Consider the following 115,343-nt stretch of genomic DNA (forward strand, 5'->3'; position numbering starts at 1 on the left):
TTAAATCGCTGATAACCATAGCGAATAGCCAAGTCTCCTAACCCTCCGCCACCAATGACACCCGCCATGGATGAGAACCCCACCAGCATCACCACGGTTAAGGTAATTCCGGCTAATAAGGCCGGTAATGCTTCCGGTAATAACACTTTTTGAATCACATGCCGCGCCGAACCGCCCATCGAGAGAATGGCTTCAATCCGCCCTTTATCCACTTCATCCAGCGCCGCCTCGACCACTCGGGCAAAAAACGGAATAGCCCCTAAGGTGATAGGGACAATAGCGGCAGTGCTGCCCAGAGTGGTGCCGATAATCCAACGGGTAATGGGGATCAGCGCAATAAGCAATACCACAAAAGGCATTGAACGCCCCAGATTCACCATTGCCCCGATCAATGTATTCACGCGGGGAGCAGGTAGCACCCCATTCGGGCGTGAAACAAATAATAAGACGCCCAATGGCAGGCCAATCAATATCGTGAAAAAGGTGGCGATCACCACCATATAGATAGTTTCACCGGTCGCATTGGCGACCAATTCCAGCAGATCCTGCCAACTCATGCCACTGTTCATATCAGTTCTGCCCTCACACCGCGCTCATTTAGAAATTGTAAGACTTCAGCTAAATTCAACCCGCCGTCTGGGTGGCTGAAATCAACTTGTAAACGCCCGACCCGTTGACCACCAATCGATTCGACGCCGCCTCCGAGCAGAGTGACCCCGACCGCATGACGTTGCGCCAATTCACTGAGTACCGGCGAGGCCGAGACGGTATCAAAGAAAGTCAGCTCCGCCACCGGCGCGCCGGATAGTGATGCCGGGCCACGTGCAGGCAGCAGTGAGCGCCCCAGACGAGAGTGAGGTGAAGAGAGTAAATCGGCTATCGCACCGGTTTCAACCACCCGCCCACGTTCCAGTAAGGCAGCAGTATCACAGATAGATTTCACCACATCCAACTCATGGGTAATCAGCACAATGGTTAACCCCAGTTGGCGATTAATATCACTGAGCAGCGCCAATATCGAAGCGGTAGTTTCAGGATCCAACGCACTGGTGGCTTCATCAGATAACAGATAGGACGGCTTAGCCGCCAGCGCTCTGGCAATGCCGACCCGCTGCTTTTGCCCCCCGGATAGCTGCGAGGGAAAAGCATGGGCTTTATCGCCCAATCCGACTAAATCCAATAGATCTGCCACGCGAGTTTGGCGTTGTGCTTTCGGCATACCAATAATTTCCAATCCAACAGCAATGTTGTCCCATACGTTACGTGAATGGAGTAAGTGGAAATTCTGGAAGATCATGCCGATATTCTGCCGTTGCAGGCGTAATTCGCGATCAGAAAGTGTGGTTAACTCGCGGCCATCCACTTGAATACGGCCCGAAGTGGGCCGTTCCAGTAAATTCAAGCAGCGGATTAAGGTACTTTTACCCGCCCCGCTGCGGCCAATAATACCGAACACCGAGCCGGTCGGGATCTCCAGTGAGACCTCCTCCAGGGCCACCATCGGCAGCCCCCCTTGCGTGTAGGTTTTACTCAGGCGTTCGATGCTAATCATGATTTGATGCCTGCCACCGGGATAACAGAACCGGCATATTTTTCAGTGATAAACTTGGCCACTTCCGGTGACTGCAAGTCTTTCGCCAACTGTTTGATACGCGGGTCATTTTCCAGCGCAGGTGTGGTTACCAGAATATTGGCATAAGGGTTGCCAGCAGCCTTCTCCAGCCCCAATGCATCTTTGGCCGGGTTCAAACCCGCTTCCAGTGCATAGTTACCATTGATCACTGCCAAATCAACATCATCCAGAGAGCGAGGGATCTGCGGTGATTCAATTTCGAGAATTTTCAGATGTTTTGGATTGCTGGCAATATCCTTAGGTGTTGCCTGATTTTTCGCCGGATCGGTAAAGCCCGGTTTTAAGGTGATCAATCCTTGATCTTGTAATAAATAGAGCGCACGGCTGAGGTTAGTGACGTTATTCGGTACGGCAACAGTGCCCTTATCTGGCACATCAGCAAAGGTTTTATGTTTATGAGAATAGACACCCAAGGGTTCAATATGCACCGTGGCAGCAACGGCAAACTTCTGCCCCAGCGCTTGCTCTTGAGAATGCAGGTACGGAACATGCTGGAAGTAGTTAGCGTCCACATCGCCATGCGCTAACAGCTCATTCGAGTTAACGCCATTGGGGATTTCAATGACTTTCAGGTTCAACGACGGGTCTAGCTTTTGCACGAATTGCAGAATTTCTGCATGAGGAACCGGATCGGCCGCAACCCGTAAGGCTTCGGCAGCCTGGGCCGATAAAGTAAAAGTAGAGGTCAGTGCAGTCAATACTGCGGCGCGAACCAAGCCAGAAATGCGTGTTTTAGTCATCATTGTCTTTGTCATAATCATTATCCCAAAAATAAGTTTTTATAATTTAATATTAATAAGCTGTGCTAGCTTCTGCTGATGGTGTGACCACTTCTGGATAAAATTTTGCGGCAACATCCGGGTGAGAGCGCAACCGCCCTTTGAGATAATTAAGCCCCACATCACGGAACAGTGGATTATCGGGGTCGCTCGCCGGGCCACGGGCTTCAGCGGCCAGTTCTGCGGTTAATGGATACAACGGAACCACTGCATCCAGACGGGCACCGAGGAAAAAGGCAATCGATAAGCGGTCAGTCCCCGCCGGTGGGGTTTCGACCCGATGTACCGTGGCACGCAGATAACCATTACTGGCCAACTCCAGCAGTTCACCGATATTGACCACAAAGGTATCCGGCCGTGGCACGGCATCAATCCAGCGCCCCTCTTCCACTTCGACCTGCAAGCCGCGTTGCTGGTCTTGCAATAAAAAGCTGAGGAAACCTGAGTCTTTATGCGCGCCGACGCCCTGCCCGCTTTGAGTGGTTTCTCTCCCCGGATAGCGAATCAATTTGATATGTTCGTTGGGCTTATCGCCATACAACTCATCAAAGGCGTTTTCATCCAGATTCAATGACAAAGCAAAGGCGCGCAGTAAACGCAAAGCCATACCCGTCATTTCGCGCTGCCATTGCAATAAGGTCGGTTTTAATTCGGGCAGTGCTTCAGGCCACTGGTTTGGGCCTTGTAACCGCGCCCAACTCGGGGTGCCGGATGTTTGAGGTAATGGCGTACGCTCAGCACCGATATCAAACTGTTCACGCCAATCTGGCTGACCACGAGTGAGTTCTGAGGCCGCGCGATTGTAGCCACGAAAATGCGGTGAGCGCACCATAGCAACCGCCAGTTTCTCTTCATCAGGCAGAGCAAAGAATTCACGTGATAAGGTTTGGATTTGCTGTAATAACGCGGGGTCAATGCCATGTCCGGTCAGATAAAAGAATCCAATATCTCGCGCGGCATGGCGTAAAGCGTCTAAGAATGCCTGACGTTCAGTTTCACTGCCATTGAGCAATGAAAGATCCAATAAAGGTAATGTATCTGCATTAACTGGCGATTGACTGCTTAAGTGTTGGTGACTCATTTTTCACTCCAGGATGTTCAGTGGGCTGCTTTTTTTGCTCAGAACCAATGAAAACTGGACAACCATACAAACGAATAATCAGCATATTTAGCTCCTGAGCCGTGGGGTGAAAGTAGGCAGACGACAACACTCTCTATTTGGCTTGAGCGGCAAACCAAGATGGTTTTTAACCATAAGAAGCATTTTTAAGAGCGTTCTCGACCAGATACTTAACAATCTATATCTAAACGATATAAATAATTAACACCGAAATTCAGCGGCACACCAATATCAATCCGTTCTATGTTATTTCTTTCATTATTTTGTCTTATTTGGCCGCTACGCTGATTTGCTTTCCTATTTGGGTGGAAAGTATTAGGTTAGCTATTAATAGCCGCTACTTAGGTGGGTAATGATCAATGTCCAGCACCAGTACTGTTAAGTTTCACTTCAATCGCGTTGCCTACCTGGAGGTGGCTTAATGGATTTGGCCTTGTTTGATCTCGATGAAACGCTGATAAGTGATGACAGTTCTGGCTTGTGGCTACGCTGGCTGGTTGATCAAGGGCTTGCCCCTCAGGAACTGGCTGAGCAAGAGCAATATTTAATGAAGCAGTATTATCAAGGGAGCCTGTCGATGTCTTGTTATATGGAGTCGACCTTGTCACCCTTGGTGGGCAAACATACGGCTGAAGTGGGTGGTTGGGTTGAGCGTTTTATTGAGCGCGACATTTTACCTCGTGTGTATCCGCAAGCCAGAAAGCTCATGAACTGGCACCGTAATCGTGGTGATTGCATCGTCATTATTTCAGCCACCGGCGAACATTTAGTTACGCCGATTGCACAACAACTCTCGGCCAATGCGGCATTATCTATCGGGGTAGAGGTAGAAAATAGCCGCTATACCGGCAAGACTTATGGAACGCTGACTTACCGCGAAGGTAAAGTTGAGCGGCTAAAACAGTGGCTCACCGAGTCGCCCCAATTAGATTTCCAGCGCAGCTATGGTTACAGTGATTCCATCAATGACAAGCCATTATTGGAGTATGTTGATCGTGCTGCGGTGATCAATCCGGGTACTGAATTGGTGGACTTGGCGATTCTACATCACTGGGATATCCACCATTGGCAACGGCGTTAAACAAGATGGGAGTTTGATATGCTGACGGTTTGGGGTCGGAATAATTCGACCAATGTCAAAAAAGTGCTGTGGTGTCTGGAAGAGTTGGGAGTCAGTTATGAGCGCGTAGATGTTGGCGGGCAATATGGCAAATTGAACGATCCATTATATCGCTCACTCAACCCCAATGGTTTGATCCCTTGCCTGCAAGATGGCGATTTTATTCTGTGGGAATCTAACACTATTGTGCGCTATCTCGCGGCACAATATGGCGATAATGCACTTTATCTGCCTGAGGCAAAGCAGCGGGCGGCCGCTGAAAAATGGATGGATTGGGCGACATCCAGTGTAGTGGAACCGTTTAAAGCAGTGTTTATCGGGTTGGTACGTACTGCGCCGGAATTACAAGATAAGGCCAAAATTGCTCACGGCATTGATCAACTGAATGCATTAATGACGATTGCAGATGAAGCTCTCAGCAAACAAACTTATCTTTCTGGCGATAAATTCGGTATCGGCGATATTCCATTAGGCTGCCTGGCTTATGCCTGGTTCAATTTACCCATTGAGCGCCCAGAATTGCCGCACTTACAGCGATGGTACCAAAGCCTGACCCATAGAGCCGCCTTCCAGAAAGTCATTGATATTGGTTTAAGCTAATTAAATAGGGGTGAGAAAAACAGATCCCCCCTTGAGGTTAATGACAAAGTGCCCGCAGCGGTGAAAACAGGCAGATCGTAAAGACGCCGTAAACCCTTCCCTGGGGGCTCGAGCCGCGCCGTCCCTGGCGCGGACGCTTTACTCTTCTGCCTGCCTTCACCTTGTAAGATCTCGTCGTTGGGGTTGGTGAGAAAAATAGCTCACCCAAGGTTATGGGCAAAGCTATTTTATAGCACGGCGATTTGCGGGGCGGCTTCAAGTGCAAACCCCATCTCCAAAGCAATTGGAGTCGCAGGTAGGCAGCCAGCGAACGCATCCCGATGAGCTTACTCAAGTAAGTGATTCGGGTAAGTGAGCGCCGCTAACACCCCTGCGGCTTCAAGTGCGAAGGAGATTAGAAATCGTAGCTGGCGCCCACCATATAACGGCGACCATCCAGAACTTTATCGTTAACTTCGATATCCACTCGCTTATCCAGCACGTTATAGACACCGCCCATTAGACGGAACTCTTTCGTTAGCTGATAGTTAGCCCCTAAATCAACAAAAGTATAAGACGGGGTGGTTTTCCCCATACTGGTGCGATTAAGGTATTCTGAGGTTTTACCGCGGTAGTTAGCCCGAATCCAGGTTGCTAATTCCTCACTGGCTTGCCAGTTCAAGGTACCGTTCAGCATGTGTTTTGGCATCTGGTTTAATGGTTGTCCGGAGAACTGCCCACTCTTTTGCTCAGATTGAGTAAAAGTATAGTTAGAAGTCAGTGACCAATCTTTATTGATATCCCAGCCATAAGTCGCTTCTACACCGCGCGTCACAGCTTTATCCACGTTGGTACGGTCACTGATAAACTTATAGCTGTTGCCATTAATCATACACTGGCCGGATGCATTGCCGGTGGTATCAGTACAGCGGCGGACTTCAGTAATTTTATCTTTAAAATCAGTATTAAACAGTGTCACACCGGCATTCATACCCTCTTGGTTATCCCAGAGAATACCGATTTCCTGACTGATACTTCTTTCCGGTTTCAGGTTGGCATTGCCGACAATAATGGCCGGATCCCCTTTCCCTCCGGTGATTTGCCCCCAATTATCAGTTGCCTGGCGCAAATCAGGTGAACGATAACCGCCAGACACCCCACCCTTTAATGTCCATTGCTCAGCTAAATGCCAAACACCGTATAACCGTGGCGTCCAGTGCGTACCGTAGTTTTCATCCTGATCCATACGGATGCCGCCAGTCAGCGCGAAATCATTGGTCATCTGCCACTCATCTTCGGCAAACAGTGCCCAACTCCAGCGCGTCAATTTGGTCAGATCTTTGGCAGAGGCTAACTGATTACCCTCGTCATATAACTCTTCATAGCGATATTGGCCACCCAGAATTAACGTGTGGCTATCAAACAGGAAAGAAGTTTGGCTATTAAAGATATTATCGACACTTTTCATTTCACGCGATGGATTACGGGTTTCATCGCGCTGAACATAGCTGGTGGAATTGCCGAAATCATAATAACCGTGATGGGTAATCGCATAATTATTGCGGTCATATTGCACATCTCTGCTTTTACCGTTTAACGCCACTGAACGCCCTGCGGTTGTATTTCTATCTTGCACATAATGGCCAATATCAAAATCAAATTCGTTTTTATCATCCGGCGTGAGTGTAAATGTCGCCGCGCCGTTTCTGAGGCGCTGCTCATTATAACCATCGATAATTTTATCTTCGCTACGATGAGAAAGCAGACCGCTGACTTTTAATCCCAATAAGCCATCAATTAATGGGCCAGAGGCATAGGCGTTGGTTTGATAAATATCGCCAGAGTTGGAGTCTTCCTGCAAAGTCGCATCAGCACGCACGGTACCGTGCCACTCTTTGCCCACTTTACGGGTAATAACGTTAATTACCCCGCCCATCGCATCCGAACCATATAAAGATGACATTGGGCCACGCACCACTTCAATGCGCTCGATGGCCGCCAATGGGGGTAACCAACCCTGTTCGATTCCTGAGCCATCGCTATTTGGCCGCGTACCACGGGTATCAACCCGCTTACCATCCACCAGAATCAAGGTGTATTTCGCCGACATACCACGAATACTAATATCACTGTGACTTCCGCCGCCGGTAACAACCACACCCGGCACATCTTTCAGCGCATCGGTAATATCGGTATAGGCTTTATTCTCGATTTGTTCGCGGGTCACCACAGAAATAGACGCTGCCGAATCTTGAATTCGTTGCTGGAAGCCAGATGCCGTTACCACCATAGTATCTGTAGCAGTGGTTTCAGCAGCAGATGCCTGAGATGAGATAATTGTCGCTATTACCAATGCCGCAGCATTAGATTTCCTAAAGGCCTTAGCCATTACACGTTCTCCATGAGGTATTAATTTACTCAGAGCCTTTCCATCAGGTTCTTTTGCCTGTAGCGATACCGCCTGACGGGCAGGTGATAAATATTATTTTTATAAAAATTGGCAACAGCTCACCAAAGCAGAAATAGCGCTTCCAACGATTTCTGCTTAATACATAATTATTGTTTTATAAAACTTGTTACTGCATAAACATACCCAAAGTGTACGAAGGGTATTAAATTGTTGGTTCCGTGACTAATCTATCGATTAACACTTGTGGTGTCCCTTGTGAACAGCGCTCAATACGCCCTTTCACACCATAGACCTTGGCCAAACTTTGCGGCGTAATCACCTCTTCCGGCAAACCATCGGCAATTAAGGTGCCGTTTTGTAACATCAAAACATGGTCGCCATGACGCAAGGCTATATTGATGTCATGCACCACGACCGCCGTAATAATATTGCGTTTGCGGGTTTCCTTACGCACCAAATCCATCACATGGAACTGATAATTAAGATCCAGCGCACTGAGCGGCTCATCCAGTAATAACAGTGAGGGTTGGCGAATAAGTGACTGCGCCAAACCCACTAACTGCTTCTGACCGCCTGAGAGTTGATCCAGATAACTGAGTGCCAGATGGGCTATCCCCAGTTGTTCCAGTAAAACCATAACCTCAGCTTCACTACTGGCATTGCTGCGCCCGCCGGAGGCACGCTGTGCCACAATAATCGATTCCAACACATGGAGATGCACCCCGGCCGGTAATGATTGCGGCAAATACACCACTTTCTCGGCTCGCTGGGCAAACGGCATCTGCATCAGATCATTATTATCAAGCCATAACTGCCCTTGGGCGCGGTTCAAACCGGCCATTGAGCGTAACAATGTTGACTTCCCGCTGCCATTCGGCCCGAGCAATACGGTGATTTTGCCACGCGGCAGTAATGGCACCGTCAAATTTTGAATCACCGGGCGTTTCGGGTAACCCGCATTGAAATGTTCAATACGTAAGCCAGAAGTCATACATTCCCCCTATGGCGCAAAATAATGCTGAGGAAGAAGGGTACACCCACCAGCGAAGTGACGATCCCGACTGGAATGATGACACCAGGAATCAGGTTTTTCGACGCAATCGATGCCATGGACAGCACCAGCGCACCAATCAGGGCGCTGGCTGGCAGATAGAAACGGTGGTCTTCACCAAAAATCATGCGCGCAATATGGGGGGCCACTAGCCCGATAAAACCAATCGGGCCGACAAAAGCCACCGCCAGCGCCGATAACATACTGATACGCAGCAATGTCCCCAACCGCAAGCGGCGAACATCAATACCAAAACTGATGGCCCGGTCTTCACCTAAACGCAATGCCGTCAGCTTCCACGAGCTCATCATCGACAACGGCAGCATCAGGGCAAACACCGCCAGCATAATGCCCAGTTTGGCCCATGAAGCCCGTGCCAGGCTCCCCATCGTCCAGAACACTAAGCCTTGCAGCGTATCTTCGCTGGCAATGAACTGCATCATGGATACCAGCGCATTAAAGGTAAACACCAGCGCGATACCAAATAGCACCACACCGGAGGTCGCCACCCGCGTCCAGCGTGTAATACCGTCGAGCATTAATGCGGCAAACAGAGCAAAAATAAAAGCATTAACGGAAATAAACCACTGATCGGGCACCCCTGGAATACCAATTCCTGAGACAATCGCCAGTGCCGCACCAAAGGCCGCAGCAGAAGAGACGCCAAGGGTAAAGGGGCTGGCCAGTGGGTTATTGAGGATGGTTTGCATCTCCGCCCCCGCCAGTCCAAGTGACAAACCAATCACCACCGCCATCAAGGCGTAGGGTAAACGGATATCCCAAACGATAACCCGCGTTCCTGCATCTGCACTGGCCGGATCAATTAATGTCTGCCACAAGGATGACAAAGTCAGGCCTGATGGCCCCATCGTGAAATCCAGTAGCAAGCAGCCGAAGATGGCCAGCACCAGCACGCCCATGATGAGCAAGCGATGACGCACAATGTTCTTATAACGCCCCATAACATCGGCATCAATCTGGTGAGAGGTTTCTGTCATGGATTCAGTGGATAGGCTCATTTATTTCGGTTACCGACTTTCAATATGTCGCTAACAATAAAACAAACGATAATAATTATCAATAAGATTGCTATAGCTGATTTGATATAAATATCTGTAAATGATTATTTTATAATGTTATTTAATTAGCATGGTGTGTTTATCCATAACGTTAGCGAGGGAATGAAGCGAAGTTAGCGAAATTATTTGCTTAACTTTGTTCAAATGAACACCATTTTGGGGCAACAAAAAAGGGCGATACAATTATCGCCCTTGCATGTTCTACATCATTTTGTTAGTCAGCAATCAGTGCTGTTTTTTTAGCTTCTTGATCATCATGACTTTCATCACGCCATTTCGGGAATTCCATATCTTTGTACTTGATCACCTTGGTACCGCGGCTCAGTTTATAGCCGAACCAAATCACCAGGAATAATGGAATACCGATATAAGTGGCGGTCACGCCATACCAATCAATGCGATCTTGCAGGAATGCCTGATAGTTTTGACCCAAAGTAATGATCAAACACAGGACAAAGGCAAAGATTGGCCCCAGCGGGAAGAAACCAGACTGATACGGTAAATCGTTCAAATCGCGGCCCTGCATCATATAACCACGGCGGAAACGATAATGACTGATAGCAATACCCAACCAGGCGATAAAGCCTGTCATGCCTGAAGTATTCAGTAACCACAGATAGACAGTTTGATTACCAAACATCGAACTTAAGAAGCACAAGCCCGCGACTACAGTGGTGGCATACAGCGCATTACGGGGTACACCGCCGCGAGAAAGTTTGGCAAAAATACGCGGAGCCTTACCTTCTGAAGCCAAGGTAAATAGCATACGGGTAGAGGCGTACATGCCTGAGTTACCGGCTGACAATACCGCGGTCAGAATAACCGCATTCATCACCGCTGCCGCAGATAGCAGACCTGCATTCTGGAACACTAAGGTGAACGGGCTGACGCTAATATCTTTAACATCATTACGTAACAGACTTGGGTCGGTATACGGAATGATCAGGCTGATAATCAGGATAGCGAAGATATAGAACAGCAGAATACGCCAGAATACCTTGCGCACCGCACGAGGGATGTTTTTGCCTGGGTCTTTTGATTCACCAGCAGCAATACCAATCAGCTCAGTTCCCTGGAAGGAGAAACCGACAATCATCGCCACACCAATCATCGCCGAGAACCCTCCGGCAAACGGCGCATCACCGATTGTCCAGTTGTGCCACCCTGCACTCTCGCCGCCTTTCATGATGCCGCTAATCATCATCACACCAATAATGATGAAAATAATAACCGTGGTCACTTTAATTAGTGAGAACCAGTATTCCGCTTCACCAAAACCTTTCACTGATATGTAGTTGAGTAAAAACATCAGGGCGAGGAACAACGCACTCCAGATCCAGCCCGGCGCATCCGGGAACCAGTAATTCATCACCAATTGTGCCGCGACCAGGTCAACGGCGATAGTCACCGCCCAGTTGTACCAGTAGTTCCAGCCAAGGGCGAAGCCGAAGCCTTCCTCAACATATTTTGAGCCATAAGTCGAAAATGAACCGGATACCGGCATAAATGCCGCCAATTCACCGAGACTGGTCATCAAGAAGTAAACCATCAAGCCGATCAATGCATAGGAGAGCAATGCTCCTCCAGGGCCGGCCTGAGAAACTGTCGCGCCTGAGGCGACAAACAAACCGGTACCGATGGAGCCACCGATAGCAATCATGGCTAAATGCCGTGATTTAAGCTCACGGCGTAAACGCTGCGCACCCTGTTGCACTGGGATTTTAGTATTTTGCTGAGTCATTCTTACCCTAATTCACCCTTAAAAAATAAGGCGGGATTGTAACAAATCCCACCGTCTCGGATAGTAACAATGCGCTGATATAAGATACCTTCATGATCACAGCTCAATTATTAGCAAAAGCTCAATTGTCAGAATAAATCCCTATCAGTGGGGCATTCTTACCGCGATCCCCGTTTTCCTTGGTGTAAAACACTTAAAATCTTATGCTTCATGACATCAATACGCTTTGCCGAAAACCACCAATTCAGGGCTCTTCCTGACAATAACTGAGAAAGCGCTGCAAAGCGTTCGAGATATGCTTTTGCCGGTGATGAATCAGGTATAACGTCCTGATAAGTGGTGACAAAGGAATGTTAAGTTCAATCAGTTCACCGTTGGCAAGTTGGTCGGCAATCACCCGGCGTGACAAACAACTGATCCCCATGCCGTAGCGCACTGCCCGCTTGATGGCCTCAGAATTCCCAAGCTCCATCACCAGTTTAAAGTGTGGCAATTTTGCCAGTAATAAGTGGTCGAGCACTTCACGCGTACCTGAACCCCGCTCGCGTAAGATCCACGCGGCATCGGCAAGCTCTTCTAACGACAGCATTTTATGACATAACGGGTTATCCGGCGCGGCAAACACCACCAGCTCGTCACGCAACCAGGCTTGGGTCATCAGCTCTGGCATATGGCACGGCCCTTCAATCAGGCCAAGGTCGCCGCGAAAATCAGCAACAGCTTCAATCACATCCTGACTGTTACCAATATTCAGCTCCAGTGGGGTACCGGGGAAATCGCGTCGATATTTGGCAATCATGCCCGGCAACATATAATTGCCGATGGTGCTGCTGGCAGCAATGCGTAGTGCGCCTAAATCCTGTTGGAAAAGCTGTTCAATTTCAATTGCTTGCTCGAGAAGCGCGAGTGCTTTGGGGTAAAGCAATCGCCCATGTTCATTGGTGACTAAACGCTTACCGACCCTATCAAAAAGTTGTACTCCTAATTGCCCTTCCAAATCCGCCAATGCTGCGCTGACTGCCGATTGTGAAAGCGCGAGCACAACCGAAGCTTGGGTCGTCGAGCCGCTTTTTAGCACCTCAGTAAAGACTTCAAGTTGACGTAAGGTTATGTGCATAACGGTCTCTGTAGTAAAGAATGGAGGACGCTATCATCACTCTGTTCGTCAGTTGCTGGATGAGAAGAGCTAACGTTTACCCAAAGTAATTGGAGTTGCGACTGGCGAGTCCGATGTGTTGGCTCAGGTCAGTGCCCCGTATGAACAGCCCACGCAGCAACTTCAAGTAAGAAGGGTATATTAGTCACTAACGCAATTGCTGACGAAAGGATTATATAGCCTCAATTACCGTATAAGACTAACACCTTTGAGTAAAATCTGGAGGTTATCCGGGATGAATTTCAGCAGTAAGAATGCTATTTATTCTCATTTACTCGCAGGAACGGATGATAATAATTGTCGCGCTCCCGCCTATAACCACATTAAAAATCAACCAGATGACCAGTAGGCCGCTCAATGTCTTCGCGCCAACAAACCGTCGGCCTTTCCCAACACATTGAGCTTAGGTTTCTCGCCTTTCTTATCAGTTATATCGATAGATTATAAATATATAATCAATTTATCTATTATGTCCAAACCCGGTAAACTGTGCTCAATCTTTACAGGACATAGGAAAAAACATGGCGACTTCACATACAACTGAACTCTCCCGACCACCACTGCCAGCTTTGTTCCGCTATATTCCGGGCTTGGTATTGACTGGTGTGATTACTGGGTTAGCGCTCAAAGTGGGTGACATGCCGTGGTTTATCGACATGGGGCTGGGGGCGCTGACTCTGGCGATCCTATTCGGTATCGTGGTGGGCAACACTTTGTACCCTTGGGCACAACCGCTTTGCGCCGACGGGGTGGTACTGGCCAAACAGCACTTATTGCGGCTGGGGATTATTTTGTACGGGTTCCGCCTGACCTTCCAGCAAGTGGCTGATGTCGGGGCTACTGGGATGATTATTGACCTGTTAACGCTCAGTTCAACCTTTATATTGGCCTGCTGGCTGGGTAAGCGCGTATTTGGTCTGGATCAGCAAACCGTAATGTTAATTGGTGCCGGTAGCAGTATCTGTGGGGCAGCCGCCATTATGGCGACCGAACCGGTACTGAAAGCTGATGCCAGCAAAGTGGCAGTGGCCGTCGCCACAGTGGTGATTTTCGGGACACTGGCGATTTTTGTTTATCCTTGGCTATATCAGTTGAATCTGCATTACCACTGGCTGCCGTTTAATCAGGAAACTTTTGGTATCTTTGCCGGTTCTACTATTCATGAAGTGGCACAAGTCGTCGCAGCGGGTCATGCCATTGGCCCGGATGCTGAAAATGCCGCCGTCATTACCAAAATGATCCGCGTCATGATGCTCGCGCCCTTCTTGCTGTTACTGTCAGCTTATTTGGGCCGCAGCAACATGAAAACCAGTGGGCAAAAACGTGAAAAAAGTGCCATCACTATTCCGTGGTTTGCGGTGATATTTATTCTGATGGCCGGTTTTAACTCACTGAATTTGCTGCCCGCAGCTTGGGTTAGCCACTTGATTACACTGGACACCATTTTACTGGCAATGGCAATGGCAGCTCTGGGGTTAACCACCCATGTGGGTTCTATCCGCCAGGCTGGGGTCAAACCGCTGTTATTGGCTTTGATGCTATTTGCCTGGTTGCTGATCGGCGGTACTGGTATCAACTTATTGGTGCAGCATATTGCGGCGTAAAGTCGATATCTAACCTGGCTAATTATTACTTAAGGGTCGCCACTGCGGCCCTTTTCTTTCCCCGCAGTTTATCCCATTCAATCATGTCGCTATCAATGCCATAATGCAGCGGTTATCAAAGGAGAATGGAATGAAATTTGTCGGTGCACATGTCAGCGCAGCAGGTGGAGTCGATCAGGCTGTGATTCGGGCGCACGAACTTGAGGCCACTGCCTTTGCTCTGTTTACCAAGAATCAACGTCAATGGCGCGCCGCCCCACTGGCGGAAGATGTGATTGAAAAGTTTAAGCAAGCTTGTGAGCAATACGGTTATACCTCGGCCCAAATTCTGCCTCACGACAGCTATTTGATTAACCTCGGTCATCCGGTTACCGAGGCGCTGGAGAAGTCCCGTGAAGCCTTTATTGATGAAATGCTGCGCTGCCAGCAACTGGGGCTGTCATTACTGAACTTCCACCCCGGCAGTCATTTACTGCAAATCGATGAAGGTAAGTGTCTGGCGCGCATTGCCGAATCCATTAATATCGCGTTGGATGCGACTGAGGGTGTGACTGCCGTGATTGAAAACACCGCCGGTCAGGGCAGCAACCTCGGTTTTAAGTTTGAACATCTGGCCGCTATCATTGATGGGGTGGAAGATAAGAGCCGCGTGGGTGTTTGTATTGATACCTGCCATGCTTTCGCCGCCGGCTATGATTTGCGAACTGAAGCTGATTGCCAACACACATTCGGTGCGCTGGGGGATATTGTCGGTTTCGAGTATTTACGCGGTATGCATCTTAATGATGCCAAAAGTGAATTTAACAGCCGTGTCGACCGCCACCACAGCTTGGGTGAGGGCAATATCGGCAAAACGGTGTTCAGTTATATTATGCACGATCCGCGCTTTGATAATATTCCGCTGATTCTGGAAACAGTGAACCCAGATATCTGGGCCGAAGAGATAGCCTGGCTGAAATCGCAGGCGGAAATTTAAGCAAATCAGAAAGCAAACAAATGCCCGCCAGTTAATCTGACGGGCATTATGATAATACTGAACAGTTTTAATGACACACTCCGCTGAGCATATATAGCCCGGCGTCACCTTTTTTCGCGCTCGCAAGCTGGTAATCCACCCGACACTGTTGGCTGGCATCCCTACCCCACTGCACCAACAACTGCCCGGTTTCCGGCAAGCCAGTCAGATAGGCTTTCCCGCCTTCGTCGACAATCGCCGCATTAGCGGGCTGATTAACCAAACTGGCCATCGCACCAAACGGAATGGTTTCGCCATTATTGCGGGTGATGGTCATCAGTGCCCGCGCCCCGATTTGTGGGCTGAAGCTGGCGCGCACTATCGCCCCTTCGGTCGGCAGCACCTTGGCATCGGTGTTTGTCACCTCGGCATCCGGTGGTAAATCGGTGGTTTCCAGCGAGATATCATGTTCCTGATAAGGGAAGATACTTGGTACGATACTGTAACCACGAAAATCCGTTTTCAGCCGATGGTCTTCGCTGGTAGACACTCCGCTCACCCCCGGCACTTCAATCAGTGCGGCGGTGCCATTGATCTGCGGCCCAAGTGTCAGCCCATGCCGGTGGATAACTGCCCCGCCGGACACATTGGCACTGCACTGGCGCATCGTCGGAGTATAGTAATAATCTCCGCCAATATCGCCGTAAGAACCGTGCCAATCCAAACCAAGTGAGCCACTATTTTCACCGGAGTGAAATTGAGCATAATGCTCTGTCTGGCGCACATTCCAGCTCAGCCGATTATCGAAAGCATGGCCATACAAGCTCAGTTCGTGATCTTTGCTGTTAGCAGATGACGTCATGCGGTAAGCCGCATAAGTGTCGTGATCACGACCTAACGGCATACTCACCGACAAACTCAACAGGCGATCCTGATTACCGCGATACTGATTTTGTGTCCAATCCAGTGAGCAATATAAATTGCCGATATTGAAGCTGTACTGAGCGCCCCACGAACTGCTCGCTGGTGCATCACGATAACTCTGGCGCGACCAATTTAGGTTCAGATAACCAAACTGACCCAAGGGTTGCCCAACCACCACATGGATTTGGTTGCGCAGTGAGTTTGAGTACCAATCCCTGCGGCTGTAATCATGACGCCGATAACTCTGCAACACATCGGATAAATTACTGAAATCAGCGGTGCTATATTGGCTATTTACCACTGAAAATGAAGTATCCGATGCTTGCAACGTTTTGTTATAGCGCACTTCCCATACTTGCCCTTTCACCGGCTGCTGCTGCCGATATTCACTGGTAGCTTGGGTAATGCTGGATGATAATGCCCCATAATCCCCCAGCATCACCCCCATCCCAGCCGTGGTGGCCTGATAGTGCGGCGACCATTGCCCGCCGACAAAGGCGGTCAGATTCCACGGCAAACCATAGGCGACTGTGGCCTGTGCGATGGGAGTGGTTTCCACATCCACATTAGCTGGGCGATAGCGCCCTGCCATCAGGTTGTAGCGCAAACGCCCCTTGCGTAGCGCTATCGCCGGTACGCTATAAGGCACGGTAAACTGCTGCGTTGTGCCGTTACTTTCCAACACCGTCACATGCAAATCACCGTTTGAGTGACTTGGCAGCATGTCAGTTAACTTAAAAGGCCCCGGTGACACCACGGTGCTGTAGATCAGATAGCCATTTTGCCGCACTTCCACTCGCGCCTGAGAGCGGGCAATGCCACGCACCACTGGCATAAAATCGCGCTGACTGGATGGCAACATATTGGCATCATCACCCAACATCACTCCGGTAAATGGCACGCTGTCAAAAAAATCACCGGGGGTATAGCTTTCCCCCAAAGTGATACGACTTTTTAAGCGGTATAGCCCACGCGTGGCATAGATATAGCTACTTTGCCATTTACCAGCACTATTGCCCGATTGATTCCAACTGATAGCATTACGAATACGCCATGACCCGATATTGAAGCCGGGATACAACTGAACATAGTTCGAGCGCTGCTGCTCACCGGTTTGGCGATAGGTTGTGGTACTGCTATTGGCCATATAATTCAGCAAAAAAGCAGTAATACCATCATCCCAACGCTCGACAGGTATTTCATCCTTAGGCCGTAACGCCACTTGCGGAATATTCAGCACCAGCCGCATAGCATAAAACTCAAACTCTTCACTGGCCTGTGGAATTGCCGCCAAATTAACACATTGGCTTGCTTGCTTATCCTGCTGAATATTTTTTTCTGGTGGCAATAACTCAGGGTAATTATCCACATCCACGCCATAGCGGGATAATTGCTCTTTAGTTAAACACGACTGCAGCGAATATTCTCCAGTCGGTGATTTTACTGCATGGAATGTCACATTAGTGGAATCCACTTTTTCATCACCTAAGAAAATATCCACCTGATAAGTGCCCGGTAGTTGCCCTCCTTGTTCAAATAAAGAAAGATCCGTGTCATTAGCATTGATATTATTATTCGCTAACAATATAGGGTCAAAGGTGTAATGACCGGCCCACACCGGAAGTACCAAACATATCGCCCAAAATGCAATAAGTTTAGCTACCGAATTTTTTAAAGAAAAAAACATCATCTCACCCCATAAAAATACAGGGGAAATATCAAATAACAGTAATAACTTTAAATGTTAGCTTTAAATACCTGACTCACGCTCCCCAAATCATTAATGATTTGCCAATTGATTTCTGCGGGAGCCCCTGCCATATCAATCGGTAGTGAAAAACTTCTTTCCGCGAAAGGCGCGACATAATTTTCATTTCCGGCAGAAGATAACTTGATATTTTTGTTGCCCAAACTTACAGATTTAAAATTCATATAAAATGGAGTGGGATTATTAACCTGCAACTGTTGTCCATTACGGTGCCAGATTAATTTTCCTGCCATCTCTTCAGGTTTCTGTCTAAGTTGATCGGGCCTGACCAGTAGCTTCATACAAGTACCAACTGATAACAGGATATTTAGATTAACATCTTGCATATTGTTTTTTTTATCGTGTTGGCTATTATCCCATACATCCCCCTCTTTAGGTGGTACACCCGTTATACATAACCATTGCAAACTTTCGCGATCCTCGGGGAAGTTACCACCAGTGCGAGTTACGCGTACTCGCCCCCGCATACCCGCATCCAGGCGAAATAATGGCGGAGTCGCCATAAAAGGCGCTGGCGAATGTTTATCTTCACCTTTGACCTGAGTTTGTACCAATATCGGGTAATCTTGTGGATTGGTTACTGATAATGACACTCCTTTAACTGAAGATAATGGATAGATAATCCGTGTCTCACCAGTCCTCACTGAAAACTTATGCTGACTTGTATTAAAACCCATGCTACTGGCGTGAGAATAGGGTAATAAAATCAATGACATAAAAACAAATAAAAATAAATTATAACTTATAAAGTTGTGAGAGAATTTATATTTCATCCCATCTCCTTAATAAATCAATTTTTAATTATCATTCTGCCAGTATGTAAAATAGACAACGCAGAAAACATGGCAATACATATTGCCATGTTTTCCTCTCAGTTAGGCTATACGTTCCTAAGCCTGATGAGCTTACTCGACATATTCCTCAACACGCCCAGTGAACTGATATTCACCTGCTTTAACCTCGTCGCCAGCAGCAAGAAAGAAAGTCGCTTCCACACGCTCAGAACCGTCATCTATCCACCAGTGGTCGTTATCCCACGATAGCTCATTTGTATGTAAGTCAACTCTGGTACCATCTGCAGAAACCATCTGTCCTCCCTCAGATGCACCGGTAGGCCGAACATTCCAACCTTTATGTTCCCCTGAGTCCGACATTACCAGATGGAAGGCAGGTGTATCTGCATCCAATTTGCCTGACACAATCTCGTTTTCAGTAGCCTTGAATTCAACTGAGAACGAACCTCCCTCTTTAACAGTTTTTGTTGCAGAGATGTCTTTACTATTAATAACAGTCGGTTCTGCATGTACCATATTAACCATCCCGCCACTAGCCAACATTAACACAGCAATTGCTAGTGGTTTTTTAACAAATTTTTTCATATTCATTTTATATCTCACATTAATTGATTAGTATGAAGATGAATAACGATAATGAATGTCGGTAACGGCACCTAACCTATGATGCAAACGGTGTCATCACTGACGAGGAATATACTGGCAAGTTTTTTGGAAAGATTAAATTATTAATGGATTATTAATATTTAATAAATACTGACGCATAAAAAAGCAGGATAGCTCAGCGAGATATCCTGCTTTTTTATCTTTTATACGGGAGATTATTAAGGGAAATTTCTAAAGTAACACTGTTACAGGCTACGATAAGACGCATGAATATGTTTACCTTGCAAGCCTAAAAATAGCGAAGACAAGTGAATAGTTTCACCATTGATTTCAATAAACCCGCGATCACCATGAAAAAAACTGACAATATTCTTTTTCTGGTTATCGACTTCATAAATACAAACTGATAAAGGTGATCCTAATGACTTTAGCGATCCTTTCGGTTGCCCACTGGGTGCCGATTGATATGAGTGCAATGGGAAAAATACAAATTCCCCCCAAGGTTTTCTTAGGCTTACACCAGACATCTCTTCTGACAGAATCAAGTGCGAATCCTTATCAAGAATATAGTGCAGAACCTCAAACTTTAGCCCGCTCACTCTTACATCTATATGTTCAGTATTGGGGCCATATTTTACTTCGGCGTAATAGCATAAGTGCTTGTAACTGTAGATTAATAATAATACAATAATCGAGGTAACGGTGATGAGAACCCATGTTCTGATTTTCATTGCGATTTACATTCCGATTTATTACAAACAATAACTGAACCAAAATCGTCTTTAAATATCAGGCTATTTTTAACCTTAGGTAAGGGCGCGGCAGTATAAGCTAATACCGGTGGTAAATTAGTGATAATCGTGTTGTGGGTACGACTGTCAGTAATAGAGATAATATCGTCCCCACCAATAATAAAAAGTGTTATCGCAATAACAATGGCGATAGCCATAAAGTAGCCAGCATAATTATGGCGAAACCTTTGACGCACTTTGGTAGATTGCTGTGGCTGGCGTTGGACATCAATATTCTCATCAGCGGCAACATGGTTTAATGCCAGGTTATTTGCTGGTTGCTCATATGCCAGGCTGTATATAACCAGTTCAAGGCTATCTTTCTGCAAACTATAGCCGACACTTTTATGGGTTTTAATCACCTCATTTAAGGTAGCTTTACGTAATACATCACGGATATGCTTTATCGCTACCGGCAATGAAACCGCAGAAACGACTCGATCAGGCCAGCAATGACTGATTAATTCATCGCGAGGAATCACTTCACCGCCACGTAAATAGAGATATTCCAGCAGCACTTCATTCTTTGATAAAGCATGTGCTTCATTATTAATCATAAGCACATTTTTTAATTTATCTAAAACAACAGAGCTACTCACCCCCCCTCCTTTTAACTTTTAATCTTGAAGTTACTGAATGACTAACCAGATGATTACTGGCGGATCGATATTTTACGCAACAAACTTAAACCAAACCCAAACGGCGCTTAATTTTTCGCCATCATTATGATCCATTAATAATGCAATATGCACCTAATCCTAGTTTATTAATCCACTGTAATAATTATAGAAAATATAAAAAATGCCAGTCAACATTTTAACTGACTGGCACTGATTAATAATCTTTATCTGTATATCTAATAATGCTTATGCCACTTTTGCCACGACCGCATCAGGGCGTTTTAGCATCGCGTACAGGCCACCGGCTAAGACGGTACCGGCAATAATCGCCACCAAATATAACAGCACTGGATGAATGGCCCCTGGGATCAACAGCACGAACAAACCGCCGTGTGGTGCCATCAGTTGCGCGCCGAAGGCCATTGACAGAGCACCAGTTAATGCGCCACCCGCAATACAGCACGGCAAGACGCGCATTGGGTCACGGGCCGCAAACGGAATCGCCCCTTCAGAGATAAAGCACAAGCCCAATACCAACGCGGCTTTGCCCCCCTCCTGCTCACCTTTGTCGAACTTATGCCGCGCCAGCAGTGTTGCCAGCCCCATCGCCAGCGGTGGAACCATCCCCGCCGCCATAATGGCCGCCATCGGCGCATAAACTGAAGAACTCAACAGTGCCACCCCAAAGGCGTAAGCCGCTTTGTTCACCGGCCCACCCATGTCGGTACACATCATGGCACCGAGGATGGCACCCAGCAGTACCGCGTTCGCTGTACCCATAGATTGCAGCCAGTTAGTCAGGCCAGTCATGATTTTAGCCACCGGCGTGCCGACCACATAAATCATCACCAAACCGACAATCAAGCTGGCGACCAGCGGGATGATCAATATCGGTTTAAGCGCTTCCATACTTTGCGGTAAATGTAATTTGGTGCTGATCGCTTTGGCGACATAACCGGCCAGGAAACCGGCAATGATACCGCCAAGGAAGCCGGCACCAGTGCTCACCGCCAACATACCGCCAATCAAACCCGGCGTCAGGCCCGGGCGGTCAGCGATGGAGAAAGCAATGAAACCGGCTAATACCGGTACCATCAGGGCGAAGGCCGAACCGCCACCAATTTGCATCAAAGCCGCAGCCAGTGTGCCTTTCACTTCAAAGGCTTTAATACCGAACACAAACGAGAGCGCGATACACAGACCACCGGCCACCACCATTGGCAACATGTAAGAGACACCGGTCAGCAGATGGCGATACGGGCCGCCGGTTTCTGCTTTCTTAACCCCAGTGCTGCTGCCGGTTTTTGGTTGATAAACTTCCGCTTCCACCAGTGCTTTGTCCAGCTCCTGCGCGGTCTTCTTCAGCGCCAAGCCAGTGGTGGTGCGGTACATAGGTTTGCCCGCAAACTTATCCAAATCCACTTCAATGTCAGCCGCCACAATCACCAAATCGGCCGCAGCCACTTCTTCCGGCGTAATAGCATTGCCCGCACCAACGGAACCGCGCGTTTCAACTTTTACCCACCAACCACGTTTTTTCGCTTCACTTTCAATGGCTTCAGCCGCCATAAAGGTATGAGCTACACCTGTTGGACAGGCAGTAATCGCCACAATACGTTTCGGGCCGGTCGTTGATGCGGCGACTGGCGCGGCTGCAACGGCAGCCTGATAAGGTTTGGCCTGCGCAATTGCCTGGGCCAGAAAGCCTTCAGGATCACGCACCGCTTTTTCCACATCACCGAGATACAGGTTTTTGCCGTTCAGCGCACTGTCAGCCGGGATTGCTTGCCCGGCCACAATCACCAGTTCTGCATCTGCCGCCTTCTCAACCCAGCTCAGTCCTGCTTTTGCCGCCGCAGCACCCAACATCAGTGACGCAAGGTGGCCTCTGGCCTGCCCGAGCGAACTGTCTATTATTAGTAGCGTTTTCATTTCGCCTCCGGAGATCAATTAAAGGGTTTCAGGTCCACTTTCGCCATCATGGCTGCCAGTTGTGGGCGATCCGTAATACCCACATTGCTCTGGCTGACAGCCAAAGCCGCGACGGCGGTTGCCAGGCGCAAGGTATGCTCACTGGATTCGCGCATTAACAATCCATAAATCAGTCCACCCACCATCGAGTCACCGGCACCGACAGTGCTGACCACCTCGCAAGCCGGGGGTTTTGCCAACCAGGCACCAGAGGCATTAACCCACAACGCACCTTCAGCCCCGAGAGAAATCACCACGTGGGCAATTCCCTGATCGCGCAGTGCATGTGCGGCTTCCACCACGTCACCCAGTTCAGGTAACGGGCGACCAGCCCAAATTTCCAGTTCACGACGATTAGGTTTCACCAACCACGGTGAAGCTTTCAGACCCGCAACCAAGGCTTCGCGGCTGCTGTCGAAAATTATGCACGGGCACTGAGAGCGCAGGCGCTTCATCCAGTCGGTAAAGTCATCGGGATTCACCCCCGCAGGCAAGCTACCGCTGACCGCTACCATGTCGAACTGCCCCAACCAGCTCAATGAGTCAGTTACAAAACGATCCCAATCCGGTTTGGTGACTTCAAAGCCGGAGAAGTTAAAGTCAGTCACTTCGCCATCTTTTTCGGTCAGTTTAACGTTAATGCGAGTACGCCCCGGCACTACCTGAAAACGGTTGGCGATACCCAATTCGCTAAATAAAAGCTGGAAGCCATCTTGGTTATCTTTGCCGAGGAAACCGCCAACTGTGACATCAATACCTAAGTCTTTCAGTACCTTGGCAACATTAATACCTTTACCCGCCGCATGCAGACCGGCAGTTTTTACCAGATTCACTTCACCGCGTTCGATTTCCGGGCAAAAGCCCACCAGATCATAAGCCGGGTTCAATGTGATGGTGGCGACTCTTCTGCTCATGCTGCCCCCTCGCCCAGACCGGCGGCGATAGCTGCACCAATGGCATCCAGCGCGGCTTGTGCATCTTCACCGCTGGCGGTAAAGCGCAGACGATTCCCTTTTTTAACCCCTAGAGCCACAACTTTCATTAGACTACGTCCATTAGCGGGTTTACCGGTGCCGTCCAGATTGGTTACGGTGATTTCACTGGTAAACTGTTTGATTGTATTGACTAAAATCGTCCCTGGGCGCGCATGTAACCCATGTTCGTTACGAACAACAAACTCAGCGCTTAGTACTTCATTTTGTTCAATATATTCACTGGTCAGCAAAGCCAGCAGTGCGGCAGCATCGGCGTTCAGCAATAGGTCAGCTTTCTTCGCCAATAGCAAGTCGCTGAGATAGTTCAGCACCGAAAATGGCTGATCATCAACCACTGACAGTGTCAGCAATAGGGCAACTTTCTCCCCGTTATGTTCAAAAGCGCTTGCCGGGCGGCTGACTGTCGCAGCACTGGCCAAATTACCTTCGGTGCTGTCACTCAGCCAGATCCCCTGCCCCAGATTCAGCGGTTCACGAGTAATCACATCACTAACAAAGTGCGCATCAACAGCCCCGATTTGCTGTAAACGGCCCGCATTCAGTGCTTGCAGCGTGATCAAGTTGTCAGCCGCAACATCAAGGGCGATGAGTGAAGTGTCAAAATGGAATTCAGCGGTTTTTCTCTCACCCATCAGCAAGCTGCGTAATTCTTCAGCTGAGGTCGTTTTTGCCAACTGCGCGGCAACCGCATCGTCACTTAATACGTGCGTCAGTTGGCGCAATAATGCCAGATGTTCATCGGAGCGTGCTGCAATGCCGATAACAATATAGGCGGTTTGATCTTCGCCCCAGGCAATACCCTGCGGGAATTGGAAAACCTGAACGCCGGTGTTCAGCACCAGGTCGCGGGTATCAGTGGTACCATGTGGGATAGCAATACCATTACCCAAATAGGTCGAGGTTTGCTGCTCGCGGGCTAGCATCCCATCAAGATAGCCGGCAGCAACATTGCCAGCTTGAGTGAGAGCCGCGGCCACTTGAGTGATAGCTTCGTTTTTGCTGTCTGCTTGGGCAGCCAGATGGATATCTTGCGTCGATAACTGGAACATTATATCTCCTCTCTTGCTGAATTGAATCGTTTCAGCTTTAGTGAGAAAAAGGAGCGTTACCCTTTATCATCTGGTGACGAGATAACGCTGAAACGTTTCAAGGAGTGTGTTTCCGACACAGAATATATGCAAGTTTTCTGCTTTTATTCTTGATGGATTTTTGACACTCCGCACATTTTCGTCTTTAACGGGTTTCTGTCAGCAATAAAATAGCCCCATTTGCTGACAGTTGCTGACAGTTGCTGATACTCATATCAAAGGAGCTAAACAATGTCAGTTGTTGTCGGTGTTGGCGTTATTATTATCAATCAACAAGGTGAGGTACTGTTGGGCAAACGCAGCAGTCAGCATGCGCCTTACTGGTCCATTCCCGGTGGTCATATGGAGGCTGGCGAATCTTTTGAACAAGCAGCGCAGCGGGAGATATTTGAAGAAACAGGTTTAAATATCAATGAGATGAAAGTTATTGGTTTGTGCAATAACCTGGCGACCTGGCGTGAAGAAGGTAAACATACAGTTTCGGTTTGTTTGCTGGCACAACACCCCGGCGGACAACCTGAGCTGAAAGAACCGGATAAATGTCAGCAATGGTTGTGGTGTAGTCCGCACGCATTACCCGAACCCCATTTTGAAGCCAGCCGTCATGCTATCGATTTATGGTTGAATCAGCAGTTTTACTTCCCCTACGACTAAAAAATAGCGCTGTATAACAAAATATATAACCAGTAAAATCAGCTGGTTATATGTGCTATCTCACAAAAATTCATCCATTCATCACATTTATATTCAGCAATTTGAACTAATATTGCTAAATAACCTTATAGAGTTAGTCATCAACAGAAAACCTCCCTACAATAGACCCACTTATTTTATGGGAAAGGCTTATCGCTGATAGATAAGGCTCTGTTGGCAGATTATCTGGCATTTTATCCAGTCGTGCATTTGATTCGTCTGTTTTAACAATAATTATTATATATCTTATGTGGGTGCAATTATGAGCAAAAAACAAACTGGCTTCGTGAAAAGACGCCGGTGGGGATGGTTATGGATTCTGCTGATCGGCATTATTATCGGTGCCGCGCTCCTCGCAGGAACTGCCACTGTCTTCCATAAAACCAGTGATACCGCGTTCTGCGTCTCCTGCCATACCATGCAGCAGCCACTGGCTGAATATCAAGGTAGCGTCCACTTCCAAAACACCAAAGGTATCCGCGCTGAATGTGCTGACTGCCACGTGCCTCATGAGCCGCTGGATTATCTGTGGACCAAAATCCGCGCGGTAAAAGATATCTACGGTGAAATGGTTGGTACCATTAATACACCAGAGAAATATGAAGCCCATAAACTCGCGATGGCCCAATCGGTGTGGAAAACGCTGAAAGAAAACGACTCAGCAACCTGCCGCTCGTGCCACAGCTTTGATGCCATGGATATCACTGGGCAAAGTGCTGAAGCACGGATTCAGCACCCTGTCGCCATCAAAAAGGGTGAAACCTGTATTGATTGCCATAAAGGTGTGGCCCATATCCTGCCTGACATGAGTGAAGTGACTCAGGCCGGTGCCGCCGAATTGGCCACCGCAGCAGCACAAACCCCAGCAACCGCCACCACCCTGTATACCATCGCCACTGAGCCGTTCTTTATGAACGCCGGTGACAGCCATAACGCCGGTAACCTGATGCCATCGACTGAAGTTGAAGTGGTGAAACAGCAAGGTGATCAGGTATTGGTGGATGTGAAAGGCTGGCAGCAAGAAGGCGTGGCAGAAGTGTTCTATGCCGCTCAAGGGAAACGCATTTTGAGTGTGTTACTGGGCGAAGATGCACAAAAAGCGCTGAAAACATTAAATACCCAAACTGACCCGGAAACAAATTTGGTCTGGCATCAGGTTGCGCTTCAGGTGTGGTTACCGAAGAAACAACTGGTTGATGATCAACAGAAAATCTGGCGCTATGCCGCTGATATGATGTCGGCTAACTGCACTGGCTGCCACGGTTTAACCGCGCTCGACCGCTTCAATGCGAACCAATGGATTGGGGTAATCAAAGGCATGGCACCACGTACCTCCCTGACTCAGGAACAGTTACGCGTGATGACACAATATGTACAAAAGCATGCCAGTGATATGCCGGCCAAGCTGTAAATAAGAGGCGAAAATGACTAAATACGAACAACAACCCTTGCAAATGAGCCGCCGTCGCTTCTTATTGGGCACCAGTGCGCTGGCCGCATTGCCTCTGATAGGTGGCCTGTGGCCAAAATCAGCGTTGGCGCAAGCTATCAGCCAGGCATTACCGCAGTTTCTGGCACTACGTCAGGCACAGAAAGGTATTCTGACCGGCGCGCATTGGGGAGCCTTTGAGGCTATCGTCGAAAATGGACGTATGGTCGGCGTGCAGCCGGTCAAAGATGATCCGTGGCCAAATGACCTGATCACTATGGCTCCTTATCAAGTGCATGCGGAGAACCGCATCAAATATCCGATGGTGCGCAAAAGCTGGTTGGAAGGTGGCCCCGGCAGCCATACCGAACTACGTGGCCGCGATGAATGGGTGCGCGTCAGTTGGGACAAAGCTACAGAACTGGTGTGCAACGAAATAGTACGGGTACAAAAAGACCACGGCCCACAAGCGCTGTATGCCGGTTCTTATGGCTGGAAAAGTGTCGGTATGCTGCACAACAGCCGCACTTTGCTGCAACGTTTAATGAACCTGAGTGGTGGGTTCCTCGGTTATGCCGGTGACTATTCCACCGGTGCCGCACAGGTGATCATGACTCATGTCATGGGGTCAATGGAGGTTTACGAACAACAAACTGCCTGGCCTAACGTAGTGGATAATAGCGAGCTGGTGATCCTATGGGGGTGTAACCCAATGATCACGCTGAAAAATAGTTGGAACGTTCCGGATCACGTTGGCCAAACTGGCTTTGAAGCGCTGAAGAAGAAAGGCACCAAAGTCATTAGCATTGACCCGGTTCATAACGACAGCGCCAAATTCACTAATGCCCAATGGATTGCCCCGCGCCCTTATACCGACAGCGCGATGCTCATTGGCATTGCCCACACCTTACTCACTGAAAAGCTACACAATCCCGACTTTATCAAAACCTATACCATTGGTTTCGATAAATTCCAGGCTTATCTGTTAGGGGAAACCGACGGCCAGCCGAAGACAGCAGAATGGGCGGCAGATATCAGTGGTGTCGATGCTGACGTAATACGCCAACTGGCACGCGATATGGCGAAGCAGCGCACCATGATCATGGGCGGTTGGGGGATTCAGCGCCAACACCACGGTGAGCAACAGCACTGGCTGCTGGTGACGGTTGCCTCGATGCTCGGCCAAATTGGTTTGCCGGGTGGCGGCTTTGGTTTCAGCTACCACTACTCTTCCGGTGGTAGCCCAACGGCGAAAGGCGGTATTTTACCGGGGATTTCTGCCGGGAATGCACCGAAGAACTCGCCATCACCGATTCCGGTAGCGCGCATTGCCGAGTGTCTGGCGAATCCGGGCAAAACCATTGATTTCAATGGCACCAAAGTGACCTACCCCGATGTCAAAATGGTCTATGTGGCTGGCGGGAATACCTTCCATCAGCATCAGGATACCAATAATCTGGTGAAAGCCTGGCAACATCCTGAAACCATCGTGGTTAACGAACCCTACTGGACTGCCACCGCTAAACATGCCGATATCGTGTTACCGGCCACCACCAGTTATGAACGCAACGATTTGGAAATGGGCGGCGACTATTCGCAGCTTTATGTTTTCCCGATGCATCAGTGCGTCCCGCCACAGCATGAAGCCCGCAGTGATTTTGATATTTTCGCTGCTATGGCCACTCGGCTGGGGGTCATTGATGCCTTTACCGAGGGTAAAGATGAAACTCAGTGGCTGAAATCAATGTATGACGATATGAAGTCACAAGCCCGTACAGCACGTGTCGCCCTACCGCCTTTCGATATGTTCTGGGAGTCAAATAACTATATTCGCTTCCCAATTCCCGAGGCCAACAAGCAGTGGGTGCGTTTTGCCGATTATCGTGAGAATCCATTACTCAACCCACTTGGCACGCCATCGGGTAAAATTGAAATCTATTCCGATACCATCGCCAAAATGGAGTATGCCGATTGTCAGGGGATCCCAACCTGGATGCCACCTCATGAATGGTATCGCGGAGCCGAAGCGAAAAAATATCCGCTGTCGCTGAACACGGCGCACCCAATCAACCGCCTGCATTCGCAATTGGATAACACACCACTGCGCGAAAAGTACGCGGTAGCGGATCGCGAAGCCATTCTGATAAGCCCACAAGATGCTAGCGCACGTCAGATTGTGAACGGCGATTTAGTGCGGGCATTTAATGATCGCGGGCAGATTTTGGTCGGTGCCGTGGTAACGGAAGATGTGCGGCCAGGCGTGGTACGGATAAGCGAAGGGGCATGGTTTGATCCCGCCGAGCCGTCTGTACCGGGTTCAATTTGTAAGAACGGTAATATTAATTGCCTGACTTTCGATATCGGCTCGTCCAGTTTAGCGCAAGGTAACTGTGGGCAGATGGCACAGCTTGAAATTGAAAAATACACCGGGCCAGTGCTGAAAAATACCGCTCACGCAGTTCCGGCTGGGGCTTAGTCTTTAGGTTGAATAACTGAGGTCAATATTATTATCGCCCTCATATTGCTGACAAATTGAACCAAGGGGAATCGTGCCGTTGGGGTCGTAACGGCGTAAGCCGTCGGAGCGCCCCTAGGTGCGGTAAACCCTTGGCTCACCGTGCTTTCTCGCCGAGCCAGTGATCGATTAAGGCGCAGTATCCGCTTCCAGTTTAATCAAATACACCAGTGCCTTTTCGCGCGTATCAAAACACATTTCCGGCAATGCTTGCAGGCTGGCGCATACTGCTGGGCGAGATGGCAAATGGAAAATACCGCAGCGCATATTGTCATCCAAATGCAGGCAACGGGTATTGGCGGGCTTGCCAAATGGCATACCGGGGATCGGGCTGGAAATTGAAGGAGCAATACAGCAGGCACCGCAATCTGAGCGACAGTCCATCAGCAGGCTCCTGTAGGCTGGTGGAATAACAGCGGACAATAGCAACCCCCCTCGTTAACTACCAGCACTATCCTTGCTCAACCGCTCAATAGCCGATCCAGCACACAGCTTCACCACCTCACCCGATCACTTTCAGTTTACTTTTTAACCTGAAAAATGCTTGTTCGGGCGATATTCAATTACAACCAAACACCGAACCAAGACTAACCACTGACCAAACTAGCCGCATAAGCATATTCATCTGTTTACAGTTTCATCGCCACCGCGTATCATTGAGCTAGTACAGAAGAGCTATTAGCCACCTTATTTTATTCTCTAAGTCATGGAGTCGAATTAAATGTCGATGGAAGTATCCCAACCTATATCACGCCCCTCCGTCCTCGGCGGCGCAATGATAGTCGCCGGTACTGCTGTGGGCGCGGGGATGTTCTCAATTCCTATCGTGACGGCGGGGGTATGGTTCAGCGGCTCAGTGATGCTGCTGATTTATACGTGGGCGTGCATGCTGATTTCCGGCTTGATGATTCTGGAAGCCAATCTGAACTACCCAAGTGGGGCCAGTTTCCACACCATGGTGCAAGATCTGCTGGGTAAGGTATGGAGCTCCATTAATGGCGTATCTATCACTTTTGTGCTCTATATTCTGACTTACGCCTATATTTCAGCCGGTGGGTCAATTATTACTCATACGTTGGAAAACATTGCAGGTATTGGCCAAACCAGTGCTGGCTTTATCTTTGCCGTTTTGGTGGCATTTATTGTCTGGTTATCCACCCGCGCGGTCGACCGCTTAAGCACCATATTGATCGGCGGAATGGTAATTACATTCGTCATGTCTGTCGGTGATATGTTTAGCCATGTGGAAAGCGCGGTTTTGTTCAATCAGACTGATAGCAATGCCAGTTATTTACCCTATGCATTAGCCGCACTACCCTACTTACTGACCTCCTTTGGCTACCACGGTAATGTGCCGGGGTTGGTGAAGTACTACCATAAAGATGGTAAAGCGGTGGTGCGCAGCTTGCTATACGGTACGTTGATAGCGTTGGTCATTTATATCCTGTGGCAATATGCCATTCAGGGCAATATTGCCCGGGATGCATTCAAACAAGTTATTGCTGATGGCGGTAACATTGGTAGCCTGCTGAAACAGATGGATACTGTCTCTGCCAGTCAAGCCACCAGCCAACTGCTAAATGCCTTCTCTTATATGGCATTGGCCAGCTCATTCCTTGGGGTATCCCTTGGTTTGTTCGACTTTATTGCTGATTTCTTTAAATTCACCGATGACCGCGGTGGGCGTACCAAATCAGCACTCATCACTTTTGTTCCACCCACTGTCGGGGCGCTGCTGTTCCCAAATGGCTTTCTCTACGCCATTGGCTTTGCTGGTTTAGCCGCCACCATTTGGGCAGTTATTGTTCCAGCATTAATGGCACGCGCTAGTCGTAAACGCTTCCCACAAGCGAGTTATCGCGCACCGGGTGGGCGCTTTATGATTGGCTTTATTATCCTGTTTGGCTTGATCAATGCTGTGGCTCATATTGCAGCATTAATGGGTCTGTTACCGGTGTATGCATAAGGCCGATTTTGTCACGAAAATCTTACTCTTTTTTGCGCTATCTCCTTGCCTGAATCACGCGGCACGAGTAACTTGTCGCAACTTATCTTCAATCCTGATTGGCGGTTAATAAATGGCAAGAGCTAACGAAATAAAACGCGGTATGGCGGTCAACCTCAACGGCAAATTACTGCTGGTGAAAGATATCGACGTGCAAAGCCCAAGTGCCCGTGGTGCCAGCACTTTATATAAAATGCGTTTTTCTGATGTGCGTACCGGTTTAAAAGTTGAAGAGCGTTTTAAAGGTGATGAGATCCTCGATACCATCACTTTGACGCGCCGCAGTGTGAATTTCTCTTATATCGATGGCGACGAATACGTCTTTATGGATGACGAAGATTTCACCCCATACAACTTCAAAAAAGAGCAGATTGAAGAAGAACTGTTGTTTATTCCTGAAGGTGGGATGCCGGGGATGCAAGTTCTGACCATGGACGGTCAATTGCTGGCGTTAGAATTGCCACAGACTGTTGATATGGAAATTGTTGAAACCGCGCCGAGCATTAAAGGTGCGTCAGCCAGTGCCCGTAACAAACCGGCAGTAATGAGCACCGGTTTATCTATTCAGGTACCAGAATATATCAGCCCTGGCGAGAAAATCCGTATTCATATTGCAGAGCGCCGCTATATGGGGCGTGCAGACTAATACTCTTCATCTTTCAAGTTGTAGGTGTGTTGGCTGCTCTCGCTCACCCGAATCACTTACTTGAGTAAGCTCATCGGGATTTGCTTGCTGGCCGCCTTCCTACATCTTGAAATCTATTGAGTATAGTTTGGATATACAATAATTAAGGGCCGATTTTCGGCCCTTAATATATTGAAATATGACGGGTTACTTTAGCTCTGGGAAGAAGGTGCGTTTGAGCGCTAACTCCACACCGCGAACTTCTGCTAACCCTTTCAACCGACCAATCGCGGAATAGCCCGGATTGGTTTTCTTATGTAAATCATCCAGCATTTGGTGGCCGTGGTCTGGTCGCATCGGAATCGGGCGCATATCTCCGGCAGCCTGACGACGTTGCTCTTCAGTTAAAATCGCTTTAACCACAGAGTACATGTCGACATCACCTTGCAAGTGACCACCTTCATGGAAGGTTTTTGGGTTCCCTTCGCGGCAAGTCGAACGCAAATGAGTGAAGTGAATACGATCGCCAAAAGTCTCGATCATCTTCACCAAGTCATTATCTGCACGGACACCATAAGAGCCGGTACACATAGTGAAACCATTATGGATGCTGTCAACGGTCTCTTTTAGCCACTGCATATCTTCAATCGTGGAAACAATACGCGGCAGGCCAAGAATTGGGCGCGGTGGATCATCCGGATGTACCGCCATACGCAGGCCAACCTGTTCAGCAACCGGTATAATCGCACGCAGGAAATATGCCATATTTTCACGTAGTTGCGCTTTATCGATGCCATCATACTCGGCTAAACGCGCACGGAATTGATCCAGCGTATAACCCTCTTCAGCGCCGGGTAGACCCGCAATGATATTGCCTGTCAACTTGGCAATATCAGCCTCGGTCATCGCGTCAAAGTAAGCTTTCGCCTGTGCTTGCTCTTCAGCGGTGTAATCCTTCTCCGCACCGGGGCGTTTCAGGATATGCAGCTCGAAAGCAGCAAAGGCTATCTGGTCAAAGCGCAGTGCCTTGGAACCATCCGGCAATTGATATTCCAGATCGGTACGTGTCCAGTCCAATATCGGCATGAAGTTATAGCACACGATATCAATGCCGCATTCGGCAAGGTTACGCAGGGTTTGTTGATAGTTTTCAATATGTTGATCGTAATTACCGCTATGAGTTTTTATTTCCTCATGAATCGGTACACTTTCCACCACCGACCATACCAACCCTTTAGCCGCAATTTCAGCCTGACGCTGTTTGATTTCACTCACCGGCCAGACTTGACCATTCGGGATATGGTGTAATGCAGTCACTACTCCGGTCGCACCAGCCTGACGGACATCATCTAACGACACCGGATCATTTGGGCCATACCAACGCCATGTTTGTTCCATTTATTTTTACCTTCTACGTAAACTGTTCAGGTGCATACAATTTTGTTATACCGACTAATGCGGTTATCCCACGAATGCTTTTATACAGACCATGTTTTTATACCGACCATGTTTTTATACAGACAATGTTGTTATACCGATTTCCAAGAGGTATCACTCAGCTTTATCCTTACTCTTTAAGCGCTGCGTGTCAAAAAACAAAACCTCATTGGTTGATCCACTTCACGAATATAATCAATATTGGACTTACCAATTTTATTTTCTGTCATATGGCTTTACACTGCAAGCCGTAATTGTATGGCAACAAGCAAAAGAAAACGGTCAGTATGGTGTGGCTTTTTCCTATAGAAGCCAAACGAAACTGGTCTAACAACTTTTTATCTAACACCTTTTATCGCAATCCCCTTTGTTATATCCATGGGGTGAATGATTCTGGAGCCACGAATGAACACTATTGCCAACAGCCGCCTTCCCGATACCGTACAGCAACCTGCTTATGATAGAACTGCACTGAAAAGCCGCATTGTTCACCTCGGTTTTGGCGCATTTCACCGCGCTCATCAGGCACTATTGACTGACAGAGTATTAAATAAACAGGGAGGCGACTGGGGTATCTGCGAAGTCAGCTTGTTTGGTGCTGATGTCTTGATTCAAAACTTGCGCCAACAAGACCACCTCTTCTCCGTATTGGAAAAAGGCGCGCAAAGCAATCAAGCCATTGTCGTTGGCTCGGTATGTGAATCGGTGCATGCCCGCTTAGACGGCGTTATGCAGGTGCTGGAAAAATTGGCCGAACCACAAGTGGCGATAGTGTCGCTGACCATTACGGAGAAAGGTTATTGCATTGAGCCGGGTACCGGCCAACTGGATCTGCAAAATGAATTTGTCCGCGCCGACCTCGCTATCCCTGATGCTCCCACTTCCGCCCCTGGTATTCTGGTTGAAGCGCTGCGATTACGGCGCTTACGCGGACTGCCGCCGTTTACTGTGCTGTCATGCGATAACATTCCAGAAAATGGCCATGTGGTGAAAAACGCGGTACTGGGTCTGGCAACAGCCCGCGACCCAGAGTTGGCAAGCTGGATAGAACAGAATGTCACTTTCCCTAATACCATGGTCGATCGCATTGTTCCGGCTGCGACCCCAGAAACATTACAAGAGATAGCCGATACGTTGGGTGTGGCCGATGCTTGCGGTATTGCCTGTGAACCGTTTATTCAATGGGTGGTTGAAGACAAATTTGTAGCAGGTCGTCCTGACTGGCAAGTCGCTGGGGTACAGTTAGTTGATGATGTGTTGCCATTTGAAGAAATGAAGTTGCGCATGCTAAACGGTAGCCATTCTTACCTCTCCTATCTGGGGTATCTGGCCGGTTATCAGCATATTAATGACTGCATGGCAGACGAAAATTATCGGTTGACCGCGCGTCGCCTGATGATGACAGAACAAGCTCCAACATTGCGCGTCACCGGTATTGATCTGAATGCTTATGCTGACCAGTTGATTGAACGTTATAGCAATCCATCATTGAAACACCGCACCTGGCAAATCGCTATGGACGGCAGCCAGAAATTGCCACAACGGATGCTGGATTCAGTGCGTTGGCATTTACAAAATGGCGGCCCATATCGTTGCCTGGCATTGGGTATCGCGGGTTGGATGCGTTATGTGAGCGGTGTAGATGATAACGGGCAATCTATTGATATTCGTGACCCAATGGTGGATAGCTTTAAAACCTGCGTTGAGAATAGCGAAGATGGGGTTGCCAGAGTGCAGAGTTTATTGTCATTAAAATCACTGTTTGGTGAATCCTTACCACAACAACCCGAATTTGTTCAAGCCGTAACAGAAGCTTATCTCAGCCTGAAACAGGTTGGCGCGAAAGAAACGGTAAAAAGTTTGGCTCAGCAGGGTTAATTTAGTGGGCTAACAGGAGGAGCCTCAAGAATGAGGCTGCTTAAATCCACCAGAACAGTGAGCGCAGCCCTCATTCTAGCTTCAAAGCCGCAGGGTTTACCCAAAGTCATTGAAGTTACAGGTAGGCGGCAAGCAAACAAATCCCGATGAGCTTACACAAGTAAGTGATTCGGGTGACAAATCGGTCAGGAACCGATTTGAACGCTGCTTGCAGCGGCCTCGCAGAGGCGAGGCCCATGGACGGGCCGAGTAACGAACGCAGCCCCCATCTAGCTTCAAAGCCGCAGGGTAAATTACTCTTCGAGTTGATATGGCGCAGACTCAAACAAATAACCATCAAAATCGGGATGGTTAGCATCCGAGATTTCAAGCAATTTCAATTTTACATTTTCCAAATGCTGCCACATGGCTTGCTTGGCTGCTTTGCTATCGCGGCGTAGCACCGCTTGCAGGATTTTTTGGTGATCTTCCATCCATTGCCAACGGTAACTGAAATCAAGGGTATGACTGTGCGCCCCCTGCCACATGGCGCTGGTTTTTCTCGCCTGCCATGCCTCTGCAACCATATTTGCCAATACACTATTTTGCGTCGATTGGGCCAGCAGGCAGTGAAATAGCTCATCTGCACTTTCATCCACAGCACCAGCATCTAAAGCGGTTTTTTCCTGCTCGATGGCCTGGCGCATTTTGATGATGTCTGCTTTAGTCGCTTGCATAGCAGCAAAAGCAGCGACTTCGCTTTCCAATAATTGGCGAGCCTGCAACAGCTCAAATGGGCCATAACCACTGTCGGCGGACACGACAGACTCCCCATTTACGAGCCTATCGGGAACATTCACCACATAGACGCCGGAGCCCTTGCGTACTTCCACTAATTTTTCCAGCTCCAGCATAATCAATGCTTCACGCACCACACTGCGGCTGACGCTGAAGTTTTCGGCAATATCACGCTCAGGCGGTAAACGATCACCTAAATTGTATTGCCCACTGATAATTGCTTCTCGCAGCTGACTGCCGACTTCCTGATATAACCGCATAACCTTATTTCCTGCATCAGGTATTAGCATTAAAAACGCTAAATTGGCCTGACCAAAGGGTGTCTGAATAACAATCAGTATATCATGTGGTCAAACAATTTCATTGCGGTCAAACAATTTCAATGAAGAAGAAAACATCCGAAAAACTAACACGGCTTATCAGTGTAATAAGCCGTGTTTATAGGATGATTAATTGAGTTTGTAGCATTAGAGGTAAGTAACGGTCAAAATTCCCAAACTACGTTGCGGATTCAACCATTCCAGATTTGAAGACGCCAACTGATTGGGTAACCGAGAAGTCAGAGACATATTACGTGAGAGTGTTTGTCGTTGAGTCAGTGTTTCACCATTGCGATAACAGCGGGTTGTTATCGTTTGATCAGAAAATGAGGTATCACATGGGCTTTCTACAATAGCTCCGGAAAATGTAATTGTTCCACTCACCGACAAGGTAGACTGTGCGCTACTTGCGGCAAAAGATATTGTCCATGAAAACAATATTGCTAATATAATCTGCATCCGATATTTGCTCATAACTACCTCGACTCTCATAACTGTCATTTTAAATGATAGAGGATTCCAAGCTGAGCAATGGAAATGATAGAGCATTTTTTATAGCGCTACTCTTTCAATAACTCACTAAAATCCCTCGATGAGACAAATTATATTTCCTAACTTGATATAACCATTAGGCGCCGTTCCTAAGTCCCCTAGGAAATACTCTGTGTTTTGGCTTTTTTCGTTTCAAAATAAGCCGACTCAGTGTTATATCCTCTGTATATAACTACGGCACCAATGGCCTTAAACTTAATAGGGCATTAAAAAAATTAATATCGGAGACTTCTGATGACAAAAACAAACTTGATTACCGGCTTTTTGGGATGTGGCAAAACCACCACCATTCGCCATTTATTGTCGCAAAAACCGGAACATGAAAAATGGGCGGTTCTGGTCAATGAATTCGGCGAAATCGGTATTGATGGAGCGCTATTGGCTGATAGTGGTGCGGTATTAAAAGAAATACCCGGTGGGTGCATGTGTTGTGTCAATGGATTACCCATGCAAGTCGGTTTGAATATGTTGCTACAACAAGCAAAGCTAGATCGGTTACTGATTGAACCAACGGGGTTGGGACATCCAAAACAGATTCTGTCTTTATTAACCTCGGATATTTATCAACCGTGGATCTCGCTGCATGCCACTCTGGCACTATTGGATGCACGCCAGTTAAGTGAGCCTCGCTATACCGAGAATGAAAATTTTCGTGACCAATTGGCCGCAGCCGATGTTCTCGTGGCAAATAAACAAGATGCCTATAGCGAGATGGATTATGCAGTATTAAAGCAATGGCATGAACAACAACCAGTATCACGCCCACTCTATTATGCAGAACAAGGGAAGATTGATATTGCTCTGCTGGATATACCGCACAGTAATAATGATGAATTACCCGACGGCGCACATCATCACAGCTCAACACGACAAAAAGGATTAGCCGCATTGAGCTTGAAAGCTAACGAACCTTGGCGTCGCGCCCTTAATCAGGGTCAAGGTTATCTGAGTTGTGGTTGGATATTTAATGCCGATACCGTATTTGACACAGTGCCATTATTAGAGTGGGTGCGATTAAATCCGGTAGCACGTATAAAAGGCGTGATGCGCATTCCTGAGGGTACTCTGGTGGTTAACCGCCAAGGGCATGACTTGAAAATTGAAACTCGCCAGGCCCCCCCCACTTGATAGCCGGATTGAACTCATTAGCACAACTGACCCTGACTGGAATTCATTACAGCATGAATTACTCAGGATTCGACTACACAAAGGGGTATAATACGCCCAAATTTATTTACTGCACCGTTGTTACACTGACAATTTATAGATTAAAGGCCATCGCATGACCCGTCGTAATTTGCCGACAATACTACTGCTCAATTTACTTGGAATAGCCCTGTTTTTCTCTTGGTATCTTCCAGCAAACCACGGTTTTTGGTTTAAAATAGATTCAGCCATATTCTTCTATTTTAACCAACATTTGCTGTCCAGCCCTCCATTTCTGCATTTGGTAGCGATCACCAACAATCGGGCCTTTGATGTTATTTCCCTGATTTGCATGGGGCTGCTTTATTTGTACTTCTATATGAAAGAGAACACCGCAGGCCGACGTCGGTTGATCGTCACGGGATTTGTTATGCTGCTAACAGCCGTTATCCTCAACCAACTCGGTCACTTACTGCCTGTTTCGCATCCCAGCCCGACTCTGACCTTTGAAAATATTAACCGCGTCAGCGAGTTAACCGGCATACCCACCAAAGATGCATCAAGCGATAGCTTCCCCGGCGACCACGGTATGATGCTGATGATTTTTGCCTGTTTTATGCTGCGCTATTTTTCCCGGGGTGCCTTTGCTATCGCCCTGCTAATTGTGGTTCTCTTTTCCATGCCACGAATAATGATTGGCGCACATTGGTTTACTGATATTGCAGTCGGATCGCTCTCAATTGTTTTGGTGGGGATGAGTTGGATATTACTGACACCGCTCAGCGACAAACTCATTGATGTCATTAACCGGAATCTGCCGGGTTCAAAAAGTCGGTAACCCGAATTCTGCTTTATGATAGAGCAAAAAAGCCTATTTTTTGCTCTATCAGTAATTAACGCTTTCACTCATTTATTATCACCAAACGGCTACAAATTCAGCTATCCGCTTTTAATATATAATATTACATTATGTAACATTAACATTTTGTAAAATTATGGGCATAAAAGCTCTCGCCTTTTATTAATCATTACGGTAATCTCAAAAACGTTTGTGCTCGGATACCGGCATTTCACCCTTAGTCTGATTTATATTGTGCGTTCCTGCACATTTATTTGGTTAAGTGATTGTCTCATCTGACCACAATCAATAATCTCGATTCGTTTGGCATTTTGGTAGCGACATCCGTCGTAAGGACAGCAAGGGAAAACAACAACAATGGTCAAGTCTCAACCTATTATGAGATATATTCTGCGGGTCATTCCTGCAGTTGCAGCAGCGGTAATGTTATCCGCATGTAGTTCACCACAGACTTCGAACTTACATAATACGCAAACTGAGATGCGTGCAGTTAATGACAAAGATGGGCTTTTACTGCAAGCCTCTCAGGATGAATTCGAAGCAATGGTGCGCAACGTTGACGTCAAGTCGAAGATTTTAGAACAGTATGCAGGGTGGAAAGGTGTTCGTTATCGTTTAGGCGGTAGCAGCAAACGTGGTATTGATTGTTCTGCGTTTGTACAAACGACTTTCCGTGAACAATTTGGTATGGATTTGCCACGCTCAACATCTGAGCAGCAGGATCTTGGCAAAAAAATCCAACGTACTAAGTTGCGCCCCGGTGATTTGGTACTGTTCCGAGCAGGATCGACTGGCCGCCACGTTGGTATCTATTTAGGTAACGACAAGTTTGTACATGCATCGACCAGTGTCGGTGTGACAATATCGAGCCTAAATGAAGATTATTGGAATAAGCGTTATCGTGATGGGCGACGAGTGCTAAGTAGCAGTTCGCGCAGCTAACTGATTTTTATTCCTGTTGTCCGAGATACCAAACGAAACGATGAAACGCTGCCTCGGCAGCGTTTTTTATTGCCGAAATAGTTTTTATTGCCAAGATATAGTTTTTGTAGTCCCTCTCCCCACCCCTTGTAGGAAACGTCCTTTTTTTGATCAAGACACGTAATTCAAGAATTTTCTGTGTAAAATCCGCTCCGCTAAACCAAGAGTTTTCTGGCACTAAGACATATCAACCACCGATTATTCTTTCTGGAATAAAGTAGATTGCGTTACTAAGCTGAAAATTTGTTTTATGGATATGTATTTCTAAAATACGCCAATAGAAATCAAGTTCACTTACACCCATATTTGATGCATTTACATGGCATCTTTGCTTTATATTGGATTGAATTTCAAATCGATAAGCTTATTAATGTCAATATTGCTCCCTGGCAAATCGGTAGCGCTGTGCTGCTAACTTACTTATACTCATAATACTTTATCGATCTTGCTGAGGAGCAGCGTAACATGGGTTCAAACAGTGCGTTCTCCCGCAATATTTTATCCAGACGTCATCTCGTTAAAAAAAGTGTCATCCTCGCGCTCTGTTTCTTTATTCTTTTTGCTGTTATTACGCTGTCATTACTTTATCGCAGTAGTGAGCGTAAATTAACATTGCAAAGTGACCATATTATCTCCTACTCGTCTCAGTTCCTGAGTGAACTCACAACGTCGATGTCTCAGCTTATCCCACTGAGTGCAAAAAATTGTGAACAGGCCAGTTCTGCGCTGCACTACCGCGCCGCATTTACGAATGGTGTTCGGGCTTTCTTATTGGTGCGGAATGATATCGCTTATTGTTCTTCGGCCACGGGCGAAATGAATGTACCTGTCAGCAAGCTATACCCTAAAATTAATGTCTCTCAACCATTAGATTTTAAAATTCAGCAAGGGACACCGATGATGCCAGGCAAACCGGTAATAGGTGTATGGTTACGCGAAGCGGGCCGCGGAAATACCGGCGTATTGGCAACACTAGAACTGACTTTACATCCCTACCTATTGCTGAATTATTCGAATAACCAGGTCAACGGCTTAGCTATCATTATTGATGAACTGGCGGTTACCACCTTTGACGCTAAAGTCATTCCTATCAGCCAGCTACCAACTCGCGATGCACGTGAGATCCAGCTCCCCGGCTACCCAATTAAGATATTGATTTATCATACCAGCCTGACCGCAGATGATATCCGTATGACTTTGTTGGGCGGATTGTTACTAGCAGGCTTAGTCGGCATTCTGGCTTATTATATTTTAATTGCCAGCCAAAGTGCAGAAGCTGAAATCTTACGTGGTATTCGGCGTGGCGAGTTCTTTGTTGAATACCAGCCCGCATTTCGGTCAAATGACCGTTCCATCTCTGGATTAGAAGCACTTATCCGTTGGCAGCATCCTATTGAAGGACGTATTTCCCCCGATCTTTTCATTCCCTATGCGGAAGCTCAACATCTGATTCAGCCTCTTACCCGGCATTTATTTGAATTAATCACAAAAGACAGCAAATTAATGGCAGCTCATGTTCCAGCGGGAGTTAAATTAGCCTTTAATATTTCACCTGTTCACCTTACTGATGATAACTTCCGCAAAGATGTCACTCAGATGTTACAACAATTAAATACCGATGTATTCTCACCAGTATTCGAGATTACCGAACGGGGCATGGTTGAAGAAGAATTGGCAATTGAGCAATTTGCCTGGTTGCGTTCTCAAGGGATACAAATCGCTGTTGATGATTTTGGTACCGGGCACAGTGCACTGATTTATTTAGAACGTTTTACATTAGACTTTATTAAAATCGATCGTGGTTTTGTCAGTACTATCGGTATTAATACTGTCGCTGCACCGGTATTAGATGCTGTATTAATGTTGGCGAACAAACTCAATATTGAAACCGTCGCAGAAGGTGTTGAAACCGAACAGCAACTCCAGTATTTAGCGCAACATGGGGTCAACTACCTGCAAGGATACCTACTCAGCAAGCCGCTATCTGTTGAGGATCTCGTCAAGTTTTGTAATAAAAAAACTTCGTAACAAAAACTCATTGGCTTAATGTTTGCTTTACCCTTGTAAACTGGTAATTTCATTTGAGATTATTAATACGAAAATAACAGCAGGAGATCACTACCAATATGTTGTTACGCCTATTTGCTGCCTTGGCGCTATCAGCCCTGAGTTTTGGTCTGCAAGCTGAAACTATTAAAGAAGGTAGCTCTTTTGCCATATTGGGCGAACCTAAGTACTCATCAGATTTTAGCCATTTTGATTATGTCAATCCAGCGGCCCCTAAAGGCGGAGATATCACGCTCTCTGCAATTGGCACCTTTGATAACTTCAACCGCTATGCACTGCGTGGCAACCCGGCTGTGCGCACTGAGCGTCTATATGATTCGCTGTTTAGTACCTCAGACGATGAAATTGGTAGCTATTACCCATTAATTGCCGAGTCAGCGCGTTTTGCTCCCGACTTTCACTGGATTGAAGTTGATATCAATCCTCGCGCCCGTTTTCATGATGGCAAGCCCATTACTGCCCAAGATGTGGCATTCACTTTCAATAAATTCATGACCGAAGGTGTGCCGCAATTTCGTATCGTTTATAAGGGCGTACAGGTAAAAGCCATTTCGCGTCTCACCGTGCGTTTTGAATTCCCGGAACCCAATAAAGATAAGATGTTGGGCCTATTTGGTTTACCTGTAATGCCTGAGCATTTCTGGAAAGATCATAAACTCAGTGACCCACTGAGTCAGCCGCCGGTCAGCAGTGGTCCCTATCGTATTGGCAAATATAAGATGGGCCAATTTATTACCTATGAGCGAGTCAGAGACTACTGGGCAGCCAACTTGCCAGTCAATCGCGGGCAATATAATTTTGACACCATCCGTTATGATTATTATTTAGACGATAAAGTCGCATTGGAAGCTTTTAAAGCCGGTGCTTTTGATTTCCGTGAAGAAACTTCGCCCAAGAGTTGGGCTACCCAATATGTAGGCGGTAACTTTGCGAAAAACACTATCGTCAAGCAAGATATCCTTGATAACTCGGCTCAAAATACCCGCTGGCTGGCGTTTAATGTCCAGCGCCCTATTTTTAGCGATCGGCGAGTGCGTGAAGCACTGACATTGGCATTTGATTTTGACTGGATGAATAAAGCATTTTATTTCGACAGTTATCAACGCACTAATAGCTTCTTCCAGAACACAGAATATGCGGCTAAAGGTTATCCTGACAGCGCCGAATTAGCCTGGCTGGCACCGCTAAAGGGCAAAATTCCACCGGAAGTATTCACTCAAATTTACCAGCCGCCACACACTGACGGCACCGGTAACGCACGCGATAATCTATTAAAAGCGCGGGAATTATTGAGTGAAGCGGGCTGGGAAATCAAAAATCAGCAATTAGTGAACCGTAAAACTGGTAAACCTTTTGTCTTTGAGTTGTTGTTGCTCAGCGGCAGTAATTTCCAATATGTTCAGCCGTTTAAGCATAACTTGCAGCGTTTGGGCATAACGATGAATATCCGCGAAGTGGACAGTTCCCAGTTTGTTAACCGCCTGCGCAGCCGAGATTACGATATGATCCCCACGGTTTACACGGCGTTCCCTTACCCTAGCCCGAATCTGCAAATCTTGTGGAGCTCGGCTTATATTGATTCCAGTTATAACGCTTCGGGTATTCAAGATCCGGCCATCGACCAATTGATTGAACAGATTATTAAACATCAGGAACAGCCGGAGGCACTGTTATCTCTGGGTCGCGCTCTGGATCGCGTGTTGACCTGGAACTACTTGATGATCCCGATGTGGTATTCCAACCACGCTCGCTTTGCTTATTGGGATAAGTTCTCGATGCCCGCAGACAGACCCACTTATTCGCTCGGCTTTGATAGCTGGTGGTTTGATGTCAACAAGGCAGCTCGCCTGCCAACAGAACGTCATTAGGGGGCGATTGTGGGCGCATATCTGCTACGGCGACTATTGCTGGTTATCCCCACTCTGTGGGCGATTATTACTATTAACTTTTTTATTGTACAAATAGCCCCCGGTGGCCCGGTTGATCAGGCGATTGCCAATATCGAACTGGGCCATTCGAGCGGATATAGCGCCGGTGGCGGCGATAGCGGATTAGGTGGCGCTAAGGTTGGCCTGAATGCCGCACAAGTTGGCGATAGCAACTATCGCGGCTCACGCGGATTAGACCCGGAAGTTATTGCCGAGATCAAACAGCGCTTTGGCTTTGATAAACCGCTGCATCAGCGCTATTTCGAGATGCTTTGGAGCTATGTACGTTTTGATTTTGGTGACAGCCTATTCCGCGGTGAATCCGTTATGTCATTGATTAAACATAGCCTGCCGGTATCTATCTCGCTGGGGTTATGGAGCACACTGATTATCTATCTGGTTTCAATTCCTTTGGGAATTAAAAAGGCGGTGCGTAGTGGCTCGGCTTTTGATACCTGGAGCAGTACCTTAATCATTATCGGCTATGCTATCCCTTCGTTTTTATTCGCTATTTTATTGATTGTGTTGTTTTCCGGCGGCAGTTATTTCGATCTGTTCCCGTTACGAGGACTGGTGTCCAGCAACTGGGATACCCTGCCGTGGTACGGCAAAATAACCGACTACTTGTGGCACATCACATTACCGGTTCTGGCCACCGTGATTGGCGGTTTTGCCACACTGACCATGCTGACCAAAAACTCGTTTTTGGACGAAATTCGTAAACAATATGTGGTTACTGCTCGCGCTAAAGGTTTACCCGAAGAAAAAATCCTTTATCGGCATGTGTTCCGCAATGCCATGCTGCTGGTGATTGCTGGCTTCCCTGCCACTTTCATTAGCATGTTTTTTACTGGGTCATTATTGATAGAAGTGATGTTTTCACTGAATGGCTTAGGGCTACTGGGCTATGAAGCTACTTTACAACGCGATTATCCGGTGATGTTTGGCACTCTTTATATTTTCACTCTGATTGGTTTATTGCTGAATATCCTCAGCGATATCACTTATACCCTGGTTGACCCACGGATTGATTTTGAGGGCCGCCAATGATCAAGCGACTAAGTGCAATTAATCAAGCCCGCTGGGCGCGGTTTCGCCAGAACCGCCGTGGCTATTGGTCACTGTGGATCTTTTTGACACTGTTTATTATTAGTTTGTTTGCCGAATTGATAGCCAACGACAAGCCGCTCTTGGTGAGCTATCAGGGTAAATTCTACATGCCCTTTATGGTCAACTACACCGAATCAACCTTTGGTGGCATTTTAACCACGGCAGCGGATTACCAAGATCCGTATGTCATTGGCCGGATTAAAGATAATGGCTGGGCCATCTGGGCCCCCATCCGCTTTAGCAACAACACCATTAATTTCGCCACCGACGTGCCTTTCCCCTCGCCACCGAGCCACACTAATTGGCTCGGTACTGACAGCACTGGCGGCGATGTGTTGGCCAAGATCATTTACGGCTTCCGTATCTCACTGTTATTTGGCCTGACATTAACCCTGCTCTCCAGTGTGATTGGGATTTGTGCTGGGGCAGTTCAGGGCTATTACGGCGGAAAAATTGACTTGTTGGGGCAGCGATTTATTGAAGTCTGGTCTGGCATGCCAACCCTGTTTTTAATCATTTTACTGTCCAGCATAGTGCAGCCGAATTTCTGGTGGCTACTCGCCATTACCGTGATATTTGGCTGGATGGGGCTGGTTGGTGTAGTGCGGGCCGAGTTTCTGCGTACCCGAAATTATGACTATATCCGTGCTGCAAGGGCGATGGGAGTGCGCGATCGCGTGATTATGTCGCGACATATGCTGCCCAATGCCATGGTTGCCACTCTAACCTTTCTGCCCTTTATTTTGTGCGGCTCGATAACTACCCTGACCTCACTGGATTTCCTTGGCTTTGGCTTGCCAATGGGCTCGCCTTCACTCGGCGGGCTGTTATTAGAGGGTAAAAATAACCTTCAGGCTCCGTGGTTAGGAATAACGGCATTTCTGGTATTGGCGGTGCTGTTATCTCTGTTGATCTTTATCGGCGAAGCGGTGCGTGACGCCTTTGACCCAAGCAAGGTGTACTGATATGGCGACCTCCCCACTTCTGGATATTCAAAATCTCAGTATCGCCTTTCGCCAGGCAGGTGTTGAACACCAGGTCGTCAGCGAGTTGTCATTGCAAATAGATGCCGGTGAGACACTGGCTTTGGTCGGGGAGTCTGGTTCGGGTAAAAGTGTAACTGCCCTGTCGATATTGCGCCTGCTACCCTCACCACCCGTGGTGTACCCCAGTGGCGATATTCTGTTTGCTGGTAAATCACTATTACATGCCGATGAACCGACATTACGCGGCATTCGTGGTGATCAGATTTCCATGATTTTCCAGGAACCGATGGTGTCATTAAACCCGCTGCACACCATTGAGAAGCAGCTATCTGAAGTACTGTCACTGCACCGCGGCATGCGCCAGGAAGCCGCCCGCACTGAGATTATTCAGTGCCTTGACCGGGTCGGTATTCGCAACGCCAAAGGCCGACTGGCTGATTTCCCACATCAGTTGTCCGGGGGGGAGCGCCAGCGCGTCATGATTGCTATGGCGGTTCTGACTAAGCCCAAATTACTGATTGCCGATGAACCAACGACGGCACTGGATGTTTCGGTGCAAGCCCAGATTTTGAGTTTGCTGAAAGAGTTAAAGCAAGAGATGGGCATGAGTTTGCTGTTTATCACCCATAACCTGAATATCGTGCGCCGGCTGGCTGATAATGTGGCCGTGATGCGTGAGGGGCGCGTGGTTGAGCGCAATACTCGTCAGGCGCTGTTTAACTCACCACAGCATGCCTATACTCGCCAGTTATTGGATGCCGAACCACAGGGCGAACCACTTCCACTCCAGGCGGGCCTGCAACCCTTACTTGAAGTCAAAGGGCTACAAGTGGCTTTCCCGATTAAACGTGGCTTGTTGCGCCGAACTGTCTCGCATCATTATGCTTTGAAAGATCTCAGTTTTGCTTTAAGACCCGGTGAAAGCTTAGGTTTGGTGGGGGAATCCGGTTCAGGGAAAAGCACCACCGGGCTGGCATTGCTGCGCTTATTGCCTTCCCAAGGTGAGATTTGGTTTGATGGTCAACCGTTGCATAATTTCTCGCCCAAACAGATGTTGCCTTATCGCAGCCGAATTCAAGTGGTGTTCCAGGACCCTTACTCAGCACTGAATCCACGCTTGAATATTCAGCAGATTATTGCTGAGGGGCTGGAAGTTCATCAGAAACTCAGTGCGGCGCATCGCGAGCTGCGTGTGATTAAGGCGATGGAAGAAGTTGGATTGGATCCGGTGAGCCGCTATCGCTACCCAACGGAGTTCTCTGGTGGACAGCGCCAGCGCATTGCTATTGCACGCGCATTAATCCTGCAACCTCAATTACTGATCCTCGACGAGCCTACGTCTTCTCTGGACAAATCGGTACAGGCACAAATTCTGGCTTTGCTGAAATCCCTTCAGCAGCGCTACCAACTCAGTTACCTGTTTATTAGCCATGACTTACAAGTCGTACGATCACTGTGCCATCAAGTGATTGTGTTAAAACAGGGAGAGGTGGTGGAACAAGGGGACTGCCAGTCCATTTTTGCTGCGCCAAAACAGCAATATACCCAGCAATTATTGCAATTTGCTGACTAGTTTGGCGCACAGCAGGAATCAGGGCATACGAAAACGCCAGCATAAATCACTGACGAAAGCTTAATCGCAAATCAGAAAGGATAAAGCGCAGTCATGGTCTCAGCAATAGCCACACCGACATCTTTCAGGCGGCACATGGTCGCACTTTCATCCTGACGATGAACAAACAGGCAAGGCTCGCCTTCCCATTCCACAATGGCGGAGTCCACTTGTATCTCTTGTAGCGAGAGATGGAGCCGCTGCATGATAATCTGGGCATGTTTACCATCATGGCTCAGTAACTTAAGTCCCATGAGATCATTGTTGCTATCGTCTATCGCGGCTAGTGGCATCGGTTCAACTTTGACGCCGATAAACCCAGATAACCAGCGGTAACTTTGCGGCAGACGATGTACTACCGAAAGTTGGATATTATTCACGTATTTTTCCTAGTCAAAAATAAAATTCAAAAATCACAAAAGCACCACAATGACTCACACTCACTAAAGTTATAGCCGCTAAGTTGTCATTGTGCTTGGTTCAAACCTCACCAAAACACATTTTTGATAACAATTTAGAAACCAAAAATCTACAACGCCATTTTTTGTGCTGTTTTTAACCTTTGGTCAGTCCCCTTACCAAGCTTGAGACTGCCGGTTTGGGATTTAGATCCCATTTTTCGTTATATTTATACCTTTATGGCGGCTATCTCAACCATTTTTCTTGCAAACCCATTACCTAATACCAGCCAATATTTTACATTTAACGAACAATTCATCATCACACAAACCTAATAAAGTAGATTTAATTAATTGATAAATATATAAATTCACTGATATCAACTTCTCTCTTACGAGCAAGAATAACAGGTAAAAATAACGTTATAACAATTTCATCTTTTTTGATACATCGCTCAAAAAGTTAACAATATGGTGCCAGGCACAACTATGCAATAAATAATAATATGTATGCTTATTATATTGATTAAGCGTAAGAGTTTTGCCGTTTTTAGAGGCAAATAGAGTGATATTTAATGATATGAAAGGTAAAACAAGGAGGAGAAATAGACAGGACTGAAATTGACAAATTGGTTACAAATAATAAACGTGAAGGGAGTCCCAAAGGCGTCTACCCTTCACATTCTATTCAATAAGGCTATTTTACCGCGTTTTTATTCTGCGGACGGCTGGCATACAGATACAGCAGCATGGCGACAATAATACAAAATGCCATTGAACTGACCATCGACCAGGCACTGCGGGAGGGGGCCATCGATAACAGCGTTCCCACTACCGCGCCAATACCAAAGCGCAAAGTACCGGCCAAAGAAGACGCCGTCCCAGCCATATGCGGGAAATCATCCAAAATGACTGCCATCGCATTTGAGGTAATCATCGCGATGCACCCGACATAAGCCGCTACCCCCAACACCAGCGCCCAGAATCCTAACCCGGTGGCACAGACCACCAATAGCCAGATCCCCATGACAAATTGAACTAACATACCAAAACGGAACATCTTCAGTGCTCCGAAGCGGCGAACATTACGGCTGTTGATCAATGTCATCAAGAATAAAAAGACAATATTCAGCGCGAAGTAATAGCCGAAGTTTTGCGGAGAAACTCCATTTAAATCAATATAAACAAAAGGCCCGGCACTGAGGAATGAGAACATACCGGCAAATGAGAAACCGCTGGCCAACATGTAGCATAGTACCCGCTTATGGCGGAATAACGTCGCGAAATTGCCAATAGTGGTGCGCAAGTGGAACCGCTGCCGTTTCTCTTTCGGCAAGCTCTCTTTAATAAATAGCGCGACCAGTATCGCCCCCACCAACGCAGCACCCGCCATGCTCCAGAAGATGGCGTGCCAGCTAAACCACACTAACAAGGCACCACCGATAATCGGTGCCAGCAGCGGCGCGATAGTCATCACCAAGACCACAAAAGACATCATTCGTGAGAAATCATCTTTGGTGAACATATCTCGCATCAATGCATTAATCACCACACTGGCAGCGGCGGCTGACAAACCATGCAGGAAGCGCAAATTAATCAGTTGCTCAACCGACTGCGCCATGGCACAAGCCATCCCCGCCAGAGCGAAGATAAGCGTACCCCAGAAGATAACCGGCTTACGCCCGATGCTATCAGCCATTGGCCCATAGAACATTTGCCCGATGGCGAACCCCAGTACATAGGCACTTAGTGTCATCTGTACCGCACCACTTTCTACACCAAACTCCTGCGCAATGATGGGCATACTGGGCAGATACATATCAATAGCCAGAGGCATCAGCATTGATAGCAAGCCCAGGATAAAGATCAAGCCAACGTGGGATGTCCGGTTCTTTGCTTCATTTGGATTACTGGCATGCACGTTCGACCACTCCTTCAATAACCTACCAACCTACCGCGGGTAATATCAACGGCAAAACAGTGTGGAAACAAGGGCTCCACACAGCAATAGAACATCAATTACAAATGGGGAGCGCCAACACTGGCGATTTCTTCAGGTGTCAGTGGGCGATACTCCCCAGGAGCCAAATCATCATCAAGTTTAATAGCGCCAATGCGCTCACGATGCAGTTCCAGCACGCGATTACCCACTGCCGCAAACATGCGTTTCACCTGATGGTAGCGCCCTTCACTGATGGTCAGCCGCACCAACTGTGGTTCGATAACCTCAAGCTGAGCCGGTTTAGTCAGAGACTTCTCATTATGCAACTGCACGCCGTCGGTAAACTGCTGCGCGGTATCATCAGCAATCGGCTGTTCCAGCGTCACCAAATAGGTCTTTTCACAATGATGGCGTGGTGAGGTAATGCGATGTGACCATTGACCATCATCGGTCATCAGCACCAATCCGGTGGTATCGATATCCAACCGCCCAGCGGCATGAAGTTTGTATGCTACTGGTTCATCAAGGAAATACAGCACGGTCGGATGATCCGGGTCTTCTGTTGAACACACATAACCCTGCGGTTTGTTCAGCATAAAGTAACGTGGGCCAACCGTTTGTTGTAATGGGTTGCCGTCAAATCTCACATCTTGTTCCGGTGTCAGCTTGATAGCACCACTTTTGACCACTTCGCCATCTATAGTGACGCGTTTTGCCCGCAGCTCGCGCGCAACTAACGCCCGGCTAACCCCTAATTGCTGAGATAAAAACTTGTCCAATCGCATTGAATCTACTTTGCCTGTTAATAGAGTCGTGCCACCGAGGGGCACGATACCCGCACTCACACCTGCCAACGATGACAGAATGCTAATTATACGGTATGAAATTAATAAAACAGTATAGCGGCGGTTGCCATATCATCCTAGGAACAGTTACGCAAAAAGCCGTTATTGAGAAACGACTTATCCGCGCGATCCCGCCTCTCGCACCCGCAGCCACACACGGGCATAATAATAGAAAGTCTTGAAGATTAATGGCACTTATACGTTGCAGGAAAGTGTTGCAAATGGTGAATGAGTTGAACAATTTGGAAATGATGATAAAAATCACCGGGCGGGCTTATTAATGGCCTTTACGTTACGCCCTTATCAACAAGAAGCGGTAGATGCGACCCTCGCTCATTTTCGCCGCCATGCCGAACCAGCACTCATTGTCTTACCCACTGGCGCGGGTAAAAGTCTGGTTATCGCTGAATTAGCCAAACTGGCGCGCGGGCGCGTTTTAGTGCTGGCGCATGTCAAAGAACTGGTGGCGCAGAATCACGCCAAATATTGTGCTTATGGTTTAGAGGCTGATATTTTTGCCGCAGGCCTGCAACAACGCCAAAGTGAAGGGAAAGTGGTTTTTGGTAGCGTACAATCCGTGGCGCGAAACCTGTCTCTATTTGATAGTGCCTTTTCACTGCTGATAATTGATGAATGTCATCGAATCAGCGATAAAGATGACAGCCAATATCAGCAAATTATTCAGCATTTACGTACCACCAACCCACGCCTGCGCTTATTGGGGCTGACTGCCACCCCCTACCGCTTGGGTAAAGGCTGGATCTATCAATTCCACTATCACGGTATCACCCGTGGTGATGAAAAATCCCTGTTCCGCGATTGTATTTATGAATTACCCCTGCGTTATATGATTAAGCACGGCTTTCTGGTCCCACCGGAACGGCTGGATATGCCCGTCGTACAATATGATTTCAGCCGCTTGACCAGCAATAGCGACGGTATGTTCCGTGAAGCGGATTTAGACCGCGAGCTTAAGCAGCAGCAAAGAATTACCCCACATATTGTCAGTCAGATAATGGAGTATGCCGCCCATCGACGAGGGGTGATGATTTTCGCCGCCACCGTTGAGCATGCCAAAGAGGTCTATGGGCTGTTGCCTAAAGGTGAGGCTGCGCTGGTAAGTGCCGGAACGCCGCCAGCCGAACGGGATGCGTTAATTACCGCGTTTAAACAGCAGCAATTGCGCTATTTGGTGAATGTCGCGGTGCTGACCACCGGTTTTGATGCCCCGCATGTCGATCTGATTGCCATTCTTCGCCCGACCGAGTCAGTTAGTTTGTATCAGCAAATTGTCGGGCGCGGGCTGCGGCTCTCTCCGGGCAAAGAAGATTGCCTGATTCTGGATTATGCCGGTAACCCCCATGACCTTTTCGCTCCGGAAGTGGGTACCAGCAAACCCCACGGTGACAGCCAGCCAGTGCAGGTCTTTTGCCCGGACTGCGGCTTTGCCAATATCTTCTGGGGGAAATGCACTGAGTCCGGCGAGATTATTGAACACTATGGCCGCCGCTGCCAAGGCTGGTTTGAAGATGATCAAGGTGCACGAGCACAATGTGATTACCGCTTCCGCTTCAAATCCTGCCCACATTGTGGTGCAGAAAATGATATTGCTGCTCGCCGCTGCCATCAGTGTCAGGAGGTGCTGGTCGATCCCGATGACATGCTCAAAGCTGCGTTGAAATTAAAGGATGCGCTGGTACTACGTTGTGGCGGAATGAACCTGGAAGCGGGTCAGGATGCAAAAGGTGAGTGGCTAAAAATCACCTATTACGACGAAGAGGGTACCAATACCAGTGAGCGATTTCGCTTAACCACTGCCGCACAACGAATGGCATTCGAGCAAATTTTCCTTCGTCCGCACCAACGGGCTCCGGGTATTGCGCTTAAATGGCAAACTGCCGCAGATATCATCGCCCAGCAAGCGCTATTGCGTTATCCCGATTTTGTTGTCGCCCGCCGTCGCGGGCAATGGTGGCAAATCAGGGAAAAGGTTTTTGATTATCAGGGCCGTTTTAGACGCGCTGATTCCCTCGCCTAAGCCGCATTTAGCCTGATAATTTCGCAGTTTCGTTTGCTGTCTGCTCAATACTTCGCTAGAATGTCGCCCGCTTTGCTGTGGGTTTACCCAATCAAAGCCGAGTATCGAACCTGTTGCTGGGTCGCCTGTAGCAGGGTAAATTTTCTTTAAGAGAAAACAAAATGATCACTATCAAAGCAGAAGTACGTAACGACCAGGGTAAGGGTGCGAGCCGCCGCCTGCGTGCAGCAAATAAATTTCCGGCAATCATTTACGGTGGTTCAGAAGCAGCAATCGCTATTGAGCTTGACCATGACACCACCAAAAACCTTGAATTGAAACCGGGCTTTTATGATAATACTGGACTGACTCTGGTTATCAACGGTAAAGAAACCAAAGTTAAAGTACAGGCTGTTCAGCGTCACGCTTTCAAGCCAAAACTGACTCATATCGACTTCGTTCGCATTTAATCGCGCCGCTGTCGATATTCGGGACGCCGAAATAAAAAACGCCGCTTATGCGGCGTTTTTTATTGGCAATTCAAACTGTTATCATTTTCCTGAATTGCGCTGTAACTGATCACGCAGATTCGGTGGCGTACCTTTAATGGTCAACGTGTCTGTTGCCGCATCCCAAAAAATACGCTCGCCCAATAACAATGCATCGAAATTAATACTCAACCCGCCGCCACTGCCGGCAAATTTAGTCAATTGACGCAACGTACCGCGATCCGCCGGGAAGCTCTCTTCCAATGCATAACCTTGTTCAACGGAGAATTGCTGAAAATCTTTCTCGCCCAACTTCGGCAACTCTTGCGCAAGTTCCTGCAAAGCAATTTCTTCACCAGCCTGCAACTGCTCATTACAGTAGCTATAAACCTGCTGGCGATATGCCTGACGTTCATTTTTACCCAGCTCGGCATCCGCGCAATAATCATCAACTGCCTGTAATAAACCGCGGTTCTGCGCTTTAGTATCCAGGCCTTCACTTGCGGCCAGAAAATCCATAAAGAAATCAGAAACCTTGCGCCCTACCCGCCCTTTCAGGAAAGTCAGGTAACGGGTGGATTCCGGGTTGTTTTCCCATTCAGTTAAATCGATACGAGCCACAATATCAGCACGATTAATATCGAGATAATGGGTCGTACTCAGATCAAGTTGCTCATTAACGCGCATGCTATTGCAACTGCTCAGTACTGCAATCAGCAAATATTCCACTGCCAGATAGCGGTATTGGCAAAACAGCACCACGCCCCCCTCGGCAAATGGGTATTTGGCTAACTCATCCCGCAAACGTCCAGTCGCTGCACGGCTAAAGCTGAGGAAGTCTTCATCACCCTTACGGCTTCGTTTCAGCGCATCAGCCAGCTCGCTTTGTTCATTAAATAATCCATAAGCTTTGCTTTTGGCACTGTAAACCCGATGCAGCTCGGCCATCATTTCTTCAACTACAGCATTGGCAGGTAACAACGAATCGCGCAACACCACATCAAGCGTTTGTTCATCACGTTTGACAAGCTGGTGTAAGGCTATCTGGTCAATATCCAGACTCATGATAAATACTCCTTTTGGCTAGTGGCGTATTCAATCACTGATGCCTGAGGGCTGCAACCCAAAAGCTATCTCGCCCCCCCAATTAATGGCTAATGATTCTTAATGCTATAAAATAGCGGAAAAGCGCGTCTCTATACGGTAAGATATGGGACTTTGTCAGGTGTTGAGCTCAATTTTTATGCCACAATCATCCCGTTACAGTGACGAACACGTTGAACAATTGCTATCTGAATTGGTCAGCGTACTGGAAAAACACCGTACCCCAACCGATCTTTCTTTGATGGTTTTGGGGAATATGGTAACAAATCTGATCAATACCAGCATTGCTCCCGCGCAACGCAAAGTATTGGCTCGTTCTTTCGCTGAAGCCCTTCAAGCTTCAGTACGTGAAGACAAAGCTCATTAATTTATCGGCCAAGACTGCAATCTCAATATGGTGACAAATCGTCAGCGCTATCGTGAAAAAGTCTCCCAGATGATCAGCTGGGGGCACTGGTTCGCCTTGTTTAATATCCTGTTCAGCCTGGTGCTGGGTAGCCGCTATTTGTTTGTTTCCGATTGGCCCTCATCGCTGATTGGCCGTGTCTATGCCCTTGTCAGTTGGCTGGGGCACTTTAGTTTTATCGTGTTTGCCGCCTATCTACTGGTGATATTCCCGCTGACCTTCGTGGTGATGTCACAGCGGTTGCTCCGATTCATCTCCGCCGCTTTCGCTACCGCGGGTTTGACCCTGTTATTAGTGGATACCGAGGTCTTCACCCGTTTCCACCTACATCTTAACCCCGTCGTGTGGGAATTAGTGGTTAACCCGGATCAAACTGAGCTGGCGCGTGATTGGCAATTGATGTTTATTGCCGTGCCGGTCATTTTTCTGGTCGAGATGCTTTTCGGCACCTGGGCATGGCAAAAACTTCGTAGCCTCAACCGGCAACGCTTTGTTAAACCATTGGTTGCCGTATTTATTTTAGCCTTCTTTGCCTCGCATCTAATTTATATCTGGGCAGATGCTAATTTCTATCGGCCAATCAGTATGCAGCGCGCAAACTTGCCGCTCTCATACCCGATGACTGCACGTAAATTCCTTGAAAAACATGGTTTGCTTGACCAGGAAGAATATCAGCGTCGCTTGATAGAACAAGGTAATCCAGATGCCCTAACAGTGGAATATCCTCTCAGCCCCATTGTGTTTAGTGACAACGGCAGTGGTTACAACCTGTTATTAATTGTGGTTGATGGCATCCGTGCTAATAGCCTGCAAAAAGATATGCCTGCTTTGTCAGAGTTTGGTCATGCCAACATTCAGTTTAACCGGCATTATAGTTCGGGTAATCGCCAGGATACGGGTCTGTTTGGTCTGTTTTATGGTATCTCCCCAACCTACCTCGACGGTATTCTTTCTGCGCGTAAACCTTCTGCATTTATCACGTCATTGAGTGCGCAAGGGTATCAATTTGGGTTGTTCTCATCCGATGGCTTTGCCTCACCGCTCTATCGCCAGGCATTGCTATCCGATTTCACCTTACCTGCGCCAGCAGAGCAAACGGACAGTGAAACCACCGCACAATGGCAGCAATGGCTATCAACACTCAATAGCAATGTGCCGTGGTTCTCATACATTAATTTGAATGGCGCTGTTGAAGCGCAAGATCCGGTCATCGGTCATAAAGTTGCCCTCCCAACTGATTTTATTCATAACTATCAAGCGGGTGCCAAAGATGTTGATCAGCAGATTGCGACCATTCTGGATACGCTAAAACAACGTGGCCTACTTGATAAGACCGTAATTATTATTACTGCGGCCCATGGTGTCGAATTTAATGACACTGGCAATGATAACTGGGGTGCTGGCAGTAGCTTTAATCGACAGCAACTACAGGTTCCATTAATTGTTCATTGGCCGGGCACTCCCGCGCAGAAAGTGAATAAGCTAACGAACCATGAAGACATCATGGCGACACTGATGCAGCGGCTATTACACGTCAAAACTGCCTCAGAAGACTATTCGCAAGGGGAAGACTTGTTCGCGGCGCAACGTAGCAATAACTGGGTGGCGACGGGTGATAATGGCACGTTGGTGATTACCACGCCAACACAAACCATCGTGTTAGATAATAATGGTGAATATCGTACCTATGATATGCAAGGCAATGAAATTAAAGATGAAAAGCCACAACTTCCGTTGCTGTTGCAAGTACTGACTGATATAAAACGTTTTATTGCGAACTAGCTCTAAAAAATGAGTATGTCACGGTTAAAAAAACAGCAAACGTATTGGCATAGTCTTGCATTAGTCACTGTAAAATGTAGTATAAATGCCATTGCATCGGCATGTAGCGCAGCTTGGTAGCGCACCGTCATGGGGTGTCGGGGGTCGGAGGTTCAAATCCTCTCATGCCGACCAAATATCCCCAAGAAAACCAATCCATTAGGGTTGGTTTTTTTGTTTGTGGGATTTGGCTGGCGTGGCTGTGGTGTAAAACCCAAAGGTAAAAAATGACTCATTTGCGAGCAGATTGAAATCATTAACTTACATTATTAATAAAATAAAAATACATAAATATTATTAATAATAAAAATCCAGCTTTTTCATTGCATTGCCCATCAAATCTCAATTACTCGCTTAATTAGTGCGGTAGACTATTTGCAACAATTCAATTTCGTGAGCTACATTTCTCATGGATATATATATTATCCTAATAAATGTAGTTGCATTTCCATTAGTTGCAATTATATATCACATCAATTATCAGAGGGCGTTATTATAATGGGCAACAATAATCAACTAAAAAATGAAGATGATACTGCGGCATTATATTTATTGGAGCAGGCTATGGGCTTTACTTTTCAAGCCTCATTACGTGCTGCAACAATTTTAGGGGTGGCGGATCATCTGAAAAAAGAGGCGAAAACTGCGGAGGAACTTGGGCAGACAGTGGAGGCAGACTCACGTCAATTAAATCGAGTATTACGTATGCTAGCATCGCGAAATATCTTTGCAGAATCGGCAGATGGTCGATTTTCACTGACCCCAGCGGCACAGTATCTTCGCTCAGATCATAATGACTCACTACGCGCGGCAGTATTAATGCTGACGGATAAAACATTCTGGCTCCCACTCGGTAATCTTGTTGAGAATCTACGAGGTGAATCAGCCTTTAAAAAGGCATTCGGAATGTCTTTTTATGAATACTGGTCACGAGATAACATTCCCGAATCAGAAGGTGATTTTCATGCTGGAATGTCATCAATGTCCTCAGTAGAAAATAACTTCCTGGTGCGCAGCTATGACTTTCCAAAACATGCCACAGTGATTGATATTGCCGGGGGGTTCGGTGGGTTGCTATTGAAAGTGCTGCAACATAATCCCACATTACATGGTATTTTGTTCGATCGCCCTGCGGTCTTAGAAAAGAACCGCCTTAGCGAGTTGGGGGATGATTCACGTTGGGAAACCCAGACAGGTAATTTCTTTGAAAGCTGCCCAACAGCTGATATTTATTTATTAAAATACATCACGATGGATTGGCCGGAAGAACAAGCAAGTCAGATATTGCGCAGTTGTCGTAATGCAATGCGGCCCAATTCAAAAGTGCTTATCTTTGAACCCGTTATATCCAGAGAAGATACCAGGCAAGGTGGCAAAGAGATCGACCTTTTGTTATTAGGTAGTTTTGATGGAGGACAAGCACGCACTGAGGAGGAGCTTAAAACACTGCTGGCCAGTGCAGATCTGAAACTTAATCGTATTATCGATACCGGAAGCTATGTATCAATCATTGAGGCTATTCCAGCCTAGATATAAGCATCTATTTTAAAGAAATACGGCCTAATTGAAGATTAAACAAAAGTTTATTCGGATAATGGCCATCCATTAAATAATAAAGAAAAATGGGCAATGTTATGAAATATGGCGGTATAGCATTGTCTATTTTATTAACACTTAAATATTAATAATAACAAGATTAAGAAGTCTTTCAATATTAAATGGGGGAAGCTATTTTTACAATTATAGCTATAAGTCTTTTTGCCAACCCTTGGCGATAAACATATTTGATGATCTTACTCACCACTCTCAAAAAACAGAGTGGCGAGAATCATACAAAACATTAATAAACTATAACGCGGCCATTAAGCGGCTGTATTGGCCGATTATTGTTATGATGAACAACAGAAACATTAACAGGCTGATCAAGCACTAACCAGGTTACACCTTCAGAACAAGGTGGTGTGGTAAGTGAACCACTAAAACGGTAGAAGTTGAACTATTTTGGTAGCAACGCATTAATATCCAAAGACCTATTCAGTATTGCCAGTTGGTCGATCGCTGTTGGCATTTGCTGCCAGGCCAGTGCTAATTGTGTATTAGCTATATGTCAGTGACTTCCTACAAAACGATAAAATTATTGTAATAGCTTAAATCTAAAATATTTTTTCATTAATGAAAAATGTAACCAACTGCGTTGGGGAGGGTGTACAGGAGAAAATGGTGAGAAAGGCCGGTGTTAAACGGCCCTTCCCTGTTGGCTGGTTTATCGGAGAGTTAAAGCTCTTCACCATTGCTGGCAATCACTTTTTTATACCAGTCAAAACTTTGTTTACGTGAACGCGCCATGGTGCCGGTGCCGTCATCGTTTTTATCCACGTAGATAAAACCATAACGCTTGCTGTATTCACCGGTTGTGAATGATACACAATCGATACAACCCCACGGGGTGTAGCCCATCAGGTCTACGCCATCTTCAAACACTGCTTTTTTCATCTGCTCAATATGGGCTTTAAGATACGCAATGCGGTAATCATCATGAACCATACCGTCATCAGCCACTTTGTCGATAGCACCAAAACCATTTTCAACAATAAACAGCGGCTTCTGGTAACGTTCATACAATACGCTCAGTGAATAACGCAAGCCGACGGGATCGATCTGCCATCCCCAATCGGATGCTTTAACATGTGGATTCGGTACACTGCCCTCAAAGCCAGAAAGGGAGTTGCCGCTACCGGGATTAACCGCAGAAACTGCGTTACTCATGTAATAGCTTAAGCCCATATAATCGGCGCAGCCCTCACGTAGAGTATCAAGGTCGCCCTCTTCCATATTGATAGTGAAACCGCGGCGCTCCCATTCATTCAGAATATATGAAGGGTAGTAACCACGCATGTGGACGTCACCGAATAGATAACGCTCACGCATAGCCTCCACCGAATACATCATGTCATCTGGATGGCAGGAGAATGGATAGAGCGGCACCATCGCGACCATACAGCCAATCTTGAATTCTGGATTAATAGCGTGGCCTAATTTGACAACTTTGGCACTGGCAACAAACTGATGATGCAGAACCTGATACATCGTTTCTTCAGGATTTTCTTGCTCAGTGAAAACCACTCCAGAGCAGCAGTAACCAAATAGTGGATATTTCCAGTTACGTTGGTTATTGATCTCGTTGAATGTCATCCAATATTTGACTTTGCTCTTGTAGCGCTCCATGACCACTTCACTGAATTTCACGAAAAAGTCGACCACTTTCCGATTTTTCCAGCCACCGTATTCTTTAACCAAGTGCCACGGCATTTCAAAATGAGATAGCGTAATAACCGGTTCGATACCGTATTTCAACAGCTCATCAAACATATCATCGTAAAATTGCAGACCCGCTTCATTCGGCTGCAACTCATCACCCTTCGGGAAAATACGCGTCCAGGCAATGGAAGTACGGAAGCATTTGAAGCCCATTTCGGCAAACAGCGCGATATCTTCTTTATAATGACCATAAAAATCAACCGCTTCATGGTTTGGATAGCGATAACCTTCTTGCACACCATCAGTCATAACTCGGTCAACACCGTGAGCGCCACCGGACAATACATCAGCAATGCTTACACCTTTGCCGCCTTTATCCCAGCCGCCTTCAACCTGATGTGCCGCAACTGCGCCGCCCCATAAAAAATCTTTCGGTAATTGTTTGTGGCTCATAACTCTCTCCCTTAATACTGTGGGCAATTGTTCACCCTGAAAATAAAAATCAATGGCGGATAATTAACCCGCCCGAACATTAAATATTCTAGCCTTGATTCATTTGTGCCTGAGTAATAGGTGCTTCAGATGCTTTAGCACTGTCTGGTTGTTCCACATTCTCTGGCTCATCGGTAAACCCAACCAACCAAGTGAAAACCGCCCCCAAGATGAAAGCGACGGTAATAGACAGCAGGAATCCCAAGAACTGTGCCATATGCCCTTCTTTAAAGAAGACCGGCAACACCGCAATACCCGGCAGGCAATAGCTCCATGACACCGCATTAAAAGACCCCGCGATAGCTCCACCAATCCCCCCTGCGGCGCAGCTGCATAAGAAAGGTTTCTTCAAACGTAATGCCACACCGTAAATAGCAGGCTCGGTAATACCGAATAAAGCGGTAATCCCCGCGGACAATGAAATTCCTTTCATTTCACGGTTACGCGTTTTTAAGTAGACACCAAACATGGTTCCGGCCATGGCAAAGACTGCGGAGGCTTGCAAGCCGGTAAAGGTGTCATAACCCAATGTCGCATAGTTTCCTACAGTGACCGGAGTGATGCCCCAATGAACACCCAATGTGACCAGTGGCTGCCAGAATGCACCAACCATAAACCCTGCTATCGCTGGGCTGAGATTATAAAGTGTGTTGTAAACGCCGCCAATTGCCCCACCGATCAAGTTACCCACTGGGCCAAATACCAACAAGGTTAAGGGCACCATAATGGCAATACAGAACATCGGGGTAAACAGGTTACGCACCACCATTGGCAGTACTTTTTCAAAGAAGCGCTGTACATAAGACATGGCCCAAACCATCAAGATGATCGGGATAACCGAGGCGGTATAGCTCAGGTATTGCACGGGAATACCGAAGAAATCCAAGCTGGGCGATGATAATGGAATACCAGCAATAGTATTCAAAATGTGGGCAACCTGCGGATTATTCAGCGTTTCATGCATCAATTGCTGAACGGCAGGGTCTGCGGAGTTCACCGTGACAATTTTATTAGCTGTCAGCATGTTCATATAATCAGGGCTGATCAATGCACAAGCCGTAATTACGGCGGTAAAAGGGTTAACATTGAATTTTTTGGCCGCAGTAAAAGCCACCATCACAGGCAAGAAGGTAAATCCGGTCCAGGAGACAAAATTTAAAATTCGATAAGTACCGCTGGCGGCATCCATCCAGCCAATCGCAGCCAGAAAAGAAATAATCCCTTGTAAAATACCGCAGGCGGCCAGTGGATAAAGAAAAGGTGCAAAAATACTGGAGATAATATCCATCAATCGGCTAACGATACCGACTTTAGGTGCGGCAACCGGTGCACTTTCATCGATATTAATCAGGTTCGTGACATGCTTATAGGCATCAGCGACATGGTTACCGATCACCACTTGCATTTGCCCACCCGCTTCAATAACGGTAATAACCCCTTTAACACGATTTAATTTTTCTTTATCGACAGCTTTATTATCTTTCAATATAAAACGCAAACGTGTCGCACAATGTGTGACGGTAATCACATTATTATCACCGCCAATATACTTAATAATTTCTTGTGCGGTTAATGCGTAATCAATTGCCATTATTAATCTCCTGTCACGAATGCTGAGTATAAGATAAACAGAGTGTTATCGGATTATTATTAATATTTTTTCGATTGAGACTGGAGTTTAGCAAAAAGAAAGATGAAGTCACGATATAACAAAAACCATGAATTGGAATATGTAACATGTAAAAAACACCCTGTTTTATTGGGTGTTTTTATTAACTAATTGAGGGAGTTTTTTGCCGATAGTTTCAATAATATATAAAACGGGGATCTGGGTAGTAATATTATACTGCCCCTCTAATACAATAGGCGGCATGTGATAAGAGATATTTAAATCAGCCATCTTAGCCAAAGTAGAATTATCACTATTGGTCAAGCTAATAATCTTGCAGTGTTGCAGGCTAAACTGATTGGCGATGCGGATGATTTCTTCCGTTTCACCAGAAACAGAGAGGATAATCGCAATCGCATCCTGATACATATCACTATTGATTGGATAATAAGGATCATCAATATAGGTACTGTATTTCCCTACATTAGAAAAGAAACGCGCACTGTATTTTCCTAATGCACCAGATGTTCCTATTCCAACAAAAATAACTCTACGTGTAGCCGCTATTTGTGCGGCAGCGCTATCAAGAAGTTCGTCAAACTCACTATTATTAATACTTTTAAAGTAGTTAATTATTTCGCTAATACCGAAACTGACCGGTGGTTTTTCATCATGTTCTAAATAGAGTTTAAAACGAACACGAAATTCAGAGTAACCATCACAATTCATTTTTTTACAAAAACGCAAAACTGTGGTGGTAGAAACACCCGCGGCATCTGCCAACTCCCTGATGGTCATGTACATCACTTTATCAGTATTTTTTATGATGTAGTTATAGACGATCAATTCCAGTTCGTTCAGCGATGATATTTCTTTATAGGTAAACATACTGGTACCTGAAACGATGCAATGGTGTGAGATAGGTAAATTTAGCACGAAATGGGGGGAGTAACGAGGGGGGAATATAAAGCCAAGGTTAGATTCGCGGAGAAAATGGATGATATAACGGGTTGAGAAGACACCGGGCGACTTCGTCCGGTTATATTTTAGCTTAGAGGTGCGACTGGCCATTCAATATCAGGAGCAGTTGATAAATCCAATTGCGAGCTTGTCCAGACCCTGTAAATAAATCTATGCAACTGCCACCGTATTAAATGTGATCGCTCAGGCGGTCACCGAACTCAATAATAAAACGACTCATTGCATCCGCCAGTTCTGGATCGGCATACTCCATTTTTTGGAAGCATCCTTAATCGCCAGATAAATAACTTTTCTCACTGAGTCGTCCGTCGGGAATTCCTTTCGCTCTTTGATGTCTGCACGGATAACGTTGCTCAGCGATTCGATGGCATTCGTCGTGTAAATTGCCTTGCGGATATCGGGCGGATGGCCGAAGAAAGTATTGATATTTCCCCAGTGCGCACGCCAACGGGATACAGTGCATCCAGCGGCCGGTTTGGCCACTCTGCGACCTGCTCTTTAACCGCATCGGTGACTTTAGATATCAATGTGGCCGACACGCCAGCGTCGTACATCTCCTTGAAGGTGGAGACGATTTCCCGCGTAGTCATGCCTTTGGCGTACAGGGATAAAATCTGGCGATTCATCTGTGTGATGCGCGTCTGGTTTTTCTTTATCAGCTGCGGTTCAAAGGTGTTTTCACGATCGCGCGGTGTACTGAGTTCAATCTCACCATCATCGCACAGCAGCATTTGGGATGAATAACCGTTGCGGGTATTCGAACCTGATTTTGGGGTATTTTTCTCGTGTCCGAGGTGGTCTGTCAGTCCTCCATTTTGCGCAATGTGTCATGACACACCGCGATAGCGGCTGGAATACTGTCCACAGCTTTATCACGCAGGAAATCGCGTAATATTTCGGTTCTACGTTGTTCTTCTTTAATTATCGCGTCTTTTTCTCGTAAATTGACGTAATAGGTTTTGACAGTAAAAATCACACTAACCAGGGTACCAAGAATAAAGATGTAATCCTGTAAACTCAGAGCTGAGAATAATGCCAGTGCCCCAGTCCACCAATACGGAAGCTGACTTTGTTCATTCATTTATAACCTCCCTCTCTGATACACTGGCGTGTAAAACCAACAGAAATAGGAAAGCCCCGACAATGCGGGCTTTCCTGTTATTCAATCAGTGTGTTACTAACCAGAGATATCAGACTAATACACTTTTCACGGACCGCGCTAATGTTTTTTCATAAAAATGGAGATTTTCAATAAACGGATCCATTTCTAATTTTACATTCAACATTGCCAGGCAACCATCAATAAAACCTTCAGCCATTTGTATATTAATTCTGATCAGTCTTTCATCTCTTTTTTGCTGACGTGCAATAGCACGCTTTGATTGATTCAGTACATAATGGCGAATAATTAATTCATATTCATCTGGGCGATATTGTTTTAAGCGGGCAACACACCCATCGATCACTAAACCATCATCGTCGCAACATGAAGCTTTGCTTTTAGAGGTCTCAGCCAGCAGTCCTTTAAACCCCGCAGCAATAGATGAATAATCCAGCCCAGAACTGTACCTTGCCCATACTCCCCAGCGCGCCAACACCAATTGAATGTCTCTCATGCTCTGGCTTTTCTGGCTATGGCTGCCAGCTGCGTTGCCGTTTATTGAACTCATTTATAACTACTCCACAAAAGGCGGGGTCAAGGAATGACGCCTCAGCCTATCGATTGCTCAACAACGGAAACCACCGATAAATCTGGCTGCCGTCCTCTTGTGCGAACCAGAGCAACTCATGTCGCAGATGCCTCTGACACTGATGCAGAGCCTGTTGCCGATGCGATTACATGAGTTTCTCTTATACATTCCGATTGATTATTACCGCAAGTGATTTTATAGTCAACACCGCAGGTGATTGGATATTATTGCTAACGGTAATAAAATCGACTCATGAAAAAGAAGCCATTGACGCCAGAACAGTTAGACGACGCTAAACGGCTGAAAGAGCTGTTTAACGCCAAGAAAAAAGCACTGGGTATCTCCCAGGAGTCCGTCGCGCATGAGTTAGGCGTGGGCCAAAGTGCGGTGAACCAATTCCTAAACGGTATAAACCCGCTCAATGTGACCAATGCAGCTGCTTTTGCCAAAGTGCTTAATGAGCCTATTAGTAGCTTTAGTCCTTCTTTGGCAACAGAATTGGCAAAAATGGCTGAAAGTTTGTCTATCTCATCCCCAAACCGACTCAATGACAAACCCACAGGAACAGTTGCTAACAGTTACCCGTTAATCAGTTGGATTAGCGCAGGAAATTGGTATGAGGCCATAGAACCCTATCAATTACGTGATATAGAAATTTGGCCTGAGTCGACCAAAAATGCGCATGACAGTGCATTTTGGTTGAGCGTGAAAGGCGACTCCATGACTTCACCGTCAGGAATCAGTTTTCCAGAAGGAATGATTATTCTGGTCGATCCGGAAAAAGAACCCATGCCGGGTAACTTTGTTGTCGCCAAATTAACTGACGATAATGAAGCGACATTTAAAAAATTAATTGTTGATGCTGCCGTTAAGTATTTGAAACCATTGAATCCTGCTTACCGTTTAATTGAGCTGAATGGCAACTGTAAGATACTTGGCGTGGTGGTTGATGCCCGCTGGTTAGAGATAGATTAGCCAAAGCCACCTATTCTTAGATTTGTATTAGCGTGTCAAAAAACCTAAATCATTTGTATAAACAAGAAGATAAAATCTCGCATAAAAATAACCGCAAGTGATTAGCCATTAAATTACCTGCGGTTATTTTTTATATCACTAAAACAACCATTTAACCTCATTTCACATTAAAATAGCTAAAACTCGGTTGTTTTATGCCAAATAGAACTGTATATTAATACAGTATAGACTGCTGACAAACCTCGATAACTCGATCTTGCAAGGTGAAGGCAGGTAGAAGAGTAAAGCGTCCGCACCAGGGACGGCTCGGCTCGAGCCCCCAGGGAGGGGTTTACGGCGTCTTTACGATCTGCCTGTTTTCACCGTTACGGGCACTTTGTCATTAACCTCAACTGTATATTAATACAGCATTAATCACCCAGGAAAAAAATCATGCGAGTAGAATTAATTTATGACAAGCGGAATGTCACCGGCCTGACTAACGCCAATGAAATGATTAAAGCTGAATTGACCAAACGTGTGCATCAAGTGTTTCCCGGTGCCGAGGTTAAGGTCAAGCCAATGCAAGCCAATGGCATTAATACTGATGCAACTAAACAAGAAAAATCAGTGCTCAACCGTTTAGTAGAAGAAATGTTTGAACAAGCCGATGAATGGCTAGTCCATGAGTTTTAAACACAATTAAGCCGGGTAACCAAGCCCGGCTCATATTAAGTTTGATAAAACTGTCATGCTGGAATTTAATCTTTTTAATTTTTTTTAATCTTTAATTAACGCCTTTAAATTCTTAGCAATGTTAGCTTTCTCCATGAGGATTTAAACAAATTAAAGGCTAATCATGGAAGCTAATATTGCAGTAAAACAAATTCTGAGCGCATCAATTCTTCTCGCCCTGTCTCACTCTGCTGTCGCCAGTCATCATACCAATATTACTGATAGCTTGACTGTCAGTACCTCGCCAGGCTTATTAAATACAGAAGCAAATGAATATGTTTATGATAGAAATAATCGGAAAGTTAGCCAATTAGACTGGAAAGCGGAAAACACCCCTATTATTAAAATGGCTGTATCATGGGATCTGTTATCACGTTTAACCTTAACGGCTCGTGGATGGTCTACATTATCTTCCGGCACAGGAACCATGGATGATTAGATGGCTAAAGCCTGATCAAACCAAATGGACTGATTGGTCTCACCATGACAAAACCAATTTGAATTATGCTAACGAAATTGATCTTAATGCGAAATTTTGGTTTTTAAAGCAAAAAAATTATCGTATTGCGATGATGTCCGGTTATCAACGTAATAACAGTAGTTGGACCGCTTATGGTGGAAACTATAATTACGATAATGGTAAAAGTATTTTTACAACTTCGGATACTGTTACCGTTATCGGATATAAACAAAAGTTTGATATGACCTATCTTGGCCTGGCGGGAAGCTACCATTATCAAAAATTTGAGTTTAATACCTTGCTAAAATACAGCCGTTGGGTAAATGCCAATGGGCATGACGAACACTATTCACGCAAACTTTCATTCAAAGACAGCAACAAAAACTCTCGCTATTACGCCATAGTGGTGGATGCTGGATATTACATCACCCCAAGCACCAAATTATTTGTGGAAGCAACCTGGAACCAGTACACCGAAGGTAAAGGAGCAACACAAACCCTCGACCGTAGCACCGGTGCATCTCAGAATCATGCTGATAGCTCCGGTATCGCTCAGAAAAACCACACCATCGGCTTTGGTCTGCTGTATAAGTTTTAACCCCTCACCTCGTCATCACCAATTACAGCATCAATCTCGCTGACACGCCCCCTTTCAGCGAGATTGATGCTGATTTTGCAGTTTAAATGTCACTATTTTTTTCAACTTTATTTGAATTTTCACCACTAAGTTAAGATTAAATTGATTACCAAGCTTTTGTTTTTATTAGATATCGAGATCAACAAAAAACCTCCATCCCGTTACTGTTACATAAAGAAGTATTAACAATAGCGCACTAATTACAGTTTGTTACTGTGACTCAGCTCAAGTTTATCTCAGCCAAGCCGTTACTTGAATTACGCCTTCCCCTTTATTTAGGACGCTCTATGCTTGATTCCATTCGTTCACGTATCTTGGCTGCCTGCGTTATCATCGTGGCGGGCTCCCTTGCCATTAACACTTACTTTAATTACTCCGTTGCCAACAAATATAACAGTAGCGCAATCGATAACACCTTGAAGGCGGTCACCGCCAGTCATGGGGTTGGAATTGCCGATTGGGTAGCGATGAAGACACAAATGATCGTGTCTCTTAAAGAGAGCGCACTGGCAGCGGACCCTATTGCAGCCTTACGCCAGGTTGCTGCCGCAGGTAACTTCATTAACGTTTATATTGGTTACGCAAATAAGACGGCCGCTTTTTCTAATCCTGATGGTATTCCTGCTGGCTACGATCCCACTGGGCGCCCTTGGTATTTACAAGCAGTGAAAGCGGGCAGCCCGGTGGTGACTCCCCCTTATATTGATGCAGGGACTAATCAATTAGTTGTGACTTTTGCATTGCCTATTATTCAAGATGGCAGTGTGAAAGGCGTGTTAGCAGCTGATGTCACCATGGATAGCGTGATTGCAAACGTGAAATCCATCCATCCAACGGATGATAGCTTTGGTATGTTAATTGATGCGGATGGCACCATTATCGCACACCCAGATTCACAGTTAACCCTTAAGCCGTTGAGTGAGATAGCGCCAACATTGGATCTTAAAACGCTGCTAACTGCAATCTCCCCTACCGCAGCAGAGATCGGTGGCAGCACTAAGTTGTTGCTCGCACAAGCGGTACCTGGAACCCAGTGGTTTACCGTGGTCGCCCTGGACAAAGCCCATGCTACTGCGGGTATGCGCTCATTGTTGACGACATCTTTAGTAACCCTAATCGTCATTATCTTAATTGCTGTAGTCATTATTAGTCTGATTACGCAACGTGCGCTGACGCCATTGACACATGTACACAAAGCGATGGATGCCATCAGTTCAGGTACCGAAGACTTAACTCAGCGCTTACCGGTCGAAGGTCACGATGAAGTCGCCAAAATAGCCCTTTCATTCAATAATTTTGCTGACAAGCTCAGTGGCGTCATGGCGCAAATCCGCAATACCAGCGAGTCTGTCAGTATTGCCGCTAATGAAATTGCAGCGGGTAATCAGGATTTGTCGGGCCGAACAGAATCAGCCGCCGCCAGTTTGCAACAAACCTCGGCGGCATTAGAACAAATCTCAGCAACCGTGGCACAGTCTGCCAGTGCGGCAAGACAAGCCAATACAGCGGTGCTTTCTGCGGCTAATGATGCTTCTCGTGGTGGCGAGGTTATCGCTAAAGTAATTACTACCATGGAATCTATTGAGGCTGCTTCGGGCAAAATCGGCGATATCACCAGTGTTATCGATGGTATTGCTTTCCAGACTAATATTCTGGCACTGAACGCAGCGGTAGAAGCGGCTCGGGCTGGTGAGCAAGGCCGTGGATTTGCTGTCGTCGCGGGGGAAGTTCGTACATTAGCCCAACGGAGTGCGCAAGCGGCGAAAGAGATAAAAACCCTGATTGACTCGACGGTTAGCAGTGTCGCCTCTGGCTCTGGTCAAGTGCGCCAGGCGAGTAATACCATGACTGAAATTGTGAGCAGCGTATCTGATGTCACAACAATTATGTCAGAAATCACTAACGCTGCTGATGAGCAAATGCGCGGTATTCATGAGATCAACAGTGCGGTGACGCAATTAGATACTATGGTGCAACAAAATGCCGCATTAGTGCAGGAATCGACCGCAGCCTCTGCAGCATTACAAGCTCAGGCGGCTGATTTGACCAGTGCCGTCAACCAATTCAGAATCTAGCGCGTCAGTTCAATAGCATGTACTTTCGTTGGTTTCAGCGGGTGACCTTTAACCCGCTGAAACACAACGCTATTCAAGTAATATCCGCGCACCAATTTTAAGCGGTGCAAAATTATCTCCCGCAACGCCTGCCTCGGTTAATGCGAGCTTCAATTGTTGCGGCGGCTCATCCAGTGATTCATCAGCCAACTCAAACACCCCCCAGTGGATAGGCACCGTCGTAGGCTGCTGTAATTGCTTAAATAACTGTACCGACTGCTGCGGATCCATATGCTGCGCATTCATAAACCAGCGCGGGGCATAAGCGCCAATCGGTAAAGCGGCATAGTTAAATGGCCCCAATCTTTCACCAATGCTCAGCAATTGCGGGCAATACCCCGTATCGCCGGTGAAGTAGAAATTAATTGCATCGCGTTTAACCACCCAGCCTGACCACAAACTTTGGTTGCGATCCCAAGGTGTGCGCATGCTCCAATGGCGTGCGGGCACACAATAAAACTCAAATTCAGCCGCGAGGTGGGTGTCCCACCAATCCAATTCGTGAACATGGCGAGCACCGTGATGCAGGAACCAATTTTTCAGCCCCAGCGGAGCCAAAAAAGTCACGTCGGGGAATCGACGCAATAACTGGGTGATGGTCGTGACATCCAGATGGTCATAATGATTATGGGAAATCACCACCACATCAATATGTGGTAAGGCCTTTACGCTGGCCGGTGCCGGTGTTCTGCGGGCTGGCCCGTAAAAATTGAGAGGCGAAGCCCGATTGGAAAGCACCGGATCAAACAGAACAGTTTTGCCGCTAATACGCAATAATAACGAAGCATGGCCCAGCCACCATAATGCATCTTGTTGGCCGCTAAAATCTGCCAGTTGCCACCAGTCCGCAACAAACTGCTCATACCCTTGTTGCGGAGGCTTAGGCAATGACAGGCGCTTTCGTTCCTCACGCCAACGTTGCAAATCTTGCGGATGGTGGACGACTGGCTCCAGATTTTGAAAACCAAACTCGGTATGGTGTGGCTTACTGGCATCATAATAAGGGTTTTTCTTCGCCATTTTACATCCTTCACTGCCAGCCACTGTTGCAGCCAGAAATATTCATGGGCCATGCCCGTAACCGCTCCCACATGCCCAATATTGATATCTGAGCACAGCGAGCCACAAATCTTAATGCTGCTGATGATATTTCAAGCGACTGATTAAAATCTTGCCACACCTATCACGGTCATGATTGCCGCAAGCGTGCATTATCACTCATTCGTATTCTTATGGATATTTTGTTTTTTACCGAATATTCCCACCCACCACTAATTTGATTCATATCAACTTTTACTGTAATACGCGCCGTTTCAGGCCACAAAACCCTTTTTCGTGATCAATCACTCATTTTTAAAAACGCTGCACCTTTATAAAGAAAACGATTATCCATTATTAATGAAACATTGTTTTAATTTTAGGTGGCGGTAAAAATGAGTAAAACGATTACAACAAGACACACACTGGCGTATGGGAGCGCCAACTTATTGGGGAGTGGGGCGCTGGCAATCAGCGGTGCCTGGTTGATGTATTTCTACACCACCTTTTGCGGCCTTTCTGTCGTCGAAGCAGCCACTATCTTTTCAATCGCCAGTATTCTCGATGCAATCAGCAACCCAGTAATGGGTTATATCACTGATAACTTTTACAATACTCGACTGGGCCGCCTGTTTGGCCGCCGTCGCTTCTTTATCTTGTTAGGTATTCCACTGGTATTGGTCTATCCAATGCTTTGGATGAGCGGGTTTGGTTTCTGGTATTACCTGCTGACCTACGCATTGTTTGAACTGATTTACACTTCCATCATGGTGCCTTATGAAACACTGGCCACCGAGATGACAACCGACTTCGCCAAACGCTCGAAACTGACTGGTTCTAAAGCCATTTTCGGCAAAGTTGCCAACTTCCTGGCTGCCTTTATCCCCGGCCAGTTTATTGCTATTTATGGCAAAGATTCGGCAACACCTTTCCTCTATACCGGTATCGCTTATGGTTTGATTATGTGCTGCGCCATGATCTGGCTTTACAGTTCATCCTGGGAACGCCCGGCCAGCGAAGTCGTCAGGGAAACTACCAGCAGTTTAGGTCAGGCCTTGAAAAAACTCTGTATTGATATGGCCTCAACTTTCCATCTACGCATTTTCCGCAAACATCTGGGTATGTATCTGTTCGGCTTTGGTGCTGAATGGCTGTTCGCATCCGCATTCACCTACTTTATTATTTTTGGCTTAGGTCAGGATGCCGCACTGGTTTCTCAACTCAATAGCTTCAGTTCAATCATGCAGTTGATTTCTACCGCTATCTTTATCGGTATTTGCGTCAAAATGGGCTTTGCACGCCCGTTCCGTATTGCTCTGCAAGTAGTGATTGTGAGTGTGATTGCCTATGCAGCACTCTACTTCACTGGCTGGTCTCAGACCACCACCGTAATTGTGTTGTTCTGCATCACCGCTGTTTTCGGTTTAAGCACCAGCGGTATCTACTACATTCCCTGGACGGTTTATACCTTCCTGGCGGATGTGGACGAAGTGCTGACTGGCCGCCGCCGTGAAGGGATCTATGCTGGAGCCATGACATTTGCCGGTAAGATGGTGCGTTCGATTATCGTCTTCGCTATGGGCTGGACATTAAGCCGCTTTGGCTTTGTTTCCGGGCAATCGAGCCAGCCGGAAGTGGCGGTGCAAGCCATTGTCGGTGTCTTTGCCATTGGGGTTGTCTCACTGGCGCTGGTCGCTATTTATTACACCACGCAGATGAAACTGGACCGCAAAAATCACAAGATCCTGTTGGAAGAGATTGATCGGATTAAAAGTGGCGGTGCTATGGCCGATATTCCGGCTCATGCCAGAGCAGTGGCGGAAGAACTCACCGGCTGGAAGTATGAGCAGTGCTGGGGAAACAACCCTCTTGGCATGAAAGAATCATCTAATGTGATACCTAAACCAGTCACTGAAAGCTAATGGAATAAGATTGTCACCCCAAACCGCAGCGGCCCGACTTCGTTGCGGTTTGGTTTCCTCGCCACTCCCGGCACCGCTTTTCCACAGTGTAAATTATTCGCCTACCCGCAAATTTCAGCAGGTTTTATACCAATATCCGATTACTATAAGCTCACGAACTCTTATTTTGCTTTTTGCACATGGATAAAAGATTGCTGAAACATTTCTCCCCTCCGCTACTGGCCGCAGCTCTGTTCGCCATGCCATTACACAGCTATGCCAACACCGAGCTTTTGACATCACAAGTTGTTGATCAATATGCCGAACATATCTTCTATAACAGCGGGGCTATGGGGATGGCACTAGTGGTTATTGATAACAATCAGGTGGTCAACCGTAGTTTTGGCGAAACCAAACCCGGTAACAATCTGCGCCCACGGCCTGACTCATTGATCCGCATTGCCTCTATTACCAAGCTGATGACCAGTGAAGTGATGGTCAAACTGGCCGAGGACGGCACGGTAAAACTGACTGATCCTTTGCAGAAATGGGCGCCTAAAGGTGCCAGAGTCCCGGCTTATAATGCTAAACAGCCGATTACTCTGCTCAATCTGTCCAGCCATACCAGCGGCCTACCGCGCGAACAGCCCGGCGGCCCACAAAAAAGGCCGGTATTTACCTGGCCGACCAAAGATAACCGCTGGCAATGGCTGAAACTGGCTAAGGTCACTGTGCCACCCGGCGTAAAAGCGGCTTATTCCAATTTAGCTTACGATTTGCTGGCAGATGCGCTCTCACGCGCTTCCGGAAAGCCTTATACCAGTCTGCTGCGCGATAAAATCACCGCACCGCTGGGCATGCGTAACACTACCCTCACCCCAACAGCTGAACAATGCAGCCGTCTGATGGTCGGCGTGGGTAGCAGTCGCTGTGAAAACACCATTGCGGCGGCGGGCAGCGGTGGGGTTTATTCAACACCAGAAGATATGCAGCGCTGGATGCAGCAATTCCTGGCTTCCAATAACAGCGCGCGCAAAAGTACGGCTAAACGCGAGCAAGCACTGTATTTCCAACGGCGCGATTTGGTTTCATTAAAAGGTATGGATGTTGCTGGTCAAGCCGATGCACTGGGGCTAGGTTGGGTCTACATGGCACCTAATGCCGAACTGCCGGGTATCATGCAAAAAACGGGTGGCGGTGGCGGATTTATTACTTATATGGCGATGATCCCGGAGAAGAATATTGGCGTTTTCGTGGTGGTCACCCGCACGCAACTGACTAAGTTCACCAATATGAGTGATGGTGTCAATCGGTTGGTCGCTCAGTTAGCCAAGAATAGCTGACACCAGCAGCGGCAGTGAGAAATCCTGCCGCCATTCAAATTTGTCGGAAAGCAAAAAGCCCGTTATCTTATGCAGATAACGGGCTTTTAATTGGTGCCGGCACCAAGAGTCGAACTCGGGACCTACTGATTACAAGTCAGTTGCTCTACCAACTGAGCTATGCCGGCGTAATTTGGCGGAAGGATAGAGATTCGAACTCTAGGACCTGTTACAGTCGACGGTTTTCAAGACCGTTGCCTTAAACCACTCGGCCATCCTTCCAATGAGCGGGATTATCATCTATAGCGTGATGATATGTCTAGTGTTTCATTCAAAAAAAATTAGAATTTAGTTCGTTTGGTTAAACTTCACGCCAAAACTGGTCAAAAAAAGTCAGAATGGTTAAAAATACGCCCGTATTATGCGGTGATGTCAGAAACCAAAATCCCCAATAAAATTGACCGCTAACCATTAGCAGGCACAAAAAACGCGGCCAAGTGACCGCGTTTTATCAGAACCTACCCTATTATCAGGATTAGAACTGGTACACCAAACCAACTGCTACGATATCATCAGTATTGATACCGGCATTTTTGGTGAATTCATTTTCATCCAGCAGGTTGATTTTGTAATCAACGTAAGTGGACATGTTTTTGTTGAAGTAGTAAGTCGCACCGACATCAACATATTTCACCAGATCCTGGTCGCTGTAACCATTGCCAAGGTCTTTACCTTTAGATTGCAGGTAAGCTACAGATGGACGCAGACCGAAATCAAACTGGTACTGAGCCACTAACTCAATGTTTTGTGCTTTATTAGCGAAGCCTGAATCGGTGTTATTCTTGAAGTTACCGAAGCGAGTCAGGTTGTAAGTCTGGGCATAAGTTGCAGCCAGATAAACATTGTTCGCATCGTATTTCAAACCGCCAGAATAGGCATCAGCACGATCACCATGACCAAATGCCAGGTTATTTTGCTCATCAGTGCGTTTAGAACTAGCCATTGCAGCCGATGCGCTCACACCCCAGCCCAGATCATAAGATAAGGACATACCGTAGCCGTCACCATTTTGGCCTTGTACATCACGGCCATTGTCGGTTTCAGTACCGCTGCCATTTTTGCCCTGATATTGCAGAGCAAAGTTCAGGCCATCCACCAGACCAAAGAAGTTGGTATTACGGTAAGTCGCCATGCCGTTACCACGCTGAGACAGGAAGTTGTCCGCACCGTAAGTATCGCCACCGAACTCTGGCAGTACGTCAGTCCAAGAAGTTACGTCGTACAGCACACCGTAGTTACGACCGTAATCGAAAGAACCGTAATCAGCAAATTTTAAACCAGCGAAACCAATACGGGTAAAGTTACCTTGATCCTGGTCTTCTGCTTTATTTAAATTTGCCTGATATTCCCACTGGCCGTAACCGGTCAGTTGATCACTGATTTGTGTTTCGCCTTTCAGGCCAAAACGCATGTAAGACTGGTCACCGTCTTTACTCTTGTCGTCAGAAAAATAATGTAAACCATCGACTTTGCCGTACAAGTCCAGTTTGTTGCCGTCTTTGTTGTAAATTTCAGCCGCGCCTGCACTACCGGCAACTAATAAAGCGGGAACCAGCAGGGAAAGAACTCGAAGTTTCATCGTTATTATCCTCTAATTATTAGATCTAACTATGCCACTGCTCTTGCGAGCATATAATCCCAATGGGGTTATGCTATTGTGGTAATAAGATTAAGATTAATCTATACAGAAAATGCTACGAAGTCTCGGATAATGTTTCATAACCCCAAAAAGTATTTCAGAATGTAAATACCGGCGAACTTTCACAGAATTTAAAAACGCATGAAATATAGCACTCATAATCAAAATAAATTAATTATCAATATAAAACAATTGGTTACAGTGATTTTAAAATAGCACAAATTGACAAGTGACATCTGCAAAGCTGGAACTATAATAATAGCGCTATCATCATTATTTTACTATTTCCTTCATTGTGGCCCCAGCGGCCAGATAATTCGTTAGTGTTACGGCCGGTCTTTGACCGGCTTTTTTATTGCCTGCAATATAGATAGTTCAGTATATTTATAATGGCGGGTATATTTACAAAATGAAATGATAGCCAACAGATATAGTTTCATGTTTTTATTTAAGCACGAATAGCTTAAGTTGTTAAGAATAATAAATAGCCAGATAGCTTAACTATTACCCGACTATTTATTGGTTTTAATTCATATTTTTCTTCAGATAAATGCCCTATTTAGCCCATCCCCGACACAAATAGGGGCAAAAAAATGCGGTAATAATATTAACGCTCTCTCAATGATTCCTTCACTTTATTCAGCGATTTGATCAGATAATCCAAAACTGTTTTTTGCCCGGTTTTAATTTCTACGCTGGCCACCATGCCCGATAATATTGGGAATAATTTGCCAGCTTTATTAGTCAGATCAGCCCGATTAGTGCGAACATAAATGCGATAGTAGAACTGATCTCGTTTGACCTCATCCTGTAATGTGTCCGGTGACACGGTTTCCACGACCCCAGTCAGATTGCCGTAGATGGATGAATCATAAGCAGTTATTTTGACTGTCGCTGGTAACCTTGGTCGGATGTAAGCACTATCGCGCGGGTTGATACGCGTTTCGATCAGCAGTTGCTCTTCAATGGGGACGATTTCCATCAGTTTGCCGCCGGGCTGTAACACGCCGCCAACGGCTCAGTCATCCGCAACTCTTGCAGCACCAGTTTCAGGGATTGCTGTAAATTGCTCACGGTATCATTGAGGTTGTGCCGTCGTGAGAGATAAAATTGCGTTTCCGCTGCTACCAACTCCGGTTCTTTTAAAGTGTCCACACTGAGAGCCAATGCGGCTCCCGTAAACTCGGCCTGTAGGCGTTCCTATGACGCGCGCAATGTCCGCATGCGGGCGGCAGCCTCACCATAATTAAATTGAAAAACGGGTTGGATCGAGGCGAGCCAGAATTTGTCCTTTATTAATGATGGCCCCTTTATGTACCAACAACTCATTGATAAATTAAGTTTTAATCGTTTCAGTAACACTAGCTATCACGGGATAAAACTATAATAATGTTAATTATTTACATGCAGAAATAAGTATTAAAATTAATATATAATGATTACATTTGTGCAGCATAAGGGGGCGACTATTTTCCCATAGTTTAGGTTTATTGAATTATTCTACTAAAGAGGTGGTAGCTCAAATATTAGCCATAGCGGTGATAAAGTAAGCATATCGATAAATAAGGCGGTTAAGTTTCAACTAATCCAGATAAATCCCTTCGACCCGCATTTCGCTTTGTGATAGAAACGTCTGTCTATATTTATTATTCATATCAATCGCAGATCCCATACCTCATGACCGCCAAAACACACCAATCAACAGTGCAGCCCGGTGTTGCGCAGCAAGTCTCGACTCGGCTCGCATTTTTTATTTCCGGATTGGGAATGGCCGCCTGGGCACCGCTGGTACCCTTTGCCAAAGAACGGATAGGTCTTAACGATGCCTCACTGGGCTTACTATTATTGTGCATTGGTGTTGGATCGATGCTTGCTATGCCCCTGACCGGAGTGCTCACAGCAAAATGGGGATGCCGAGCGGTGATTTTGTTAGCGGGAGCTGTGCTCTGCCTCGACCTCCCCTTGCTGGTGTTGATGAATACCCCCGTGACGATGGCGCTGGCGCTGCTCGTCTTCGGTGCGGCGATGGGCATAATAGATGTTGCCATGAATATTCAAGCGGTCATTGTTGAGAAAGCCAGTGGGCGCGCAATGATGTCCGGTTTCCACGGGCTGTTCAGTGTGGGGGGAATTGCCGGTGCCGGTGGCGTCAGTGCATTATTGTGGCTGGGGCTAAGCCCGCTCACGGCCATCATTGCTACCGTCGCATTGATGATTATCCTATTACTAACTGCCAATAAAAACCTGTTACAAGGCAGCGGAGAGCCTCATGATGGCCCACTGTTTGTGCTGCCGCGCGGATGGGTGATGTTTATCGGTTTTTTGTGTTTTGTGATGTTCCTGGCAGAAGGTTCAATGCTTGACTGGAGTGCCGTTTTCCTGACCACACTGCGCGGTATGGCCCCCTCACAAGCAGGAATGGGTTATGCCGTATTTGCGATTGCGATGACGCTGGGCCGGTTAAATGGTGATCGGATTGTCAACGGATTAGGCCGATACAAGGTATTATTAGGCGGCAGCTTATGTGCTGCTGTGGGGATTATCATCGCGATAAGCATTGATAGCCCAATCGCCGCCCTTATTGGCTTTATGCTCGTGGGGTTGGGTGCATCAAATGTGGTGCCAATCCTGTTCACTGCCGCAGGCAACCAAACTGTCATGCCAGCCAATTTAGCGGTGGCCTCTATAACCACTATCGGTTACGCCGGTATTCTGGCAGGCCCCGCAGCCATTGGTTTTGTTGCCCAGTTCAGTAACTTATCGGTTGCTTTTGGCTGCGTGGCCGTCTTGTTACTCACAGTGACAGCCAGCGCCAAAGCCGTCACGCGCTAACTAAGGGATATGCATTATCGTTATGCAAAATAACTCGTTATCTACCAGTTCAGCTAACATTACGCGCTGCTTCTGGCTGTTTATCGTATTACTGCTCATCACCGTTGGGCTGTATGGCTACAACTATACCAATGCTTACCTGACAGAAAAAAAACATGCATTGAGCTATATTGCCACCGGTTTACAGCAACGTATCGAAGATTATCGGTACCATACCTACCAGATATATGATTTTGCCAATAATCCGAATATCTCTGATAAAAATATTCTTTCTGCCCAAGAAGTGCGTCTGCGCCCTGATATTTACTATATTGAAAAACCGCGCAGAAAAACTGACGCCGTCATTTTTGGTAATCACGAGCCTGCCACACTCGCCATGACCTTGCAGTTGTCAGATTATCTCGACAGCCATTGGGGGGCGCAGAATGATACCTACTCAATGTATTATCTGAACGGCCAGGACAATAGCCTAACCCTCATCACCACTCAGGCCTTAAAGGAAGTCACGTCACGTTTTAAAGAAAGCTACCTGACTGCCGCCGCAGAGTCTCGGCGAGCAGAAATGCTACAACAGGCTAATACATTAGATGAGCGCGAAAGTTTCTCTCCATTGCGGAAATTACGTTTCCAGAACGCCTACTATTTCACGATTCGAACCACCTTCAATCATCCCGGTCATCTGGCGACGGTCATTGCCTTTGATCTGCCGATTAATGACTTAATTCCGCCGAATATGGCGCGTTCGAACTTCCTACTGCAACCGGATAAAACACCGATTAATGAGGGGATGGCACCAGAGGATACCGCCGCTGCCAGCGTGACACTCAATGGCTATTGGGTTGAAATTTCAGCGCCACTAGCCAACGCGTCGTTGAAAATTGTTTATCGTGTTCCGGTGACCGTGCTGGCCATTGATTTGCTGAGAAATAACTTCTGGCTGATCTTGTCCAATATATTGCTGCTGGCTCTGGCTGTTTTGGGGATCTATTTTATTCGTCGCCAATTCGTTCGCCCAAGTACAGATATGCTTGATCAATTAGAGGCGCAAAAATCACTGAGTCAGGAAATTATTACCAGCTTGCCACAAGGGCTACTGGTTTATAATTTCAGTAGTAATGTGGTAGTCGCCAGTAATCAGATAGCCGATAACCTGATGCCTCACCTTAACCTGCAAAAAATTGCCCATATGGCAGAACAGCACCACGGGGTGATTCAGGGCACGGTGAATAATGAAGTTTACGAAATCAGGATGTTCCGCAGTAAGTTTTCGCCTGAAACCTATCTTTTCCTGCTCCATGATCAGGATAAAGAAGTTTTGGTGAATAAACGCTTACAGCAGGCCAGACGTGAATACGACAAAAGCTTGCAAGCCCGTAAACTAATGCTCCATAACCTGGGTATTGAACTGAATCACCCCATTAATAACCTCAATCAAACAGCCAAAGAATTACAAAATACTACTGATCCGGCGGTGCAACATGAATTAGCGCGCAAACTGGCAGAACAATCTGAAAGTATCATTGAGTTAATTGATAATATTACCTTACTAACACGTTTAGAAACTCAGGATTGGCAACCAGAACAACATAGTTTCTCCCTGTCGGCATTAATTGATGGGCTGCTACTGGATGTGCTGCCAGCGATAAATCAGAAAGGGTTAACTCTGTTCAATCATTATCTTGTTGGCCTCGACCAAAATTACATTGGTGATGAAAAAGTATTGCGTAAAATACTTTCATTGCTACTGCATTATTCTGTTATCACGACTGCTTACGGTAAGATAACGCTTAATGTGGATCATGAACCTGGGCACCCGGAACAACTGATTATTCAAATTACCGATACGGGTGTGGGCATTTCTGATGAAGAGATCAGTAATCTTAATTACCCTTTCCTCAGCCAAACATTGGCCGACAGATACAATCACAGTTCAGGGTTAACATTCTTTTTATGTAACCAATTATGTAAAAAATTAAACGGTCAATTAGAGATTCGTAGCAAAGTTGATATAGGTACTCGTTATACAATCCGGGTTACGATTGCTATCCAAAATGAGCAGGAGGAGGAACAAGAGAAATTATTGGATGGTGTCACGGTATTATTAGATATAACGTCGGAAGAAGTGCGTTCTATAATCACAACATTATTGAATTCCTTTGGCGCTAACTGCATCATCGTCGATGACCGCTTGCCGGGCCGAGACTATGATGTGACGGTGACTGATAACCCACAACACTATGATAACTATACTTTATTACTTGCATCTGACGAACCAGGAATGCAGCAGTTGCAGGATAATTATATTCGGGTAAATTATAATTTAGGAAGTGCAGTCATTGATGCAATATTATTATTAATCGAACAGCAGATTTCATCTGATGAACACATTGAAAAGCCTGAATCCATTGCTGCTGATGATATAAATGCTTACGAGCAACAACTAAAATCCAGTGACTATTATTCCTTATTTGTTGAGACAGTACCAGTAGATCTGAAGAAACTGTATACTGAACTTCAGCAACGTGATTTCATATCGCTTTCGCAGACCGCACATCGATTGAAAGGCGTATTTGCTATGTTGAATTTGCTTATCGGCAAACAACTGTGTGAAACATTAGAACAGCATATCGCAGATGGCGATCGGTTGAAGATCGAAAATAGCATCAGTCAAATTGATTCTTTCGTCACCAGACTGTTGCAGCAAGGTAACCCATAACCATGAACAACCTTAATGTAATTATTGCTGATGACCATCCAATTGTGTTGTTTGGCATCCGAAAGTCACTTGAGCAAATCGAGTGGGTAAACGTTGTCGGGGAGTTTGAAGACTCCACAGCGCTTATTAACAACTTGTCTAAACTCGATGCCAACGTGCTAATTACTGACCTCTCCATGCCTGGAGATAAGTACGGTGATGGCATCACATTGATAAAATATATAAAACGACACTACCCAGATTTAGCCATAATAGTACTAACGATGAATAATAACCCTGCTATTCTTAGTTCAGTTTTGGACTTGGATATTGATGGGATTGTACTAAAACAAGGCGCTCCTGCTGATTTACCTAAGGCTTTGGCAGCATTACAGAAAGGGAAAAAATTCACCCCTGAAAGTGTGGCTAAGCTGTTGGAGAAAATCAGCGCTAATGGCTATGGTGACAAACGTTTATCACCGAAAGAAAGTGAAGTTTTACGGTTATTTGCTGAAGGTTTCCTGGTAACTGAAATTGCCAGAAAACTGAATCGCAGCATCAAAACCATCAGTAGCCAGAAGAAATCGGCGATGCTGAAACTGGGCGTGGATAATGATATTGCCCTGTTAAACTACCTTTCCTCTGTCACTATTGGCCAAGAGAAAGAATAACTTCTGTTCCCCAACCCGGCATTGCTCAGCAGTGCCGGGTTTATTATCCCCTTCGTACTTGAAGTTGCAGCGGTGTTAGCTACTCTCATTCACCCGAATCACTTACCTGTGTAAGCTCATCGGGATTCATTCGCTTGCTGCCTACCTGCAACTCCAATTACTTTGGGTATATATTCCTATTTCTGCTTTAACGGGTTTTTCGCACCTTATCGCCATAATATCGCAGCATCTGGCGCAAAGTATCCAATGTTACCGGCTTAGATAAACAGTTATCCATACCTGCTTCAATACAGCGCTGCTTACCTTCGGCCAAGGCATTAGCCGTAACACCAATCACCGGGAAATGATGATTCAGTTCTCGCAGGCGATGAGTCAGGCGATAACCATCCATATTCGGCATATTCACGTCAGTTAGCACAATATCGACACTATTTGTACTCAACACCGCCAGAGCATCCAGCCCATCATTCGCCGTAATGACCCGATAACCTAAAGCTGTCAATTGATCAGCCAACAACCGCCGGTTGATAGGGTGGTCATCCACCACCAGAATGAGCAGATCTGCATTCTCATCCAGATTGGTTTTCGGTGCGGGCAACGCCAGTGGTGTGTCCTCAACGACTTGCTGATCCAGCAATATGTGATCCAATAATGGGATAATTTCCAGCAATGTGGATGTGCTAAGCAACCAATAACCTGGGCGAGTCTCTTGTGGCAAACCAATATGTTCAATGGATAGCTGAATCCATGTCGATAGTGGCGCGTTTATTTGTGGTAAATAATCACATATAAGCACTTGATCCTGCAATGTTTGTTCATTGCTATAGCGTTGGATAGTCGCACCGAAGTGACTTAACAGATCGAGTAAATAGCTCTCAAGACGAGCATTACGGATATCCAGCCACAGTATTTTTCCTTGCCAGCGCTCACTCTTCGGCAAGACTGCATTTTGGACATGATGTTGAACTCCTTTCAGATACAAGGGAATACGAATAGCAAAAATGCTGCCCATCCCCAGCTCTGAAATCACTTCAACATCGCCGTCCATCAGGTTGACCAATTTCTCACAAATTGCTAACCCTAATCCGGTTCCTTGGAAATGGCGCTGTACCCCGGTTCCCACCTGGAAGAACGGATCAAATAGCTGATTTATCTCACGTGAATTTATCCCCACACCGGTATCGCGCACACGGAACTCCAGGTAATAGCCACGTACCCTTACTTGCAAAATGATGCAACCGGTGTCAGTAAATTTAATCGCGTTATTGAGTAAGTTAGAGATAACTTGTTGTAGGCGAACCGCATCACCCAACATCAGCCGTGGAACATCGGCCTCAATAAAGCAGTAAAGGCCCAAACGCTTTTTCACCACCAGCGGTAAATAGTTCGCCGTGATATGTGTTATCACTTCTACAGTGGAAAACTCACTTGGCTCAATTTTCAGTTGTTCGGATTCTATTTTGGAGAAGTCGAGAATATCACTGATAATTTTGAGCAATAACCCTGACGAGTTGTTCATCGCCGTCACCAGACGCTCAACACCCTGAGGTAATTCTTTGGTTTGCAATAAATCTAGGTTACCAATAATGCCATACAGCGGAGTACGCAGCTCGTGGCTGACCGTTGCCAAAAACATCGATTTTGATTGGCTGGCCTGCTCCGCCGCTGCCGCCATTTCCTGCAATGACTCCTCCATTTTTACGCGTGAACTAACATCTACCAGCACACAAATCGCTACATCTTCATTACGGTAGCGCGAGTGAACGAAGCTGATTTGTAGATTGTTGTTATTACTGGTCATCACATCGACAAAATTCGCCTGTTGCTCACAAATAATGCGCGTAATACGTTCACGATCCTCATTGGTCAGCAAGTTAATATAGTTATGTGCTAATTCGTTACTGAGGATATTGGTGCCGTCACTGATTCGCAGAATGGAAATACCCACCGGAGCAGAGGCCACAATTTTACGGTTAAATTGCTCATGTTCTTCCAAGCGCAAGGCATTATCTTCAGCCGGATGGAACATTTTTCGCTCAAACAACCAGGCCAAGGTAAATATGACCACCGCAGAAAGAGCATTTAGCAATAACGCATTAAAAATTAATAGCTTGAATATCTCTATTATGGTTTTGACCGGCAAGGAATAGGCAATACTTAGGGGGGACGGCAGTAAATTCTTTTTCAGCAAAAGATAATTATAATCGTCCACATAGCCAAAGTAAGAGGGAGTATCTGGGTAGTCATCCAATATCGAGGCATAGCGTTCACCCGTCGCCAGACGTAATACTGGCTCATTATTTTGATCCAGCAAAGTCACGCCAATGGGTAACGGGCCGGAGGAGATAAAATCTTCCAGACGAATAGTCTGTTCCGTGCCGACTAATGCTTCTAACTTATTCCCCACATAAAGCGGGCTAAGCACATATAAGGTGCCTATTTCAGGACGAACACCGGGGACTATCCAATATAGTGGGCCATCTTTATCCTGATTATTGGCCTCACGATACCGTGCAATATGCTCACTCAGCGACTTAAGTAAGCTTTCTTGTTCCATCGGAACATTGCGAATATCGAAGTCCACCATGCACATGGTGTCACTGCCAATAAAAAATATCCGATTAAGATCATAGGCAGCAGCGAAGTTCTCTTTCCAATACAAAATAAGATTGCTGAGAGAATCTAATGATGAATGGCGAGACGAGTTAAGTGTGGCACAATCGGCTTCTGAATTGAGTGGGTAATATTTGGGCGTGGTTTTGTTTTTAATAAAAGCGCCCGCCGCAATATCACTGCTCGCAGTATTGTGATTAAGCCTGTTTTCCGCCATATATTTGATATCACGAATAATGTCGGAAGAGTGCCTAATGTAGTTCTGCGCCTGCTCAAAGTTAGTATTATATTCCTGACGAATATCGGATTTTTTCTCGTTAAGAATGTTCAGGATATAAAAAGTGGTCAGCAGTGCGCCGAGTGACCATAACATGACCGCCAATACCCGAAATAGGTAGCGGGAGATTTTCAGCGTCGTGCGAAATGAAGAAAGATATTTCAATCTGATACCATGATGAAAGCATCGCCGGGCAGGCTGCGTAATAACAGAATACACTACCCATGACTCATTAAAAAGTCAGCATAAAAAAGCCAGCTCGTAAGCTGGCTCCTATTTCATTTACGCATTATTGTCATCGTCTTCTGCTTCGTCAGCAGCATCTTCATCTTCTGGTGCATTCAGTGCAGCATCTTCCTCGCTGCCCTCTTCACCTTCTAATGATTCACCCTCAAGGATGTCATCATCCTCTTCCGGCTCAGCTACACGTTGCAGGCCAACGACATGCTCGTCTTCAGCGGTACGGATAAGTGTCACACCCTGGGTATTACGCCCCACAACACTCACCTCTGATACGCGGGTACGTACCAGTGTACCGGCATCGGTGATCATCATGATTTGGTCAGTCGGCGCGACTTGTACCGCCCCAACAACCTTACCATTACGCTCACTGACTTTAATGGAGATAACCCCCTGAGTCGCACGGGACTTGGTTGGATATTCTTCCACTGCGGTACGTTTACCGTAACCGTTTTCAGTCACAGTCAGGATTTCACCATCGCCACGAGGGATGATAAGAGAAATAACCCGATCGTCGCCATTGAGGTTGATACCGCGTACACCGGTCGCGGTACGGCCCATCGAACGGACCTGCGACTCAGGGAAGCGAACCACTTTACCCAATGCAGAGAACAGCATGACTTCGTTAGTGCCATCGGTCAGATCGACACCAATCAGTTCATCGCCTTCATTCAGATTGACGGCAATAATACCGGCACTGCGTGGACGGCTAAACTCGGTCAGTGCGGTTTTCTTCACGGTACCGCTGGCGGTAGCCATAAAGATGTGACGACCTTCTTCGTATTCCCGCACCGGCAGAATGGCGGTGATACGCTCATTTGGCTCCAGCGGCAACAAGTTGACGATCGGACGACCACGTGCGCCACGACTGGCCTCCGGCAACTGATAGACCTTCATCCAATAGAGACGGCCACGGCTGGAGAAGCACAAAATAGTATCGTGGGTGTTGGCGACCAGCAGGCGATCAATGAAGTCTTCTTCTTTGATACGCGCAGCCGATTTACCTTTACCACCACGACGCTGAGCTTCGTAATCAGACAGAGGTTGGTATTTGACATAGCCCTGATGGGACAATGTCACAACCACATCTTCCTGATTAATCAGGTCTTCAATATTGATGTCAGAGGTATTCGCTGTGATTTCAGTTCGACGCACGTCGTTATATTGCTCTTTAATAGCAACTAACTCTTCACGGATAACTTCCATCAAGCGCTCTGGATTTTCCAGAATAAAGATCAGCTCGGCAATGACAGTCAGCAGCTCTTTATACTCATCCAGCAGTTTTTCATGCTCCAGGCCGGTTAGTTTCTGCAAACGCAGATCCAAAATCGCCTGAGCTTGCTGCTCGGTGAGATAATATTTGCCGTCACGGATACCGAACTCAGCTTCCAGCCATTCAGGGCGGGCAGCATCACCACCGGCACGTTCCAACATGGCGGCAACGTTACCTAACTCCCATGAGCTGGCAATCAAGCCGGCTTTCGCTTCGGCAGGTGTTGCTGCACGGCGGATCAACTCGATAATCGGATCGATGTTAGCCAGTGCAATAGCCAGCGCTTCAAGGATATGCGCGCGGTCACGTGCTTTACGCAGTTCAAAAATGGTACGGCGAGTCACCACTTCACGGCGGTGGCGCACGAAAGCAACCAAAATGTCTTTCAGGTTAAGCAACTTAGGCTGCCCTTGAGACAGAGCCACCATATTGATACCGAAAGTCACCTGCAATTGCGTCAGAGAATAGAGGTTGTTCAGAACCACTTCCCCGACAGCATCACGTTTGATTTCAATCACGATACGCATGCCGTCTTTATCAGACTCATCACGCAACGCACTGATGCCTTCTACGCGTTTTTCTTTAACCAGCTCGGCGATTTTTTCAATCAACCGCGCCTTGTTCACCTGATACGGGATCTCGTGAACAATAATGGTTTCGCGACCGGTTTTAGCGTCAGCCTCAACTTCAGCACGGGCACGGATATACACCTTGCCACGGCCAGTACGATAAGCTTCTTCAATACCACGGCGACCATTGATAATCGCAGCAGTTGGGAAATCTGGCCCCGGGATGTACTCCATCAACCCTTCAATGGTGATGTTTTCATCTTCGATATAGGCCAGACAGCCATCAATAACCTCAGAAAGGTTATGCGGCGGAATATTGGTTGCCATACCGACAGCAATACCTGACGAGCCGTTAACCAGCAAGTTAGGGATTCGGGTTGGCATTACGGCAGGAATTTGCTCCGTACCGTCATAGTTCGGCACGAAGTCGACGGTATCTTTTTCTAAGTCCGCCAACAATTCGTGAGCAATTTTAGACATACGGATTTCGGTATAACGCATCGCTGCGGCGGAGTCGCCATCAACGGAACCGAAGTTGCCCTGCCCATCCACCAGCATATAGCGCAGTGAGAACGGCTGGGCCATACGCACAATTGTGTCGTAGACCGCGCTGTCACCATGCGGGTGATATTTACCGATAACGTCCCCGACTACACGGGCCGATTTTTTGTATGGCTTATTCCAGTCATTACCCAGTACATTCATCGCAAACAGTACGCGACGGTGCACCGGTTTCAGTCCATCCCGGACATCTGGTAACGCACGTCCGACAATAACGGACATCGCATAATCCAGATAGGAGCTTTTCAGCTCTTCCTCGATGTTGACCGGTGTTATTTCTCTGGCAAGGTCGCTCATTGAGCCGCTATCCCTCTACTAATTACCGGATTTAAAGGTACGAAACTATATCACAAATCGCAGATTTTGGCGAAACTACGTGATGTTTGTCGAAACGACTTTATGTCGAGCTTATCCGCCTAACTTAACGGTATTATTCTGCGTCAATTGGAAGGGAACATGTATAATCTGCGCAAAGAAACAGAACAGTGAGAACTCTCCATGCGTGTAGATAACACCGCTAGCCATCAGAACGTCGATGAACAAGAAATCGCCAAGTTTGAGGCAGTTGCCTCCCGCTGGTGGGATTTAGAAGGTGAATTCAAACCTCTTCATCGCATTAACCCGCTGCGTCTTGATTATATTTTACAGCGCGCTGGCGGTATTTTTGATAAGAAAGTGCTGGATGTCGGTTGCGGTGGTGGCATTTTAGCTGAAAGCATGGCGCGTGAAGGTGCGCAAGTTACCGGGTTGGATATGGGTTACGAGCCGCTGCAAGTGGCTCGATTACATGCACTGGAAACCGGTACCAAGCTTGATTATGTTCAGGAAACAGTCGAAAGCCACGCGCAAAAACACCCGCAGTATTACGATGTTGTAACCTGTATGGAGATGCTCGAGCACGTCCCAGATCCTGCTTCGGTTATTCGCGCCTGCGCACAACTGGTCAAACCCGACGGTCACGTTTTCTTTTCGACCATTAATCGCAATACCAAATCGTGGCTGATGGCCGTGGTTGGTGCGGAATATGTATTGAAGATGGTACCGAAAGGCACCCATGATGCGAAAAAGTTTATCCGCCCGTCAGAACTGATTGGTTGGGTGGACCAAACCCCACTGCGCGAACGCCATATTATTGGATTGCATTACAATCCGATAACAGACCATTTCAAGCTGGGCCGTAATGTTGATGTGAATTATATGGTGCACACTCAACGAGATGAAGCATAAAGCATTGGTTATTACTGTCAGGGAGTCAGTCACTTGACTGCTCTCTGATGGAGCACATTGCCTTAATGTATTCATTTTTTTGTGTCATCGCGCACCATTTTGTCGCTTTATACAGCGTATATCATGAAATTCGGCAGAAACCGTCTTTTTGAACCAAAAAAGCGATAAGTTATGCCGTTTTTTGCTTATGTTTAATAAACCGGCAAACAGTCAATTTTTTAAAATTTTCGGTAAAATCTTATCCCCCAGAGTGTCGGGCAGCGAGCCCCAGTAATGACGCCGCCTGTGAGCCTTTCGTAACAATTCACCCCCAAGTTATCCACACAATTTAGCGATCTTGTTCACTTGCCAAAAGTCTCAATACTCACTATCTTGTTATCTATCCACTACCCACCCCCTATATATTGTGTTTACATACTGAACAATACACTACGACCTCAGTGATTATCTTAATCATGGAGTGCGTAAATTTGTGCTGTATAGACACTGAGTAAGGGGAACAAAGGTCACGAACACATGAACCAAAGCCTACTTGTTACTAAACGCGATGGCAGTAAAGAACGCATCAATCTGGATAAAATCCACCGGGTCATCGACTGGGCCGCGGAAGGTTTACATAACGTCTCAGTATCTCAAGTAGAATTGCGTTCACACATTCAGTTTTATGATGGCATTAAAACTGCTGATATTCATGAAACCATTATCAAAGCTGCCGCCGATCTTATCTCGCGCGATGCACCGGATTACCAATATCTGGCCGCGCGTCTGGCTATCTTCCATCTGCGCAAAAAAGCCTATGGTCAGTTTGAACCGCCAAAATTATTCGCCCATGTGACGAAAATGGTGGAGATGGGTAAATACGATAAACATCTGCTGGAAGATTACACCGCAGAAGAGTTCGAACAGATGGACACTTTCATCGACCATTGGCGCGATATGAACTTCTCCTATGCTGCTGTTAAGCAGTTGGAAGGCAAATATTTGGTGCAAAACCGCGTCAGCGACGAGATCTATGAAAGTGCCCAATTCCTGTACATTCTGGTTTCCGCCTGCTTGTTCTCTAATTACCCGCGCGAAACCCGAATGGATTACATCAAGCGTTTCTATGATGCTATCTCTACCTTTAAGATCTCATTGCCAACGCCAATTATGTCCGGCGTCCGCACCCCGACCCGTCAGTTCAGTTCTTGCGTGTTGATCGAGTGTGGTGACAGCCTGGATTCCATCAATGCCACTTCCAGCGCCATTGTGAAATATGTGTCACAACGCGCCGGTATCGGCATCAATGCGGGCCGTATTCGTGCACTGGGTAGCCCAATTCGCGGCGGTGAAGCTTTCCATACCGGTTGTATTCCGTTCTATAAACACTTCCAAACTGCGGTGAAATCCTGTTCGCAGGGGGGGGTACGTGGTGGTGCCGCCACGCTGTTCTACCCGATGTGGCATTTGGAAGTTGAAAGCCTGCTGGTGCTGAAAAACAACCGTGGGGTGGAAGGCAACCGCGTGCGTCATATGGATTACGGCGTACAAATCAACAAACTGATGTATCAGCGCTTGCTGAAAGGTGAAGATATCACCCTGTTCAGCCCATCTGATGTTCCAGGATTGTATGACGCGTTCTTCGCCGATCAAGACGAATTTGAGCGCCTTTATACTCAATACGAACAAGATGACAGCATCCGTAAACAACGTGTCAAAGCGGTTGAGTTATTCTCTTTGATGATGCAAGAACGTGCTTCTACTGGCCGTATCTATATTCAGAACGTGGATCACTGCAACACCCACAGCCCGTTTGACCCGAAAATTGCGCCGGTGCGCCAGTCAAACCTGTGTCTGGAAATTGCTTTGCCAACCAAGCCGTTAAATGACATTAACGACGAAAATGGTGAAATCGCGCTCTGTACCTTGTCGGCGTTCAACTTGGGTGCCATTGATAGCCTCGATGATTTAGAAGACTTGGCAGTGCTGGCTGTACGCGCGCTGGATGCCTTGCTGGATTATCAAGACTACCCAATCGCCGCGGCAAAACGCGGTGCAATGGGTCGCCGTACCTTGGGCATCGGTGTGATTAACTTTGCCTATTATCTGGCGAAAAATGGCGTTCGTTACTCCGATGGCAGTGCCAACAACCTGACTCACCGCACCTTTGAAGCTATTCAGTACTATTTGCTGAAAGCTTCAAATGAACTGGCCCGTGAGCAAGGGGCTTGCCAGTGGTTCAACGAAACCACCTATTCACAGGGTATTTTGCCGATTGATACCTATAAGAAAGATTTGGATACCATCAGTGACGAACCTTTGCATTACGATTGGGAAACGCTGCGTAAGGATATTCAAACTCACGGCCTGCGTAACTCCACGCTGTCAGCACTGATGCCTTCCGAGACATCCTCGCAGATCTCCAATGCCACCAATGGTATTGAACCACCACGCGGCTATGTCAGTATCAAAGCCTCGAAAGATGGTATCCTGCGTCAGGTTGTCCCTGAGTATGAGCGCTTGAAAGAGGCTTATGAACTGCTGTGGGATATGCCAAATAACGATGGTTATCTGCAACTGGTTGGTTTGATGCAGAAATTCGTCGACCAGGCGATTTCAGCTAACACCAATTATGACCCAACCCGCTTCCCGTCAGGCAAAGTGCCGATGAAGCAGTTGCTGAAAGATTTGCTCACCACCTACAAATTTGGCGTAAAAACCCTTTACTATCAAAACACCCGCGATGGTGCTGATGATGTGCAGGAAGATATCCAAAGTCAGCCGGGTGATGACGACTGTGAAGGCGGTGCATGTAAGATCTGATTTTGAGTTCAGGCCCTCCCGATGATCCCACAAGGGGTCATCACGGGCCTATCTTCATTTGCCCTTTGCTGTCCCTGAGGAAATCATGGCCTATACCACTTTTTCGCAAAATAAAAACAACCAGTTACTCGAACCGATGTTCTTTGGTCAATCCGTCAACGTGGCACGTTTCGACCAACAAAAACACGCTATTTTCGAAAAACTGATTGAGAAACAACTCTCGTTTTTCTGGCGTCCGGAAGAAATTGATGTTTCCCGCGATCGTATTGATTACAACGCCCTGCCAGATCACGAAAAACACATTTTTATCAGTAACCTGAAATACCAAACGTTGCTGGACTCCATTCAGGGCCGCAGCCCTAACGTCGCCCTGTTGCCGCTTATCTCTATCCCTGAGCTGGAAACCTGGGTTGAAACCTGGTCATTTTCAGAAACCATTCACTCACGTTCTTACACTCATATCATCCGTAATATCGTTAACGATCCGTCGATTGTTTTTGATGATATCGTGACCAACGAAGAGATCCTCAAACGCGCAAAAGATATCTCAGCCTATTATGACGATCTGATTGAGATGACCAGCTACTACCATCTGCTGGGGGAAGGTACTCATCAGGTCAATGGTAAACCCGTGGTGGTTAACCTGCGTGAACTGAAAAAGCAGCTTTATCTGTGTTTGATGAGTGTGAATGCGCTGGAAGCTATCCGTTTCTATGTCAGTTTCGCCTGCTCCTTTGCCTTTGCCGAGCGCGAACTGATGGAAGGTAATGCCAAAATCATCAAGATGATTGCCCGCGATGAAGCCCTGCATCTGACCGGTACTCAACATATTCTTAATCTGATGCGCAGCGGTGAAGACGATCCGGAAATGGCTGAAATTGCTGAAGAATGTCAGCAACAATGCTATGACCTGTTTGTTCTGGCCGCACAACAAGAGAAAGAGTGGGCAGAATATCTGTTCCGTGACGGCTCTATGATTGGTCTGAACAAAGAAATCCTGTGCCAATATGTGGAATATATTACCAATATCCGCATGCAAGCCGTGGGTCTGGGCATACCATTCAATACCCGCACCAACCCCATTCCGTGGATCAACTCTTGGTTAGTGTCTGATAACGTGCAAGTTGCGCCACAGGAAGTTGAAGTCAGCTCTTATCTGGTCGGTCAGATTGATTCAGAAGTCAGTGCTGATGACCTGAGTGATTTCGAGCTGTAATCCATGAAATCTATTATCAAGTTGAGCACCACCGGTGCTCAACTTAACCGCCCCGCGAACAGCCGTAACTTGCTAGAAACGCTTGAATATCATCAGATACCCATCGAATACCAATGCCGCTCTGGCTATTGCGGTTCTTGCCGCCTGCGCTTGCTCAAAGGCGAAGTGTGCTATTCGCAGCAACCTTTAGCTTTTATTCAGGCCGGCGAGATCCTGCCCTGTTGTTGTCAGCCAAAGGGCGATATTGAAATCGAGCTTTAATATACCCGTCATACTTCAAGCTGCTTGTGCGTTGGCTGCCTGCGTTACTTGGCCCGTCCATGGGCCTTGCCTCTGTGAGGCCGCTGCAAACAGCGTTCAAATCGGTTCCCGACCAATTTGTTGCTCAGTTGCCGCCTTCCTGCAACTCGAATTATTTAGGGTATCAAATAGATAAATCAGCCAATCGGATTTCACCTATAATCAGCCTGTTGAATAGATGATATTTTTGCATCTGGAATTAAAATCATAGGGAGAAAAGATGAAAAGACTGTCAATCGCCATAACCAGCCTGTTAATGGCCGCCTCTGCCAGCACTATTGCCGCTACTGAGCCGCCACTTAATCAACAACAGCCGTTAGAAAAGATTGCGCCTTATCCTCAAGCTGAAAAAGGCATGAGCCGCCAGGTCATTTTCCTCGAGCCACAAGAAGACGAAAGCCGCTTCAAAGTTGAATTGCTGATCGGTAAAACCATTGAAGTTGACTGCAACCGCCATATGCTCGGTGGCAATCTGGAAACCAGAACCTTGTCTGGCTGGGGCTTTGACTATTTGGTGATGGATAAAATCTCCGAACCGGCCTCAACCATGATGGCTTGCCCGGATAACACCCGCCGTCCACAATTTATCGCCGCCAATCTGGGTGATGCCGCTATGCAGCGCTATAACAGCCGCTTGCCAATTGTGGTTTATGTACCGCAGGGCGTTGATGTGAAATACCGGATTTGGGAAGCAGGAAAAGACGTTAGAAGTGCGCAGGTGAAGTAATTTACATCTCCATATCCTGCATTAGCCTTGTCAAAATACCCATTCAACTGAGTGGGTATTGAAAAGCAGTGGATTTTGACTCTCATGAATTAGTACCTAATAACGATTTACGATCAACCCATCAGAACTAAAAGGTGATACTTGATGTGGAAGATGGATAGTTTCAGATCCACGTTCAGGGTTATCAAAATAAGACGTTGCGTCAATCAGCGGGACAATATCGTCATAAATAAAGCAGGTATCCGCCAGCATCGGTTCAGTGTCTGCCAAAATAAAATCCTGAGCATCAAGTTGCTCAATATCCAATCCATCCAGATACATTAAGCTGATACTTTTACCCTCCGAGCCAAACTCAATATCTACACCTTGAATAAGAGCCAATCCATTAATAACCATTGCACGTCTTTTGGTGACTGATAACTCAGTGAAATTCCGAATTCCAACCGCACTTAAATCAATTTTATCAATGCCATGCCTAAATCCACGAACGGTATTGCGATAATCAGATTGACCTTCCTGCTGAATCACAACGAAAGTGCTGGGTTCAGCATTATCCCGTTGATAAACAGTGCCCAACAATGAAGCCACCATTTTACCTTGGGCATTGGTGCGTAAAGTGATACCCCCTGCGCCGCCATTCAGCAAAATATCGGTTGCCTTACGGGCGGGGTTATCCATTGATTTGCTGCTATCAACATAGTGGACAGGCGCGGTAAAGGTATCCTGAAAGTTAAAATGATGGGCCTGCAATGCGGCAACCTGTTGGCCTCCGATAGTTATTATTTGACCATCAGCTAGTTTGATCTGAACATCACCCCGCCGTTGTTGTAACCGTAATTCGCTGAATCCTTTTTCCGCAAAGCCAACTAAGTTAATGACCTCACGTTTGTCTGCCTCAAAGTTAATAATGCGGTCATGCCCCTGTGGCCGTTTACGCACCACAAATATCTCTTTGCCCGCGCCTCCTTCCAGGGTATTTCTACCTCGCCCACCATCAAGCAAACTATTATTCCGGCCTGCGGTTAAAACATCGTTACCATCACCACTCACTATATTATGAATCGTTTGCGGGGAGTTAATCGTCAGAGTTGTCCCGCCAAGGTTTGCCTCTCCAGTCACTAAATTGATCTTCACAGCGCCTGACATAGCCGCAGCATTCAACGTATTTCGGCCACCGGCCACACCATTAATTGCATCATTTAAGATGGCTCGTGTGGGTTGCTCTGCAACCTGGGCGGCAAACTCATCAGTATAAAAATAGACATCATCAGCGCCAGTTTTGTGACCAAAGAGTCGTAGTGACCAGCGATTGAGCTTGATGGGTAAACCCTCTTTGGCATCTTTAACTACCAATTTCCACTGGCCGGTAGAATCTTCTCCACGATAATGTGTCGACATAAAGGTATAGTTAAATTCACCGGATAGTGCGCTGCCCATATCGGTATCGTTGACCGCTGGTTTTTTCCCAGCCCGATCTAACAAAATACTTTCGCTGCCACTCGGCGAAATTAGTTTCACCGTCAAATCGCCCAACCGCCCCACAGCAGCACTGACATCAACCTCTACCTGTTCAACATTCAAGCCACTTGTCATAGTCATCGATGAGGTATCAACCCCCCCGGCATACAGCCGTTTCCACGTAGCGTAATAATGACTTTTTTCCAGACTTTGTTGGTTAGCATCGGTATTTTTACTCATCCAACTTTCTGCCAAACGCACTGCCGCCCGCGCATCGACCATACCAAAACCATAATCATGGCTTATCTGCATCCCGCCGCCATTCCAATTTTTGGCATTATTAATACGCCACTGGGTGGCCGGATCATTCACCTTACGAGCCGACAAGGCGAGGATCTGTTGAACATCGCGATAACCCAGATTCGGATTGGCTTGCAGCATCAGCGCGGCAATACCGGAGACCATCGGCGCGGCAAAACTGGTACCTTGTTCGGTGCTGTATTCGCTACCAAAGACGGCCCCGCGCTCTGCTTTTATTTGGTGGCCGCTGGAAAGCACTCGGTTGCCAGGCGCGGAGACCAGTAAACTGGCACCGGGATTGGAGAAAGGTGGTGAGCGAGTCTGGAGTGTTGAAAGATCAGTCGGAGTGCTGATTGCACCGACCTGAATAGCAAAACGACTATGACTCATCAGCGAGCCTTGCGTGCTGCCCCCCCTGCTCGCGTTGATTCCCGCCCGCAGTCACAATAACGGTGCCTAACCCCCCACGACCATTGGCCGCCGCATAATGTAGTGTCGTGTTGAGGAGGTTTGGCAGATTAAGCGCCCCACCGGCGGTATGGCTCAGCGCAAAATCAGGTTGGGAACTCCAGCTATGGTTAACCACATCATAGCTGGACATTTTACCCAGAGTGGTCATATCTGCACCATTATTGCTCAGGTAATGGCCGCCCAAGGTCGCATCATAAGCCACCCCGACCCCACCGACACCATTTCTGGTGGCGGCCATCACCCCAGCAACCATAGTGGCATGATTGGAAACATCGGTGGCTAGTGTACCCGCGCTGTTTTGTGTTGCCAGCCAGATGGGGTCAACATTGGCAGCTAAATCAGGGTGTTGAATATCGAAAATCTCTGGCCCAGTGGCAAATGGCCCACCAGGTTCAAATTGCCCCATTCTTATGCCTTTACCGGTATAATCCTGCCATACGGGTATCACATTGATATCATTTAAATAAGTTTGTTTGGCAACAAAAGGATCGTGGGGAATATCGGGTGTTAATAGCGTCACCGTCCCCCTCATTCCTGCCGACTCCCCCGAGGACAAATCAACCACAGAAATCGCCGGATCGCCGCTGCTACTCTTCACCTCATATTTAAAACTCATTACTCCAGTGAATGTGCTACCAGGTGTGAATACTACATCCTTTTGAAGATTAAGTTTGACCGTGCCGCCCACCGCATCGCCGACCGCAGATAGGTAGCCAGGCGTTTCGCCATTAAACTGTAAATCATTGGCGAGCAAGCTGGCAGCGGGAATACGCTGCGCCCAGCGCCGATGAAAGGTTCTGCCTGGTTGACTCAACGACAACACATCATCGACTGGAATAATATTATTGGTATTCAGATCTACCGCAGAGATATCAGCAAAATTCAATTTTTGAATATTTTTCAGGGCCAGAGTGCCATCACGACCTGCCACTTTATCCCTTATCTGAAAGCCGCTATCAGTACGAGTAATGGTGTAATCCGCATAGCTGCCATGCAATGCCACCAGATTGATCCCCCCGCCACCATCAATCTGTGCATCGCCGTGTCCCGCTTCAATCACATCATGACCTTCATTGCCGTAAATCCTGTCCGCACCGCCACCGGCATAGATAATACTGCCTTGCTCTGAGGCATAAAGGGTATCGCCCTGTGATCCGGCATAAATAACCGCTTTGCCACTACCACCAATAATGAGATTCTTGCCACTGCCACCCGCCAACACGTCATTAGCGCCACCGCCGACCAGCGTGGCATTACCTTTACCGCCTTTAATAAACACACTGTTATTGCCGCCACTGACAATAATGTCGTCACCATCGCCGCCCTGCGCAATAGTAATACCGCTGCGCGCCATATTCAGCGCCACCCCTTTTTTACCCGCAATCAGCACCGTATCGCGGCCACCATTGCCTTTAATATTGTTCGTGTCATCACTGGCGCTGATAACAAACACATCGTCACCGGTGTTACCAATATAGGTATTACTACCACCGCGCCCGACTAACCAACTGCCCGACGCACTCGCGCTTAACCTGTCATCGCCGTGGCCGCCATAAATATTATTGACTTTTAGCTCATCTGCGAACAATACATCGCCGCTATTAGTGAGTTCAACATAAGCGGTGGTGGTTGTTTCACCGGTGGCAGAATGAATCAATGCCCCGTCAGCATCTTGCTTGAGAATGCGGTTACTCACCGGCGAACTGGCAAAATTCACCGCCAGTACCTCGTGTTTTCTGCCTCTGATAGAAAACACGCCACGAGCCATCACCCGATTACCATTACGGTTATCATCCTCGATGGCGTTGGCTTTGACTTTAATTTGCGTAATTCGCCATTCATCCAGCGTTTTTAGCTCACCCGGATCAACCTTGCCATTATGGGAGGCATCCTGCCAAATCCGTAATTTACCCCAAACCGGATCATGTTTATCAATCGCGCCATTACCATCGGCATCCTCACTGGCCAGCGCGGCAAAGCCATTGGTATAGCGTTTTTCCCCCGGCTGGCCATTCACGCCAGCCGTGCCACCGTAATATTCCGAATACATCTGGCTGATATTGTCGATTTTCCCGCTGCCATTATCGAGCACCAACATGCCGGTATCCGGCGCTGCCCAACCGGTGCGTTTTAAGCTGCCGCTGTTATCGGTATCAAACAGCACACCATCTTCAATGCCGGTCATGGAAACCCCCTTGCCAGTTAAATCCAGTAGCAGTGGGTCAACATAGGTATTGACGGTGGTTTGCGCGGACAGACTATTGAGTGTCGCCGCATCAAATAAACCGGTTTCCGGCAGTATGTAACTGGGTCGTTCCAGATAATAATCCGATAAATAACGGCTGGGCTGCACATTGGGGTCAAGCTGGACTTCTCCCGGGCGAATACCGCCCGATGCCATGCCGCCCATCTGCACCGAGGTAAAATCGGTTTTATCTAAGCTGCCGTCAGTAAAGGAGAAACTGTGAGTGGGTTTATTCACCAGATAGCCATTGGTGACATCGCGCCGCGCTTGATCTTCATCGGCAATGCGCTGAACAGGTTGTGGGGTTGGGCTGATATTGATATCAAAATTGCACTGCTGGGGTAAAACGGTGGTAGTTTGGTCGAAGGCAAAGAGTTGGCTGGTGCTGCTTTTGGCTAAGGCCCAATAGCCAAGGAGCGAATCAACTCTGTCAAACCATTCGCGTGAGGATTGCCGGATACCATCCGGGGCCACTTTCGCGGATAAAGCCATTTTTTGGTAGGTATCTGCTGAGAGCCGTAGCTCTTCTTTTGGCTTGCCCGCCGCATTCAACACCCACTGCCAGTATATTGGCTGACTTCTTTCGTCAATCGCTCTGAATACTGGGTCTAACGTCCAGGCCTTTGAAGGCAATCCATGTCTTTTAAGCTCTTCATTGTGAAATTGCCCTGCCTGTTTATGGTCGATATCACCATAGATAATTCCTGTTGGGCTATCGTCCAGCCTCTTTTGCTGGGTATTAAGATAGCCATGCGCCATATCATAGCGAATATGCTTGAGCCGCATTTCAGTTATCGGCTGATTGTGACTGGCGGCAACGCTCTCTAAATAGTGGATGGCCATGGCACCGGCGATAGAATCCCCCCTGACCACACCATTGGCTAATATGGCATAGCGATCGCCTTTGCTGGCTAAAAAATCATACATCGGGCCGGGGTCTTTACTCTCCTTATTGGCTTCCAATAATTGCCGGGCGCAGGCCAGATCGGCGGCATTAAGTTGTAACTTACCTGCATTGCTATTTTGCTGTAGCATAATTATCTTCCTTAACGTTTAATATGCGATAAAAGAAACTGCTGAGTACTACTGACAATGGCTTGCCACTGTGGTAACTTTTCTGCTGTAAAAGAAACCTCAATAAGTGAGCCAATTTCCGGCATCACAAAAAGGGCCTCACACCTGTAATACCTTTTCTCCAACGGGAGCCAGACACAATCAAATATCACTGATATCCTCCCGTTAACTTCCGCCCAGTAATAACTATTAATATTCTTATCAAACCAATAAGGCCAATAAGGATCATTTTTATCTGGCGGAGGGTCTCTATTTAATTTTTTGGTAGCTTTAACAAAAAACAACCCTAACTTATCGATATAAATAACTGGATCAAAAGTTCTATCATTTTGTTTTCTTAGAAAAAAGTCACGCTTATAGGTGATATCAGTATCAGAACGTTTAAATGGTCTGACACTTATAATTAGCCCTTCATACTCCAGTCTTTGCTCATACCACAGATTCTGATCCCCCGGTTGCATATCCGGCCAGCTGGCGATCATTGGCAGCACCACAAAATTAGCGCCACAACCTTTTTTATTATAAATAAAATTGGGATCCCAGGCGCTGGCACCCTCATATTCCGCCCAGTAGATAATATATTCTTTAGGCACTTCCATTACATGACCATTAAATTTACCGCAAACAAAACCGGGGCGATTCTCAGCAAAGCTGAGTGGAGATATTATTAAAATAAACAGCATTAAAAATAATGGTATTAAATTTCTCATTAGAGTTTTATTATTTAATCGTCTATTTATAATTATCTCAGGAGACATAATTATCTTCCTTAACGTTTAATATGCGATAAAAGAAACTGCTGGGTACGGCTAACAATGGCTCTCCATTGCGGTAATTTTTCTATGGTAAAAGTCACTTCAACCAGTGAGCCTATTTCCGGCATCACAAAAAGGGCATCACAGATATAATATCTCTTCTCTAACGGCAACCACTGACAGTCAAATACCACCGGCACTTGCCCGTTAACTTCTGCCCAGTAATAACCATTAATATCCTCATCAAATCGATAAGGATCATTTTTTTCCACTGGGGGAAATCTAGCTATCTTTCGAGTTGCCTCAACAAAAAACAGCCCTAACTTATCGATATAAATAACTGGATCAAAGGTTCTATCATTTTGTTTTCTTAGAAAAAAGTCACGCTTATAGGTGATATCGGTATCGGATCGTTTAAATGGCTCGACGCTGATTGCTAATCCCTCAAACCTCAGCCTTTGCTTATACCACTTCGATTTATCCCCCGGCTGCATATCTGGCCAGCTGGCTATCATTGGCAGCACCACAAAATTAGCGTCACAACCTTTTTTATTATAAATAAAATTGGGATCCCAGGCGCTGGCCCCCTCATATTCCGCCCAGTAAATAATATAACGGTCAGGCACTTCCATTACATGACCATTAAATTTGCCACAAACAAAACCGGGGCGATTTTCGGCAAAAGTTAGCGGTGAAATAATCAATAACATGATTTTAAATAACGAAATTAAATATCTAACAATAAATTTATTCATTAATACCATCCATGTATATGTTTATTCCATATCGAGATTTAAGTCATTTTAATATAAGTAATTAAAATGACTTGTACGTAATTAAGCAGATAAAGTAAAAATAGCGTGGATATAAAAGCAAAACAAGAGATAAAATAAAACCACAGAAAAATAACAAATAAAAATCAGGATAATAAATAATATGCGCTTAATAAAAAAGGCGCAATTTAAAATATGCGCCTTTTTTATTAACAGAAACTATCGATTAACTACAAAACCTCAACCACCTCCAGCCAACCATGCTGTCCACAAACTGGGCTGCCTTTCAGCCAGCGGCGCAACATATCTAATGCCAGCATGGCACTGCTTTCCTGACGAATGCGCAAACCATGTCGGCTGGCCTGATAACGCACCGTCTGGGCAAAAGTTCCATCAGGGGTATGTAGTGCAACACTCAGACAATCATTTTGCATGGCACTCACTGCCAACACCACCTGCGCACCACACAGCATCGATAATGATTGCGCGCGGCCCGCCACCTCGGCTAATGACTCCTGGCAATGCGCCGGTAACAACTCGCCTCCCGCCAAAGGTGCGGCGGCGCTTTGTAATTGCCAGTGCAGCAAGCCAGCGGTAAATTGTTCGCTGACGGCTAATAACAGCCCGCGTTGAGTCAATTGCTCAGTCAGCAACGCCGGTAAGCCGCGCGTGCCTTCAAATATTGTGCTCTCGCCCGCCACTGCCCTGACCTGCTGCCAAACCTCTTCCATCGCCGCTTGTTGCGAAGCTGGCCCGGTGAGTTTCAGCTCAATAATAGGTGCAGATGAACGATAGCCCAGCACCGCGCCGTCCGGGAGTGGCAGTGAGTCTAACTCAAGTGCCAAATCACTTTCTGAGCGGCCAAAGGTGGTCAGGCGCAGGCACAATGGTGGCTCTGCCACATCAAAATGTTGACGTAAACGCGGCATAATCTGCTGTTCAACCATCACCTTAAATTCTGACGGCACACCGGGGGTGAAAAACATCAGGCACTTATTGAGCCGTAAAGCGAAACCGCAGGCGGTTCCAACTGGGTTATCCAGCATTTCGGCATTCGCCGGAATATGGGCTTGTTTACGGTTAGTCGATGACATCACACGGCCGCGCTCTTGAAAGAAAGCTTCCATCCGCGCAATCCATTCCGGATGCTCAATCAGTTCCGTCCCGGCAGCACGCGCCGCCGCCAACGCGCTCAAGTCATCACTGGTCGGCCCCAAACCACCGTTAACAATCAGCACATCGGCAACCTGGCTCCGCTCCGTCAGTACCTCAATAAGAGCGGAAAGTGAATCACCGACGGTTTCCCGGCTGCTGATTGGCAATCCCTGATTAAATAAATAATCTGCCAGCCATGCCGCGTTAGTATCAATAATCTGCCCATGCAGCACTTCATCCCCGGTACTCAACATCTCAACTCTGATCATTTTCTTCTCCGTTGGCGCTTATACATTCACTTTATGAAGCTCCCTGCCTAAACACAATCGCTATCCATTATCGGAATGAATAACAATGGTAAAAGTCTATATTTCAACACGCCGAAAATCGTAATGATAAGTTTACATCAATCGTAACGCTGGTTTGACACAAATATCCCAATCCATTATCCTCTTTCGCTCAATAATTCCAATAAATTGTCATGTAGTAGAGGAAAGCGTGAAGAATCGCACTCTGGGCAGTATATTTATCGTTGCTGGCACCACTATTGGTGCTGGTATGCTGGCAATGCCACTGGCGGCGGCGGGAGTCGGTTTCGGCGTCACCCTCGCACTATTAGTTTTTCTTTGGGTATTAATGTGTTACACCGCATTATTGTTGGTAGAAGTCTATCAGCACGAAGCGGCAGATACTGGGCTTGGTACTTTAGCTAAGCGCTATCTCGGCAATCGGGGGCAATGGCTCACCGGTTTTAGCATGATGTTTTTGATGTATGCGCTGACTGCCGCCTATATCAGCGGTGCCGGTGAGTTACTGGCAACCAGCATCAGCCAATGGACTCAACAATCATTTCCGACCTACCTTGGCGTATTGTTGTTTACCCTCGTGGCCGGCGGTGTGGTCTGTATTGGCACTCATTCTGTTGATTTATTTAACCGCATCTTATTCAGCGCCAAAATTATCTTCCTGATTGTGATGCTGGCACTGATGATGCCGCATATCGAAAAAACCAATTTATTGACGCTACCGCTGGAGCAAGGGTTAGCGCTTTCTGCTATTCCGGTGATTTTCACCTCATTTGGTTTTCATGGCAGCGTGCCCAGTATTGTCAATTATATGGGTGGCAATATTCGCAAACTGCGCTGGGTGTTTATTATCGGCAGCGCCATCCCATTAATTGCGTATATTTTCTGGCAGTTAGCGACATTAGGCGCTATTTCCTCCCATACTTTTGTCGGAATATTGGCGCAGCAAGCCGGTTTGAATGGTCTATTGCAAGCCGTACGCGATGTGGTGGCCTCCCCTCATGTTGAGCTGGCCGTTCACCTGTTTGCCGACCTGGCGCTGGCAACCTCATTCCTCGGGGTCGCCTTGGGTCTGTTTGATTATCTGGCCGATTTATTTAAACGCCGTAATTCAGTACGAGGCCGCCTGCAAACTGGCGCAATTACCTTTGTACCGCCGCTACTATTTGCGCTGTTTTACCCACGTGGTTTTATTATGGCGCTGGGCTTTGCGGCGGTCGCATTATCAGTATTAGCATTAATCCTACCCGCGATGCTGGCGTGGAAAGCACGTAAAATCCATCAGGGGAATTATCGCGTTTGGGGCGGGAAACCGGCGTTGGCCGCAGTATTTGCTTGTGGCGTTCTGGTGATTGGCATTCAGGTAGGGATAGTGACCGGCGCATTACCAGCAGTCGGCTAATTCAGCCCATAAAGACAAAAAGGCGCATATCCTGTCTGGAATGCGCCTTTTTTACAGAAAATAGTGTTAAATCAGAATGCTAAACCCGCGCCGATATACACACCATCCGCTACGCGATTATCCCGATGCCCGTCTTTACCTTCCATATTGATATAGCGATAGCCGACATCAACAGTTAATGGGCGGAATACATTCCAGCGCAGGCCGCCATTAGCTTCACTGTAGGACTTCATCCCACTGGTCAGCTCTTCAGGGGCGAAATAGCCTTCACCGTACAGAGTGAATGATTTACTGATCGGGTAAGTTAACCCACCGCCAATGGCGACTGCGCCACCACTGCTGCCATCTTCCGGTGACATATATATGCCTTTACCGCCAATAGTTGCCATCAATGGGCCAAGCGGGAGATTGAAGCCCAAGCCCAGGCCATAAATATCGCCATCATGGTCACTACGCGCCCAGTTGCCGCTAATAGCCAACCCACCGGTGTTAGTGCCCATACCGAACCCTAGGTTGGTGTAATCACTGCCAACTTCACCATTCAAGCTTATTGCATTGGCAGATCCCGCCACAAACAGCAAGCTAGCTGCGCATGCGATTAAGTGCTTTTTCATATTGTTCTCTCATTATTCTTGATGTTACCTGTGAGCAAACTCTGGCTGACAGGCGCTTCCCACACCGAGTTTAACTGAAAAAAACAGCATGAACACACGGAAAAACCGATTAAATACCACAGTATTTCAAATAATTGTAAATACCTACACAATTGATGTGTCTAATGCTAACAATGATAACGATAAGGCGTGCCTATTTGCTGAATCGCACCAATAAGGCTACAACTAGTGTGGAGATCAAAGAATAAACCGCTGATGTTGTTTAAGTTATTATTTTGCCAATCGGACTTTTGGCGAAATCTCATACTGTAAAACACCCAATACGCAATCAATTCAACAGCCATACTGGAGAAAATGATGAGCAAAAAGAAAGGATTAACCACCGCAGCAGGCGCTCCCGTCGTTGATAATAATAATGTTGTGACGGCTGGCCGACGTGGCCCGATGTTGCTGCAAGATGTCTGGTTCCTGGAAAAACTGGCCCATTTTGATCGTGAAGTTATCCCGGAACGCCGCATGCATGCTAAAGGCTCTGGTGCTTACGGTACCTTCACCGTCACCCACGACATCACCCGATATACTCGCGCAAAAATTTTCTCTGAGATTGGTAAACAAACTGAAATGTTTGTGCGTTTCTCAACGGTAGCGGGCGAACGGGGTGCGGCCGATGCCGAACGTGATATCCGTGGTTTTGCCATGAAATATTACACTGAGGAAGGTAACTGGGATTTGGTCGGTAACGATACGCCGGTATTCTATTTACGTGATCCACTGAAATTCCCGGATCTGAATCACGTGGTTAAACGTGACCCACGCACCAACCTGCGTAACCCAACTTATAAGTGGGATTTCTTCTCGCAGCTGCCAGAATCGCTACACCAGCTCACTATCGATTTCAGTGACCGTGGCCTGCCAAAATCATATCGCCATATGCACGGATTCGGCAGCCATACCTTCAGCTTTATCAATGCCGCCAATGAGCGCTTTTGGGTTAAATTCCATTTCCGCTGCCAGCAAGGCATTGAGAACCTTATGGATGATGAAGCTGAAAAACTGGTTGGTCAGGATCGTGAAAGTTCCCAACGTGATCTGTATGAAGCCATTGAACGCGGTGATTTCCCGCGCTGGAATCTACAGATTCAGGTGATGCCAGAACATGAAGCATCACAAACCCCGTATAACCCATTCGATCTAACCAAAGTATGGCCGCACGGCGACTATCCATTGATTGATGTGGGTTTCTTCGAACTGAACCGCAATCCGGAAAACTACTTTGCCGAGGTAGAACAGGCCTCATTTAACCCTGCCAACGTAGTGCCAGGGGTGAGTTTCTCTCCTGACCGTATGCTACAAGGCCGCCTCTTCTCTTACGGCGACGCGGCACGTTATCGTTTGGGTGTGAACCATCATCAGATCCCAGTGAACAGTGCTAAATGCCCATTCCATAATTATCATCGCGACGGTGCCATGCGCGTTGATGGTAACAGTGGTAATACAGCGACTTATGAGCCAAACAGCTTTGGTCTGTTCCAGGAGCAACCTGATTTCAGCGAGCCACCATTAACCCTGGAGGGAGCGGCAGATCACTGGAATCACCGGGAAGATGATGATTACTACTCCCAACCACGGGCATTATTTAACTTGCTCAGCGCAGAAGAGCATCAGCGGATGTTTACTCGTATTGCCGGTGAGTTATCACAGGTTCCGGAAGAAATTCAGCGCCGTCAGGTAGCACTGTTTGAGAAAGTACATCCAGATTATGGCGCTGGGGTGAAGCAGGCGCTGGGATTAAATTAGGGTTATTGTTGTAGTCGATTTGGTGATCAGGCTCGGTTGATGGTTGCAAGGTGATCAGTTTCGGTTGTTATGAGTTCAGTAATTAACTTACCTCTGTAGCCTCAACCGCCAAAGGGGTCACAAGCGCGTGACCCCCTTGGAACCCCTGCGCTTGCGCACGTATTGCTGGCCCACTTCGTGGGTGCCCTCGGTTCATCATTTCGCTGACGGGACGGCTTTATTCGCGTCCCTGCTCATGACGCCTAAATCTGCCACCCCGCGCCTTGATACCTTAATCCCCCCCGTTTTAAGCTCTGCCGGTAAGCGATAAAAAGCCACCGGCCGCTGGAATGCCGCCAATTGTGGCGCTAACCAATCCGCTAATACGGCGTCATTCACCGAATCATCAGCATCAAGCACAGCAACAGGGCGGTGACCGAATTCAGTGTCGGCGACAGGAATAACAAAAGCTTGCTGTACTCCCGGATATTGCAGTAAAACTCGTTCAATATCCTCAGGTTGAATGCCCTCACCGCCGCTGAAAAATAGATTATCCAGCCGCCCCAGAATACGTAATTCGCCTTGCTGCCATTCACCACGATCACGGGTATGGAACCAACCATCACTGTCAGTCAGAGGCTGTAACTGCCCCTGCTGCCAATAACCGGCGGCCAGACACGCGGCTTTCACCCAGACTTCGCCCTCGACTAATTTCACCTGTCGTCCTTCCAGCGCGACACCAACACCAGGCAAACCATCAGCGCGTTTAGCACACACAGTTGAAGCTGATTCCGTCAGGCCGTAGCCACACCAGCAGCGAATTCCGCGCGCTTCGGCTTGCTCAGTCAGCGCAGTAGGGATAGTCGCGCCCCCGAGTAACACCTCTTTCAAGCTAAGTGGCTGTTCTGCACTTTCAAGCAAGCGCCAAAGCTGGGTTGGCACCAACGAGGCATGGCTGCAACCTGCCAGCGCATCAGATAACGATACACCCGCTTGCACAGCAAGGGCCGCTCCGGCACTTAACCAGCGCCAGACAATGCCCTGCCCGGAGACATGAAATAGCGGCAATGATAGCAACCAGCAATCATTAGCTGTGAAATCCATTAATCGCAATACACCATCGGCACTGGCCAGATGCGCCGCCAATGTGTGCACTGCCGCTTTGGGTAACCCTGAAGAGCCGGAGGTCAGTGTCATGGTCGCCAGCCGTTGGCTATCCCATGTCAGGATATTTTCCGTCGAATGTACCCTGGTGAGATGCAGTGGAGTAAAACTTAGCTGTGCAGGCAATGGTTCGGCCAGATTCAGCATAAAATCAATATCGAGCTGCGGCAAAAGTTGCGTCAACAGTGATTCTGGCAATTGAGGGTTAAGCGGTAAAACACGCGCGGCGCACTGCAATGCAGCCAGATACGCCAGCAACAATGAATAACTGTTTTTACCGCGCAGCACCACGCCACAACCGGGGGTGACACCTTGCTGTTGCAAGCCAGCGGCCAGATTATCAATATCAGTGGCTAACTGTTGCCAACTGATCCGTTGCGCCCCCGAGCGAATTGCCGTCGCCCGAGGTTGCAGATTGGCCCAATGTTGCCATGGAAATATATCCTTCCAAGGCCAATTATTTAGCTGTGCCATAGCACATCCAGTTGATCGACAGTCACCACCGGCAGCGTGCTATCCGGCCACTGACGGATACATTGCGCCTGCATCAGACTCAATGTATCCAGCCCCGGCACTGTTGCTGGGGTTAGCCAATCCGCCAGGCGAGCCAACTGAGTCAAACCCAAACTCGACTCAATACTGGAGCTAATCACCGCCTCTAATCCTGCTTGATGCGCTTGCTGCACCAATTGCTGGCAACGCGCGATACTACCCACCAGCGTCGGTTTGATGATAATCGCGGCCACACCCGGTTCGGCTTCCACCTGGAAATCCGCCTCGCGCACACTTTCATCCCAGGCAATAGCAATGCCGGTGTCACGGGCAAACTCACGGGATTCGGCACGGGTTTTACACGGTTCTTCCAGAAACGCGATGCGTGAGCGCAATTCAGGATTAACATATTTGGCAAAACCATCTGCTTTAGCCCGCGTCCAACTGCGATTGGCATCCAGCCGCAGTTTCAAATCAGGCAAAGCCTCCAGCAGCACATTGACAATCATGCCATCGCGCACCGCTTCATATAACCCAACTTTCACCTTGGCAACTTTCTCGCCCGGTAATGCTTGTAACACGGCGAACAGCTCATCAGGGTCACCGGTACACAGTGGTGCTTTGCGGTAATCGGCCGACAGTGGCAATAATTTCTCAAGCTCCGCCAACGCGCAACTGAGGCCAAAAGCCACCGAGGGCAAGGGGCCGAGATCAAGCTCCTCGCCATTCACCCAGCGCGGTAACTCAGCGATTGCAGCAGCTTGTGCCTCAGGCAACGTTTCCTGGCTGAACTCTGGCAGGGGGGCAATTTCGCCCCAGCCGGTCTGCTCGCCTTGTTGCAATTTCACCAACAATCCATCGCGACTTTTTAGCCGCTGATGCCGCAGTATCACCCCCGCTTCCATCGGGATGCTATAGCGGTAAAGTGTGGCCGCGCGCATTACGGATTACGCTTGAATTTGCTGAAGTCTGGCTGGCGTTTCTCATTGAATGCGTTACGCCCTTCCTGACCTTCGTCAGTCATATAGAACAACATGGTGGCGTTACCGGCCAGCTCTTGCAAGCCCGCCTGCCCATCGCAGTCGGCATTTAATGCGGCTTTCAAGCAGCGCAGTGCCATTGGGCTGTTTTGCAGCATTTCACGACACCAGCGCACCGTCTCTTTTTCCAGAGAAGCAAGCGGTACTACCGTGTTCACCAGCCCCATATCCAATGCTTGTTTAGCATCATACTGGCGGCATAAAAACCAGATTTCGCGCGCTTTTTTCTGGCCGACAATGCGAGCCATATATGCCGCACCCCAACCACCATCAAATGAACCCACTTTTGGCCCAGTCTGGCCGAAAATAGCATTATCAGCAGCAACAGTGAGGTCACACATCATATGTAATACATGACCGCCGCCAATAGAATAACCGGCAACCATTGCTACAACTGGTTTCGGACAAGTACGAATTTGACGCTGGAAATCCAGCACATTCAGATGATGGGTACCGCTCGCATCCTGATAACCGCCGTAGTCACCGCGGACTTTCTGATCACCGCCGGAGCAGAAGGCTTTTTCACCTTCACCGGTCAAAATGATGACACCAATATTGTCATCATAGCGGGCATCAGCCAGCGCCTGAATCATCTCTTTAACTGTTAACGGACGGAATGCATTACGCACATGAGGGCGGTTGATGGTTATCTTGGCGATCCCATCACTGGATTTGTGATAGCGAATATCTTCAAACCCAGCGGAGCAATCTTGCCATTCAATGGCGGCGTACAGTTGTTCTTCGCTCGGATAAAGCATAGTAAGCATTCCTTTAACGGGATGGTGGTAAAAATGATGATAGTGGTAAAAATGAAGACTGCGATAAAAATGAAAGCACCAGCGCAGCAAAAGCCCCAGGGTTCGCCCGATGCGCATTGTGCCCTGCGCGGGCCAGTGTCCGTAATGGCAACTTGTATTGATGAGCCACTTGCTGGAATTTGTGGTCACGTTCACCACACAGATAGGTGTACGGGACACTCAGGCATTGCAGAGCCGGTAATAGCCAGGGCTGATGCCCAAGTGAGGTGGCTTCGAGCATATCCGCCACCGCCGGGCCATGATTATTGGCTCGCACCGCGACCAATTGCTCCCGTTGCTGCGAATCCAAATCAGCAAATACATCCTGCTGATACCAGTCAGCCAACACCTGTGGCAAAAGTTCGTGACGAAAGCGCTGTGCCCATTGGCAATCTTGCTCAAAGCGCGCTTTTCGCAGCTCATCGCTTTCCAGACCGAGATTACCCCCTTCGACCAGCAGCCCTTGCAAACCAACCTTATGACCATAGCAGGCGTGATACATCGCAATTCTGCCGCCTAAAGAATAGCCCGCCAGCCAATATTCGCGAATGCCATTAGCCTGCAATGTTTCGCTTATCTGGCGGCTGATATCTTCAAAGCCAGTGGTAGTCAGAGCGACAGAGTTACCGTGTCCCGGCAAGTCGATAAGCAGTGAAGGGTAATCGCCGCATAATTCCGCCACCGGTAGCCAGTCCTGACCACTGCCCAATAAACCATGCAGCCAGACCAGCCACGGCCCAGTATGTTGCCGTGCCGGAGATTGGGGATGTGGGTCGAGCTTACAGCATGCCAGCGTCATAATTGGGCTACCTGTTGTACCAGTTGTTGCAGTGTTTCTGCCCCCTGACTCGGCGGCACCTCTATTTCAATCAGTGTGACTCCACCACGTAGCCAGCATTGATCTACTTGCTGTTTGAGCATCAACCCGCTTTCTGGCCGGGAATAACCTAAACCGAACATCGCAGCAGCATGTTCAAAACTCACATTCTGCGGCATGCAATAAAAACGCTGACGGTCAGCTTCTGGTGTCGGAAGCAGAGAGAAAATCTGCCCGCCATTATTGTTCACCACCAGTAGCACCGTAGGAGCGGAACTTTGGCGCAATAGCGCCAGAGCATTAAGGTCATAAAGCGCCGATAAATCCCCAACTATCGCCAGCGTTGGCTTAGCGGTGGCGCGCTGGACACCGGCGGCGGTCGATAACAAACCATCAATCCCGCTGGCCCCGCGATTACTGTAAACCGGATACCCCGCAGGCAACTGCCCCAGCGCATCAATCAAACGGACAATCAAGCTGTTGCCGACAAAAAGTTGGCCGTTTTCCGGTAACAATTCGGCCAAGCGATGGGCCACTGCCGCCTCACTGAATTGTTCGTTCAACGCTTGTTCAACATGCGCATGAGCGTTTTCCGACCATATAATCAACTCGGAAGCCCAGGGTGTGCGGCGTAGTGCCGGATGTTGTTCTAACCACTCATTCACCGGAGAGATAATCCGGCGACCACGGTGATTCGCCGGATCAAGACGACCCGCGATGCTATCCACCAGCCAGTATTCTTGCGGCTGGCATTGTGCCTGCCACTGCAACAAGCGTTTACCGGTTAAGCTACTGCCAAACTGTAAGACTATCTGTGCCTGAGCCAGCACGCGTTGCGCACCTGGGTGTGCGAGCCACAAGTCGGCACAAGGTAGCGGTTGGCCAGTTTGCGACAGCACATCGCCAATCAGAGGCCAGCCGAGTAGTTCAGCCCATTGCGCCAACTGTTCGCCCTCTTCGGCGGTCATGCGCCCGGCAATCACCACACCACGCTTTTGCCGCCAGAACAACCAGTCGGCTTGCTCTATTTGCGGCAGAGGACGAGATTGGCGCAGCCAGGGATGGCAATCTTGCCACCAGTCACCCAAGGTGGCAGACCAGTCGGCATAGCATTGTTCATCACCACCATAAAGCGGTTCAGCAAATGGGCAGTTAACATGCAAGCCGCCGTGGTGCAATTGCGCCATCGCACTGTCGATGGTTGAAACCAGCCAACTGGCAGGAATATCCGGTGTGGGGCGAGGCAGATTAAGGCTGACGGCCGGATGGCTGGCGAACATGCCTGGCTGGCGAATCGCTTGATTGGCACCGCAATCAATTAATTCTGGTGGGCGATCGGCGGTCAATAAGATTAAGCGCTCACCGGTAAGCCCGGCTTCAATTAAGGCCGGATAAAGATTAGCCGCCGCAGTGCCGGAAGTGACAATCACCGCCACCGGTTCAGTTGAAGCTTTCGCCAAACCCAATGCCAAATGCCCCAAGCCGCGCTCATCAAAATGAGTATGGCAAACCAGCGACGGATTAGCCGCCGCCGCCAAGGTGAGCGGCGTCGAACGGGAACCCGGAGCAATACAGATATGCTGCACACCGTGGCGACTCAACGCCTCCAGTAGTAATGCCGCCCAACGACGGTTAAAAACGCTTGTCGACATGGTTCGCCCAAAAGTCAGTTAACAGACACTGCGACCCCGATAATCAACGTGAGGAACTAAACTATCCGCTGAAAAAGCCCTGAGTGACTGATTAATGGTTAAATTTTTACCGTTATCTACAACAAAACCGGTTTGCATTGGCCCTGTTTGACAGTTTACACCCGCAGCATAGGAGCCACAATCCGCCCACATAATTTGTACGGTTAACAACTCAGTGAGTGCGGTTAATTACTGCATTTTATTATTAACAGACTTAATATTTACTAGCAAAGTACGTAACCCTGCCGATTTATTGTTAATTTCCTGCCATTCTTGTTCTGCATCAGAACCGGCAACAATACCAGCACCGGCATACAGATGAATCTGTTTATCCTCCACCCATGCCGAACGCAATGTCACACTAAATTCAGTTTGCTTGAGAGAAAGATAACCGGCAGAACCGGCATACCAACCACGAGAAAAAGGCTCGTTTTCTGTAATAAACTGCCGGGCAACATTGCGCGGTAACCCCGCCACCGCAGCCGTTGGTTGTAGCCGGTGTAAGCAGTCAGCATCATTAGCATGATTAAGTTGCGCATGGATACAGCGGCGTAAATGCTGCACTTTACGTAGGCGGATGACTTCAGGCGGCATGACATCCACCGCGACCACCCCGCCTTGCAAACGCTGGCAAATATCATCGACTACCAGCAAATTCTCACGTTGATTCTTTTCATCATGCATCAACCAATCAGCCAATTCAGTGGCATGAGCGATATCGTCATCATTTGACGTGGTTCCTGCCAACGCTTCTGTTTCCAGATGTTGAAGCTGGCGCAAATACAGGCGCTCAGGGCTGGAACCCAAAAATGCCCGCAAACCATCAAAGCGCAGCATAAAGTGAAAACAATGATGATTCACCTGACGGCTGGCGGCCATAAAAGCCCCGCACGAGAGAGGCTTATCCAGCATCAAGCGGGTCGTCCGAGCCAGGACTACCTTCTCCATTTTTTGTTGCTCAATGTTGCCCAATGCCTGTTCAATCAGGCGGCTCCACTGCGGATATTCCGGCATATGGCTGGCAGCTTCAACCACCACGTCCAATGCAGGCAAAGGTTCGGCGGCAACCAGTTGATCAATAAAGGCAATGGCGAGCAAAGCATCTTGCGCAAGGGAGTCGTCACTGACCAAATTTAGGGTCAAATAGGTATTTTTACCGCGCCGTAAAATTTCGATACGCGGTAAAAACAAGAAACTGGTCTGGGTTTGTTGGGGCGAATCAGGAGAGGGTTCGACAATACTGACCGGCTCAAAAGCATTCAGCCCCCACACACGCAACCCCGCAACAGCGCGGTGCTGTTGGATAAATTGATCAGCCGATTGTACGTCGTTGAATTGCCGGGTTTGACCACAGACTGCGGCCTCTTCATGACCTTCACGATGATGCCAATAAAATTGAGGAAAATGATATTGAGCGGCAAGCCATTCAAGCAATTGATTTCCCACTTGTCCCGGCGCGGGCAAGATAATTTGCCGAATACCGGCCTGGTCAGGGAAGTCAGCACGTAACTTTTGCCGTAATTCGCCTAACAAACCAGAAAGTTGCTTCACGACCACCTCGGCAAATCAACAGAAAGAGTGGGATTATACGGGGCATGAATAATAAGAAAAGTCAGATTGAAAAGTTATTGTTACTTATCACACTAATATTTGATATTGATGCAAACCTTTACCTCTTAATAGGGGGAAAGGGCAGGAATAACCCTGCCCTTAAAATGGATTAAACTCTTTCAGTTATATTACCACTCCCAACGCAAACCCGCATTGAGCTGCCACTGAGTGTTGATGTCCCCACCAGAAGACTTCTCCAGGTCGAGGTAGAAACGGGAGTTATTATCTTCTGTAAACTGAATATTGGTGCCAATACCGTAAACTATCCAGTTGTCTTTCCCATTTTGGTTATCCACCAACACGGTGTCTTTCCCTCGGATAGTCACATTACAATCACCGGCAAACTCGCGTAATAAATCAGCTTTCAGATAAATATCATTGTTACTCTTTCCTTCGAACCGATGCCCTACGCGTACCCCAGCACGGCCAATCACACTGTTAATATTATCCTGACTCACCAGGAGGCCGCTGTTGGTGCTGTAATCGGCTTTATTCAGATAGGTATAAACCAGTTGCCCCTGAGGCTCGATAAAATTACCGTTATCCAGTGAGAATTCACGACCATATTCAGCACTTACACTCCATGAGCTGTTACTGCCAGTGCCGTGTCCCCCCGTACCAAGGGTATTTCGGTAATCAAAGTTGCTCTTCAGATGGCTATATTTGAACACGAGATCAACATAGTCTTGCTGATCTGGCCGATTCCAGGAACTATAGAGGCTACCACCGTAGCTTTTATTATCGCCAGAACCGTAATCAAATTCTGATTTACCATCCAGATAATGTGCAGCAATACCTTTAGTCCAGATTCCATTCTCATATTCATCTTTATTGTCATACCCTAACTGATAAAAATGATATTGATTTTTAAAGTGGCTGGTATCCTTACTTTTCATTTCACCACCTTTATAACGCAACCAAATTCCATTTTCCTGTTGGTCATTTCTTAACTCACCTAATCGTTTGTTGAGGCTATCAATCTCAAGGCGAGCAGTGGCTGTTGCATAATTTACACCGGCATTGGCAAGTACAGTATCACTGACTGCACTCAACTTTTTATCAATACCCGAAATATACCAGTTGGTGCCATATTGGCTGAGGGATCACCGTCTCTAATATCTGAACGAATAATAGGCTTATAGTCATAAACATATTCGTTGTTGACATCTATCTGATCGTAAGCTTTAAAGCTGACATTACTGGCCGCATCCGCCACCCAAATATCTTCGCTTAGGTTGGCAAGTTTATCGACATTCAATGCTTCGATATAATGAGACCCACCGGTGCTGCTGCTGACCACCTCAATAAAATCACTACCATTCTTGCGTTGGTCATCAGTTTTACTGGTATTCACATCAATAAGAAAAATACCGTCACTGCCTTTTAGATCATAAACCTTGACACCTTCGTTCTGACTTTTGTTCGTGTGTAGATTAAAGCCATGCAGATTTACGGTGCCCCCATTCTGTAATGTTAATGCGCTGATTTCTGCATTAACCGCATCAGGTATCCACTGGGCTTTATTCATTAATGTTACATCCAGTATACCCGCCCAAGTATTGCTGTCCGCATTATATTCATTGGCCTCTGTACCATGCCAGTAGGAATCACTGCCATTTAACACCGCGGTAATACTGCTTCCCAAACCAAATGCATTACCCAAGTCCAGATTACCTAATAAGTTAACTTGATATTGACCAGTTTCATTAATGATTACCTGACCACCATGCTTGCCGCTCACCGCATCACTTTTTGCACCGCCTCCGGTGTAAGAAGCATTTTCT

At 47.1% G+C, this 115,343-nt stretch carries 84 protein-coding genes, 3 tRNA genes and 6 pseudogenes (2 of these 93 cut by a window edge); 42 read left to right on the plus strand and 51 right to left on the minus strand.

Annotated elements, in window-relative coordinates:
- The 4 genes in view from FGL26_RS07955 to FGL26_RS07970 are tightly spaced (at most 52 nt apart) and all read right to left on the minus strand, a layout consistent with a single transcriptional unit that may run on beyond the window.
- A protein-coding gene (locus FGL26_RS07955; RefSeq protein ID WP_005171317.1) for a methionine ABC transporter permease crosses the window boundary here: on the minus strand, positions 1-569 show its 5' portion. Its footprint begins 103 nt before the window's first position; the window shows 569 of its 672 coding nt (coding positions 1-569); it begins with the start codon at positions 567-569; its stop codon lies beyond the left edge, outside the window.
- Complete coding sequence (locus FGL26_RS07960; protein WP_005171320.1) at positions 566-1,552, minus strand: methionine ABC transporter ATP-binding protein; 987 nt, start codon at positions 1,550-1,552, stop codon at positions 566-568. The genes FGL26_RS07955 and FGL26_RS07960 overlap by 4 nt, the downstream gene beginning before the upstream one ends.
- Positions 1,549-2,373, minus strand: a complete 825-nt coding sequence (locus tag FGL26_RS07965; RefSeq protein WP_005171322.1) for a MetQ/NlpA family ABC transporter substrate-binding protein — start codon at positions 2,371-2,373, stop codon at positions 1,549-1,551. Before FGL26_RS07965 ends, FGL26_RS07960 begins: the two co-directional genes overlap by 4 nt.
- Before the next feature lie 52 nt (positions 2,374-2,425).
- Entirely contained in the window at positions 2,426-3,493 is a 1,068-nt protein-coding gene (locus FGL26_RS07970; RefSeq protein WP_005171324.1) for an isopenicillin N synthase family dioxygenase, read from the minus strand.
- A gap of 460 nt (positions 3,494-3,953) precedes the next feature.
- Here FGL26_RS07970 and FGL26_RS07975 point away from each other — a divergent pair, with 460 nt between their 5' ends.
- Together FGL26_RS07975 and FGL26_RS07980 are read left to right on the plus strand one after the other, a co-directional pair.
- Entirely contained in the window at positions 3,954-4,613 is a 660-nt protein-coding gene (locus tag FGL26_RS07975) for an HAD family hydrolase (protein ID WP_005171326.1), read from the plus strand.
- Positions 4,614-4,631: 18 nt separating this feature from the next.
- Positions 4,632-5,252: a glutathione S-transferase family protein gene (locus tag FGL26_RS07980; protein WP_005171328.1), complete on the plus strand. Its 621-nt coding sequence runs from the start codon at positions 4,632-4,634 to the stop codon at positions 5,250-5,252.
- 394 nt (positions 5,253-5,646) lie between these two features.
- On the opposite strand, the gene yuiR is transcribed toward FGL26_RS07980, so the two are convergent.
- From yuiR to yieE, 5 genes are all read right to left on the minus strand, one after another.
- Positions 5,647-7,620 carry a colicin FY TonB-dependent receptor YuiR gene (yuiR, locus tag FGL26_RS07985; RefSeq protein ID WP_005171330.1) on the minus strand — a complete coding sequence of 658 codons (1,974 nt, stop codon included), beginning with the start codon at positions 7,618-7,620 and terminating at the stop codon, positions 5,647-5,649.
- Between the two features lie 223 nt (positions 7,621-7,843).
- On the minus strand, positions 7,844-8,632 hold the full coding sequence (locus tag FGL26_RS07990) for an ABC transporter ATP-binding protein (protein ID WP_138060227.1): 789 nt from the start codon (positions 8,630-8,632) through the stop codon (positions 7,844-7,846).
- Complete coding sequence (locus tag FGL26_RS07995) at positions 8,629-9,711, minus strand: FecCD family ABC transporter permease (RefSeq protein ID WP_005171333.1); 1,083 nt, start codon at positions 9,709-9,711, stop codon at positions 8,629-8,631. Before FGL26_RS07995 ends, FGL26_RS07990 begins: the two co-directional genes overlap by 4 nt.
- Positions 9,712-9,985: 274 nt before the next feature.
- On the minus strand, positions 9,986-11,512 hold the full coding sequence (locus tag FGL26_RS08000; protein WP_005161755.1) for an amino acid permease: 1,527 nt from the start codon (positions 11,510-11,512) through the stop codon (positions 9,986-9,988).
- 244 nt (positions 11,513-11,756) lie between these two features.
- The gene (yieE, locus tag FGL26_RS08005; protein ID WP_005171339.1) at positions 11,757-12,629 is read right to left on the minus strand and encodes a DNA-binding transcriptional regulator YeiE; all 873 of its coding nucleotides are present in this window, start codon (positions 12,627-12,629) and stop codon (positions 11,757-11,759) included.
- Between the two features lie 560 nt (positions 12,630-13,189).
- On the opposite strand from yieE, the gene FGL26_RS08010 reads away from it, so the two are divergent.
- Both FGL26_RS08010 and nfo read left to right on the plus strand, forming a co-directional pair.
- Positions 13,190-14,272, plus strand: a complete 1,083-nt coding sequence (locus FGL26_RS08010; RefSeq protein ID WP_005171341.1) for a YeiH family protein — start codon at positions 13,190-13,192, stop codon at positions 14,270-14,272.
- A gap of 130 nt (positions 14,273-14,402) precedes the next feature.
- Positions 14,403-15,248, plus strand: coding sequence for a deoxyribonuclease IV (nfo, locus tag FGL26_RS08015; RefSeq protein ID WP_005171345.1), 846 nt, complete (start codon positions 14,403-14,405; stop codon positions 15,246-15,248).
- 67 nt (positions 15,249-15,315) lie between these two features.
- Here the strand turns inward: nfo and myfC are convergent, their stop codons facing one another.
- From myfC to fruB, 8 genes are all read right to left on the minus strand, one after another.
- A complete protein-coding gene (gene myfC, locus FGL26_RS08020; protein WP_174531806.1) occupies positions 15,316-17,787 on the minus strand; it encodes a fimbrial polyadhesin usher MyfC in 2,472 nt (823 codons plus the stop codon).
- A gap of 101 nt (positions 17,788-17,888) precedes the next feature.
- Positions 17,889-18,692 carry a fimbrial polyadhesin assembly chaperone MyfB gene (myfB, locus tag FGL26_RS08025; RefSeq protein WP_005171375.1) on the minus strand — a complete coding sequence of 268 codons (804 nt, stop codon included), beginning with the start codon at positions 18,690-18,692 and terminating at the stop codon, positions 17,889-17,891.
- Between the two features lie 132 nt (positions 18,693-18,824).
- The gene (gene myfA / locus FGL26_RS08030) at positions 18,825-19,304 is read right to left on the minus strand and encodes a fimbrial polyadhesin major subunit MyfA (RefSeq protein WP_005161785.1); all 480 of its coding nucleotides are present in this window, start codon (positions 19,302-19,304) and stop codon (positions 18,825-18,827) included.
- Between the two features lie 260 nt (positions 19,305-19,564).
- Positions 19,565-20,050, minus strand: coding sequence for a fimbrial polyadhesin regulatory protein MyfF (myfF, locus tag FGL26_RS08035; protein WP_005171379.1), 486 nt, complete (start codon positions 20,048-20,050; stop codon positions 19,565-19,567).
- Positions 20,047-20,709: a winged helix-turn-helix domain-containing protein gene (locus tag FGL26_RS08040; RefSeq protein ID WP_032912759.1), complete on the minus strand. Its 663-nt coding sequence runs from the start codon at positions 20,707-20,709 to the stop codon at positions 20,047-20,049. The genes myfF and FGL26_RS08040 overlap by 4 nt, the downstream gene beginning before the upstream one ends.
- A gap of 267 nt (positions 20,710-20,976) precedes the next feature.
- Positions 20,977-22,662 carry a PTS fructose transporter subunit IIBC gene (gene fruA / locus FGL26_RS08045; RefSeq protein ID WP_005171384.1) on the minus strand — a complete coding sequence of 562 codons (1,686 nt, stop codon included), beginning with the start codon at positions 22,660-22,662 and terminating at the stop codon, positions 20,977-20,979.
- A gap of 14 nt (positions 22,663-22,676) precedes the next feature.
- A complete protein-coding gene (gene fruK / locus FGL26_RS08050) occupies positions 22,677-23,615 on the minus strand; it encodes a 1-phosphofructokinase (RefSeq protein ID WP_005171387.1) in 939 nt (312 codons plus the stop codon).
- Positions 23,612-24,745, minus strand: coding sequence for a fused PTS fructose transporter subunit IIA/HPr protein (gene fruB, locus FGL26_RS08055; protein ID WP_005171391.1), 1,134 nt, complete (start codon positions 24,743-24,745; stop codon positions 23,612-23,614). The genes fruK and fruB overlap by 4 nt, the downstream gene beginning before the upstream one ends.
- Positions 24,746-25,015: 270 nt before the next feature.
- On the opposite strand from fruB, the gene FGL26_RS08060 reads away from it, so the two are divergent.
- The 3 genes from FGL26_RS08060 (at position 25,016) to torA (ending at position 29,382) form a co-directional block, all read left to right on the plus strand.
- A complete protein-coding gene (locus FGL26_RS08060) occupies positions 25,016-25,438 on the plus strand; it encodes a nucleotide triphosphate diphosphatase NUDT15 (RefSeq protein WP_005171397.1) in 423 nt (140 codons plus the stop codon).
- A 301-nt stretch (positions 25,439-25,739) separates the two neighbouring features.
- Entirely contained in the window at positions 25,740-26,888 is a 1,149-nt protein-coding gene (locus FGL26_RS08065) for a NapC/NirT family cytochrome c (protein ID WP_005171399.1), read from the plus strand.
- A gap of 13 nt (positions 26,889-26,901) precedes the next feature.
- Positions 26,902-29,382 (plus strand): trimethylamine-N-oxide reductase TorA, encoded by a 2,481-nt coding sequence (gene torA, locus FGL26_RS08070; RefSeq protein ID WP_005161808.1) that lies wholly within the window; start codon positions 26,902-26,904, stop codon positions 29,380-29,382.
- 168 nt (positions 29,383-29,550) lie between these two features.
- Here the strand turns inward: torA and FGL26_RS08075 are convergent, their stop codons facing one another.
- Positions 29,551-29,805 carry a YkgJ family cysteine cluster protein gene (locus FGL26_RS08075; protein ID WP_005171402.1) on the minus strand — a complete coding sequence of 85 codons (255 nt, stop codon included), beginning with the start codon at positions 29,803-29,805 and terminating at the stop codon, positions 29,551-29,553.
- 337 nt (positions 29,806-30,142) lie between these two features.
- Between FGL26_RS08075 and mtr the strand changes: the two genes are divergently transcribed.
- Together mtr and yeiP are read left to right on the plus strand one after the other, a co-directional pair.
- Positions 30,143-31,387 carry a tryptophan permease gene (gene mtr, locus FGL26_RS08080; RefSeq protein WP_005171405.1) on the plus strand — a complete coding sequence of 415 codons (1,245 nt, stop codon included), beginning with the start codon at positions 30,143-30,145 and terminating at the stop codon, positions 31,385-31,387.
- A 112-nt stretch (positions 31,388-31,499) separates the two neighbouring features.
- Positions 31,500-32,072 (plus strand): elongation factor P-like protein YeiP, encoded by a 573-nt coding sequence (gene yeiP, locus FGL26_RS08085; RefSeq protein WP_004389501.1) that lies wholly within the window; start codon positions 31,500-31,502, stop codon positions 32,070-32,072.
- Positions 32,073-32,258: 186 nt separating this feature from the next.
- Here yeiP and uxuA read toward each other — a convergent pair whose 3' ends face one another.
- Positions 32,259-33,449, minus strand: a complete 1,191-nt coding sequence (gene uxuA / locus FGL26_RS08090; protein ID WP_005171409.1) for a mannonate dehydratase — start codon at positions 33,447-33,449, stop codon at positions 32,259-32,261.
- Positions 33,450-33,893: 444 nt separating this feature from the next.
- On the opposite strand from uxuA, the gene FGL26_RS08100 reads away from it, so the two are divergent.
- Positions 33,894-35,366, plus strand: coding sequence for a mannitol dehydrogenase family protein (locus tag FGL26_RS08100; RefSeq protein ID WP_005171412.1), 1,473 nt, complete (start codon positions 33,894-33,896; stop codon positions 35,364-35,366).
- A gap of 293 nt (positions 35,367-35,659) precedes the next feature.
- Here FGL26_RS08100 and FGL26_RS08105 read toward each other — a convergent pair whose 3' ends face one another.
- Both FGL26_RS08105 and FGL26_RS08110 read right to left on the minus strand, forming a co-directional pair.
- On the minus strand, positions 35,660-36,403 hold the full coding sequence (locus FGL26_RS08105; protein WP_005161827.1) for a GntR family transcriptional regulator: 744 nt from the start codon (positions 36,401-36,403) through the stop codon (positions 35,660-35,662).
- 207 nt (positions 36,404-36,610) lie between these two features.
- Positions 36,611-36,922, minus strand: a complete 312-nt coding sequence (locus tag FGL26_RS08110; RefSeq protein ID WP_223300568.1) for a YmdA family protein — start codon at positions 36,920-36,922, stop codon at positions 36,611-36,613.
- A gap of 327 nt (positions 36,923-37,249) precedes the next feature.
- On the opposite strand from FGL26_RS08110, the pseudogene FGL26_RS08115 reads away from it, so the two are divergent.
- From FGL26_RS08115 to yejF, 8 genes and pseudogenes are all read left to right on the plus strand, one after another.
- A pseudogene (locus FGL26_RS08115) lies at positions 37,250-38,234 on the plus strand (CobW family GTP-binding protein).
- A 63-nt stretch (positions 38,235-38,297) separates the two neighbouring features.
- Complete coding sequence (locus FGL26_RS08120) at positions 38,298-38,999, plus strand: phosphatase PAP2 family protein (protein ID WP_005171423.1); 702 nt, start codon at positions 38,298-38,300, stop codon at positions 38,997-38,999.
- Positions 39,000-39,377: 378 nt separating this feature from the next.
- Positions 39,378-39,962 (plus strand): bifunctional murein DD-endopeptidase/murein LD-carboxypeptidase, encoded by a 585-nt coding sequence (mepS, locus tag FGL26_RS08125; protein WP_005171426.1) that lies wholly within the window; start codon positions 39,378-39,380, stop codon positions 39,960-39,962.
- Positions 39,963-40,466: 504 nt separating this feature from the next.
- On the plus strand, positions 40,467-42,029 hold the full coding sequence (locus tag FGL26_RS08135) for a cyclic di-GMP phosphodiesterase (RefSeq protein WP_032912764.1): 1,563 nt from the start codon (positions 40,467-40,469) through the stop codon (positions 42,027-42,029).
- Between the two features lie 98 nt (positions 42,030-42,127).
- Positions 42,128-43,936, plus strand: a complete 1,809-nt coding sequence (locus FGL26_RS08140) for an extracellular solute-binding protein (protein WP_005171432.1) — start codon at positions 42,128-42,130, stop codon at positions 43,934-43,936.
- Between the two features lie 9 nt (positions 43,937-43,945).
- Positions 43,946-45,046, plus strand: coding sequence for a microcin C ABC transporter permease YejB (locus FGL26_RS08145; RefSeq protein WP_005171436.1), 1,101 nt, complete (start codon positions 43,946-43,948; stop codon positions 45,044-45,046).
- Complete coding sequence (locus FGL26_RS08150) at positions 45,043-46,071, plus strand: ABC transporter permease (protein WP_005171439.1); 1,029 nt, start codon at positions 45,043-45,045, stop codon at positions 46,069-46,071. The genes FGL26_RS08145 and FGL26_RS08150 overlap by 4 nt, the downstream gene beginning before the upstream one ends.
- A gap of 1 nt (position 46,072) precedes the next feature.
- Positions 46,073-47,665 (plus strand): microcin C ABC transporter ATP-binding protein YejF, encoded by a 1,593-nt coding sequence (gene yejF, locus FGL26_RS08155; RefSeq protein WP_005171442.1) that lies wholly within the window; start codon positions 46,073-46,075, stop codon positions 47,663-47,665.
- A gap of 71 nt (positions 47,666-47,736) precedes the next feature.
- Here the strand turns inward: yejF and FGL26_RS08160 are convergent, their stop codons facing one another.
- From FGL26_RS08160 to rsuA, 3 genes are all read right to left on the minus strand, one after another.
- A complete protein-coding gene (locus tag FGL26_RS08160) occupies positions 47,737-48,084 on the minus strand; it encodes a YejG family protein (protein ID WP_005171447.1) in 348 nt (115 codons plus the stop codon).
- Between the two features lie 715 nt (positions 48,085-48,799).
- On the minus strand, positions 48,800-50,023 hold the full coding sequence (locus FGL26_RS08165; protein ID WP_005171450.1) for a Bcr/CflA family multidrug efflux MFS transporter: 1,224 nt from the start codon (positions 50,021-50,023) through the stop codon (positions 48,800-48,802).
- A gap of 98 nt (positions 50,024-50,121) precedes the next feature.
- On the minus strand, positions 50,122-50,829 hold the full coding sequence (gene rsuA / locus FGL26_RS08170) for a 16S rRNA pseudouridine(516) synthase RsuA (protein ID WP_005171454.1): 708 nt from the start codon (positions 50,827-50,829) through the stop codon (positions 50,122-50,124).
- Between the two features lie 340 nt (positions 50,830-51,169).
- Between rsuA and radD the strand changes: the two genes are divergently transcribed.
- Both radD and rplY read left to right on the plus strand, forming a co-directional pair.
- A complete protein-coding gene (gene radD, locus FGL26_RS08175) occupies positions 51,170-52,927 on the plus strand; it encodes a DNA repair helicase RadD (RefSeq protein ID WP_005171458.1) in 1,758 nt (585 codons plus the stop codon).
- A gap of 161 nt (positions 52,928-53,088) precedes the next feature.
- Positions 53,089-53,376 carry a 50S ribosomal protein L25 gene (rplY, locus tag FGL26_RS08180; RefSeq protein WP_005161872.1) on the plus strand — a complete coding sequence of 96 codons (288 nt, stop codon included), beginning with the start codon at positions 53,089-53,091 and terminating at the stop codon, positions 53,374-53,376.
- A gap of 81 nt (positions 53,377-53,457) precedes the next feature.
- Here rplY and yejK read toward each other — a convergent pair whose 3' ends face one another.
- The gene (yejK, locus tag FGL26_RS08185) at positions 53,458-54,459 is read right to left on the minus strand and encodes a nucleoid-associated protein YejK (protein WP_005171462.1); all 1,002 of its coding nucleotides are present in this window, start codon (positions 54,457-54,459) and stop codon (positions 53,458-53,460) included.
- Positions 54,460-54,637: 178 nt separating this feature from the next.
- On the opposite strand from yejK, the gene FGL26_RS08190 reads away from it, so the two are divergent.
- The 4 genes from FGL26_RS08190 to FGL26_RS08205 all read left to right on the plus strand — a co-directional run bounded on the left by FGL26_RS08190 (position 54,638) and on the right by FGL26_RS08205 (position 58,255).
- Positions 54,638-54,865 (plus strand): YejL family protein, encoded by a 228-nt coding sequence (locus FGL26_RS08190; RefSeq protein ID WP_002208836.1) that lies wholly within the window; start codon positions 54,638-54,640, stop codon positions 54,863-54,865.
- 27 nt (positions 54,866-54,892) lie between these two features.
- Positions 54,893-56,686 carry an LPS biosynthesis-modulating metalloenzyme YejM gene (gene yejM, locus FGL26_RS08195; RefSeq protein WP_005171465.1) on the plus strand — a complete coding sequence of 598 codons (1,794 nt, stop codon included), beginning with the start codon at positions 54,893-54,895 and terminating at the stop codon, positions 56,684-56,686.
- A gap of 97 nt (positions 56,687-56,783) precedes the next feature.
- Positions 56,784-56,860: transfer RNA gene (locus tag FGL26_RS08200), tRNA-Pro, on the plus strand.
- A gap of 363 nt (positions 56,861-57,223) precedes the next feature.
- Entirely contained in the window at positions 57,224-58,255 is a 1,032-nt protein-coding gene (locus FGL26_RS08205) for a methyltransferase (RefSeq protein WP_005171467.1), read from the plus strand.
- Between the two features lie 310 nt (positions 58,256-58,565).
- Here the strand turns inward: FGL26_RS08205 and FGL26_RS08210 are convergent.
- The 7 genes and pseudogenes from FGL26_RS08210 to FGL26_RS08240 all read right to left on the minus strand — a co-directional run.
- Positions 58,566-58,826: pseudogene (locus FGL26_RS08210) on the minus strand (carbonic anhydrase family protein); the annotation flags it as partial.
- A 173-nt stretch (positions 58,827-58,999) separates the two neighbouring features.
- A complete protein-coding gene (locus tag FGL26_RS08215) occupies positions 59,000-60,436 on the minus strand; it encodes a 6-phospho-beta-glucosidase (RefSeq protein ID WP_005171472.1) in 1,437 nt (478 codons plus the stop codon).
- Positions 60,437-60,524: 88 nt separating this feature from the next.
- Entirely contained in the window at positions 60,525-62,066 is a 1,542-nt protein-coding gene (locus FGL26_RS08220; protein ID WP_032908540.1) for a PTS transporter subunit EIIC, read from the minus strand.
- 165 nt (positions 62,067-62,231) lie between these two features.
- Positions 62,232-62,972, minus strand: a complete 741-nt coding sequence (locus FGL26_RS08225; protein WP_005171478.1) for a MurR/RpiR family transcriptional regulator — start codon at positions 62,970-62,972, stop codon at positions 62,232-62,234.
- A 262-nt stretch (positions 62,973-63,234) separates the two neighbouring features.
- Positions 63,235-63,886 (minus strand): annotated as a pseudogene (locus tag FGL26_RS08230) (transposase); the annotation flags it as partial.
- Positions 63,868-64,146: a hypothetical protein gene (locus FGL26_RS08235; protein ID WP_005171486.1), complete on the minus strand. Its 279-nt coding sequence runs from the start codon at positions 64,144-64,146 to the stop codon at positions 63,868-63,870. The gene FGL26_RS08235 and the pseudogene FGL26_RS08230, both read right to left, overlap by 19 nt.
- 109 nt (positions 64,147-64,255) lie before the next feature.
- A complete protein-coding gene (locus FGL26_RS08240; protein ID WP_259464417.1) occupies positions 64,256-64,681 on the minus strand; it encodes an antiterminator Q family protein in 426 nt (141 codons plus the stop codon).
- Positions 64,682-64,768: 87 nt separating this feature from the next.
- Here FGL26_RS08240 and FGL26_RS21435 point away from each other — a divergent pair, with 87 nt between their 5' ends.
- From FGL26_RS21435 to FGL26_RS08260, 6 genes are all read left to right on the plus strand, one after another.
- On the plus strand, positions 64,769-64,909 hold the full coding sequence (locus FGL26_RS21435; RefSeq protein ID WP_154231223.1) for a hypothetical protein: 141 nt from the start codon (positions 64,769-64,771) through the stop codon (positions 64,907-64,909).
- Between the two features lie 99 nt (positions 64,910-65,008).
- A complete protein-coding gene (locus FGL26_RS08245; protein ID WP_005171491.1) occupies positions 65,009-65,731 on the plus strand; it encodes a LexA family protein in 723 nt (240 codons plus the stop codon).
- Positions 65,732-66,163: 432 nt separating this feature from the next.
- On the plus strand, positions 66,164-66,406 hold the full coding sequence (locus FGL26_RS08250) for a DinI family protein (RefSeq protein ID WP_005171504.1): 243 nt from the start codon (positions 66,164-66,166) through the stop codon (positions 66,404-66,406).
- A 163-nt stretch (positions 66,407-66,569) separates the two neighbouring features.
- Positions 66,570-66,884 (plus strand): omptin family outer membrane protease, encoded by a 315-nt coding sequence (locus tag FGL26_RS21935; RefSeq protein ID WP_269441386.1) that lies wholly within the window; start codon positions 66,570-66,572, stop codon positions 66,882-66,884.
- On the plus strand, positions 66,877-67,503 hold the full coding sequence (locus tag FGL26_RS08255) for an omptin family outer membrane protease (RefSeq protein ID WP_269846011.1): 627 nt from the start codon (positions 66,877-66,879) through the stop codon (positions 67,501-67,503). Before FGL26_RS21935 ends, FGL26_RS08255 begins: the two co-directional genes overlap by 8 nt.
- Before the next feature lie 326 nt (positions 67,504-67,829).
- On the plus strand, positions 67,830-69,617 hold the full coding sequence (locus FGL26_RS08260) for a methyl-accepting chemotaxis protein (protein ID WP_032902901.1): 1,788 nt from the start codon (positions 67,830-67,832) through the stop codon (positions 69,615-69,617).
- 69 nt (positions 69,618-69,686) lie between these two features.
- Here FGL26_RS08260 and FGL26_RS08265 read toward each other — a convergent pair whose 3' ends face one another.
- Positions 69,687-70,676 (minus strand): MBL fold metallo-hydrolase, encoded by a 990-nt coding sequence (locus FGL26_RS08265; RefSeq protein ID WP_005171535.1) that lies wholly within the window; start codon positions 70,674-70,676, stop codon positions 69,687-69,689.
- Positions 70,677-71,089: 413 nt separating this feature from the next.
- Between FGL26_RS08265 and FGL26_RS08270 the strand changes: the two genes are divergently transcribed.
- Both FGL26_RS08270 and ampH read left to right on the plus strand, forming a co-directional pair.
- Positions 71,090-72,616, plus strand: coding sequence for an MFS transporter (locus FGL26_RS08270; RefSeq protein ID WP_138060228.1), 1,527 nt, complete (start codon positions 71,090-71,092; stop codon positions 72,614-72,616).
- A gap of 179 nt (positions 72,617-72,795) precedes the next feature.
- Positions 72,796-73,938: a D-alanyl-D-alanine-carboxypeptidase/endopeptidase AmpH gene (gene ampH / locus FGL26_RS08275; protein ID WP_005171542.1), complete on the plus strand. Its 1,143-nt coding sequence runs from the start codon at positions 72,796-72,798 to the stop codon at positions 73,936-73,938.
- A 91-nt stretch (positions 73,939-74,029) separates the two neighbouring features.
- Here the strand turns inward: ampH and FGL26_RS08280 are convergent.
- The 4 genes and pseudogenes from FGL26_RS08280 to FGL26_RS21665 form a co-directional block, all read right to left on the minus strand.
- A tRNA-Thr gene (locus tag FGL26_RS08280) sits at positions 74,030-74,105 on the minus strand.
- 6 nt (positions 74,106-74,111) lie between these two features.
- Positions 74,112-74,199: transfer RNA gene (locus FGL26_RS08285), tRNA-Ser, on the minus strand.
- 253 nt (positions 74,200-74,452) lie between these two features.
- Positions 74,453-75,556, minus strand: coding sequence for a porin OmpC (locus FGL26_RS08290; RefSeq protein ID WP_005171545.1), 1,104 nt, complete (start codon positions 75,554-75,556; stop codon positions 74,453-74,455).
- 667 nt (positions 75,557-76,223) lie between these two features.
- Positions 76,224-76,949: pseudogene (locus FGL26_RS21665) on the minus strand (beta-barrel domain-containing protein); the annotation flags it as partial.
- 344 nt (positions 76,950-77,293) lie between these two features.
- Between FGL26_RS21665 and FGL26_RS08305 the strand changes: the two are divergent.
- From FGL26_RS08305 to rcsB, 3 genes are read left to right on the plus strand one after another with little or no spacing between them, the layout of a single operon-like run.
- Positions 77,294-78,448, plus strand: coding sequence for an MFS transporter (locus FGL26_RS08305; RefSeq protein ID WP_005171553.1), 1,155 nt, complete (start codon positions 77,294-77,296; stop codon positions 78,446-78,448).
- 22 nt (positions 78,449-78,470) lie between these two features.
- Complete coding sequence (rcsD, locus tag FGL26_RS08310; RefSeq protein ID WP_005171557.1) at positions 78,471-81,164, plus strand: phosphotransferase RcsD; 2,694 nt, start codon at positions 78,471-78,473, stop codon at positions 81,162-81,164.
- Between the two features lie 2 nt (positions 81,165-81,166).
- Positions 81,167-81,814: a response regulator transcription factor RcsB gene (gene rcsB, locus FGL26_RS08315; protein ID WP_005159308.1), complete on the plus strand. Its 648-nt coding sequence runs from the start codon at positions 81,167-81,169 to the stop codon at positions 81,812-81,814.
- Positions 81,815-82,001: 187 nt separating this feature from the next.
- Here rcsB and rcsC read toward each other — a convergent pair whose 3' ends face one another.
- Complete coding sequence (rcsC, locus tag FGL26_RS08320; RefSeq protein WP_005171561.1) at positions 82,002-84,869, minus strand: two-component system sensor histidine kinase RcsC; 2,868 nt, start codon at positions 84,867-84,869, stop codon at positions 82,002-82,004.
- A 117-nt stretch (positions 84,870-84,986) separates the two neighbouring features.
- Positions 84,987-87,644 (minus strand): DNA topoisomerase (ATP-hydrolyzing) subunit A, encoded by a 2,658-nt coding sequence (gyrA, locus tag FGL26_RS08325; protein WP_005171564.1) that lies wholly within the window; start codon positions 87,642-87,644, stop codon positions 84,987-84,989.
- A 201-nt stretch (positions 87,645-87,845) separates the two neighbouring features.
- On the opposite strand from gyrA, the gene ubiG reads away from it, so the two are divergent.
- The 5 genes from ubiG (at position 87,846) to eco (ending at position 93,619) form a co-directional block, all read left to right on the plus strand.
- Positions 87,846-88,574, plus strand: coding sequence for a bifunctional 2-polyprenyl-6-hydroxyphenol methylase/3-demethylubiquinol 3-O-methyltransferase UbiG (gene ubiG, locus FGL26_RS08330; protein WP_005171566.1), 729 nt, complete (start codon positions 87,846-87,848; stop codon positions 88,572-88,574).
- A 516-nt stretch (positions 88,575-89,090) separates the two neighbouring features.
- Positions 89,091-91,376, plus strand: a complete 2,286-nt coding sequence (nrdA, locus tag FGL26_RS08335) for a class 1a ribonucleoside-diphosphate reductase subunit alpha (protein ID WP_138060229.1) — start codon at positions 89,091-89,093, stop codon at positions 91,374-91,376.
- 85 nt (positions 91,377-91,461) lie between these two features.
- A complete protein-coding gene (nrdB, locus tag FGL26_RS08340; protein WP_005171583.1) occupies positions 91,462-92,592 on the plus strand; it encodes a class Ia ribonucleoside-diphosphate reductase subunit beta in 1,131 nt (376 codons plus the stop codon).
- Between the two features lie 3 nt (positions 92,593-92,595).
- Positions 92,596-92,853 (plus strand): class I ribonucleotide reductase maintenance protein YfaE, encoded by a 258-nt coding sequence (gene yfaE / locus FGL26_RS08345; protein ID WP_005171586.1) that lies wholly within the window; start codon positions 92,596-92,598, stop codon positions 92,851-92,853.
- A 259-nt stretch (positions 92,854-93,112) separates the two neighbouring features.
- Positions 93,113-93,619 (plus strand): serine protease inhibitor ecotin, encoded by a 507-nt coding sequence (gene eco / locus FGL26_RS08350; RefSeq protein WP_005171589.1) that lies wholly within the window; start codon positions 93,113-93,115, stop codon positions 93,617-93,619.
- A gap of 96 nt (positions 93,620-93,715) precedes the next feature.
- Here the strand turns inward: eco and FGL26_RS21845 are convergent.
- From FGL26_RS21845 to FGL26_RS08370, 4 genes and pseudogenes are all read right to left on the minus strand, one after another.
- Positions 93,716-99,128: pseudogene (locus FGL26_RS21845) on the minus strand (S8 family serine peptidase).
- Between the two features lie 11 nt (positions 99,129-99,139).
- Entirely contained in the window at positions 99,140-99,925 is a 786-nt protein-coding gene (locus tag FGL26_RS08360; RefSeq protein WP_032902902.1) for a hypothetical protein, read from the minus strand.
- 11 nt (positions 99,926-99,936) lie between these two features.
- Entirely contained in the window at positions 99,937-100,677 is a 741-nt protein-coding gene (locus FGL26_RS08365; protein ID WP_005171598.1) for a hypothetical protein, read from the minus strand.
- A gap of 248 nt (positions 100,678-100,925) precedes the next feature.
- Entirely contained in the window at positions 100,926-102,119 is a 1,194-nt protein-coding gene (locus FGL26_RS08370) for a nicotinamide mononucleotide deamidase-related protein YfaY (protein WP_005171600.1), read from the minus strand.
- 229 nt (positions 102,120-102,348) lie between these two features.
- On the opposite strand from FGL26_RS08370, the gene tyrP reads away from it, so the two are divergent.
- Positions 102,349-103,557: a tyrosine transporter TyrP gene (tyrP, locus tag FGL26_RS08375; protein ID WP_005171603.1), complete on the plus strand. Its 1,209-nt coding sequence runs from the start codon at positions 102,349-102,351 to the stop codon at positions 103,555-103,557.
- Between the two features lie 71 nt (positions 103,558-103,628).
- Here tyrP and FGL26_RS08380 read toward each other — a convergent pair whose 3' ends face one another.
- Positions 103,629-104,171 carry a YfaZ family protein gene (locus FGL26_RS08380; protein ID WP_005171605.1) on the minus strand — a complete coding sequence of 181 codons (543 nt, stop codon included), beginning with the start codon at positions 104,169-104,171 and terminating at the stop codon, positions 103,629-103,631.
- A 357-nt stretch (positions 104,172-104,528) separates the two neighbouring features.
- Between FGL26_RS08380 and katA the strand changes: the two genes are divergently transcribed.
- A complete protein-coding gene (gene katA, locus FGL26_RS08385; RefSeq protein ID WP_005171608.1) occupies positions 104,529-105,968 on the plus strand; it encodes a catalase KatA in 1,440 nt (479 codons plus the stop codon).
- A gap of 195 nt (positions 105,969-106,163) precedes the next feature.
- On the opposite strand, the gene menE is transcribed toward katA, so the two are convergent.
- The 7 genes and pseudogenes from menE to FGL26_RS08420 form a co-directional block, all read right to left on the minus strand.
- A complete protein-coding gene (gene menE / locus FGL26_RS08390) occupies positions 106,164-107,585 on the minus strand; it encodes an o-succinylbenzoate--CoA ligase (protein ID WP_005171611.1) in 1,422 nt (473 codons plus the stop codon).
- Positions 107,573-108,544, minus strand: coding sequence for an o-succinylbenzoate synthase (menC, locus tag FGL26_RS08395; protein ID WP_005171614.1), 972 nt, complete (start codon positions 108,542-108,544; stop codon positions 107,573-107,575). Before menC ends, menE begins: the two co-directional genes overlap by 13 nt.
- Positions 108,544-109,401, minus strand: a complete 858-nt coding sequence (gene menB / locus FGL26_RS08400) for a 1,4-dihydroxy-2-naphthoyl-CoA synthase (RefSeq protein ID WP_005171617.1) — start codon at positions 109,399-109,401, stop codon at positions 108,544-108,546. Before menB ends, menC begins: the two co-directional genes overlap by 1 nt.
- A gap of 13 nt (positions 109,402-109,414) precedes the next feature.
- Positions 109,415-110,239, minus strand: coding sequence for a 2-succinyl-6-hydroxy-2,4-cyclohexadiene-1-carboxylate synthase (menH, locus tag FGL26_RS08405; protein WP_005171623.1), 825 nt, complete (start codon positions 110,237-110,239; stop codon positions 109,415-109,417).
- Complete coding sequence (menD, locus tag FGL26_RS08410) at positions 110,236-111,909, minus strand: 2-succinyl-5-enolpyruvyl-6-hydroxy-3-cyclohexene-1-carboxylic-acid synthase (RefSeq protein ID WP_005171625.1); 1,674 nt, start codon at positions 111,907-111,909, stop codon at positions 110,236-110,238. Before menD ends, menH begins: the two co-directional genes overlap by 4 nt.
- Before the next feature lie 228 nt (positions 111,910-112,137).
- On the minus strand, positions 112,138-113,499 hold the full coding sequence (gene menF, locus FGL26_RS08415; protein ID WP_005171627.1) for an isochorismate synthase MenF: 1,362 nt from the start codon (positions 113,497-113,499) through the stop codon (positions 112,138-112,140).
- A gap of 188 nt (positions 113,500-113,687) precedes the next feature.
- Positions 113,688-115,343, minus strand: a pseudogene (locus tag FGL26_RS08420) (autotransporter outer membrane beta-barrel domain-containing protein); it runs 635 nt beyond the window's last position.

This window comes from Yersinia enterocolitica subsp. enterocolitica, from assembly GCF_901472495.1.
Classification (GTDB): Bacteria; Pseudomonadota; Gammaproteobacteria; order Enterobacterales; family Enterobacteriaceae; genus Yersinia; species Yersinia enterocolitica.

What these genes read in the sequence shown, in the direction of transcription:
- yfaE (WP_005171586.1), top strand. Translation starts at nt 92,596, where the DNA reads ATGAAATCTATTATCAAGTTGAGCACCACCGGTGCTCAACTTAACCGC.
- rcsD (WP_005171557.1), top strand. Translation starts at nt 78,471, where the DNA reads ATGCAAAATAACTCGTTATCTACCAGTTCAGCTAACATTACGCGCTGC.
- myfA (WP_005161785.1), bottom strand. Translation starts at nt 19,304, where the DNA reads ATGAATATGAAAAAATTTGTTAAAAAACCACTAGCAATTGCTGTGTTA.
- FGL26_RS07965 (WP_005171322.1), bottom strand. Translation starts at nt 2,373, where the DNA reads ATGACTAAAACACGCATTTCTGGCTTGGTTCGCGCCGCAGTATTGACT.
- eco (WP_005171589.1), top strand. Translation starts at nt 93,113, where the DNA reads ATGAAAAGACTGTCAATCGCCATAACCAGCCTGTTAATGGCCGCCTCT.
- FGL26_RS08370 (WP_005171600.1), bottom strand. Translation starts at nt 102,119, where the DNA reads ATGATCAGAGTTGAGATGTTGAGTACCGGGGATGAAGTGCTGCATGGG.
- fruK (WP_005171387.1), bottom strand. Translation starts at nt 23,615, where the DNA reads ATGAGCAGAAGAGTCGCCACCATCACATTGAACCCGGCTTATGATCTG.
- menB (WP_005171617.1), bottom strand. Translation starts at nt 109,401, where the DNA reads ATGCTTTATCCGAGCGAAGAACAACTGTACGCCGCCATTGAATGGCAA.
- FGL26_RS08380 (WP_005171605.1), bottom strand. Translation starts at nt 104,171, where the DNA reads ATGAAAAAGCACTTAATCGCATGCGCAGCTAGCTTGCTGTTTGTGGCG.
- FGL26_RS08305 (WP_005171553.1), top strand. Translation starts at nt 77,294, where the DNA reads ATGACCGCCAAAACACACCAATCAACAGTGCAGCCCGGTGTTGCGCAG.
- FGL26_RS08290 (WP_005171545.1), bottom strand. Translation starts at nt 75,556, where the DNA reads ATGAAACTTCGAGTTCTTTCCCTGCTGGTTCCCGCTTTATTAGTTGCC.
- rplY (WP_005161872.1), top strand. Translation starts at nt 53,089, where the DNA reads ATGATCACTATCAAAGCAGAAGTACGTAACGACCAGGGTAAGGGTGCG.
- yejF (WP_005171442.1), top strand. Translation starts at nt 46,073, where the DNA reads ATGGCGACCTCCCCACTTCTGGATATTCAAAATCTCAGTATCGCCTTT.
- FGL26_RS08245 (WP_005171491.1), top strand. Translation starts at nt 65,009, where the DNA reads ATGAAAAAGAAGCCATTGACGCCAGAACAGTTAGACGACGCTAAACGG.
- menE (WP_005171611.1), bottom strand. Translation starts at nt 107,585, where the DNA reads ATGGCACAGCTAAATAATTGGCCTTGGAAGGATATATTTCCATGGCAA.
- FGL26_RS08235 (WP_005171486.1), bottom strand. Translation starts at nt 64,146, where the DNA reads ATGAATGAACAAAGTCAGCTTCCGTATTGGTGGACTGGGGCACTGGCA.
- ubiG (WP_005171566.1), top strand. Translation starts at nt 87,846, where the DNA reads ATGCGTGTAGATAACACCGCTAGCCATCAGAACGTCGATGAACAAGAA.
- uxuA (WP_005171409.1), bottom strand. Translation starts at nt 33,449, where the DNA reads ATGGAACAAACATGGCGTTGGTATGGCCCAAATGATCCGGTGTCGTTA.
- yejM (WP_005171465.1), top strand. Translation starts at nt 54,893, where the DNA reads ATGGTGACAAATCGTCAGCGCTATCGTGAAAAAGTCTCCCAGATGATC.
- FGL26_RS08360 (WP_032902902.1), bottom strand. Translation starts at nt 99,925, where the DNA reads ATGTCTCCTGAGATAATTATAAATAGACGATTAAATAATAAAACTCTA.
- FGL26_RS08105 (WP_005161827.1), bottom strand. Translation starts at nt 36,403, where the DNA reads ATGCGGTTATATCAGGAAGTCGGCAGTCAGCTGCGAGAAGCAATTATC.
- yeiP (WP_004389501.1), top strand. Translation starts at nt 31,500, where the DNA reads ATGGCAAGAGCTAACGAAATAAAACGCGGTATGGCGGTCAACCTCAAC.
- FGL26_RS08205 (WP_005171467.1), top strand. Translation starts at nt 57,224, where the DNA reads ATGGGCAACAATAATCAACTAAAAAATGAAGATGATACTGCGGCATTA.
- FGL26_RS21935 (WP_269441386.1), top strand. Translation starts at nt 66,570, where the DNA reads ATGGAAGCTAATATTGCAGTAAAACAAATTCTGAGCGCATCAATTCTT.
- FGL26_RS08060 (WP_005171397.1), top strand. Translation starts at nt 25,016, where the DNA reads ATGTCAGTTGTTGTCGGTGTTGGCGTTATTATTATCAATCAACAAGGT.
- nrdA (WP_138060229.1), top strand. Translation starts at nt 89,091, where the DNA reads ATGAACCAAAGCCTACTTGTTACTAAACGCGATGGCAGTAAAGAACGC.
- FGL26_RS07960 (WP_005171320.1), bottom strand. Translation starts at nt 1,552, where the DNA reads ATGATTAGCATCGAACGCCTGAGTAAAACCTACACGCAAGGGGGGCTG.
- myfB (WP_005171375.1), bottom strand. Translation starts at nt 18,692, where the DNA reads ATGAAATATAAATTCTCTCACAACTTTATAAGTTATAATTTATTTTTA.
- radD (WP_005171458.1), top strand. Translation starts at nt 51,170, where the DNA reads ATGGCCTTTACGTTACGCCCTTATCAACAAGAAGCGGTAGATGCGACC.
- gyrA (WP_005171564.1), bottom strand. Translation starts at nt 87,644, where the DNA reads ATGAGCGACCTTGCCAGAGAAATAACACCGGTCAACATCGAGGAAGAG.
- FGL26_RS08260 (WP_032902901.1), top strand. Translation starts at nt 67,830, where the DNA reads ATGCTTGATTCCATTCGTTCACGTATCTTGGCTGCCTGCGTTATCATC.
- FGL26_RS08110 (WP_223300568.1), bottom strand. Translation starts at nt 36,922, where the DNA reads ATGCAGATTATATTAGCAATATTGTTTTCATGGACAATATCTTTTGCC.
- FGL26_RS08000 (WP_005161755.1), bottom strand. Translation starts at nt 11,512, where the DNA reads ATGACTCAGCAAAATACTAAAATCCCAGTGCAACAGGGTGCGCAGCGT.
- FGL26_RS08120 (WP_005171423.1), top strand. Translation starts at nt 38,298, where the DNA reads ATGACCCGTCGTAATTTGCCGACAATACTACTGCTCAATTTACTTGGA.
- FGL26_RS07990 (WP_138060227.1), bottom strand. Translation starts at nt 8,632, where the DNA reads ATGACTTCTGGCTTACGTATTGAACATTTCAATGCGGGTTACCCGAAA.
- nfo (WP_005171345.1), top strand. Translation starts at nt 14,403, where the DNA reads ATGAAATTTGTCGGTGCACATGTCAGCGCAGCAGGTGGAGTCGATCAG.
- FGL26_RS08225 (WP_005171478.1), bottom strand. Translation starts at nt 62,972, where the DNA reads ATGTTTACCTATAAAGAAATATCATCGCTGAACGAACTGGAATTGATC.
- myfF (WP_005171379.1), bottom strand. Translation starts at nt 20,050, where the DNA reads ATGAAAATCAGAACATGGGTTCTCATCACCGTTACCTCGATTATTGTA.
- yieE (WP_005171339.1), bottom strand. Translation starts at nt 12,629, where the DNA reads ATGCACATAACCTTACGTCAACTTGAAGTCTTTACTGAGGTGCTAAAA.
- FGL26_RS07995 (WP_005171333.1), bottom strand. Translation starts at nt 9,711, where the DNA reads ATGAGCCTATCCACTGAATCCATGACAGAAACCTCTCACCAGATTGAT.
- FGL26_RS21435 (WP_154231223.1), top strand. Translation starts at nt 64,769, where the DNA reads ATGACGCCTCAGCCTATCGATTGCTCAACAACGGAAACCACCGATAAA.
- mtr (WP_005171405.1), top strand. Translation starts at nt 30,143, where the DNA reads ATGTCGATGGAAGTATCCCAACCTATATCACGCCCCTCCGTCCTCGGC.
- rcsB (WP_005159308.1), top strand. Translation starts at nt 81,167, where the DNA reads ATGAACAACCTTAATGTAATTATTGCTGATGACCATCCAATTGTGTTG.
- FGL26_RS07980 (WP_005171328.1), top strand. Translation starts at nt 4,632, where the DNA reads ATGCTGACGGTTTGGGGTCGGAATAATTCGACCAATGTCAAAAAAGTG.
- FGL26_RS08065 (WP_005171399.1), top strand. Translation starts at nt 25,740, where the DNA reads ATGAGCAAAAAACAAACTGGCTTCGTGAAAAGACGCCGGTGGGGATGG.
- FGL26_RS07975 (WP_005171326.1), top strand. Translation starts at nt 3,954, where the DNA reads ATGGATTTGGCCTTGTTTGATCTCGATGAAACGCTGATAAGTGATGAC.
- torA (WP_005161808.1), top strand. Translation starts at nt 26,902, where the DNA reads ATGACTAAATACGAACAACAACCCTTGCAAATGAGCCGCCGTCGCTTC.
- FGL26_RS08250 (WP_005171504.1), top strand. Translation starts at nt 66,164, where the DNA reads ATGCGAGTAGAATTAATTTATGACAAGCGGAATGTCACCGGCCTGACT.
- FGL26_RS08150 (WP_005171439.1), top strand. Translation starts at nt 45,043, where the DNA reads ATGATCAAGCGACTAAGTGCAATTAATCAAGCCCGCTGGGCGCGGTTT.
- FGL26_RS08190 (WP_002208836.1), top strand. Translation starts at nt 54,638, where the DNA reads ATGCCACAATCATCCCGTTACAGTGACGAACACGTTGAACAATTGCTA.
- FGL26_RS08220 (WP_032908540.1), bottom strand. Translation starts at nt 62,066, where the DNA reads ATGGCAATTGATTACGCATTAACCGCACAAGAAATTATTAAGTATATT.
- ampH (WP_005171542.1), top strand. Translation starts at nt 72,796, where the DNA reads ATGGATAAAAGATTGCTGAAACATTTCTCCCCTCCGCTACTGGCCGCA.
- menH (WP_005171623.1), bottom strand. Translation starts at nt 110,239, where the DNA reads ATGACGCTGGCATGCTGTAAGCTCGACCCACATCCCCAATCTCCGGCA.
- rsuA (WP_005171454.1), bottom strand. Translation starts at nt 50,829, where the DNA reads ATGCGATTGGACAAGTTTTTATCTCAGCAATTAGGGGTTAGCCGGGCG.
- FGL26_RS08255 (WP_269846011.1), top strand. Translation starts at nt 66,877, where the DNA reads ATGATTAGATGGCTAAAGCCTGATCAAACCAAATGGACTGATTGGTCT.
- FGL26_RS08075 (WP_005171402.1), bottom strand. Translation starts at nt 29,805, where the DNA reads ATGGACTGTCGCTCAGATTGCGGTGCCTGCTGTATTGCTCCTTCAATT.
- fruA (WP_005171384.1), bottom strand. Translation starts at nt 22,662, where the DNA reads ATGAAAACGCTACTAATAATAGACAGTTCGCTCGGGCAGGCCAGAGGC.
- katA (WP_005171608.1), top strand. Translation starts at nt 104,529, where the DNA reads ATGAGCAAAAAGAAAGGATTAACCACCGCAGCAGGCGCTCCCGTCGTT.
- menC (WP_005171614.1), bottom strand. Translation starts at nt 108,544, where the DNA reads ATGCGCGCGGCCACACTTTACCGCTATAGCATCCCGATGGAAGCGGGG.
- FGL26_RS08215 (WP_005171472.1), bottom strand. Translation starts at nt 60,436, where the DNA reads ATGAGCCACAAACAATTACCGAAAGATTTTTTATGGGGCGGCGCAGTT.
- FGL26_RS08100 (WP_005171412.1), top strand. Translation starts at nt 33,894, where the DNA reads ATGAACACTATTGCCAACAGCCGCCTTCCCGATACCGTACAGCAACCT.
- FGL26_RS08240 (WP_259464417.1), bottom strand. Translation starts at nt 64,681, where the DNA reads ATGAGAGACATTCAATTGGTGTTGGCGCGCTGGGGAGTATGGGCAAGG.
- FGL26_RS08140 (WP_005171432.1), top strand. Translation starts at nt 42,128, where the DNA reads ATGTTGTTACGCCTATTTGCTGCCTTGGCGCTATCAGCCCTGAGTTTT.
- FGL26_RS08270 (WP_138060228.1), top strand. Translation starts at nt 71,090, where the DNA reads ATGAGTAAAACGATTACAACAAGACACACACTGGCGTATGGGAGCGCC.
- fruB (WP_005171391.1), bottom strand. Translation starts at nt 24,745, where the DNA reads ATGTTCCAGTTATCGACGCAAGATATCCATCTGGCTGCCCAAGCAGAC.
- FGL26_RS07970 (WP_005171324.1), bottom strand. Translation starts at nt 3,493, where the DNA reads ATGAGTCACCAACACTTAAGCAGTCAATCGCCAGTTAATGCAGATACA.
- menD (WP_005171625.1), bottom strand. Translation starts at nt 111,909, where the DNA reads ATGTCGACAAGCGTTTTTAACCGTCGTTGGGCGGCATTACTACTGGAG.
- FGL26_RS08365 (WP_005171598.1), bottom strand. Translation starts at nt 100,677, where the DNA reads ATGAATAAATTTATTGTTAGATATTTAATTTCGTTATTTAAAATCATG.
- yuiR (WP_005171330.1), bottom strand. Translation starts at nt 7,620, where the DNA reads ATGGCTAAGGCCTTTAGGAAATCTAATGCTGCGGCATTGGTAATAGCG.
- nrdB (WP_005171583.1), top strand. Translation starts at nt 91,462, where the DNA reads ATGGCCTATACCACTTTTTCGCAAAATAAAAACAACCAGTTACTCGAA.
- yejK (WP_005171462.1), bottom strand. Translation starts at nt 54,459, where the DNA reads ATGAGTCTGGATATTGACCAGATAGCCTTACACCAGCTTGTCAAACGT.
- FGL26_RS08265 (WP_005171535.1), bottom strand. Translation starts at nt 70,676, where the DNA reads ATGGCGAAGAAAAACCCTTATTATGATGCCAGTAAGCCACACCATACC.
- FGL26_RS08135 (WP_032912764.1), top strand. Translation starts at nt 40,467, where the DNA reads ATGGGTTCAAACAGTGCGTTCTCCCGCAATATTTTATCCAGACGTCAT.
- mepS (WP_005171426.1), top strand. Translation starts at nt 39,378, where the DNA reads ATGGTCAAGTCTCAACCTATTATGAGATATATTCTGCGGGTCATTCCT.
- FGL26_RS08010 (WP_005171341.1), top strand. Translation starts at nt 13,190, where the DNA reads ATGGCGACTTCACATACAACTGAACTCTCCCGACCACCACTGCCAGCT.